Origin of the sequence: Vibrio sp. 661 (assembly GCF_033339315.1) — a bacterium.
GTDB lineage: Bacteria > Pseudomonadota > Gammaproteobacteria > Enterobacterales > Vibrionaceae > Vibrio > Vibrio alginolyticus.
Genome location: NZ_JAWOUJ010000002.1, coordinates 1 through 115,343, shown reverse-complemented (window position 1 = coordinate 115,343; position 115,343 = coordinate 1). Strand labels below are relative to the sequence as shown.

Here is a 115,343-nt window from a genome sequence, read left to right as displayed (position 1 = left end):
TTACCATGACTTTTGAGTCAGTGATAGAAAACGATTGGCGATCAACATACGTTGTAAGGCTCGTAAACTCATCACGGAGTTGTCCAGATGATTTATTTTGGTAGCTTTGGATCATGTCTCGGCCCATTTCATAAGCCGCTTGTTTGCTATCCATTACGTCGCCATGGATAGTTTCAGTATCGTTTGTCCACTGATAACCACCAGCAAGAGCCATAGAAGGTGCAGCAATCAGAGCAATCGTACTTGCTAAAGTTGTTAAGCGTTTCATAAACCTCTCCTTACTTACCTTTACATCGGGCCAAAATTGGCTCGATACTTATAAGGTACGTATAAAGACCTAAAACACGTCAAAACAATTTCAAATAATGTTCAATTTTCGTTCAACTTATTTCACATTAACTTAGCAACTCAACGTCATATTCAGCCTACATTCGCATTTTCTTCATTTAGAACAATGGGTTTCAACCTGACACTTCCTTACCAAACCATACAATACCTAAGGTCAATTTTCTCTTAGAATCCTCAGCAAAAGAACACTGTTCAAAACTAGTCCCTGTCTAGCTGGAGTGAAGAACGGTTCACTTTGCTTTCTCCCTTTTTGCGTTCGATACCTAACGCTCACAGCCACATGACAGAACCGACACCACTGGAAATGAGTTTGGAGTGAAATAACCATGAATAAATCCATCCTTCACCACAGCAAAACCATTTACTCGGATGAGTATGCTGAGATTTATCATCCAATCTGGACATACCGCATCAAGTTCATTGCTCGTGCGTTGTTCTATCGAAAGTCATTTAAGTATCTGGCAGACAACATTGAGGCTTCACTGCTGGAGATGCTGTGTACGCGTACTCACCGTTTCTTAGAAAAGCCATTTCGTCCGTATATCGTAAAAAATAGCCCTGCGATTGATCGTTCAGCGCTTGTGGTTGATCACTACAACACAGTGTCGGAACTCGTCTCGCCTGATCTAATGAAACAGATCTATACCGATGCCAAGGGGCTCACTCTGATGACCTTTGAGATCGAGGATATTCTCTACACGGTCAGATTGGTTTATGAAGCTCGGTACCAAAAAGAAGGCGACATGAGCTTGGTATTACACAGCCAAGAAGACGGCAACTTCTATACTCTGTCGTTCACATTGGGACACGAGAACGGCGCTCGCAGCATCATGATTGGTGGCTTACAAGGCCCACGCAGCAACGAAACTAGCAATGAAAAAATCAAAAAGCTGACTCGTAAATTGTACGGTCAGCGTCCAAAAAGTTTGATGGTCAGTCTGCTAGATCTTCTTGCTCAGATTTGGGGCGTTGAAACCATTCTTGCAGTGAAAACCCAGTCACACACTTATGCCGCTAAACGTTATAGCAAAGGGCGAATCAAAACGGATTACGATGCATTGTGGAAGGAACTTGGCGGTACTGAGTACGATCGCAACTTCTACTCACTCCCAGTGAATGCTCCGCGCCGTGATCTCGACGGGATGTCGCGATCTAAACGTTCGATGTACCGTCGTCGTTATGAATGGCTAGACAACACCAAAGCAACATTCGAACAAGTACTAAGAAACTAAAAAAGCTAAAAGCTAAAAAGCTGAGGAGAAACGTTCATGCGTTATTTATTCGTTGCTGCTCTGGTGTTGTCGACTCTTTCCCTATCGGCGAACGCAAGTACAAGCAAGCACATCATAGGCACGAACCTAGGTTATGGCGGTGTAAGCTATGACGCCCCCGCAAGTAAAGAATCCGGTGATATGTTTCTTGGTGAAATTTATTACCGATACATGCCGACCCAAAACTTCGGGATTGAAGCGGGCTTTAAAGGGGCGTTTGATGGTATTGGCTCAACGCTGTTAAGCCCAATTTCAGAGGTTACCGACACGAGCTTTTCTGGCCCACGATTAAGCGGCTATGCTAGCTACCCTCTTGGTGCTGGTTTCGAACTTTACGGTAAAGCAGGTATGACGCTCTACACCCTTGAGTACACTTACAAGGTGAATGGACAGAGCCGAAACATTGAACACACTAGCGTTGGCGGTGAAGCGGCGGCAGGATTAGGATGGAGCTACAAGCACTTTGGTTTAAACGCAGAGTATGTGTACTCAAAGAACAGTGATTTTGATTCTGGTGGCGTGATGTTCGGCGCTCAATTGCGTTTCTGACGTCCCTAATACTCTTCCCCCAAAAACTAAAAAAGAAAAAGGCAGCGATGGCCTGAGTCGCTGCCTTTTTCTTTCATCAATATGTGTCAGTTCGTCAACGCAAGAATGATCCCCGCCACGATCGAAGTAACGCCAAGCCCTCGCGTGAGATACCATTTCTCAGACAGAAACCAAATCCCCATAAACAAACCAAACACGATGCTGATTTGCCTTAGTGCCACCACCAAACTCACGTTGTCTGTCATGGTCATCGCAAACAACACCAAGCCGTAGGTGGATGCCATCATTACCCCTGCCATGCTGGCTGTTTTGCGGATCTGCCACGCTGTCTTAATCTCATCTGGCTTGCCCATAACTAAGCACCATACAAGGGCTGGAATACCAATCGCCCAAAACTGCACGCCCAAGTAGAAGATTGCACTGTACTGATCATTCAAGATCTCTGATGCTTGTCCTGTGAGTAAACTCAGCGCTTCTTTATCGACTACCGAGTAACCCGTTGTGCCTATTGCGGCAATCAATGCCCAGAACACACCAACATTCAAATAAGAACCCAATGTCATCTGACGAAAGTTCGTCAGTGGTACCAGCATACAACCAAGAGTAATTAGTAAGAATCCAAGCCACTGCTGACTAAATAATTCATGTCCCAATGCAACACTGATTGCGCCGACCATCATCACTGGCAGCGCCCGAGCAATCGGATAAACCACACCCACATCAGCGTGCTTATAAGCGACAATCAAACCAACCAGATAAACCATTTGTGAAATGCCGCTAATGAACAGCAATCCCCAAAACTCACTCGGTAATGATGTCCAGCCAATGGTTGCCAAATACCAAATCAAATAAGGGGTAAGAATGAAACATGCAGAAAAGCTGGCCGCCATAGTAAACGCGAGTCCAGAGCCTGAGTTGCTTTTACCAAGGATATTCCAACCCGCATGGAGAACAGCAGAAAAAACGACGATACCAATCGCCAACAAATCCATTTCAATGTTCCTGTCTGAATAAAATAAAGGCCCCGAGATGGAGCCTTAGATGATGAGAAAATCCACTTAACGATTGAGTTCCGCCAGAGATTCAATGCTGATGGCATCGTGTCGCCAATACTCGATATCGCAATCAATCAATTCACCGTGCTGATTGTAGTTGATGCGCTCCACTACCATCGCAGGCGTACCAGCTGTCGCGCGCAGTGCCTGAGCCATTTCACCCAACAAAGTGCTGGTTGAAATGCGGTAGCGAATCTTTTGATACGTCACGCCATAATGATCGCGATAAATGTCCGTCAGTGAATTTGATAAATCGTAGTCCAACAGGTTCGGAAACAGCTCTGGGCGAATGTAGTTTGTTACGAATACTACTGGTCTGTCTTCAAGATATCGAACACGGTCGACTCGATACACATCCGAGAAAGGCTGCAAGTCCAGCAAGCGCGCCGCTTGTTTGTTTGCCAACGTCCCTTTTGCTGCGACCAACTCCGTTTTTGGCACGCGATTTTGCGCTTTCGCCATGTTCGGGAAGTTTAGCGTTTGAGTAGGGTCGTAACGCAATGGCTCAGGTGAGATAAACCAACCTCGGCGATCTTCGCGATAGATTCGACCTTCCGCTTCTAGCAATGATAGAGCTTCACGCAGAGTGACGCGTGTAGTATCGAACGACTCCGCCAACTTACGCTCTGCTGGCAGTTTTTGACGCGGCGAAAGCATGCCCGCTTCAATCTGTTCAACAATCGAATCTTTAATTTTTACGTATTGCACGAAGTGTCCTTATCTTTTGCGCCAAGCTTGTGTGCGATTCTCTAACAATTTACCCAAAGTCATCTGAACAATCTTCGCAATTGCGGCAGCAATCATGATCATCACAGCCATCGCTGCTGCAGCGCCAGTTTGACCTGCATCGTCCATATTCAGAATTGAGACCGAAGCCGGAATCGTATCAGTTGAGTAAAGGAATACTACCGCAGAAGTGGTGGTCAATGCATTAACAAACAAGTAAGTCGCAATGTCCAAAATCGCAGGTAAACACACAGGTAATGTCACTTTAAAGAACAACTTGTATTGAGGAAGCTTCACCGATGCTGCTGTGGCTTCAATCTCCGATGGCAACTGCTTTAGCGCTGTCAGGGCGGTCATGTGACCCACTGTGTAGTAATGCACTACCGTGTTAATTACCAAGAATGCCATGGTGCCATAAAGCACGTTCAGAGGATTGTTCGCATCGTTGAAGTAAAAGATGTAACCCAAGCCAAGCACCATACCAGGAACCGCCATTGGCACCACGCTGAGCATTTGCATCACCTGACGAATTGGACCAAACGCACGCCCTTTCTCAATGCAGTAAGCACCGACAAAGATAATGGCTGTACCGATCACTGCCGTCCAACCTGCCAGTGTTAGTGAGTTGAAGAATGGGCTCCAACCGTAAGTGCTCATTTCGGCAAAGTTGTAGTTGTTTAGCGTCAGCGCTTTGTTCCAAGGCCAGAACGTAACTAACGAGCCATACACCGCCATGCCAAGCACAGCCAACACTGCAATAGAAATGATGCTGCAGTAAACCAAGCAAATGCTGTCGCGCGCTTTGTTGGGTTCAGGCTGATAAGGCACTGAACGTGTGTCGAATAAGCTCTTTTGCTTTTTCTGTACCCAGCGGTCTGCGCCGAACGCCATTACCGCAGGAAATAGCAACATAATGCTGGTCACCGCACCCATGGCAAAGTTTTGCTGTCCCACAACTTGCTTGAAGATGTCAGTCGCCAGGACGTTGTAGCTTCCACCAATCACTTTCGGCACACCAAAGTCCGTGATAACCAGCGTAAAGACCACGATAAGCGTACTGATCAAACCGTATTTCGCCGCAGGTAACGTCACCATAAAGAAGGTTTTGATGGGTGAAGTTTTCAGTGCGCGGGCTGCTTCATACAAGCGAGCATCAGAAGTGCGCAGCGAAGTGGTTAAGATCATCAATGCATGAGGAAAGGTCCAGAAGATCAAACCCATCGAGATACCAATCACGCCATAAATCGAGTTTCCTAACAGCATCTCTTTGGCAATGCCTTGATTACCGAAAAGGAAAATCAAACTGATCGCTGGTAACAACGAAGGCGCGAGAATCGGCGCAGTACCTAGGATTTGAAACAGACCTTTAAACGGCATACAGGAACGAGTCAGCGCGTAGGCATAACCAAACGCAAGCACACCCACTATAGAGGTCACAATCACGCCCAAAGTGAAGGTGTTTCCCACCGACACCCACAAGCTTGAAGAGGAAAAGTACGTCGCAAAGTTTACCAGACCGACAAATTCGCCATTGGCATTTTGCACACTCTTGGTCAACATTGCCCAAAGCGGCATTAAGATGAACAGCACCATCATGGTCGACAAGCCAGCAAGCAAACCAAACAACACAAGGTTGTCGCGGCTGACACGTCCGAGTAAGGATTTTGCTTTGTCTTGTGTGGTCAGGCTATTCATCGTCATTGTCTTCGCATCCATGTTTACACCTACGCTGCTAGCGCTTTATCAATCGAGGGCACGGCGTAACCATGCAGCCCTTCTTCAGCAAACTGGATGTAACGTACATCGCCCGCCTTGATATTGAGTTTTTGAACCGTTTCCACAGGCACATCCACGACGATGGTTTTCGTTGAGCTGTCGTTTTGCAATACGCAATCAATGCGGAAAAACGCCCCCAGAAACTCGGTTGCCGTAACTCGCACAGGTAAAGAGTTATTGTAGTTTTCAACGAACTTGATGCTTTCAGGACGCACCGCAAGGTCAAAGCGGTCACCACGTTGGATCTTACGATTGGTCAAGCTTGGCGCTGGCATCAAGGTTTCGGCAATGCGTACTTGGGAGTCCGTTGCGACTGAGGTTTCAATAAAGTTCATGCTGCCGACAAACTCAGCGACAAAGCGCGTTGCTGGTTGTTGGTAGATCTCTTGAGGTGTACCGACTTGCTCAATCACGCCATGGTTCATCACCACGATCCGATCCGCCATCGACAATGCTTCGTCCTGATCGTGCGTAACCATGATGGTGGTGATGCCCAGCTTACGTTGCAGCTTACAAATCTCGTCACGTAAGTGAACACGCACTTTTGCATCCAGCGCTGACAGCGGCTCATCAAGTAACAGTAGACCCGGAGACAACGCTAATGCGCGAGCGAGTGCCACACGCTGCTGTTGACCACCAGAAAGTTGGTTAGGAAATTTCTCGCCGGAGGTTGGAAGACCAATGGTTTCTAACCAATAATCCACCTTCTCTAACGCTTCTTTGGTCGACATGCCTTGGTTCTTCAAACCCACTGCAATGTTCTCTTGCACAGTTAGGTTCGGAAACAGCGCGTAAGATTGGAATACGATGCCGAAATCGCGCTTCTCTGGTGGTAGGAATGTGGTCTCTTGACCGTTTTGAAAAATCGCACCAGACGTTGGCAAGTCTAAACCTGCAATGGCACGTAGCAGAGTGGTTTTACCGCAGCCAGAAGGACCAAGAAAACAAACAAACTCGCCCTTTTCAATCGCTAGCGAGATCTTCTTTAATGCAGTGAACTGTCCGAATTGCTTCACTACATTTTCGATATTTAGGTAATGTTGGTTAGTTGACATAACACACGCTCCAAATGGTATATACCAACTTTAGTTTTGGAGTGTTACGTTCCAATGACAAATTTATAGCCAGAAGATGACAAATAGATGAAGGGCGATGAGGTTTGTTCAAGTGGTAATTAGAGATTCCCGACTCACTCCTTCGTCGCTCTCGAGAATGACGTGGTGAGTGTGGTTCATAAATTCTGAAATCACACTCATTGCCTAGAATTACGAGCTTTGACTTTCACGCCATACGCTTAAGATCGTCATTCCGGACGAGCCTAAGCGAGCCATCCGGAATCTCTTACAAGCACTATATTCTGAGATTCCCGACTCACTCCTCCGTCGCTCTCGAGAATGACGTTGTAAGTGCGGATAGAAGATCCCAACTTTCTTAAGTCCGTCATTCCAGCGAACCTAGGTGAGACTAGGAATCTACTTTCAGCAAACTCTGAAATAACAGAGAAAACAAAAAATCCACCTCAACCGAGGTGGATTTCAGTATTCAACTCAAAGCAAATTCAATTAAGATTTTGGCTCTGATTTTGCGTCAAACTTCTCAGACCATGCCGCTAGAATCTCTGCACGCTTGCTGCCCATTTGCGCGAAGTCCATCTTCGCCATGTTCTCTTGAACGTTCGGGAAGTTAGATACGGTCGCCTTCACTTCTTTATGTGCAACCACTGGGTACATTTCTACGTAAAGCTCGTTTGCTGCTTTAGAGATTGACCAGTCGACAACACGCTTCGCTGCATTCGACTCTTTTACTAGACCAACAGCTTCTGATTCCCAGCCGATACCTTTTGGTGTGATAACCGCTAGTGGTGCGCCTTGTGTTTTCAGCTTCGCGCCGCGGCTTGCCATCGAGATACCGATAGCCACTTCACCCATACCCGCTTGAACACATGGCTTAGAGCCAGAGTGCGTGTAGTGTGCAATGTTCTTGTCTAAGTCACGCATGTAATTCCATGCCTGATCTTCACCCATGTTTTGTAGCCAAGCAGAAACCTGCATGTAGCCAGTACCTGAAGACGCTGGGTTCGGCATTGCAATGTGACCTTTGTAAACCGGCTTTGTTAGGTCTTCCCAAGACGTTGGTTTCGGTAGGTTAAGTTGTTTCGCAACCGCTTCGTTGAAACAAACTGCGTTAAAGAACGCATCGTTACCGAACCAAGCTTGGTTTGATTGAGGGTCGTTTAGGTTCGCGTGCAGCTCTTCCAAACCTTTTGGTGTGTAAGGCTTAAGAAGACCTTCATCTTTAAGCAGTGCCATTGACGAGCCAGCAAGACCCCAAACCACTTCCGCTTGAGGGTTATTCTTTTCGGCCAGCAATTTCGCCGTCATGATACCGGTGGAATCGCGAACCCACTTAATCTTGATATCTGGGTTATCTTTCTCAAACGCAGACTTGTATTTAGCAAGAATGTCAGTTTCGAAAGCGGTGTAAACCGTGACTTCCTGTGCTGCCATTGCATTCGTAGCTAGCAGAGAGACAAGTGCAGCCAGCGATCCTTTCATCAAACGGTTTTTCATCATTTTCTCCAGTTAATTTGGCTAAGTTTTCATTTGGTCTGTACCAGTTGACGATATACACCCTACTGAGCCTTTGTGACGAAATCATGACCATTAAATGGCAGTTTTACGAAAATTTGCGCTGAATAATCGTTCAATTGATCCGCCATTTTCTGGATATTAAAGTTTTATGAAATTGGATATTCGCCTATTTACTGCCCTTTTCTTCCTCGTTAGAGTGAACTTGAAATTTGGTGTAGACCAATTAGCCTATTCTGATGGAAATCGAGATGAAAAACGAATACCTACTACTGACTCCAGGTCCTCTATCTACTTCTGAAACGGTACGTGAAGCCATGCTTAAAGACTGGTGTACTTGGGATGATGAATACAACAAAGACATTGTAGAAGTGATCCGCGCTAAGCTTGTAAAACTGGCGACGGAGCAAGACGGCTACACCAGCGTACTAATGCAAGGTAGCGGCACCGCATCAGTAGAAGCAACGATTGGCAGTGCCATTGGCAAAGATGGAAAATTGTTGGTTGTCGACAACGGTGCTTACGGTGCGCGTATCGCTCAGATCGCTGATTACCTAAATATTCCATGCCATGTAGTTTCCCCAGGCGAAACATCACAGCCACACTTGAACGAGGTGGAAACTGCATTGGCATCGGATCCTGCGATCACACACGTGGCGATTGTTCACTGCGAGACAACCACTGGCATGCTTAACCCAATTGAGGAATTTGCTTCTGCAGCAAAAGCACACGGCAAAGTGGTGATTCTCGATGCCATGTCGAGCTTTGGTGGCATTCCTATCGATATCGCTGAGCTAGGCATCGATTTTATGATCAGCTCTGCAAACAAATGTATTCAAGGCGTGCCGGGCTTTGGCTTTGTGATTGCGAAACAAACTGAGCTAGAAAAGTGCCAAGGTCAGGCACGTTCTTTGAGCCTTGATCTTTACGACCAGTGGCACTGCATGGAAGTGAACCACGGTAAATGGCGTTTCACGTCTCCAACGCACACGGTTCGCGCTTTCTACCAAGCCTTGTTAGAGCTGGAACAAGAAGGCGGCATTGAAGCTCGTCATAACCGTTACCAAACTAACCAGAAAACACTGGTTGCAGGTATGCGTTCTTTGGGGTTTGAGCCACTACTGAGTGATGACCTTCACTCGCCAATCATCACTTCTTTCTACTCTCCGACGCACAGTGATTACCAGTTCAAAGCGTTCTACACGCGTTTGAAAGAGCAAGGCTTCGTGATTTATCCGGGTAAAGTATCGAACGCAGATTGCTTCCGCATCGGCAACATTGGCGAAGTTTACCCAGCAGATATCGAGCGCTTAATCGGTGCAATTGAAAAAGCAATGTACTGGCAAGTTGCGTAAAGCAGCCTTCTGATTGAGAGAGCGTTATGACTCAGAATATCAAACCGACTCATTTCCGCAGCGAAGGTGATGTCAACACGACACCAGCGCGCCAAGCTTGGAATGCATCGATGGACGACGAACGCACGCAAGCATTATTGAAGCGTGACTCGGAAGTCTTTCTTCATCAAGCCATGTCGACGCCTTGCTTAGATACCTTGGAAGCAGCAGAAGGCATCTACATCCAAGATGCCACCGGCAAAAAGTACATGGACTTCCATGGCAATAACGTCCATCAGCTGGGCTACGGTCATCCGCATGTGATTAAACGTGTGCAAGAGCAAATTGCCAAACTGCCGTTTTCACCACGTCGTTTTACCAATGAAACTGCGATTGAATGTGCCGAAAAACTCACCCAAATCTGTGGCGGCGAATTGAACCGCGTGCTGTTTGCTCCGGGTGGCACATCTGCGGTTGGTATGGCTCTTAAATTAGCACGCCACATCACGGGCAATTACAAGGTGGTGTCGCTGTGGGATTCCTTCCACGGCGCATCATTGGATGCCATCTCAGTAGGTGGCGAAGCGTGTTTCCGCCAAGGTATGGGACCATTAATGGCAGGTGTTGAGCGCATTCCACCAGCCGTGTCTTACCGAGGCGCTTTCCCAGTAGAGGACGGCAGCGACGTGCATTACGCCGATTACCTCGAATACGTGATTGAGAAAGAAGGCGGCGTGGGCGCATTTATCGCAGAAGCGGTTCGCAACACGGATGTTCAAGTGCCGAGTAAAGCCTACTGGAAACGCATCCGTGAAATCTGTGACAAACACAATGTCATGTTGATCATCGACGACATCCCGAATGGCATGGGTCGCAGCGGAGAGTGGTTTACCTACCAAGCCTACGACATCGAGCCAGATATGCTCTGCATCGGTAAAGGTTTGGGTGGTGGCTTAGTGCCTATCGCAGCCATGGTAACCAAAGACAAATACAACACCGCCGAGCAAATCTCCATGGGCCATTACACTCATGAGAAAAGCCCTATCGGTTGTGCTGCAGCACTGGCAACCATGGAAGCTATTGAGCAAGACGGCTTGCTAGATAAAGCCAAAGCTTACAGCCAGTTCATGCGTGAAAAGCTGCTAGAGATGAAAGCTAAGTACCCAGTAATTGGTGATGTACGTGGCGTCGGCATGTTGTGGGGCATTGAACTGGTCACCGACCACGAAAGCAAAGCACGCGCGTATGACGAAGCGGAAGCTGTGCTGTACCAATGCCTCAACAACGGAGTGAGCTTCAAGGTATCGCAAGGTAACGTGATTCAGCTCAGCCCACCGCTGATCATTACTCGCGAACAACTAACCGAAGCGTTGGCGATATTCGAAGAAGCCATCGCCAAAGTATGCAAAGACTTTAACTACTTCTAACCTCAACAAAAACCAATTTATCCAGAGCGCGGTTCCAATGTGTAGGCAGCGCTCTGGCAAGCAAGAAAAAGGATTGAACATGAGCAACTCACCAATTCAAGCAGTGATCTTTGACTGGGCTGGCACTATCGTCGATTTCGGCTCTTTTGCGCCAACCAGCATCTTTGTGGAAGCATTCAAACAAGGCTTTGATTTTGAAATCGACCTTGAAGAAGCACGTGAACCAATGGGGCTTGGTAAGTGGGATCACATCCAAGCCGTGGGTCGTATTCCTGCAGTTGATAAGCGTTGGAATGAGAAGTTTGGTCGCTCAATGAACAGCGAAGACATCGATGCAATCTACGCAGCATTTATGCCTTTGCAAAAAGCAAAAGTGGCAGACCATGCAGACCCAATCCTTAATGCGATTGAAGTTGTGAACGGTCTGAAAGACAGAGGCATCAAGATCGGTTCTTGTTCTGGTTACCCCCGCGAAGTGATGGACGTGCTGATTCCAGTGGCAGCGGATTACGGCTACAAACCAGATTACGTAGTAGCAACGGATGACCTGCCTCAAGGTGGTCGCCCTGCACCATTTATGGCACTGAAGAACGTGATTGAGCTGAATGTAACGGACGTTAATGCGTGCATCAAAGTGGATGACGCCGCACCGGGCATCGATGAAGGTCACAACGCCGGTATGTGGACCGTTGGTTTGCTGCTTTCTGGTAACGAAGCAGGTCTAACTTTTGAAGAATACCAAGCTGCGGACGGAGCAACACTTAATGCTGCTCGTGAAAAAGCACGTGCAAAATTGCTCAAGAGCTCGCCGCATTACCTAATTGACACCATTGCTGACTTCCCAGAAGTGGTTGCAGATATCGAACGTCGCCTAGCAGCAGGTGAGCGTCCTTAGCCGACAGTCACTATTCTCACGCATAAAAAAACCTCTCAACATCGAGAGGTTTTTTGTATCACGTATTAGTTTCTAACCAAATGAGGTTAGTTGATCGCAGTACTCGCTCGGCGTTTTAGCTTAAAGCCCATATCCGTTGCATGCTCTACAGGCTCACCTTTAATGGCTTGCAGTAACTTGTCTGCAGCTTTCGTCCCCATGCGTTCGTAGTCGAATTCCGCACAGGTCAAACTTGGATAGGCGTGCTCACCCATGGAAGAACCTTCCAAACAGATAATCGCAATGTCGGTCGGGACTTTCAGCACTCGGCGGTGACACTCAAACAACGCGCCAATCGCAATCTCTTCATGGCTACATACCAAAGCATTCAAACTTGAATCGCGCAGCAATAGCTTTGCCAACCCTTCCGCACCCAATTGTGAAGATGGTGCTTCGTGCGTGGTTAAGAAATGATCCGGCGCAAGATAGTTCTCAATCATCGCGCTTTGCCAGCCGTGTAGCTTACGTTGCAAAGTGGAGTGATCGCCACGCGCACCAATGAAGCCCACGTTCTTGAAGCCTTGTTCAATCACATGCTTGGTACAGGCTTTACCCACCTCAAAATGGTCAACGCCGATATTGAGATAACTGGCTTTCGAACTTAACTCTGCAATTTCCAATACTGGCGTGTTCGAGGCTTCCAAAAGCTGATTGGTTCGCTGGCTGTGTTCATTACCAAACAACACCACTCCCGCTGGGCGGCTCTCAAGAAATGTCGAAAGCAGTTTCTCTTCTTGCTCTACCGAGTAATCACTGTAGCCAAGCAGCAACTGATAACCCGCTTTGTTCAACGCTTGTTGAAAGCTCGGTAAGAAAAGCGCGCACGCTTTTTCAAACAGGGAAGGAATGATAAGAGCGATGGAGTAACTTTCAGCAGACGCCAAAGCCCCTGCCGCTTTATTCGGGATATAGCCGAGCTCATCAACCACTTGTTGAATCTTTTCTCTCAGCTTGTCAGATACTAGCTCGGGCGTTCGTAATGCTCGCGACACCGTCATGGTGCCTACGCCGGCTTTTTTAGCGACGTCCGCCAAGGTGACATTGCCAGTACTTCTTCGTTTGCGAGGTTCGCTCATTGTTCTTATTTAGTGTTCTCTATTTTCTGCCGCGACATCTTACCACAGCGTTTTAGTGGTTTTGATATTAGCGCATTAGAAGTCGATCACAAGCATATGAAACTCGGATGACTGATAAAAATAGTAGCGCTATCACAATTTATGATAGCGCTATCAGATAGCGCTACCATTTGTGATCATTCTCAGGTTTTTCTGACAAATTGATCGATAAAGTACCCATCAACAAAACAACAAACCGGAAAGATCCAATGCTACGTGAACTGATTACCTCTGATGTGATTCGCATCCATTCTGATGCTACTGACTGGAAAGATGCGGTGAGCAAATCCTGTGAAGCACTGATTGAAAATGGCGCGATTGAGCCAAGCTACGTGGACGCTATTTACCGCTCACACGAAGAGCTCGGTCCTTACTACGTGGTAGGTCCTGGTATGGCAATGCCACACGCTCGCCCTGAAGATGGCGTTAACCGTTTGTCTCTTGCCATCACAGTGATTCAAAACGGCGTGAACTTCGATTCTGAAGGTAACGACCCAGTAAAAATGCTGGTTACGCTAGCCGCGACAGACAGTAACTCGCACGTGGATGCGATTTCTAAACTGGCTGAGTTGTTTATGAATGAAGAGCATGTAGAAGCCATCTGCACCGCTCAAAACACACAAGATGTTCTCGCGATCATCGAAAAATACTAACTCCTGATGTGCCCTTAAAAAATGGGCATACACCCCTATAAAAAGAAAAGGTCTGAATTATGAAAATTATGGTTGTTTGCGGTCACGGTCTTGGTACTAGCCTAATGATGGAAATGAGCATCAAAGGCATCGTGAAAGAATTGAATGTAAACGCAGAAGTGGATCATATCGATCTAGGCTCTGCAAAAGGTACGGATTGTGACATCTTCATCGGTACTAACGACATCGTTGAACAGTTGAACGCACTTGGCGTTGAACCTCGCATCGTTGCGCTTGATAACATGGTCGACAAAGTGGCAATGAAAGAGCGTCTATCTGTGGCACTTCAAGAGCTTGGCGCTCTATAAGGTGACGTTATGGAATTTTTCAGTTTCTTAATGAACGATGTCCTATCAGAGCCGGCGGTTCTGGTAGGTCTCATCGCCCTAATCGGCTTAATTGCCCAGAAAAAACCGGTCACCGAGTGCATTAAAGGCACGGTAAAAACCATTCTTGGTTTCATCGTGCTTGGCGCGGGTGCGGGTCTGGTTGTGACTTCTCTGGGTGACTTTGCGACGATTTTCCAACACGCGTTCGGCATCACAGGCGTGGTTCCAAACAACGAAGCTATCGTCTCTATCGCACAAGAAGCGTTTGGTAAAGAGATGGCGATGATCATGTTCTTCGGTATGTTAGTGAACATCTTGATCGCTCGCTTCACGCCATGGAAATTCATCTTCCTAACGGGTCACCACACGTTATTTATGTCGATGATGGTAGCGGCGATCCTTGCTTCTAGCGGCATGAAAGGTGTTCCACTGATCGCACTTGGCTCTCTGGTTGTGGGCTCTGTGATGGTGTTCTTCCCTGCGATTGCTCACAAGTACATGAAGCAAGTAACAGGTTCTGACGACGTTGCGATTGGTCACTTCTCTACCCTTTCTTACGTACTAGCGGGCTTTATTGGCAGCAAGTTCGGTAACAAAGAACACTCTACTGAAGAGATGAACGTACCTAAGAGCTTGTTGTTCCTACGTGATACGCCTGTAGCAATCTCGTTCACCATGGGCATCATCTTTATGGTGACGTGTATCTTCGCTGGCGGTGACTTTGTACGCGAAGTCAGTGGTGGTAAGCACTGGTTCATGTTCGCGCTAATGCAATCCATCACATTCGCCGGTGGTGTGTACGTTATCCTTCAAGGTGTACGTATGGTTATCGCAGAAATCGTTCCGGCGTTTAAAGGCATCTCAGACAAACTAGTACCAAACGCGAAACCTGCGCTTGATTGTCCGGTTGTATTCCCATACGCACCAAACGCAGTATTGGTTGGTTTCCTATCGAGCTTTGCGGCGGGTCTTTTGGGCATGTTCCTACTTTATGTGATGGGGCTTACTGTGATTATCCCAGGCGTCGTTCCGCACTTCTTTGTAGGTGCAGCGGCAGGTGTATTTGGTAACGCTACAGGTGGTCGTCGCGGTGCAATCTTGGGTGCTTTTGCACAAGGTCTACTGATTACCTTCCTACCAGTATTCCTAATGCCAGTACTTGGTGACCTAGGTTTTGCTAACACGACCTTTAGTGACGCAGACTTCGGCGCTGTTGGTATCTTACTGGGTCTGATTGTTCGCTAAGTAGTCTGAATATGACTAGCTGATAACTGACTTGATTGATGCGCGAATAGGCTCATCGGCATCAATCTTCAAGAATCTCTAGTCATAGCAAACGACGAACTTTAGAAGAAAGCAATCGTAGAAAGAAAGCAAACGCCCCTCACGTGAGGGGCGTTTTTCTTTTTGGCACTATCTTAGAAAGTTTGGCTTATTGAAGCGTTGTTCCGTTAGATAGCAGCTTTCTTGTCGGCTCTTGCTCGGTGTATTCGACCGCATCATGTTCCGCGAGTTTATCGACTTCCGCCTGTTCACCCACCACAATCAACACGTGTTGTTTAACCAGAGCGTCGACCACTTCAATGTTGTGCTGACGAAGAAGCGCTCTCACTTCGCTCTCTTTTCCTTCATGATACTTAATAAAGTAACGTTCAGGTTGCTGCTCGGCTTGATCTTGGCGTTCATCCACGAGAGGAAATCCTTGATTGTTTGCCAAGCTGCTTGAGCTCAGTCCGATTGCCAATAGTGCGGTAGCGCCTACCGCAGACAAAGAAAGTAAGGTCAACTTCTTCATAGTCACTCCTTATTGAAAGGTCAGAGTCCAACTGTTGATGGTGCCTGTGTCTCTTCTGGCACTGTCTACCGCTTTTAGTTCCCATGTACCTTGCGATTCAAAACCAGAAAAATCCGCTTGGAACGTGTTTTTTATATCGTTAGCGCTGCCGCCAGTATTATTGTGAAGTACAACTTCTCCACCAGTCGGTGACGTTAAAGTCACTCGTAGATCACCGATGTAAGTGTGGCTAATATCAACGTCAATACTTACTGTGCCTGAATCACCAGAGCGATCGACTTCTACTGCACTGATTGCGCCAGAAGATTTATTATCTGGAATCGCAACAGGGCTGGTATTTGAGAAGCTAGAGTCCGAAGAGCTACCACCATCAGGTCCATTACAGCCAGCGTCCAAGAACAGCTTCGCCGCTTCAGCATTAACTAGGCCGTGGCCAGTACGGTTGTCTCGACCAGCAACATCAATATCTGTTGCAGTTTTCACTAGGGCATTACGTACTTGCGCTGCAGTACAGGTTGGGTGGTAACTCCACACCAAGCCAGCTACGCCCGTTACGTGCGGTGTCGCCATTGATGTACCATTGTAGTACTCGTAATCTTCACCAGAGGTTGTTGCAACAGTAATCTCCTGACCAACATACCCCAACAGCTCTTGACCAAATGCACGATCAACCGTTACCGAAACCATACGATAAGCGTTGTTTGTGTCTACCAAGAAAGGGTTTTGTAAACCAGGTAGTTCAGAGTTGCTGTATACGATTGCAGCTCGCGCACCCGCATTGTAACAAGCCTGAACCGCATCTACTTCAGGGTAGTTTCCTGAAGACTGGTTGCCGATACGCTCAGTCAAACAAATTTTGCCCGACATATCACCACAGTTAACGTTACCGCCAGATACATCACAGCTATCTAGCATTGCCGTTACTGAACCCGCGATTGGATCCGGAACATACGAAGAACCGTTATTGATCAAACGATTGTGAGGAACAATCCCACGATCAAACTGGCTTACACCATTCAAGGTAATATCAGAAAGTTTACCTTCACCTACCGTAACCGTTGATAAGATCGCCACACCCGGGCCTGAGATCTCAACTTGATTAGTAGATTGTGAGAACGCTGCATGATCATTTTGATTATCAACAGCCGCAACAGACATCACTGAGTCATAAGAAGCTGGATAGCTGTGCGCTGTATTGCCATCATTACCTGCAGCGGCAATCAATAGAACGCCTTGATCGTAAATATTTTGCAGTGCATTTTGCTCAGTTCGGCTTGATTGACTACCACCAAGGCTCATGTTCACAACGTTAGCACCATTATCGGCACAGGTCTGGATTGCTTTAACAAGCCCAGATGAGTAACCCCAACCCGATTCGTTAAATACTTTCACGATGTGCAAATTAACATTCTGGTTTGGCATCACACCCTTTACACCTTCGGTGTTGGCAATCGCAGCAATCGTACCCGCGACGTGAGTACCGTGGGCATTGTTGTTACCCGGATCACTCCATGATCCCGTACCACTATCGTTAGTACCAGCAACGCGGTTACCGCTCAGGTCGTAGTGCGAAATGTCGTACCCTGAATCGATAATACATACAGTGCGATTACCCGCATTGAAGTCAGCTAGCAGTTGAGCATTAACCGCTTCATATCCCCATGGGGTCGTTTCGCTGAGCAAATAGCGAGGTGGATCGACTTCCACGTATTCCACATCACTACGATTGCGAAGCGGCTCTAAGTCATCGCCATCCAGTTCAACGCTGTAAATGGCGCGATTGCCCAGTTTTTCCACCTTACGTGCCTTCACCTGTTCTAGAACAGACTCCTGCGCGATTCGTGGCCCCCAGAATGAGTTACCACCCATTGAAGAACGGCTGACTGCATCTTCTTTGAATTTGACGATGTACTTCGTCGGTAACTTAGATTCATCAAATCCCATTGGTGGAGCCGCAAACGCTGACATCGAAGTGGTCAGTGCTATTGCTACGGCAGACAACGAAAATAAGCCTTGTTTTTTACTTGTTGTGTAGTGCATTTGCCCTATTCCTTATTTGAGCTAATTTTTATTCACTATATTCTCATGAAAAGTCATCATCATGATGTTTGCATGAGAGCTTCAGCTATAGTTTACAGAGCAAAAATGCCAAACAATTTGTTTCATGAATATACAAATTTGTACAAAAGATCATTCAATAAACACTTTAAGTTAACATTAAAAATCACCGACAAAACCTTATAAAGCAATTACTTAATTAACAAAAAGTGAATGTTAAATTAATGTTAGTGAGTAATTATTCTAAATATCACCCATTTAATCGATTGCTATGCTGAATGGATTTTTTGACCGTGGTGCCAAAACTGAAATATTGAATATTTAGTTGTTGACTGTCTTGAGCATTTACTCAGAATTAGAAGGTTTAGTGAGAAAAATTCTCATCTAAATACTGTTATAGCCGAGCGTATTCACGCATTCGGAACAATAACCATTACAAGAAGAGTGAATGATGAAAAAAACAATCACACTATTAACTGCATTACTTCCGCTTGCCTCCGCCATTGCAGAGGAGCCAACTTTATCACCAGCAATGGTTTCTGCGGCTGAAGTGGTTAGCGCGCAAGAAAATCAAACTTATACGTACGTTCGATGCTGGTATCGTACGAGCCACTCTAAGGACGATGCGGCTACCGATTGGAAATGGGCAAAAAACCAAGATGGTAGTGACTTCACTATCGATGGTTATTGGTGGAGCTCTGTCTCATTTAAAAACATGTTCTACACCAATACCTCACAAAACGTAATTCGCCAGCGTTGTGAAGAAACACTAGATCTAGCGAGCGAGAACGCAGACATTACATTTTTTGCTGCTGACAATCGTTATTCTTATAACCACACGATCTGGAGCAATGATGCTGCAATGCAACCAGATCAAATCAACAAGGTAGTGGCTTTGGGCGATAGCTTGTCTGATACAGGCAACATCTTTAACGCGTCCCAATGGCGCTTCCCTAACCCGAATAGCTGGTTCTTGGGTCACTTCTCAAACGGTTTTGTTTGGACGGAATACGTTGCTAAAGCCAAAAACTTACCGCTATACAACTGGGCAGTTGGTGGCGCAGCAGGTGAAAACCAATACATCGCGCTAACTGGTGTCGGCGAACAAGTTTCTTCTTACTTAACCTACACAAAGCTGGCGAAGAACTACAACCCTGCTAACACATTGTTTACGTTAGAGTTTGGTTTAAATGATTTCATGAACTACAACCGTAGCGTGCCGGAAGTAAAAGCGGATTACGCTGAAGCTCTGATTCGTTTAACAGACGCTGGCGCGAAGAACTTCATGTTGATGACACTGCCTGATGCAACCAAAGCACCACAGTTCAAATACTCAACACAGGAAGAAATTGAAACGATTCGTGCGAAAGTATTGAAGATGAACGAGTTCATCAAAGCACAAGCGATGTACTACAAAGCCCAAGGCTACAACATCGCATTGTTTGATACACACGCACTGTTTGAGAAGTTAACCTCGGCACCAGAAGAACACGGTTTCGTAAATGCAAGCGACCCTTGCTTAGACATCAACCGTTCATCTTCTGTTGACTACATGTACACTCACTCATTACGTTCTGAATGTGCAGCATCTGGCGCAGATAAGTTCGTGTTCTGGGATGTGACTCACCCAACCACAGCAACGCATCGTTATGTGGCTGAAAAAATGTTAGAAAGCAGCAATAACTTAGAAGAGTTTCGCTTTTAATAAGCCGTTGTTGTTCATTGCAAGTTAATCTGCATAAAAATGACCACGATGCTTCGTGGTCATTTTTTATCGATATCGACCCCTGATAACGGGTTTATTTGAGCTCGCTTAGTTCAAGCCGTTGATTTAGAGACGTTGACTTTGAGCAGTCTCATTCAGCGTTCTGTTTTGGTACGTTACCGCGGAAGCTGTTCACCATAATAGAGATCAACGTCTTTAAGGTTTCATCATCACTGCGGTATGAGTAGGCTCGTATACCCGTAAACTGAACCTGGAACAACTGAGCAAGAAGCAATGTATCCTGGGCTTCAATTTCGCCATTCTCGATTGCTCGCTCAAACAGCTTTGCAAGAAAAGATTCAAATTGGTTTGCTAAGCTGTTTGTTTGATTGCGCAGCGCATTAAAATCCTCAGCAAATTCACTTGCTGATTTGACTAACATGCACACTTCACTGGGATTGGAGTCTCGCTGATTGATAACCACATCAATCGCGAAAGCTTCTATTGCATCTAGAACCGTTGTGTTCTGAGCTAAATGCAACTCAAACAGGGCTTGTAAGTTCGCAACGTACATTTTTAGCGCTTCACAATATAGCCCCTCTTTTGACCCAAACGTCGCATAGATACTTCCAGGACGCAGATTAACGCTATCTTGCAAATCACGTGTAGATGTTGCATGAAAACCTTTCTTCCAGAATAGATCCGAGGCGGCTTTCACCACTTCATCACGTTGGAATTTCTTTGTATTCGCCATGAGCAATTATCAATTTTGAACATATGCTCAATTTTATATTGAGCGACCGCTCAAAATCAACTATCCTGTTCTTGCCTAATTCGCTCATATCCAATTACAGGAGATTTAAACATGGCAGAATTTAAACTGTATACCGCAGAAAACGCACCCGAAGGATCAAAGCATCTGATTGAAAATTCAGTCAAAGCGTTTGGCATGCTACCAAATCTTCATGCTGTTATGGCTGAAGCGCCAACCTTGCTTGAGGGTTATCAAGTTGTGCATGAGCTCTTTCAACAAACATCATTTAACGCAGAAGAATTGACCGTCGTATGGCAAACCATCAACGTTGAACATGGTTGTCACTACTGCGTTCCTGCTCATAGTGCGATCGCGGCGTCAATGAAAGTGGATCAGGAGATTGTTGATGCTCTCGTCAACCAAACACCATTGGCAGACGAAAAACTTGAAACACTACGAGAAACAACGCTTCAAATGGTGCGTCAACGTGGTGTAGTGGAAGAGTCTCAGATAGAGAAGTTCTTTGCGGCAGGTTACGGACAGCAGCAACTGCTTGAAATTGTACTTGGTCTAGCGCAAAAAGTGATGAGTAACTACACCAATCACCTAGCTGACACCCCGGTTGATGCACCTTTCAAGAAGTTCGCCAAGTAACTTAAGCTTTTATTACTGGTCCCATTCATGGGACCAGTAATACCTTCAAAAAAAGCTTTGTTGCATGGCGCTTCGCTAGTGTGTGCTGACCCCTAATTACAACGGCGCAACGTCGGTTCCCCCTAAAGACTGGTAAAGCGTAACCTGAGTGAGAAACTGGTTGTAGCGGTTTTCCAACAAAGAAGCTTGCGCGTTTCTGGTGTCTTCTTGTGCATTCAAATAGTCCATGATCGACGTCGAGCCATACTGATACCGCGCAGCATAAATGGACTCAGCGGCACTTGCGGCATCATATTGCTCTTGTAAACGCGCCGCCTGATACTTCAATTTTTCGCGTGCTGACAAGGCATTTTCGACATCTTGGAATGCGGCGTACAACACTTGGCGATAACTCACAATGGCCGATTGATAGTCTAAATCGGCAATGGCTTGGCTATTTTTCATCTCATTCCACTGCAAAAACGGTAGCGTCATATCCGCACCTAAGCTGCCAATCGGGTTGGAAAGCAGGTCTTTAAGCGCTTGTGATGATCCACCCAGAGCCCCAGTGAGCGTCAGCTTGGGCAAGTAGTCCAAATCTGCTGCGTCTTTATTTGCTAGCGCGGCTTTGACTTCATAAATCGCTGCTTTAATGTCGGGTCTGCGGATCAATAAATCAGACGGAGCACCAACACTCAACGATGGCATATCGCCTTCAGGCAGCATTTGGATGTTTGCACTGATGCTCTTCGGCGGTTGATTGAACAAAATCGCAAAGGCGTTGTTTGCCTCAAGTAAACTCTGTTCAAACTCACTTTGCTGCGCTTGTAAGCTTGCCAACGTACGTTTGGCTTCAAGCACATCTAACTGATCCACAGCGCCAAGTTGGTACTGTTTTTCAATCAATTGTAGCGTTTGAGCTGCGTCTTCCACATTACGCTGACTGAGGTTTAAGCGCTGTTTCAGATAGCCGATTTGCCAATATAACGATGCCGTCGTTGCCACCAAACTTTGTGCGGTCGCCTCGCGATCTTGTTGACTTGCCATCGCCGTCCACTTGGCTTGGTCAACGTCCGCCGAGATTTTTCCCCACAAATCCAACTCGTAATTGACGGACAAGTTAGTGCTGTAGCTATCTGCCGATTCCCCGCCATCAAGAGATTTTTGAACTTGTCCTGATGTGGAAGAACTCAACGTAGGGAAAAGGTCATCTTGCGCTAAACCCAGCTGTAAACGCGCTTTCTTTAGCGTTAGCGTTGCCAGCGTCAAATCGTTGTTTTGAGCCAACACCTGAGTAATGTATTGATTAAGCGTTGGGTCGTTAAACGCCAACCACCAAGGATCCATACTGACATCACCCGCAACATGCATCTGTTGCCAATTTGCAGGCACTTGCACCTCAGGAGCTTGATAGTCGCTACGCATAAGCGAACCACAACCTGACAACCACACTGCGCTTAAGGCAGCCGCGACCAATCGAGTTTTGAATTTCATTGTGTTACTCATTTTTAGTCTCTCGCTAGCGCTTCTATCGGATCGAGTTTGGCGGCATTGCGAGCGGGTAAAAAGCCGAAAGCGATGCCAATCAACGTTGAGCAAATAAACGCCCAGATGATCGAGTTCATTGAGTAAATCATTTGGAAGCTGCTGCCAGATGTACTGAATGCAAAACCAATCAAAAACGCCAAGCCAATACCAGCAATGCCACCACACAAACACACCAGTACCGCTTCAATCAAAAACTGACGCAAAATATCCGCTTGCCGCGCACCCACAGCCATTCGCACACCGATCTCTTTCGTGCGCTCTGTCACCGACACCAACATAATGTTCATTACGCCAATTCCGCCGACAATTAGTGAGATCACCGCAATCGCTGAGATCAGTAACGTCATGGTTGCGGTGGTTTTCTCGATGCTCTGACGAATGGTGTCAGTGTTAATCGTGAAGAAATCTTCTGTACCGTGGCGCATTTTTAACAAGTTGATGATGCTCTGCTCTACCGCCGCACTTGGGGCGTTCTCATCAATCCGTACAGTAATGCCGTTGAGGTAGCGTTGTCCCATCATGCGTCCCGACATAGTGGTGTATGGCACCCAAATTTTCAGCGCGTCGCTGTTACCAAACGCGTCTTCTTTTTTCTGCGTGACACCCACAATACGCACTGGCAATGAACCAAGAAAAATCACTTCACCAATCGGATTTCTATCCGCAAACATTTCCTTTCTGGTGTTGTCATCAATCACTGCTTCTTGGGCGAGTGAGTTCACGCTCTCTTCATCCCAAAACTGACCTTTGGCAATCTCATAACCGCGCACACGGAAATAATCTTCCCCAACCCCTTCCACAGACGCGGTTGCATCCTGATTGGCGTAACGCACGGTTAAGCTGTTGGATAAAGACGGCGTGACACTGTCGACAAAAGGTAGACTCTCCAACGATTTAGCATCGTCGGCGGTTAGCGTTTTCACTCGTCCGGAGCGGCGGTCACCAAACCCTTTGCCCGGCCTGACATCAATGGTGTTTGTTCCCATGGATGAAATATTCGACAAAATTTGCTGTTGTGAACCATTACCTAGTGCCACCACGGAAACCACCGAGGCTATACCAATAATGATGCCGAGCATGGTCAAAAACGTGCGCATTCTGTGGCTAGACATCGCCAGCAGCGCCATTTTTAGCGCGTCAATAAAACTGTCCCACTTCCACCACTTACTGGCGGCTTGCGCTGGGCGATGAAAAGATGCGCTCGGTGTCTTTGCTGCTTGCTCATTGATTACAACTTGTGCATTTGGCGTATCTGCAATGATTTCACCATCTTTGATTTCAATGATGCGATCCGCAAAGTTCGCCACGTTCATATCATGAGTCACTAAGATGATAGTATGCCCAAGTTGATGCAACTCTTTAAGCAGTGCCATCATCTCTTGCCCACTGTGACTGTCTAATGCGCCAGTGGGCTCATCAGCGAGAATCACCTCACCACCGTTCATCAGTGCACGAGCAACACTCACGCGCTGTTGCTGGCCACCACTCAGTTGGCTGGGCTTGTGGGTCAAACGATCTTCCAGCCCCAAGCGAGCCAATAGTGACTGCGCTCGATCCGTTCTTTGACGATGAGGAACTCCCGCGTAAACCGCCGGTACTTCCACGTTTGCCACCGCGGTTAAATCCCCCAGCAGATGGTAACGCTGGAATATAAAGCCAAAATACTCGCGGCGTAGTTCCGCCAGTTGATCAGATTCCAACGTCGAGACATCTTGCCCATTAATGAAGTATCGACCGCTGGACGGTTTATCCAAGCAGCCGAGCACATTCATCAGCGTCGATTTACCTGAACCTGATGCTCCCACGATCGCGACCATTTCACCGCGTTTTATCTCTAAATTAATGTGGTTCAACACAGTAAGCGATTCGTCGCCAGAGACAAATCGTCGAGTTAAATCCTCAACTTTTAAAAGCACGTCACTCATCTTAGAACCTCATTGGAGGTCGACGACGATCACCTCGGCTTGATGATTCTCCATCCATGGCATTGCCAAGAACAACTTGGTCGCCCTCCTTCAAACCTGAGAGAATTTCTGCGTTCACTTTGTTGTTAATACCCACTGTCACGGGCTTTTGCACCACTTGGCCCTGTTCAAGAACTGGCACGGTATAGTTGCCTTTGCCGCCAGATTTTTGCAGCACTTGTGAAGGGACAATCAAGGTATTTTCCGATTGCTCAAGGACAATCGAAACTTGCGCAGTCATGCCGATGCGCAAAATACCTTGCGGGTTCTTCACATCAAATACAGCGTTGTAGTAAATGGCGTCGCTATCTGAAATGCTCAAATCGCTGTCATCGCCATCCATGATGGTTGGCCCCGGCTCAATGGCGCGCAATGTGCCTTTAAACTGCTGATTCGGTTTGCCTAAAATGGTGAACAGCGCCGTTTGGCCTGGGTGAACAAAAATCACATCGGCTTCCGAAATTTCGGCTTTCACTGTCATCGTATCTAACTTGGCTAACTCGATAATAGTTGGCGTGGTTTGATTGGCGTTTACGGTTTGTCCTTCTTCCACCGCGGTGTAGACCACCGTGCCATCCATCGGTGCGTTGATGGTGGTGTAACCGAGATCTAACTGCGCATTGTCGACGTTGATTTTGGCTTTCTCGATTTCGGCATCCAGTTGCGCTAACTCGGCTTTGTAGATGGCGAGCGTCGCTTCGGCATTCTCGTAATCAGCTCGTGAGCTCGCTTTCGCCGCTAGCATGCCTTTTTGGCGCACGAATTCATAGTTTGCTTGTTTAATCTGCGCTTGCTTAGCTTGATACTGAGCATTGAGACTATTAAGAGACGCTTGGGCTTCTTTGAGGCTGTTTTGCTGAGTCAGGCTGTCAATCTGTGCAATCAAGTCCCCCTGTTTGATCTCATCCCCTAAGTTCACAGCGAGGCGTTGAATTTGCCCAGATACTTGCGCACCTACATTCACCAATTTGGACGCTTGCAACATGCCGTTGGCTAATACCGCCTTTTCGATATTGCCTTTGCGCACGACTTCTGTCGCGTAAGGAGAAATGGGTTCTGGACGTTGCAGATAATGATAACCACCAGCACCAATAGCGAGTAGGCCACACAAAACGAGCCATTTTTTATTGAGTTTCATAGCAGGAGTGAAGTAAATAATCGTTTTGATTTTATACTGCTATTTGTCCTAGCCGTACAGGGTACGAGACGTAAAGATAGGTAAATTAACGTCAAGATACTGAAGGAATAAAATCACTAACGTGAAAAATCCGAGATATTATAGTCACTTCAAAACTTTATCATTCAATAAATATAACAAAGATCATTTTTAATATAGAAATTCAAGTTATAAGTATTATAAACAAAACTTTTAAATACCAACAAACCAGTAAAATCCAAAATTATTCAACATTCCATCAATTTAAATTTCATTATAGCCATTTTTAATTATTGAATTTCAAGAGGAGTTAAGTGATAAGTTAAATAAAAAATACCCACATAACACAGGTAAGACCGAGAGGAGTGTGTCATGTGGGTTTAAAACGATAGTTCTCTTGCTGATTCGAACTACCAACGTTGGGATGCAATGGAAATACAAATGACTCAGAGTTTCCATCACGAACACTTTATCGCTGGATTTGCCTCTGTTTGTTAGGGAACAGTCAGCACAATAAAAATAGAGAAGTAATACCGCAAAAATAAAAACAGAGGCTCAGAGTTTAATTTACACTTAAAATAATCACAATATTCACGACATGAACCATTAATAAATTCATCAATAAATATTTATTAATTTAAATCTATTTATTGTCAACATACTGTTAGTTTTACCCCTAAATGTACTGGTCAGATTTGTTTATTTTACTTCTTTTCGTTGCAATACAACCTCTAATTAATTCATGAGAAAAAACATGCAGCGACAATTAACTCTTTCACCGATTTATTTATTAATCGGGTTAGCCTCATCGACGGCGTATGCCGGTGGTTTTCAAATTAACGAACATTCGGCGACGGGTCTTGGTCGTGCTTTTGCTGGTGATGCCGTCATTGGTGATAATGCGTCTGTAGTCAGCCGTAACGCCGCAGCGATGACGCTGTTTAAACAAAATGCCTTATCGTTCGGTGTCACTTACGTCAAACCTGACGTTACCGTTAAAAATGCGCAATATCATCGAGCTAACATTAATGCGGATGTCAATGTTGGTATGGGCGGTTTTCCTCCGTCCCCTCAAGTTGAAATTACCCCGTCCTTCTCTCAAACCGTGACCGACATTGATGACGTCGATGGCGTTGGTCAACCAGCCGTTGTACCCAATTTTTACTTTATTCACCCTATCAACGACGACTGGTATCTAGGCTTATCGGCATACTCCAACTTCGGAACCGACATGGAGTTTAAACCAAACTATGGCGCACCTGTTTTTGGCGGTGTCACCAGCGTAGCGAGTGTCAACCTTGGCGCAAGCTTGGCATACAAGGTGAACGATCGTTTTAGTATCGGTGGTGGTATTGATGTGATTTACGGCTCTGGTGAGCTGTACCGCGATATGGACGTGGGTGTTTGCGTTGGTGGGAACATACTTGGAAACGAACTAGAACAACGCTGTGGATCCGTAAAAGGCAACGCACTTGATGTGGAAGCTGGCGGCATTGGGCTTGGCGCGAACATTGGCATGATGTACGAGTTTAACGAACGTCATCGCTTAGGTTTAAGCTACAAGCACAGCCCTAACATTGATGCCAAGGGTGACATCCACTTTGCTGGCGAATCGTACGACTCGCTTGCTATGCCGCTACCGGATATTGCGGAGTTTTCCGGTTATCACCGCGTCTTACCTAAATTTGCCCTGCACTATTCTGTGCAGTGGATTGGTTGGTCAGCATTTGACAGCTTGAAAGCTGATGATCAGTTGCTAAAAGATTTTCAGTGGCAAGACTCCGCGCACTACTCCATCGGTGCGACTTGGTACGCCAATGAACGTTGGACACTTCGCACGGGTTACATGTTCGACAAAACACCTGTCGATGAGCTGACTTCGCTTTCTATCCCAGATTCGAACCGTCACTGGTTATCTGCGGGGGCCTCTTACCAATGGTCATCAGATACCACGGTTGACATCGGCATGACGTACTTGATTGGTGAAGATGTCAACGTAGAAGAGTACGCGTATGAAGGTGTTCCTGCACCGATGGTAACGGGCGTGACCCATTCAAATGCGTTCCTAATTGGTGCCCAACTCAGCCACCGTTTCTAATTTGTCAGGCAGTGATCAAACCTCTAGGTCATTGCCTTGTAACAACGCTTATCAAAGCGACCGAACAGAGACATTATTATGAACAAAACACTACTTGCTTTTTCACTCTCACTTCTCACTCTAAGCGCGGCTCAGGCTTCGGAATGGGGCTATGGCAATGACAAACACGGGCCAGAACACTGGGGAGAAATCGCCAAAGACTGCGCAACCACGAAAAACCAAAGCCCAATCAACATCGACAACCCAGCCGATGCAAAACTGGAAGCACTGAACCTTTCGTACACTGGTCAGGTCATTGGTTTAACCAACAATGGTCATACGCTGCAAGCGCAAGTGAATGGACGTAATAGCTTCACCATCGATGGCGAGACGTTCGAGCTGCAACAGTTCCATTTCCACACACCTTCAGAAAACCAAATCAAAGGCCGCCAATATCCACTTGAAGCGCACTTTGTACACGCCAACGCAGACGGCGAGTTGGCGGTAATTTCGGTGATGTTTGATGCTGGCGATCAAAACGCAGGGCTGTCTAAACTGATCAACGCAATCCCACAAGAGAATCAAACCACGTTCTTTAAAGATACGTTTGAGATTAACGACTTACTGCCAAAAACTGCAAACTACTATCGATTTAACGGCTCTTTAACCACACCACCATGTTCAGAAGGTGTGCGCTGGTTTGTGCTTAAAGACACTCAAACCTTATCCAAAGATCAAGCCGAGAAACTGATGGAAGTCATGGGACAAAACAATCGTCCGCTGCAACCGCTAAATGCGCGCGTTGTACTTTCTAACTAAACGCCACATCCGATAAGGGGCATCGTATTTGCCCCTTATTTTGATTCGCTCTAACCTCACTTCGTTACAGGAACCCCCAATGAAAACTCCATCTGTTCTGTCACTCTTACTCGCACTCGCCCCGACATTCGCCTTCTCTCATAACCTTTCTGTCGGTCAAACCACCCCTTCCGTCAGCATTGATACCTATGGCGAAATGACGCTGCAAGGAGACGATGTGGCTTATCAACCTTGGGCAACTCAGCAGATGTTAGGCAAAGTCCGTGTGATACAAGCCATTGCAGGTCGTAGTAAAGCCAAAGAGATGAACGCGCCGCTGATGTCAGCAATCACTGCCGCTCACTTTCCTGAAGGTCAATATCAGACCACAACCGTGATCAACCAAGAAGACGCCATTTGGGGGACCGGTAAATTTGTAAAATCGTCGGCAGAGGACAGCAAAAAGACATTCTCTTGGTCTTCCATGGTGTTAGACAAAAATGGCGTATTAGCAACAACTTGGGATCTACAGCAAGAAAGTTCTGCGATTATCGTACAAAATAAACAAGGCGAAATTTTATTCGTGAAAGAAGGGGCTTTAACTCAAGACGAAGTCACACACGTCATCGAACTGATTAAACAGAATATCTAAACCTAAGATAAGGAAAAGCTATGAAACTGTTCAACACCATCGCACTCTGTCTTTTAGCGGCTGTAGCCTCTTTCCAATCGGTTGCAGGAGACAACGATTGGGATAAGATTGCAGATAAGACCGTCAGTTTTAAATCGGAAACCGACACAGTCAATCCACTGTCACCATTTGCTAACGCTCGTTTCAGCCACATAAAAATCAAATGTACGCAAGGTACGGTCGATCTGAAAAGCGTTAAAGTAATCATGAAAGATGGTCAGGAAAAGACGTTCGACAGTTTAGGTGTTCTGACTAAAGGCATGTCATCAAGAAGCTTAAGCCTACCAACAAAAGATAACGCGAAGTTAGACAAAATCGAGTTGAACTATGAATCGGTTGGCAGCACTGCGCTGCAAGTCGCGGGGGTGACTAAAAAAGCGCAAGTGGAAATCTTAGGTAAGAAAATCGACGAGTAAGCGATGGCTCAACGAACTCACCCAAACGAAAAACAGCGGCACTAGGCCGCTGTTTTCATTAAAAATCGTCATGGATAACTAAATGAATTTCTTCAGCTTCGCCAAACCATAAGCGGCGATGGTGACACAATCTTTGATCGTGCCGTCGATCATCATCTGTTCGAACTCCTCAACCGAAAAAGCGCGAGTGATCAAATCCTCTTCTTCACTGTCGAGTTGATTGCCCACGTCCGTTAAATCAGTGGCGAAGTAGACGTGACATGTCTGATTCAAAAAGCCGTATGCGATAAACTGCGCGCCGACATACGCCATAGCGCTCGCCTGCATGCCCGTTTCTTCACGCAGCTCGCCTTTGGCAAGCTCAAGATGATCCGCATCTGGGTTTGATTCCCACGCCCCTTGTGGGATCTCCCAACAACGTTGACCTACGGTGTAACGGTACTGCTGAACCAAGTGAATCATCCCGTTATCGATAGCCAGAATCGCAGCACAATCAGGTTTGTCGACCACACCATAGATGCCCTCTGCGCCGCTCGGACGTAAAATTTTGTCCTCACGCACCGTCATCCACTTATTCTGGTAAACGACTTTGCTGTCTAGCTGTTTGATGTCTGACATGATTATTCCTTGATTTTTCTGAGGGTTACTGCGGAATAATACCCGATTCGGTTACGCCACCAAAATGTTCTTTAGTTCACTCAAAGACTCAACGGTGTAATTTGGTGCGATACGCTCATCGACGCTTGCGCCTGTGGTATTTAACCAGCAAGTTTCAATACCAAAATTATTACCACCCAGAATATCGGAATGCAGGTTGTCACCCACCATCAGTACGCGCGTTTTGCATGGGTTGCCCATTTGCTGCATCGCGTATTCAAAAATACCTAAGTCCGGTTTTGCTACGCCCACTTGTTCAGAGATCACCACTTTATCGAAGTACTCAGTCATCCCTGTGCGCTCAAGGCGAATTGCTTGCAACTCTGTAAAACCGTTGGTGATGATGCCCATTTTGGCTTTGCCTTGCAGCGCTTCCATCAGCTCTTTTGCACCTGGCAACAAGCTGCAAATATCGGCCATTGCTTCTAAAAATGCGCTATTGAGATCTGCTGTTGTGGTATTCAGCTTCTCAGCCCACTCGGTAAAACGCTTATGTTTTAGCTCATCTGCCGTTACTTTGCCGTCTTGGTAATCCACCCAAAGCGGTTTGTTTACGGTTTGGTAATGAGCAAAATCTTGTTCAGTAAAATCTACGCCTTTGCGAGAAAACATAAGCTGCAAACCTTTGAAAGCATCAAAGTGGAATAAGGTTTCGTCAGCGTCAAACAGGATCCAATCGTACTTCATTTTCTTCTTCCCAAAATCAAGGTCGTAATACTGGTGCATAGTCTAGATTGTTTTCTTCTTGAAGATAATCTCTATAATTGGAAATTAATTGTATCCTTGTGCTCAACAATAAATGCTTCACGATAATAGGAGATTGATGTGAACGCGATTGCCTCCCTGCCCGTTTTTGTTGCTGTTGTCGAATGCGGCAGCTTTTCCCTTGCGGCCAAACAGCTGAATCTGACGAAATCGGCGATCAGCAAACGCATCAACCAACTAGAAGACGATTTGGGCATTCGTCTCCTTAACCGAACTACGCGTAAGCTGAGCCTGACCGAAGCGGGAGAACGCTATTTTGAGTACGCTTCTCAAGCGCTCAATCTGGCCCAGCAAGGCGTAGACGCGGTATCGGAACTGCAAGGCTCTCCACAAGGTCGGCTCAAAATTACCGTGCCGATGTCTTTCGGTGTGCTGCATATCGCGCCTTTGATCAGCGAGTTTCTCGCTCGTTACCCGAAAATTGAAGTGGATTTAAACCTCGAAGACAAAATGGTCGATTTGGTTAAAGACGGTTTTGATTTGGGGATCCGTATTGGTGAACTCACCTCTTCCAATCTAATCGCAAAACGCCTCGCCCCTTGTAAAAGTGTGCTTTGTGCCTCGCCAGATTACTTAGCGGAGTTTGGAACACCACAAAAACCAAGTGATTTAGTCAGTCACAACTGCCTGCGCTACTCCTATTTCCGTGGCGGCGTCGAATGGATGTTCATCAACAACGGCAGCGAATACAAGGTGCTTCCAAAAGGAAACTTTATCGTCAATAACAGCGAAGCCATTCGCCAGTTGCTGTTAAGAGGTTCGGGCATTGCGCAACTGCCAACATTTATTGCAGGAAGAGACTTTGCCGCAGGAAATCTAAAACCGGTGATGGAAGAGTATTCTCTACCAGAACACGCCATTTATGCGGTTTTTCCTGAGCGCAAGCACATGCCGTTGAAAGTAAGAGCCTTTATCGATTTTATCAGCGAAAAACTCGGCACAGATTTACCTTACTGGGATCGTTACAACAGCCCAGAAAAATAACCATATTGATGATAAGTGAGTGAGATTTCACTACTGACATGTTCTGACATTCCATCCGCGTAACCTTATTTGGAACTCAACAGGCAATCCGCCAAAACCAATAAGGAATCACAATATGGAAACCGTTTTCGAAACTGTGCAATTTCGTCTAACCGCAGGCACAACAGAGCAAGACGTGATCGCCGCTGCCAAACAGTCACAAACGTTTGTGAAGAATCTGCCGGGCTTTTTGTATCGCTCACTCAGTCACGAAGCGACGGACGATGTGTGGACAGACATCATTTACTGGCGTTCAATGGACGATGCAAAACAGGCGGGAAAACAGCTCAAGCAAGCCGCTGAATTTCAGCCTCTGTTATCAATGATTGACTGCGAAAGCTTCGAGCTTATACATCACAACTTAAAAATGTGCAGTGAGCTAGAGAAGTAATCAGCCACACTACTACTAACAACCAGTAGGTCTAGATAAGGAACATCATGAGCAAATCAGAACGACTGTTTGAGCTACTGACGCTTTTGCGCGCAAAGCGTTACGCCGTGACAGCGAAAGAGCTCGCAGAAAGAATGGAAGTCAGCGAACGTACGATTTATCGCGATATTCAGTCGTTGCTCAGTTCTGGTGTTCCGATTCAAGGTGAAGCAGGTGTCGGCTACCTGTTGCAAGCAGGCTCTCATCTGCCACCTTTGATGTTCTCAGAAAAGGAGATGATGGCGCTTGAACTGGGTATGCGGATGGTTCGAGCCTGGTCGGACGCCGAACTCGCCGAAGCGTCTCACTCTGCGTCCACCAAAATACTTTCGGTATTGCCAGATAAGCTCAAACAACAAGTGGAAGATTGTCCGCTGATTGTGCCCGATTATCACACCCAATCCGAGACTGCCAAACGAGGGCAGCTTCTGCGCCACGCGATTGATCATCAGTTTAAGGTCAGTTTGGATTACCAAGATGAAAGCGGACAGGTGACCGAGAGAAAAATCCAACCGTTAGGCCAGTTCTTTTGGGGCAAAGTCTGGACGCTGGTCGCCTGGTGCGAATTGCGCGATGACTATCGCCAGTTCCGCCTCGACCGTATCCAAGCACTGCGTATGCACGATGAAGAGTTTCAGAGTGCGGAAACCAAATCTCTCAAACATTATATTGCGCAGTATGAATCGAAAGATTGAGTATTTTTCATCCCTCCATCACAAGGATTCCAAATTGCTCTGCTCAATGCGCGATATTTGGAAAGGCACATTTGGTTAAACTAATGTTTCATTTTTAACGGATGCGCAACCAACCTAAGATCGTTAACTTAAGTAGCACGTCAACCACACCGGAGCGTGAAGCTATGAAAGTACTGATTCAATACACCCAAGCAGGGAAATATCGAGATCAAGCGTGGGAGTCTTTAACTCTTCGATCTAAAGGTGATATGCAGGCCGTTACCCCTTCTTATGCTGCCCAACTTATCGAACAAAGCAAAGCGACACTTGTGATGACAGAAGACAGACAGATCATCTTTCACTCCTAAATTCCATCAATCCTATGACGAAAAAGGCCTGCATTGCTGCAGGCCTTTGTATGAGTGAATTAAGAGTTATTTACTGGAAACTCACTGCAGTTGGTAGGCGATCAAGCATCTTGTAGTAATCACCAGCCACAGCGCCGATATCACCACGCAAATACGCTTGAATCATATTGAGATCTTTCAGCCAAAGTTCTATGTCAGCATCTGAAGACGCCATGTACCCTGCGTACACATTGTCGACCGCGAACATCATGTCTTCGGCGTGATCGTTGTAAATCAAAAGCATCGCATCTGTGTAAGCTTCGAACGCTTTCAGCTCATCGTGCGCTTTACCACCTTTATAGCTCAATGTGCCTGAAGTTGCATCGATGACCAAATCACCCGAAGTCACATTCGCTGTCGTAAAGTTGATGAAAGACTGGCTAAACGACAGCACACCTGCCGCAATATCCGCATCAATGGTTCGCTTCATTGCGTTGACCATTGGCGCATCCAGCAGCAATACAGGATCGTGGAACGCTGGGACAATCGCTGTTCGGAATGGCCCCCAAGCACTATCGATGCTCTCTGCGACCTTGTTTAGTGTTGCAGGCTCATAGCTATCTAGGTAAGTTTTTAGATCGTAACCTTTGGACGTCACCAGTTGATTTGCGTAGTCGTAAGCCAGCTTGTTTGCTTTTGTTGCCACAAACTTCTCGCCGTCGATAACAAACTCAACCTTGTCACCCGCGATAATACCGTAGCGGTCTTGTTGCTTCGTAAACGTATCAAACTGAGATTGACCACGAGTCTTCACTGTGTAGTCGTAAGACTTCATTTGGCGCACACCCATTCTCAAGATGACATCGCCAACACGTCCGCGGCCTTCTGCACCAATATCAAGGAATCTTGCAATACCACGAGGCATTGGTGGTAGGGACTCCATTTGCTCAGTGATGTGTAGGTTCACGGTAACACCTTTTAGATTGGTGTATTCCTTACCGTCTTTACCCACCAATTTAACTGGCGTATTTAACGCATCATTTGCCACGACGTTGCCCATGATGTCTTCGTATTCAGCTTGCACCCCAGGGATATCAAGCAGCGATGCAAAGCTCACCTCATCGGTAAAACGGTTCGAGAATCGACGTGCTAAGAAGTGGCTCGCAAGCGCTTTGTCTGGCCAGTTACCCAACACAGACACCGCATTTGACCAAGGGTAATCCGGGTCAAAGCTACCAATTGAGTTTAGGAAGCGTCCATTCGCAGTTTCCGCAACAGCTATATAGCCCTCATCTGAATCTTCGATAAAGCGTGCTGCCAAATCATCAAAACAGCTGGCTGTTGAAAGATCGTAATCAGCCGGAATTTGGTGTGAGTTGTTGTCTAACAGTTGACCAAAAGAAATCACTTTTTGGTTGCCTGCCGCATTTTCTATCACACATTGATGCTCTGGTGTGCGCAAGATATCAAGGAAGAACGCCGCGGATTTTTTCGCCCCATTCGCGTAATCACAGAACCATGAGTTATCGGCTTTGCCTTCGCTACAGTATTGAGGGTTTGAAGCAATGCGCAATAAGAAATCACCCGGCTTATCCGTTGACGAAGTGTAACCCAGATTGGTGTACAGGTTATCGATGCGCTCAAGATCTTCCATCTTGTCACGGATAGCGCTCATTTCCATATAACGACGCACTAAGTAACCAGGATAATCGGACGAGAATAATCCCGTCGTCCCATATAACTCCAAGTTGCGTCGATCATAGCTATCGAGATAGTTCTGCCACTCGTAAGAAACAATTTCTTCTAGGTTTGTACCTTCGTCAAAACGGTTACAGTCGCTGTTTAGAGAAACGTTCCCATCGGTACAGAAATCGTAAGACTTACGCTCAATTTCATTCACTTTATCTAGGTAGTAAAGTGCGCCATAACGAGTTTTCGCATTCAGTTCTGGATCATCAGACAACGCGGCGGTATCGAATCGGCTGAAGTCACAGTTGTAGAGTGATTTGCCTTTCTCGTTCCCCGTTAGTGCCTTCACTTCAGAACACACCATCAGCGATGTGTTGTCTGGATTGTTGCCAAACTTGTATGCAAAGCTTTGTTGGTAGGCTTGCTGATCAGCGAGGTAACGAGCGTATGCCGCTTTGTCTTCATCGCTCGCACTGTCTGCCGGTTTCGCAATAGGCGCAGGAGCTGAACCTGAAGAACCTTGAATCGTCTCGACTTTACGACCGTAACCAAACTTAAACGCCGCAATATCGTACAGACCCCAAGTTGGCGTTTCATCCAACATGCTTGGTGCGTAGTCCATTGTCGAACTGTAAGCAGGAATGTTGTTCAAACCAAGTTGATGCGCTTGCTCGAGCGTGTAGTAGTTCGCTTTGTCATTTGAGCCTTTAAAGTTATGGCGCAGACCCATGTTATGACCAAGCTCGTGAACAAGCGTATTGCTGTAAGTCGCAACCGTAATCGCATCTGCTGCTTTCACTTGCAACTCTTTTGGCAGGTATTTCCAACGCTTAAGCTGACGCGATACTTCGTGACCGGCGTCATCGAGTTTGATCTCAAAGTAACGCTCGTCATCCAACTTCAAGTTGTCCAACATGGCCTTGTTGGTTGAAGAAACCCACGACGCTTCGATTGGATAGACGTTGTTCTCTGCCCAGAAAGACAAACGGTTCTCTTCAGCTTCAACCACCTTTTCAAACTCCATGTCATCATTGAAGTTTTTCATTAGCTGAGTTGGGCTCTTCGTCGCTGCTTTTCCAGAAACGATGTCTTCTTTTGAAACGAGCGGCGCATGAATGTTTTCATCCGATTTCAGGCTCGCCATCGCCGCCATTGTAGAAAGCGCTTCAATTCTATCCGCGACTTCTGTTTTCACAGATTCGCTGCTGGTTGGCAATGGTTCTAAGCCATCTAAGTCCAGTTGATTACGATTATAGAAACGTGCCAAGTTATCCCAATAGAAAGGCACACCCGTTCTTGCAACACCTGCGTATTGGTTCACGTGGGCTTTGATGATTTCCCCCGTCATCGGGTTAGAAACCGACGGGCCATAGCCAAGCAGACCATTCGCTAGAGGCTCGTCAATCAGGTTAATCACGTTGTAACGCAGATCACCTGGGTGAATACCAGCCGCTTTGGTTTTGTTCACAATCTCGATTTCAGGCTTGCCTGCATCCGCCCCAAATACATTCAGCGCTTGGTTCATCTTGTCGATCGATTGCAGCGTTGCATCCAAGAACAACTTGTTCTTCTCTTCAAAGAAATTGTCGCTCAAGTAATATTTGATAGAGCCTTGATCTGGGTTGAAACGATTGAGGTAAACCACATCACGGTCGTATTTATTCGTGACTGGGTTAAGCTTTTTCGTCGATGTGGTGAAGAAACCAATGTCGTTCTCATCACCCACTGGGTACAAGATCGGTTGGTAACCTTCGGTTGCCACTTCACTTTCGTGCACTAACGAGTAGTAGAAACGAGATTTAAACGCGCCATCCACAAGCGCTTCATCCAAGCTCGCTTTCGTTGCAAAGTTGATGTAGTCAGAAATATTATCTAAATCGATACGGAACGTGCGCTCTAGTTCGAAATTGAGAAGACCGTTTTTAGGGTCAAAGTCCCACGAGATCAATCGTGGTGCGCCAATTTCATCAATGCCCTCGGTAATGCCGTACAGATCTTCCATATTGAATTCTGCAATTTCGAGATCTTCAGGACGAGGAGTGAAGTGGGTTTTCTTCTTGTAGTTTAGGCTTGCGTCTTCATTGGTTTCTTCTTTGTTGGTGCAATCACCATGCGCGTCTTCTTGACAGCGATACGCCGCAAAGTCACCTGGAATCGTCAGTACTTGCGCGAAGTTAACGCCGTCGTCGTCTGCGACAAATTTCTCTTCACCGCAGTAGTTATTAGCATCTTTGCTTAGATGCGCGTCTGGGTAGTTTTTATCGTAACTGCGAACTTCCAGACCTTCTTTGGTAAAACAAAGCTCAACGTAACGAGGTGAGCCTTGCAAGAATGGGAATTGGTTCAGAGCAAAGCGTGGCGCGGCACCAGTCGTCGGAACGTAAAACCAACGACCGTCTTTAAGGTCTTTTACTGCGACTTCTTTTGCATCTCTTTCGACATAGTCATACGCCTGATCATCTGCGCCACAGCCTGCAAGTGCGGCCGTTATTGCTGACACCAGAGTCAATTTTTTAAACATTATTTGGATATCCTTAATTGTTGTTATTTTCCTAGAAGGAGTAAGTCACTGTCGCGATGTAAGATGCTTTCTCTTGGTCCAACAAATCGATGTTGCCCAAGGTGCCTCGCTCTGCATCTTGATAGAAACCCGTTGATGACGCCGCGAGTAGCAATGACCAGCTTTCATCAAACTCGTATGTGCCGTACAACGCCCCCTCATACCGCCAACTGCTTCTGCGCGTACCTTGATAACTGATGCTGTTACCACCTAACGCCGTGATCCCCACTGCGAACGATTCCCACGACTTTTCCGCAACAGCAAACAACGAGTAAGTCCACTCAGTCAGCGAGCGTCCCCCCATGGTTTTGTATTCGTGGAAATTTTTTCTCAGTCTTGGCGAAACCGAAAAATCGACGCTCCAAGCTGAAAAAGAGATCGGCACATCTAAACGAACCGCGGTGTGCAGTTCATCTTTACGAGATGTTTCTGAAGTTGGAATGGTGAGCTGACCCGCAACGCCGATTTTCCCTGTATCTCCAAAGCGATATAGGTTCGTGTATTGCAAGCCCAACACCGAATCTGTCGCGTAGGTGCCGACTTCATCTTCTAGGGCACGATAGCCCCCCGTAGAAAAATAGGCTTTTGTGTCGCTCGAAAAGGAATAAACGAGATCGCCTCCCCACGAGAAATTGCGGACAGAACGGTAGTCGTCTTTATCGTAAATGTTTGTATCGTAAGATAGGTAAACGGCCCCACTAAACTTACAAACAATACAGGACGTGTCTCCTTCATTTTGTGTAGATTCAGGCGTGCTGGTGCTATCAATTACACTCGTTTCCACCGCGAATGATGGCGCTGAAAACAGCGTACCCAACAACATTGCAAGCGGCGTCATCATCCACTTTGTTGTGTGCTGCATGTTTTGAAACTTCCATGAGAATTAAGTTTATTAGAATAAACTTAAAGACAAACAGATTATTGGGATGAAATTCCATAAAAATTCAGATAATCAACCCCAATAAACCTATCAACCATAAAATTACTCTTATGGTTAAATCCTTATTTAATTTTTTAATACTATTTATCTTAGTATTGTCACGTTCTACTTTGCTTAAAAACGTACTTTAAAATGACGTTTTATAAATAAATCCACACACCACAACATTAAAGAAGCAGCAAAGCAACGCCATTAAAACAAAATTTAAAAGACAATTATTATCAACAACTTAAAATCAACAAAAACAGTTAAAATGAATGAGTCAAAATGTATAAGTTAAAATACAATAAAAATATAAGAACATCATTCCGTTTAATTTTAGTCGTTATTGTATTGAGAAAGTTTAATTTTCAATTTCTAAAATTGGTGGGATACACATAAGAGAAATCATCAAAACCATCCGTTGTTAATAATGAATTTCGCATTTAAAACAAAAGATAGAAACAAGATCAAATTCATGTTTTCTAATATATCGATTCAACCTTTCACAAGTTTGAATAGAAAATCAAACTTTCAGTCAATCTAAAAACAACAAAACATTCACCAAGTGAATATTCAAAAGATAAGTCAAAACTAAATAGCACACACGGTCAGCATATTTGTGAATTATTATTCATTAATTATTTTTTCACAAATTAAACATTAATGTGACCAATTTCACACAATCACACCGCGTACAACATAAAGTAAACGAAATTTAAGTGTTTACTGACTCAAAACGTGTCGATAAACAGAGGTTAAACATCGAGCTGAAATACGTATTTCCCACCAAAATTTATTTTACATAGCAGTGAGTTACCTGCATCCAAGCGGTTAAAATGCGTACTGATGTGACTCATTTTTGAGAGAGGAACATAAGAAGAGCAAAAGCACTAAAAGAGGATAATGCGATTTGAATAACCAGTGCTTCAAACCGCACTTATGAACTTATGCAGAGAAAGAAAGACTATCAGTTACTGTTGAATGGTTTTATGACCACAGTTTTCGCAGATCAAGTGACGTTCAAATTCATCCATAGATGCAAGGAAGGCGCCGAACACTACACTTTTGAGAAAGCCAGCGATGAACTCTTTCTTGTTGCGATTTTTATCGCCTTCAAAGCCACTTTTTTTTCTAACTAACACCACGACATGATGCGTTTCTACCCCACATGTAGGGCACATGAGGACTTCTGTCTTGTTCGACATCTTAGACTCCTTGATGAATTATCCCTTTCTGCTGGCATGATTCTCTTACGCCTGTAAAGCGAGTCATCATGCCATCACTATCGATTCTTACTCTTCTTCGTTGAGACGACGAATCAACTTAGCTGGCGTGCCTCCGTATAGACAATCTGGCGGCACATCATGGTTGACTACCGAGTTAGCTGCAATCACCGAGCGAGCGCCAACTGTTACACCTTGGTTAATGACGGAGTTACCGCCAATCCACACATCATCTTCAATCGTGATGGGTTTACAAAACGTTTCCCAACGTCGGCGACTGCGGTAATCAACAGAATGAGAAGCGGTATAAAATTGCACGCTCGGTCCAATGAGCACGTGGTTCCCGATGGTAATTTTGGCACCATCGAGCATGACCACGTTCATGTTGATAAAGGTTTCTTCACCTATTTCGATGGTCTTACCAAATTCACAATGAAAAGGGGACTGGACAATACAACGGCCTACCTTGCCAAATAGCTGCTTTTGCAATTCGTCGCGCTGACTTTCGTCGGTGTTATTATTGAGCGCTCTAAGTGCTTGAAGAGCATGGCTTCTAATGGCGTCAATTTCTTTGTCCATGCCATCAAAGACCTGGCCAGACATCATTTTTTCTAGTTCTGTCACTGGAAGACTCCTACAACCTGCAATTACTGCTTTCAGATTCTTCACAAGGTACGTGAATTGCGAAATAAAAAAAGAGAAAAGCCCGGACTTTTCTCTTTCCTGTTTTTATATTTTGTGGAGTCTGTCGGCTTACACAATTTCCCAGCTGTGGGTCATCTCAACACCTTCGCCTAGCATTAAGCAAACCGAGCAGTATTTTTCTAGCGAGTCAGCCGCCACTTTTGCTACGACTTCTGGGTCAAGCTCGTCACCTGACACTTCAAAGTGGATATTCACTTGCGTAAAGATACGCGGCGCGGTTTCACGACGCTCTGTGGTTAGCTTGGCATTAACTGACGAAACCTTTTGGCCTGCTGTTTTCAAACCATCAACAACATCGACAGAGCTACAGCCACCAGCAGCCATTAGTACCATTTCCATTGGGCTTGGTGCGGTTGCACCACCATTGCCATCCATCACTACGGAGTGGCCCGACTGAGATTGCCCAAGGAATTTAAAATCTTCTATCCATTTAACTTCAGCTTGCATGATTTACCTCATTTAGCATCGCTTATTCAAGGCATCGTTGCCCTTACTAGCGGTGTGTTTATTGTCGATACTTTAGCTCTATCGCATAAAAGGGCAACGGAATTTTCAACATTACTGTAATTTTTTCGCTCGGTTACCTTTCTCTATACGTAACACTTTTTATTTAAGTAACACTTTCTACAAAAATAACGATGAGGTAGCTATGAAGAATATGTCTAAGTTATTGGCCGGTTTCTCCTTCGCACTTCCAGTCTTGTTTCTACTATTGAGTAAAACAGGTACCGCCGATACGATGGATAAGCTGAAGGCTTCAGAGAATACAAGAATCGCAACACTAGCTGGCGGTTGTTTCTGGTGTACAGAATCGGATTTAGAGCAACTTCCCGGCGTAATCGATGTTGTATCAGGTTATTCAGGCGGTCATATTGAAAACCCGACTTACCGCCAAGTCTCTTCTGGTAAATCTGGTCATATTGAAGTGATTGAGGTGAAGTTCGATCCTGCTGTCGTGAACTACGAGCAAGTGCTGGACTACTTCTTCCGTCATATCGACCCTACCGACGATAAAGGTTCATTTGTTGACCGTGGCCCTCAATACCGTCCAGCGATCTTCTACCATAATGCGGAGCAAAAGCAGATTGCTAAGCAGTTTATGATGGAAATCGACAAGGCGATGATCTATCCAAAACCGTTGAAAACAGAGCTGATCGAGTTTGAAAAGTTTTACCCTGCGGAGTCGTACCATCAGGATTACTACAAGAAGAGTAGTCTGAAATACAAATACTACCGCTACGCATCAGGTCGCGATAAATACCTCGACGAAGTGTTTGGTGAAGATCGAAAAGAAAGCCCTAAAACACTTCGACAGTTGATTGAAGAAAACAAGCTGCTTTCGAAAGTGAAAGCGTACAGTAAACCTGCTCAGTCTGAAATCAGATCAAACTTAACAGAGCTACAGTATTACGTGACGCAAGAAGAAGGCACGGAGCGTCCGTTTGATAATGAATACTGGGACAACAAAGAAGCGGGAATTTATGTTGATATTGTGACCGGTGAACCGCTATTTTCTTCTACTGATAAATACAAATCTGGCACAGGTTGGCCAAGCTTTACTCGACCAATTAACCCGGGTTACATCGTGGAGAAAACCGATTATAAACTGCTCTACCCTAGAACGGAGATCCGCAGTAAGTTTGGTGATTCACACCTAGGTCATGTGTTTAAAGATGGTCCGAAGCCGACGGGATTACGCTATTGCATGAACTCTGCTGCGATGAAATTTGTACCTGTGAACAAGATGGCGAGTTTAGGCTACGGCGATTACCTGTACCTATTTGATAAGTAGTTTTAACCAAATTAGGAGTGAACATTCAGAGCGATGAAAGGTTTTAAATCCAACCTTCCCATGAAAGTCTGTCCGGTCTGTCAGCGCCCATTTTCTTGGAGAAAGAAGTGGGCGCGAAATTGGGAGGAAATCGTTTATTGTTCTGAGCGTTGCCGAAGAAATAAATCAACGAAAACGTAGGTCACTCCGACCCTCTCTGGAGTATGTTATTTCATTTGTATTAACGTTTGTACGCGTTCTCTTACCAAGGTAATAACGTCCCATCATAAGCCCAAAACGCCCCGCTATCTTGCGGGGTTGCTTTTTCTATCAAGCCTAATAAATCCTTAGCAACTCGCTCTGGCGTGAACAACTTTCCCTCTGGGACATTGGTTTGAAAAGGTGCCGACAAAGCGGTATCTGTGGTGCCAGGGTGAAGTGAAAGCACCGTGCCATGTTTGACCATTCTTTGCCATTCGATCGACATGGTTTTGAGGAACATGTTTAATGCGGCTTTCGATGCTCGATAGCTGTACCAACCACCTAACTGATTATCGCTAATGCTGCCAACTTTGGCTGAAATGGTCGCAAACTTAGGTGCAGTACTGCATTTTAGCTTGGGCGTGAAGTATTTTGCCAACAGTAAACTTGGCAAAGTATTGACCGTGATGGTTTGCTGAAAGAAGTCTGCGTCGAGCGAGCTAAGATTCTTCTCAGGACCTTTCTCTTGGGTGTGCAACATACCAACACAGTTCACCAACCAATCGACGTGTTCAATCTGCTCACTGAACGCTTTTACCTGCTCGTCTTGCGATACATCCACTTGATGCCAAACGACATTTGGGTGTTGCCAATAATCTGGTTGCTGCTTACGATAAGTGGCATGCACGCGCGCTTGAGGGAACCGAGCTGCGGCTTCTCTCACCACTGCCAAACCAATTCCACCATTGCCACCGACGATGAGTATTTCCATCACAAGTTCTCCACGTTTTCTATGTAGTGCTCTGCGGTATCAAGAATCGCTTGGCGTTGCTGTTCTTCCATGTTGTCCCAAGAGCGGAAAATCATCCCGATTCGTGGATTGGCAGCGAGGCGCTTGTCGTGCTTGTTCATAAAGCGCCAATAAAGGCTGTTAAACGGGCACGAACCTTCCCCACTCCTCGCCTTATTGTCGTAATGGCAACCCTTACAGTAGTCGCTCATTTTGTTGATGTAAGAACCACTCGCCGCGTAAGGTTTGGTGCCAACAATGCCGCCATCCGCAAACAATGCCATGCCACGTGTGTTCGGTATTTCAACCCATTCAATTGCATCCACATAGATACCGAGATACCACTCATCCACTTGGTCTGGGTCGATCTCGGTTAGCAAACAAAAGTTACCTGTGACCATCAAACGTTGAATGTGGTGTGCGTAGGCATAATCGAGGGACTGACCAATCGCATTGCGCATACAGGCCATTTTGGTTTCGCCACTCCAAAAGAAGTTTGGCAGCTTTCTTTCTGCGCCCAGCTCGTTCTTTTTCGGGTAATGAGGCATGTTCGCCCAGTAGACGCCTCTGATGTATTCTCGCCATCCCAAGATTTGGCGAATAAACCCTTCGACTTGAGAAATGTCGATATCTGCGTTGGAGTGAAATGCCTTGAGTGATGCATCAATGACTTCTCTCGGGTGCAGCAATTTGCTGTTGAGCGAGAATGAAATTCGGCTGTGATACAAGCTCCACTTAGCGTCGTGCTGGCCTGTCATAGCATCTTGAAAACGTCCGAATAACGGCAGACAGACTTGGCAGAAATGCGCGAGTAAAGAGAGGCTTTGCGCGCGATTAATCGGCCACAACAATTCCCCTTCGAGATTTCCGATAGTTTTGATGTCATGTCGTGCCAACCGCTCAGTAATATCGCGCACGTCGGTACTGAACATCAAAGGTTGTGGCAGTTGTTCAATGTCTTTGGCTTTGAGCTTGTTACGGTTATTGGCATCGTAATTCCATTTTCCGCCGACGGGTTTTCCGTCTTGCATCAAGATGTCGAAGCGCTTGCGCATACGGCGGTAAAAGTGCTCCATCATGATGTGTTTGCCTTGAGGAAACTGCGATTCTATCTCTTCAAACGGCAACAAAAAGTGTTCCGAGTCGACACAACGCGTCACGACCCCATCAAGCTTTAGTTTGGCTAACTGCTCCAGAAGACGGTATTCATCCGGGCGTTGATATTCAAACTTACTTGCACCAACTTCACTCGCGTAGTGTTGCAAGACTTGCTCAAGATCGTCGAAGGATTGTGTGTCATCCAACGTGAGGTGCAGAACTTGGTGACCTTCACTCTGACGCTCTTTCGCAAACTGTTCCATTGCGGAAAAGAACGCACACACTTTCTGAATATGATGCGTGACGTAAGTATTCTCTTGCTTGAGCTCCGCAATCAGGTAAAGCACTTGCTCATCCGGTTGCTGAAACCAAGAGTGCTCACTGTTAAGTTGATCGCCCAAGATCAATCGTACGGTTTCAAATTGCATTACGGTTTCTCCGATGACGAAGCTTTGTCACTGCTGCCCATCACAATCGGCCAATCGACCATGTCTACACTATCCAAATGCGCGCCAGGACAACGACCTTGCCACCTATCGATGAACTCCATGTGCGGGTCGTACATTTCGGTTTGCTTTTCGAGGTTGAATTGTCGTGAACCACGCGGATCAGCACCAACGCCTGCTAAGTATTGCCAATTTCCCCAGTTTGATGCCACATCGTAATCGACCAGTTGTGACTCAAAGTACGCCGCGCCATAACGCCAATCGAGGCCAAGCTCATGCACCAAACAACTGGCAACTAACTGTCTGCCACGATTCGACATATAACCCGTTTCATTAAGTTGGTGCATACACGCATTGACGATAGGAAATGGCGTTTCACCTTTCTTCCATTGTTGAAAACGGTGCGCGTAAAAGCTGGTGAGTGGTGCTCGATTTTGGATGCCACCGAATCGGAAGAGCTGTCGCTTGTGTCGACGGGCATACCAATAAAAGTATTCACGCCAAAGCAGTTCGAAGTAAATCCAGTAGGTTGAATCATTTGCACCATTCTCCGCTTCATAACGTTTCAACATGGCATAAATAGTTTTCGGAGAAACGCACCCATGAGCTAACCAAGGAGAGAACTTGGTGGAGTAATCCATGCCATCTAAACCGTTGCGTGTTTGTTTGTATTCACTGGCTAGTGTGGAAGCAAAATACTGGCGACAATGTTCAAGCCCGCGGCTTTCTCCACCATGAAACGCAGCTTTTGCGTCAAAGTAATATGCAGTAACGGAAGGAAGATTCACACCTAAAGGAATTGGAGGTAACGAACGGATACTCTCGTGGGGCCGAGAGATGTCTAAACCTTCAACTTGCTTTCTAAACTGCGTGAAAGTGGTAGGCAGATTGCTCAAGTCAAATGGCAGTTGTTCTTCCCTTAACAGGGTCCGGATTGCTTGCTGTTTTATTTTTACATGAGAAGCGCCTACAGCTACGCGATCTAACGCTTGTTGCTCATCCGAACCGGGAAAGGCGTCAGCATATATATGTGTGACGCCGAAGCGATTAACAGCATACTTGATTGCTTGATCGGGCGTTAGTTCAACCGCCCATAATCGCTGACCAAGGTGATTCAAAGATTGATTGAGTTCACTAAGCGATGAGTCGAGAAACTGCAATTTCGCGCGCCCGAAAGAGGCTTCCTGCGCAAAGTGATGCAAGTAAGGCGTCATTGAAGGGTAGCAATACAAGCAAATTAACTCGTCCATTTCTACACTGGCGCTTTTCAACAGTGGGTTGTCGTGCAATCGCAAGTCGTTCGTGAACCAATAAAGTCCTATTTTCTTTTTCAATTCGCACCCTCAGATGTTAATTCTTCGTCTACGAGTTCTTTTCACGGAGACCCTGACGTTAAGCCTTTTGATTTACTTGCTTTTATACGAAAACGAGAGTTTGACGATCATTAGGTTACTAACGTTCACACGGAATCCATTTGCTGGATATCTCAAAACACGCAATACCACCAAATGCCTGTACATGTTTCATACTGATATTTTATAAAATTTGAATCCAACGGTATTGATCACGATCTTAATCACTCATTTTCTATATAAACCATGCAAAAGTGATAAAAATTAAAGCGACATTAGTTAATATCCGTTAATCTAAGCCCAATCCCATTTTGCTAGTACCATCGCAGAAATGACCGACGAGTTTAAGAAATCAACCGCTAATTTAAAAAAAGCGGTCCCACTGATGATCAAAAACCATGTTGCTGCCACGCCAGCCAACTACGCGCTTTGGTATACCTACGTTGACAAGACCATTCCAGAACTCAACTTTGAGTTAGACACGGTGTTAGAAAACTACGGTATTTGCCCGCCAGCAACCAATAAACAGCTTTACAACAACTATGTGGCCAGCAAAGCAGAAACCAGCCTTGAAGATCTTAGAACCAATGTAGAAGTTCTGCTACATGAAGTATCCAGTTCAATGAGCGATACGATTTTAGATACTTCCTCCTTTTCTGAGATGGTAGACAAAAGCTTTAATAAACTGGAAAAAGTTGAGGACAATAGCCTAAGCATTGAAGAAGTGATGGTGGTGATTCGTCAACTTGTCGCAGAGTCACACGAAATTCGTCACTCAACAAAGTTTTTGAATAGCCAATTGACTAACGCGAGTGAAGAAATTTCTCGCCTCAAAAATCAACTGGCTGAAGTACAGCAAGATGCGTTGTTCGATGGTTTGTCAAACCTATACAACCGCCGAGCATTTGACAAAGATCTCTCTTCACTTATCGCATCAAATCAGGCAATGACCTTGATCATGCTTGATATCGATCATTTCAAATCATTTAACGACAATTACGGGCACCTTTTTGGCGATACAGTGTTAAAAGCCATTGCCCGCCGGCTACAACAAAGCTGTCGAGATGGAATATGTGCGTACCGTTTTGGTGGTGAAGAATTCGCGCTAATTGTACCTAACAAATCTCTGCGAATTGCTCGCCAATATGCAGACACACTACGCCGGATGATAGAAAAACTGCGTATCAGAGATAAGCGCTCAGGCACACAAGTTCACAGCATTACCGCTTCTTTTGGGGTAGCAGAATTTGAGCCGGGTGATACGCCTGAAGCCTTAATCAATAAAGCCGATAAACAGCTTTATGAAGCAAAACAACTCGGTCGTAACCGCGTGATGCCAATTTAAATAAACTGACTAAGCGAAAACGACTTTTACGATGAAAAAGAAAACCCCGCGACGTAAAGTGCGGGGTTTTTATATCCAATCATGAGTATCTTAATCGACGCTGTAGCAGTAACTTAGAATGTAGTCGTCACCATTTTTTGCGGTATATTCTTTATCTTCACTGCATGCCATCGGCTTACCTTTTTTGTCGCCTTTGATTAGACTTATCCAATGGCGCATCGCGGTTGGTGCATTGCCAGTTAGTTCAGGATGAAACGTCGTGCGAGTTTCCAATTGAATATCGTCAATGTCCACTAATTCCACGCAACCAGTGCCTTTGTGACAGCCAAACAGCACTTCTACATGATTACCCGAATCATCTTTAAACAAAATCGATTTTGGATCTTCCTTTTCACCAGTGTACGCCACGAAGTGTTTTGGGCTTTTCAGGCCGCTGTGTGTACCGTCTTTGAAATAAGCCAAAACATGGCGGTAATCAATCACGTAACTTGATACATCTTGGTGCGACCCGTTCTCCAATGGGAACATGCGGTCAAGCAGTTGCTTCGCTTTTACTTGTTTCTCACTCTGCTGCTCAGCACTTACCGCTTCGACGGCAAATACGGCTTCAGCGATAAATGGGCGTTGTTGTTGTTGCATCTCTTTTTTATCGAAGTTCAGCATATTCATCGTCATATCCTCGCACTTAAAAACTCGTCCTAGAGTAAAAACTTAAATCCTTTATTTAAGTTTCAGGCAATTCTGTGAAGTGGATGGTTAATTTCCTTGCCTGCTCATTATGTAGACTAGCGAAATATTGACTACAATTTCACAACAAAAATTTTACAATGTGAATTTTACAAAATGTCTGTGTCAAAAAGCCTTATTCGTCAGTCTCATTTTCTTGGTACGAAAATTCGTAATCTAAGAAAAAACAACCATTTAACGATGGAGGATTTATCTGCCCGTTGTGTAAGAATTAATCCAGAGTACGCTCCTTCGGTTTCTTACCTTTCGATGATTGAGCGCGGAAAACGCGTACCGAGTATCGATATGCTCGAAGTGATCGCGGAAGTTTTTCAAAAAGATCCTGCGTGGTTTTTAGATGATGAACCCGAATTAGAAGCCATCACACCCAACAAAGGGAATCGTGGTGGGATTAGTGGCATGGCGCTGGAGCCGAGCTTCCTGTTCTCCAATGATATTCTTCAAATCGCGATACCAGAAATGCTCTCCCAAACAGGTATCACAGGGCGTCAATTCGCCCACTTACTGATCCGCGCACACCAAGAGAACCACCAAAACCATTTCCCAGACTTAGAACGGGCAGCGGAAGAAGTGGGCTTAAAGCGACTTAATCTGTCAGTGGAAGATCTGATCGACATTGCAAAAAGCATGGGGTTGGATATTCGCTGGGTAGACCGAGCGCCACAAGATGTGATTGATGAACTGGGCGTCAGCGCCAAACAGTTGATTACGTCTTTCATGGAGCCACCTGGGACTATTTATCTCAATAAACGAATGCGTGACTATCCAACCCGATTGAAGTATGACTTGGCGGTATATATCGGCCATCGAGTGCTCCATAGCAGCGATGCAATGAATAACGTTTTATCTATCGGGCATCAAAACAATTGGGAGCAAATGGACAGCCCTGTGTCGAACTCTGAACTCAATTCGCAAGATATCCTGCAAGCTTGGCGTGATTTTGAGTCCAGCTTCTTTGCCGGTGCCCTACTCTGCCCCAAAGTACCCTTTCGTCAGTTGCTTGACCGTTCTGGTTACGAGGTTGATGTTCACAAAAAGGCGGGGGTTTCTCCTTCCGTTGCAATGCGTCGCATGACGGTGGTCTCGCCTTACCCTCATTGGCACTATTTTGATGCCTATGGCCCTGGCAAGTTAAAAGCCGTGTATCGCGGAAATGGTATTCCATTGCCTTGGGGCAACATGCGCAAAGTGAACGACCCTTGCCAGCACTGGGCCGTATTCCGACGCCTTTCCCAGCCTTTGGATACAAGTTCAGCGCAAATTTCGATTTTAAATGTTGGTGACGAGCCACGTATCTACTGCTGCGAATCGGTCAACGTATTTGATCCTGCGGGGAATAATCGGGTGCTATGTGCCGGTATTGATCTTAACCCTGCCATTTCTGCACAAGGTGGCGATGCCGTTTCCATAGCGGAAGAACTTAAGTCCCTTTGTGTCGCTTCCGGCGGAAGTAGTGTTATTCCTCCCCACATCAAAAAAGACTTAACGACTATCGCTAAGATATTAAACATCAACTGGATAGAGCGCGGGATTCAAACCCAAGCAAGGTTGATCTGCTCCAGAGGGGCGGTTTGTCCAAGACAACCTAGTTGTTACAGCAAGTGCGGAGAAGCTGATGAGACGGGCAACGATGTGAATATCATCAGGCTTTAGAAAGAAAAAACGCCAATCACAATAAACGTGATTGGCGGTATATACTTGTGAACAATTTGTATTCACTAACAACGTCAGTTGGCTAGGTGACCCTCGGCTTAATAAGGGTCACTCTAAGTAAAGCACGATGCGTGCCAACTTTAAAAAAGCCGTTTTTTAGTAGATCCAGATGCATATCGTTGCTTTATTAACCATTAATTTCGCAAACTGCATTTGCAAAATGCAACATTATGCAAATATGCCACTGAATGCACTGCTAATAACGACTCTCTCAGCAAAGTGTCTGTGAACATATGAAGTCACATACTCTTGTACCTCAATGATGATGAGATTTCGGGCTCCCAACTTTACCATTCTTCTAACCCCTTATTGAAACTGGGTTCAGGCTCATCCGCCATGCTTTTGTTGATACATTCTCTCATCGGCTATTTTCATCATTTGCTCAGGAGATGACATTTTCGGGTCAAATATCGCGTACCCAATACTGGCTTTCAAATAGATAAGCGTTTCATCGTAAATGACGGGCGTCGAGCATAGCGCTAATCGAAGTTTTTGTAGAAGGGACTGAACATCTTCTTCCGTTCCAGGGTGATGGACTACAACTAAAAACTCATCACCGCCCATTCTGGCCACGATGTCTGATTTACGCAGAGAGCTTTTTACCCTTTCAGCCGTAGCGATTAAAACTTTGTCACCTGCGTCGTGACCATAGGTATCGTTAATGTGTTTAAACCTATCTAGGTCAATATTAATTAAGGCGAAGCTATAACGCTTTTTATAACGTTTCGCTATTTCGAACTGCTGCTTGTAAAACTTCATAAAATAGCGACGGTTTGGTAAATGCGTGAGTTCATCGTGTAAAGCTCTGTCATCTGCAATGGTATACAGTCGATAAATGGCGAACAGCGCGAGGCTAAGTGCGAATATAATGGGATAGCCGATTACTCTAGCTAAATGCAACTGATGCCAAGAGATTTGGCGATCAGCTTTGCCTCCAGAGAAAACCACCATACTCCACCCACCATAAGGAAAATGAACCATCTCTTTTGCATATGCCATGCTATTTAAACTTTGCGCGCCAAAGAAAGCATCACCAAATGAGCCACCGCTATCGTAACCACGGATCATTAAAGGGTAACGATACGAGAAATCAATTACGCCGGTTTCTCTCATCAGAGCATCGAAATCAATCACCGCACTGATCACTCCCCAGTAGTCCTGATTCATTGGAGGATCAAGAAAAACAGGCACACGCACGATCAAACCTCGGCCACCTTGAATCAAAGTCACTGGCCCTGCGATGAAAATTTCTTGTACATCCTTGGCTTTTTGCACCTGTACCCACTGCTGTGGCACTGCGCGGTAATCAAGGCCGATTAGGCGCTCATTACCTTGGCGTGGAAATACATGACTAATTACATCATTTTTCGCGATACCGATGATTGTAATATGTTTACTTTTATTTAGGATTCGGTGAGCGGCGATACTCAATTCTTCTTCTTGGTTTTTAGGAAGTAAAGTAATGAGTGTCGCTAAAGTACTGGCTTTGTAGATATCCGCCATAAGTACCGCTTCCAAATTGGAACGGAGAATGGAAAGTTGTTCTTTGGCCTCAACTTGAACTCGCTCTTTGTGAAGCTCTTGCTGGTTTCGATTTAACAGCTCAATAACCCCAATACACAAAGCGAAAAAGGTGAGGAAGAACAATGCAAAATAGCATCGCTTTCTGGGTAAATAACGCATTTTCTCCCCACAACTCGTATACAACTACGAGATTTTTTATTTATTGTTAAAATTCTTATTATCACAAGAATAACCAATCATAATCAGAAAGGTAACAGTGATTGACAACTTTTATGTTTTAGGTGTGAGATGATGCATCAACAAGGCGATTTATTTGGCGGCGATCTATGGCAAGAAGTAGAAAGAGGAAAACTTTATTATGATCCTCATTTTCTTAGCCATCTTGAGGCGGATAATTACTTTGACCAACTTCGAAAGACACTGCCATGGCACCAAGAACACATTACTATGTTCGGCAAGTCAGTACTTCAACCTCGCTTACAAGCGTGGCACGGTGATGCAGCATATACTTACTCAGGCTTAACCATGCAGCCTCACCCTTGGACTCCTGAGTTAACTCAGCTCAAAGTGCGTTGTGAATCAGTTGCTGATGTCACTTTTAATTCTGTTCTCGCTAACTTATATCGACACGGCCAAGACTCAATGGGCTGGCACCAAGATAATGAACCAGAGTTAGGTAGAAACCCTGTTATCGCATCTTTGAACTTAGGTGAAACACGTCGATTTTTGCTTAGAAATTTACATTGTAAAACTGAGATTGAATACAAGCTTTCTCACGGCTCCTTACTGATTATGGCTGGCGAGCTTCAGCATCACTGGAAGCACTGCGTACCAAAAACCGCGAAAACCAAAGATGAACGTATCAACCTGACTTTTAGGCAAATTTTTAACTATTGACTCAGCTTTTACATTCTCAATTAATATTGATGGTAGGTTTAGGTTCAGGACTTCATAGGGAATGGATTTATGCGTATTAAACCTCTTAGCTTAACGGTCTTACTCTCTTGCTCACTTACCTTTGCTGCTCAGGCATCACAGGAAGAGGTACCGCTTCTCGATAATACTCAATCAGCGCAGTTGATTCGTAGTACCTACGAACAGGAACTGTTCACTTTCCCGGCGTTTAAAGAGGGCCATTTTGGCTTACGCATGTACCGCCAAACATTAGATGAGAAATATCACGCTGCCATTTGGACCGACATGGCACAAGTAGCCAGCCGGTTAAACCAATTTGCTAATGAAGTTGTTGAACCAGAAGACATCATTCTCTATTCATCTCAAAGGCTGACCACGTATCAAGAAAAAGAAACCGAACGAGGGCAGCGACGCTATACCGTGACTAAACACCATCCTGAGTACCTTTATCTTGGTGTGGATTTGCTTGGCGCAATGGCAAGAGCAAACGAATACGGCCTACAACATAAACAAGACAAAACGCTGAGAAAAATTATTAGGCGCTACGATTTCTCGCGTTACGTTACGGACAAAGAGATGATAGAGGCATGGGCAGCTCAGCTTGCAAACCAAGTCTACTGGCTTCGTCAGCTAGGAGAGCAAGATGTGGTCGAGGAATTCACTCAAACCTTCCGTGACACCTACCCCGACGATAACGATAAGATGCTTTCAGCTCAGCAGTATTGGAACAAACTCTATGGTATGACGCACATCATCTTTGCCGATTCACAGTATTATCAGGAGCGAGTAAGCGAGAAGAAACACCAATGGATTTATGATTACTTTCGCAACAACATCGACACTATCCTACTGCGCGCCAAAGAAGACGTGATTGCGGAAGTCGGCATTTCGTTTTTGTTAGCAGGCTTGGACCATGATCCGGTCGTAAAGAAGACCCGCCAAGCCATTCGTCATGCAATCAACGCAGAAAAAGGGATGATTCCGTCGGTCGACGGTAACTTTGATCTCAAGTACGGCGAACACCGTAACGTGCTAGCCATCATGCTGCTCGATTGGAAAGGGGTACATAAAGCGCCAACTTATCAAGAGCACCCAGAGGCTTTTAAATCGATACCTTACGGCTTAATGCCCAAGCCTTAGAAATAACAAAACCCGCCATTTAGGCGGGTTTTGAGTGTGGATCTTCAATCTAAATTAGAGAGAGATAAAAATTCCCGCTAAGCAAGCACTCATCAGGTTAGCGAGTGTACCAGCAGCAACCGCTTTTAGGCCTAGACTTGCAACATCTTTGCGGCGCTCAGGTGCCATCACGCCGATAGAGCCCAACTGAATCGCAATTGAGCCAATGTTCGCAAAACCACACAACGCAAAAGTGATAATAATTTGAGTATGCTCAGACAGTGTCGCTTTGTGCTGCACAAAATCGATAAACGCAACAAACTCATTCATCACCACTTTCTGACCAATGTATGAACCCGCAGCTAGAATTTCGTGGCTTGGCACACCAATCAACCACGCTAGAGGTGCAAACAAATAACCAAAAATCGCTTGTAGCGTTACGCCAGAGAAACCAAGTATCTCACCCAAGTTTTCTAGCCCCGTGTTCACCATCGCGATAACACTCACGAAAGCGATAAGCATGGTACCAACAGCAACGGCAACTTTCATACCGCCCATGGCACCGCTTGCTAGCGCATCAATTACGTTGCTTTCTTCTGATTTATCTAGCTCAATATTGTTGTAATCGCTTGGCGTTTGACGCTCAGGAACGATGATTTTTGCCATCATCAAACTACCTGGTGCTGCCATAAAGCTTGCCGCGATCAAGTATTTGAGGTCGACCCCTAAACCAGCATAACCACCAAGCACACTGCCCGCCACTGAAGCCATACCACCAGCCATCACAGCAAACAGTTCAGAGCGAGTCATGTTAGAAAGAAATGGACGAATAAGAAGTGGTGACTCGCCTTGAGATAAGAAAATGTTCCCTGTTGCAACCAAAGACTCTGCTTTACTCGTACCCAAGAACTTCTGGATAGCGCCGCCAATAAATTGAATCACTTTTTGCATAATGCCCAAATAGTAAAGGGCGGAGATAAGAGCACTGAAGAAGATGATGATAGGAAGGACACGAATAGCGAAGATAAAGCCAGAAGAAGCGAGGTCACCAAAGAGGAATTTAATCCCTTCATCAGCAAAGCTGAGTAGCCCCGCGACACCATTACTTAAACTCGCTAGCGCCGCTTGACCCAACGGGAAATAGAGCACTAACGCAGCAAACCCCATTTGTAGCATCAAGGCGCGAGATACAGTTTTCCAATTAATGGAAGAACGACCCTCAGAAAGTAGGAAAGCACAACCTAGCAGTGCAACAATACCAAATAGACTAAATAGAACACTCATGAGCTGGACCTACTAAACGTTGAAAAAGAAAAAAGAGCCAAAGGAATTGGCAGAAGAAAGGGACAACGCAGCGAGTGATAACTCACTTTTAGATCCAGAATGCAGACAGAACGAATAGTTCGACATCTTATTTTTACCTTATACAAGCAATTGAACGTAGCTGGTCCGGTCCGTGGGGTCATTCACTGCTGGCGAGCATGTTGCTTGGCCTGCTCCATGTGACGGCTTGTATGGGTAAGGGTCCTGAACAACTAAACCCTAATTCCCGCTTAAACGGGACGCAAGTATAGCCAACAAAAAGAGATATTCATCACATTTATTTACGCAAACGTTCAAGCGTTCAAAATTTAGGCAAAAGCACTCTTTTGTCGTCATACTATTAATAAAAGTAAGGGCATAAGGATAGGCGTTGATGGTAAAAAACATAAAAGTGACCAATAAATATGCAATCAAACTCGAAAGAGCCAAAATTCGTCATTTTGCTCTCGCCAACAGGTGGATTTTGGTTATAATTCGCGTTGCTTCTTTCGAGGCCTCTGAGTATTCAGAGCATCATGATGCCGAGATGGTGAAATTGGTAGACACGCTAGCATGAGGTGCTAGTGCCTTTGGTGTGAGGGTTCGAGTCCCTCTCTCGGCACCATTATCCTTCTTCCCTAATTTTGTTCGAGTGTAATGCAAAGTTCTAAGCAGGCGAGACAGTCTACAGATGCTAATCAACTTCTGAGTGAGCTTGCGGTTCACGCTTTATTACACCTGCACTTTAAAATTCACGCGTCCTCGCATGGCCTCTCCCTTAAAGAACGTAATGACTTACTTCAGAAATGGCTGAAACCAAAACTGAAGAGTAATCGCTATAAGCTGATTAAAAAGCCGTTAAAGTCTTTGACTCAGCAGGCAAAAGGTGAGAACGGAAATCTGGAAGTATTACTCGAGCGCTGCGTCGGTGCAGACAAACCCAGCAACCCTCACCCCGATCTAGATAGCTACTTGCTGCTGATCAACGAGATTGAGAAGAAACTGGGGACTACCGTGTTATTATCGCGACCGGAAGACGTCGACTTATCTCACGACCAACACGGCTGTTTGCTGTGTGTGCTTTCTGAGAACTTAAATCAGCACTTCGATGATAATAACGCCCTAATCGCTCCTATTTCGATGCTGTTCCGCGGACCAATGAGTCAACGCTCACTTTTCCTTGGCAGCATTTACGCCAGTGGTACCTTCAATTATGAAGTTCAGTATCAAGACGACCAGTTCGTTCGCATCACATTAGAGTTAGCGTAACTGTAACGCTAAGAAATAAACGAATCGAAAAAGGCCGTGAAACTCGCGGCCTTTTGCTTATCTAGATTTAAACTTGAGTTAATCGACCTCTTTAAATCGAGCAGTAAAGTGGCGCAGCACTGGTGGCTCGTACTCGAAAGTGAGCCCTTTTAACTCATGTGCACGATTTTTCAGTTCGATAATCGCATCCGCAATGTAATCCATATGATCGTTTGTGTAGACACGACGTGGAATGGTCAAACGCATCAACTCAAGCTCTGACGCTTTTTGTTTACCCGTTTCCGGATCTCGACCAAGCAGCAACGATCCTATCTCTACTGCTCGAATACCCGCTTCCAAGTACAAAGCATTACACAATACCTGCGCAGGAAACTGATCCGCTGGAATATGTGGCAAAATCTTAGCGGCATCCACAAACACCGCATGACCACCCGTTGGGTATTGAATCGGAATACCGCCTTCACGTAAGCGCTCACCTAAGTATTGAACTTGGCTAATTCTATAGTGAAGAAAATCCTCATCCGCGGCTTCATACAAACCGCGAGCGAGCGCTTCCATATCACGCCCAGCCATGCCGCCGTATGTTACAAATCCTTCCATGGGTACGCAGCGCGTCTGCACCGCCTGGAACAACTCCTTATGATCACGAATACAACACATGCCACCAATGTTTACCATCGGGTCTTTCTTAGCTGACATGGTGAGCATATCACCGTACTGGTACATCTCACGGATGATTTCCAGAATCGATTTATTCTCGTAACCCGCTTCACGCTGCTTGATAAAGTAGGCGTTCTCACAGTAACGAGCCGAGTCAATCACCACTGGAATATCGTACTTGGTTGCAATCTCGTACACACTGCGCATGTTTTCCATCGACACAGGCTGACCACCGGAGCTATTACAAGTAATCGTGGTGATAATTGCACAAATGTTATGCGAACCGTGCGCTTCAATTGTTGCCACCAGCTTATCGATATCAAAATTGCCCTTCCAATCATAAGGCGTAGTGGTGTCGAATGCTTCTTCCGTTACCACGTTAATCGCTTTACCGCCATTGAGTTCAATGTGACCCGCTGTGGTATCAAAATGGTAGTTCGAGATAAATACTGGCGTTTCGCCACCACGCACCTGACGCATACGCTCAATCAAAGCTGGGAACAAAATTTGCTCGGCACCACGCCCTTGGTGTGCAGGCACGGTGAGCTTATAACCGAAGAAGTGCTCCACTGCATCACACAGGTTGTAGTAATTTCGACTCCCCGCATAGGATTCATCCCCCATCATGATGCCAGCCCACTGATTATCACTCATGGCACCAGTGCCAGAGTCAGTCAGCAAATCGATATAAACATCATCACTACGAAGAAGAAATGGATTATAGCCCGCTTCTTTTAACGCGACTTCACGGTCTGCCAAAGTCGTCATTTTGATTGGCTCAACCATTTTGATACGGAAAGGTTCTGGAATACGTTTCATTGTTAATTTCCTTATACGCATTGCCCTACGCAGTTTCACGTAAGACTAAAAAACAAATAGATAGAATGCTTTTCAATGCGATTGCATTGAGGAAATCAACGAGAAGAGATTTTACTAAGAAGAGACAAGCAGTAGTCTAGGTTATACCAGAACGACAGCACCAAACGGCTATCGAGAATATCCTTTATTCTCATCGTCTTCGTCCTCCTGATAAAAATAAAAAGTCAGAAACCCCATGTCTCTGACCTTTTCAATATAGTGCAGTTTTCAATCAATTTTCAGTGAGGTCACCCTCATTTTAAGAAGGTCTCGCCCTTTTCATTCTGCGTTTGATATTACTTTCTTTGACTAGGTAATCGAAAAGTGGCGCGAATAAGTTAGCAAATAGAATCGCTAACATGATGCCTTCTGGATAAGCCGGGTTCAGCACTCGGATAAAAATCGTCATCACGCCGATTAATAGTCCGTATGCCCATTTCCCGTTATTGGTAAAAGCTGCCGAGACAGGGTCTGTCGCCATAAAGAAGGTACCAAACGCAACCCCACCAATCACGAAGTGCCAGTAGAACGGCATGGAGAACATGGGGTTAGAGTCTGAACCGATCGCATTCAATAGTAGTGAAGCTCCGATTAAACCGACCAACACGCCCGCAACAATTCTCCACGATGCAATCTTCATAAAGATGAGAACCAAGCCTGTTAGTGCGATCAACAACGTGGAGACTTCACCCATCGAGCCTGGTAAATTACCAACAAAAGCATCTCCCCATGAAATTGTTTGTCCTGTCATATTATTTATCAAAGCACTTTGCCCGCCTTCATACCATTGACTAAGTGGAGTAGCGCCAGAGTAACCATCAGCCGCGACCCACACAGCACCACCGGACATGTTGGCAGGATAGGCAAAGTATAAGAACGCGCGCCCTGCTAAAGCTGGATTTAGGAAGTTTCGTCCAGTACCACCAAAAATCTCCTTCGCCACAACAATACCGAAAGTGATACCTAAAGCCGCTTGCCATAGTGGAATTGTCGGAGGAAGGATCAGCGCAAAGAGTATAGAGCTGACAAAAAAGCCTTCATTTACCTCATGCTCTCGCACAATAGCAAACAGAACTTCCCAGAAACCACCAACGATAAACACCGTCGCATAAACTGGAAGAAAGTAAGCAGCACCAAGCCACATTTTACTTCCCCACCCCGCTTGTGAAACCGCATCTAACGAGCCCCATACCCAACTCAGTTGCCATGAAGAAACAAGCGCTTGCTGAGCTGAGGCTTGATCCATTCCATACAACAAGGCATCACTCGCTTGCTGGCCTATGTTGTACATACCCCAGAACATGGCAGGGAAGACCGCCAGCCACACCATGATCATAATACGTTTTAAATCGATGCTATCTCGAACGTGAGTCATGCCCTGGTTTACCTTACCAGGCGTGTAAAAAATGGTTTCGACAGCTTCGAAAAGTGGGTAGAACTTGTGATACTTCCCACCTGGACCAAACTTAGGTGTCGCTTTCTCAAAGTAATGTTTAAGGCTCATAACGCTCCTCCTTTATCTAAAAGATGGTACGCACATGTGTAAAAAGCGATCGTTTTTTAATCTCTTCGTCTTCCTTCTTCGTATTTCACCTTGTTCGCCACTCTTCTGTCTCCTCTTTAAATCCGGCGAACAGTTTATCCAACGAAAAAGGGACCGCTCATGGACACACTCGCCATTGACCTAGCTAGATTCCAATTTGCCTTTACTGTCTCTTTCCACATTATTTTTCCAGCTTTTACGATTGGTTTGGCAAGTTATCTCGCTGTATTAGAGGGCTTGTACTTAAAAACGGGCAACAAACAGTACATGCAAATCTATAAGTACTGGCTCAAAATCTTTGCCATCAGTTTTGGTATGGGTGTGGTGAGTGGCATCGTGTTGAGCTATCAATTCGGTACTAACTGGAGCATGTTTGCCGACAAAACAGGCCCAATCCTAGGCCCGCTAATGGGTTATGAAGTTTTTACTGCGTTTTTCCTCGAAGCTGGGTTTTTAGGCGTGATGCTTTTCGGTATGGATAAGGTAGGTAAGAAGCTTCACTTCGCCGCGACTTGTATTGTTGCATTCGGGACGTTTTTGTCTGCGTTTTGGATACTTTCGGTTAATAGTTGGATGCAAACACCAGCGGGCTATAGTATCAACGAAGCCGGACAGTTTATCCCAGAAGACTGGTGGGCGATTGTCTTCAACCCTTCCTTCCCTTACCGGCTCGTTCATATGTTGCTCGCCGCTTACCTTACTACTGCCTTTGTTGTAGCCGGCGTTGCCGCTTATCACTTGCTAAAAGCAAACCATAACCCTCTAGCCAGAATTATGTTCTCGATGGCAATGTGGATGGCTGCCATCGTGACACCAATTCAAATCGTTGCTGGAGACATGCATGGATTAAACACCCTTGAACATCAACCCGCCAAAGTCGCCGCGATGGAAGGGCACTATGAGTCTCACCAAGGCGCGCCATTGATCCTCTTCGGTATCCCTAACGATGAAGAAAAACGCATGGAATACGCACTGGAAATCCCCAAACTCGGTAGTTTGATTTTAACTCATGACCTCAACGGTGAAGTGAAGGGATTAGATGCTTTTCCAGAGGAGGAGCACCCTCCTGTCTCTATCGTTTTCTGGTCTTTCCGAGTAATGGTCGCGCTTGGTTTTGGCATGCTTGTTATTGGTTTGTGGAGCCTTTGGCTAAGAAAACGTCGCAAACTTTTTGATTCGAGGGCACTTCAACGTATTTGTGTGCTGTTTGCCCCAGCGGGGTTCATTGCAGTTTTAGCAGGCTGGATAACTACCGAAGTCGGTCGACAGCCTTACACCGTATACGGTCTTTTAACCACAGCCAATTCGGCATCGCCTATTGATGCCGCCGCGGTGAGCGTCTCCCTGACGGCGTTCATCGTGGTTTACTTTGTGGTTTTTGGAGCTGGCTTCTTCTATCTCCTACGTTTGATGCGCAAGTCTCCAACTCGATATGAAGAAGGTCTAGATAGCCGACTTCCTGATGGCACGAAAACCGATGCCATCACACATTATAACCATCTAACCTAGGAGCTTACTCATGGATTACGCATTAATTTGGTACGCTTTGATTGGGCTCGCTGTTCTGATTTATGTCGTGTTAGATGGCTTTGATCTCGGTATTGGTATCCTATTTCTCAGCGCTAATGACGATGAAGAGCGCGACATGATGATGAACAGCATCGCTCCTGTTTGGGATGGGAATGAAACTTGGCTAGTTCTTGGCGGAGGTGGGCTTTTTGCCGTGTTCCCCCTCGCCTACGCGGTCATTATGCCAGCACTCTATGCTCCCCTGATTTTAATGCTGCTCGGGTTAATTCTGCGCGGGGTTTCTTTTGAGTATCGCTTCCGAACACAACGCGGAAAGTTTTTATGGGATAGCGCTTTTTTCATTGGTTCACTCACCGCGGCATTGATGCAAGGCATTATGCTCGGAACCCTGCTCCAAGGTATAGAGGTTAGTGAACGAGCATACGCAGGTGGATGGTTTGATTGGCTTTCGCCATTTAGCGTATTTTGTGGCCTGGCGCTTGTTTGTGCTTATATTCTGCTCGGTTCATGCTGGTTATTAATCAAGCTTCCAGAAGAGCTGATGGGGCGCTATTACGTGGTCGCGCGACGATGGGGACTAGCGATGGTAGCCTGTATATTCATCGCCAGTTTGTGGCTGCCATTGAGCCAAAATATCGTCTTTGAACGTTGGTTCTCATTACCAAACTCGCTACTGTTTTTCATTTTACCAATTATTACTGCGGCACTTATTTGGCAGTTATTCAAAGCCTTACTCGACCACAAAGCCGTCCGAGCCTACGTTCTTGCGATCGGCCTGTTTCTTGTGTCCGCGATGGGTTTCGGTGTCAGTACATTCCCTTACTTGGTCCCATTCGCACTCACTTATCAAGACGTCGCCGCGCCAGACAAAAGTTTGGCATTTTTACTTGCCGGTGCGGTGGTATTACTTCCTCTGATCATAGCCTACACGGCTTATTCGTACTGGGTTTTCCGCGGCAAGATGAAACGTGGAGAAGGATATCACTGATGAAACTAAAACCCATTTTGTGGTTCATTGGCATTTGGCTGGCAAGCGTGGTCGCCTTGTTTATCATCAGTTCGTTGATACGAACTGGGATATTGTAGGCCCAGAGTCTACTGCACCACATCTGAAGCCATTGAGGTCTATACTCAAGCAAGAGTAAAACAACGGAGTGTTTTTATGACCTTAAAGCGGTTTCTGGTAACTTTGATTCCTTTGACGGTTCCACTGTTTTCACCAAATGCATTGGCCGTAGACAAGCAGATGTCATCCGCCATGAAAAGTAAAATGCGGTCTATTTGCTCCGCAACAAACGAACAGAGCCATTGGCAACTTGCTGAGGCAACTCCTGACGCCAGACGCTCACTCAACATGGTGCTTTATCAAATGAATGCCGATGATAAATTGAAAGCAATTCATGAGGTGAGAACGAAAATGGTCGGCGGCACCCATTATGCGTTTGAGTTCGAGTTGCAAGATGGCCAAGTCTGGAATGCAATCGTTCTGCACAGTGCCCGAGGCGATTACATGATCGAAAGACACGCAAAGAAAGGCGAACTCTGCCCTAAAGATGGCAACTCCTAATTCCCAGATTCAAATACAATAAAGGCGACAGTTACGTCGCCTTTGTTTTATACCGTTTTCGCCTCTATCTTCTCATTTACTTTATCGCAAATGTACTCCCCAATCGGCATTGCAGATGTCGCTGCGGGAGAGGGGGCATTGCAAACGTGTAGGCTTCTTGCGCTTTCGGCAAACAAGAAGTCATGAACCAAGGTTCCGTCGGATAACACCGCTTGCGCACGAATACCCGCAGGATATGGTTTGAGATCGTCTACCTTGATGCTTGGGCAGTATTTATTGACCAGCTTGAGATAGCCCGGCTTCCACCACGAGTTCTTAAACTCATCCAATCCGGTTTTTAGATGCTTTTGTGTCACCTTCCAGAAACCGGAGAAGCTCAGCATTTGCATGGTATCTTGCAAGCTGAAGTTAACCTTGTCGTACCCTTCTCGCTTCCAGCCTTGCACCGCATTTGGACCTACGGTCACACTGCCATCAATCATGCGAGTCAGGTGGACGCCCAAGAATGGCAAATCAGGGTCGGGAATTGGATAAATAAGATGATTCACCACTTGGTCGTGTTTGCTATCTAAGCGGTAGTATTCACCACGATAAGGGATGATCTGAAAGTCAGTTGGAATACCCATCATCTTAGTCATTCGATCCGCCATCAAGCCGCTGCAAGTAACCAAGAACTTGGTATTAAGCTGCATCGTTTGACCGTCTGAAATGCAGGTCAGTTGGACTTCTTCGTCCTTCTCTTCGGCAGCCACCACTTTGGTTCTCAGGCTGATTTGACCACCGAGCTTTTTGAACTCTTCCGCCATCTGCTCAGTGACCAAACGATAATCGACAATACTGGTGGTTTTGACATAAATCGCGCCCAAGCCCGTGATGTTTGGCTCAGCCAGCTTGAGTTGAACTTCATCGAGTAGCTTTACGTCGATGCCGTTGACATGGCAGCGCTCATAGAGGGCATTCATGCGTTCGACTTCTTGCTCATTGGTCGCAACCAGTAACTTGCCACAGTTCTCCACCGGAATATCGTGCTGAGCACAGAACGAAATGGTTCGCTCTACCCCACGCTTACAAAAGTCGGCTTTTAAGCTACCCGGTGCGTAGTACACTCCAGCATGAATCACGCCGCTATTGTGTCCGGTTTGATGCTTGGCAAAACCGGACTCTTTCTCAACCAATAAAATGGATTTGTCTGGATGACGTTGTTGCAGTTGCCATGCTGTCGACACACCAACGATACCACCACCAACAATGATGTAGTCATAGACTGATTTCATACGACCTCTTATAAAACCGATAGTTGAGATTGTTGCAATTTGAACTTGCGACCACTGTAAATGAACACCGCGACAAATACCGCGCAGCTTGCCACACGAATCAACATTGGAATGTCGTGCCAAACCAGCAAAGTACCCACCACAACCAACAAGAGACGCGTCAGAATGTTTAGAGGACCTTCCAAGTAGCCTTCAATCGCACCAATCAATGCATAGGTACCGATGATGGCAAAGAAGCCCACGGTAATCACTGACGTCACATCCCAACTGACTAAGCCTGTGTAAGCAATCAACAACGGTACAAGATACAAACCTTTGGCGATTTTCCACGCCATCAAACCGGTGCGCATTGGCGGTGTTTTCGCGATGGTTGCCGCAGCAAAGGCGGTCAAACACACTGGTGGTGTTACGTTACTGTCTTGCGATAACCAGAAGATGATGAGGTGAGCAGCCAGCAATGCCAAACCTACCGCTTCCATACCCAAACTTTGCTCTAGTAGCGTCTCCATAAAGTCCGCAGGTACTAGCGCCACCATTTCTTTCGCGGTTTCCAACGCCATTGGTGCATTAAGCAGTTCCAACTTTTCTGGCGCCGCCAACATGAAGATCGCTTTTGCTTGTTCAGGCAATTGACCCGACACCATCAATTCAAGCAATTGGTTTTCCGCAATCAATTTGTAAAGCGCAGGGGCAGACAGTGTACCCAATACAATATACGCCGCTGTCACGGGTAAACCCATACCTAAAACAAGAGAAGCGAGCGCAATCAGAATGATCATGATGAACAGGTCGCCATTCGCCCAACCGTCGATCATCAGTGAGAACGTGTTGCCGATGCCCGTGGTGCTGATCACGTTGATCACCAAACCAATACCCACCAGCAATACCGCAGTTGTCGCCATATTTTTCGCACCTTGTGATAGCGCTTCGATGATCGCTTTTGGTCCCATCTTATGATCTTTCGAGAACCAAGAAGCCACCACCACAGAAATGATCGACAAGCCCGCAGCGTAAGTTGGCGTAAAGCCTTGAACCAACAAAGTAACCAACACCGCCAGCGGGATAAGATTGTGCCAACCGCTGATCAACACTTTCAGTAGAGACTCATCACTGGTCGTGATTTTTTGCACGCCGCTGCGCTTGGCTTCGATACGCACAAAGAACGCCACAGACAAGAAATAGATAAGAGCAGGAATGAAAGAAACGGCAATAATATCAACATAAGGAATTTGCGTGTAAGACGCCATGATGAAAGCACCCGCGCCCATCACTGGTGGCATCAACTGACCACCTGTCGACGCCGCAGCTTCAACGCCCGCTGCAAAGCGCGAAGGGAAACCTGCTTTTTGCATTAAAGGAATACTGATAACACCAGTTGAAACCGTATTTGCCACACTAGATCCAGATACTGAGCCCATCAATCCCGAGCCAATCACTGCGATAAAACCGGGACCACCGATGATTTTACCAGCCGCAGCACGTGCCACATTGATGATGTAATCACCGACACCAGAGCGCACAAGAAACGCACCAAACAGAATGAACATAAATACAAAAGTCCAACTGATGCGCGAGATAGAACCAAACATGCCCTCAGAAGAATAGAAGCTGCGGTAGAGCAAGGTTTCCATGCTCAAACCCGGGAAATGGAAAATACCTGTCGCCCACTTACCCCAAAGCACAACGTAGCTTAAACACACCACAATCAGCACGGGGATAAACCAGCCCATGGTGCGTCGGATCAGCTCAATCACAATCAGAATTGCCATGATGGCGAAGACCCAATCGCTGGTCACGAACTTAACACCACGTTCATACAGCGCATCTTCGGCATAGGGAATATAGAGTAAACATGCGACCGCGCCCATGGCAATTAACACATCGATACCGAGTGCAATCTTACTCTGCTTGAGAGAGATATGAGCCGGATACCAAAGCGCACAAATCACCGCAAAGCCAGCAAAGTGGGTCGCGGAAATCCATAACTCTGGTAACGTCGATAAGGTATTAAACCAAATGTGCAAAGCAGACAACACCACGCCAAACACTGTGATTGTGGTGGTTACCCACGGAAAATCAGTGCGCGTGGGCAGCTCAAACTTCTGTAATTCCTTTTCTATTGAGTCGCTCATCTCATACTCCAAGCTCTGGCGGCTTTTTCCATCTTAGAAATCGGTAGGGATAAAATGCCCCGAGCCGAAACTCGGGGCCAAGTTAGCGTTATTTCGCCATTAGGTCTGATGGGATTTCGATGCCCATTTCTTTGTAGTAACGCGCCGCACCTGGGTGAAGAGGCACTGGCAAGCCAGCGATCGCTTTCTCAATCGCCATTGCTTTTGTTGCTTTGTGGATACCTTGTAGGAAAGGCAGATTCTCGTAGATCGCTTTGGTTAGTTGGTAAACGTCTTCTTCCGAGATATCTTCACGAACTGCCAAGAAGTTAGGCTGTGCAATGGTGGTGATCGGCTTATCTAGACCCGGGTACGTGTTCGCTGGGATCTCGTACTTCGTCCATAGGTTGTAATTGCCGTTCGCCTCTTTGATTTGTTCGTCAGTAAACGAAAGAATCGAAATGTCTTTACCCAACGCAGCAAAAGCTTGAGTGACCGCACCAACAGGTACACCCGCAGGCGTGTTCATGCCGTCAATGGTGCCGTTTTGAAGTGCGCTCGCACTGCCGCCGTAACCCATGTAAGCAAGATTGAATTTATCAGGGTCGACCTTCAGACCTTTCATGATTTGGCGACCAGAGTTCTCAGTACCTGAGTTCTTCTTACCGATAGAGAACTTCTTGCCATCTAGGTTGTTCAGATCAGTCACTGTGCCCGTTTTTGCTAGGTCAGAGCGAACAATAAAGTGCTCAACGTTTTGCCAAAGCATAGAGACTGAGCGCAGTTGTTCTTGGCGACCGCTCTTCTCATAAGGACCTTCACCAGACCAAGCCCACGCACCGTAAAGACCTTGTAGAATCGCGAACTGTGCTTCGTTTTCATTCAGCAGTTTAACGTTTTCACCAGAGCCCGCAGAGCTGATTGCAGAAAGGGAGAAGTGGTGCTTTGGTGCCAACTTCACTTTGCTTAACGTCGCCAACGCTACGCCCACAGGGTAGTAAGTACCACCTGTCGATGCCGTTGCAAGAATATAGCTACGATCTTCTGCCGCAGCGTTAGCAGCAATACCAAAAGAAGTCACAGCGACAGCCAAAGCTTTTACCAGCTTATTCATTTTCATTATTACTCTCCGTGTAGTCGTTTCACGATTGGGGATTTACATCATGTTAAACCTTTATTAACAACACATTCCCTAGAGCAATTGAAATGCCAACTTTTAACCCTTTGTATTTATTGAACTAAGTACTGAAAGACATCAAAAATGAGCAAAATCATGCTGATTTGATAGCAAAGTAATGAGCAAGATCTTGCTCATTGAAGAGGAGAAGGTTGCACGCCTAGATCGCAAAAGGTTAATAAAATGTGATCAAGACAAAATAAATGCACGATTCACTAATAAGCAATATTTTGCCGATGCAATTTTGGATTGAATTGCAACTAATGAGCGTCTTAACAATAAGAAGAAAAAGCGCATCATTCTAAACTGCTCAATTTATCAGCTGAGGTTTATAGCCTAAACGACTACAAATAGCACAAAAATACAGCAAAGAAAGCCATGTTACAAAAATGAAAAGTCATTTATTCTAATTTTTAATTTAAAAAGCAGCTCGATCCACCAGTTAAGAAATAAACATTGACCGTATCAACTTATTTTCTACTTCGGGGTTGTGCCAATGGCCCTATGTTCGTTAGTGTAACAACACGCCAAGGCAAACGTATTCCTTGGTATTTTTTCGTCTTTAAGGATCACCCATGTTAGCAACTGCGCAATTACAATTCGCTTTAAAACGCCCATCTGGCGTTGCTGCTGCGATCCTCCTGCTCTCTCTGGAACTGATTCAGAGCTGACAGGCTATATCTAAACTTTCTGTCAGCTTGAGAAGAAGCTGACGGGAACACCACATACTCCTCCCATTCCTTTCAGTTTCTTCCAAGCGAAACATAAGAGGAATAACAATGTTAAGCGCACGCAATATCGCCGCTTTGGGCTTCATGACTTTCGCCATGTACTTAGGCGCGGGTAACCTGATCTTCCCTCCATTTTTGGGTTACCAAGCAGGTGAAAACTTTCTGAGCGGGATGTCTGGCTTCCTCTTAACGGGTGTAGGTCTGCCTGCGATGGCACTAGTGATGGTGGCTATCGTAAACGGTTCAGACAAATTAACCGCTGCCCTACCTAAACCTTTGGCGACCAGTTTTTGGGTAATGGTATTTATCGTAATTGGCCCTGCGTTCGTGATTCCACGTGCAATTACCGTGGCTTACCAATTCAGCTTTGCGCCAATGTTTGGTGATGCAGCTTTGGTGCCTTTCACTATTGCCTTCTGTGCTATCACCATTCTATTTGCCCTATATCCGGGTAAATTGGTCGACAACCTAGGCAAGATCTTAACGCCTGCCTTGATGGCAATCTTGATCATCATGTCTGTGACGGCTTTGGTTTCTCCTGCAGGTGAGCTAACTGCCGCAACGGGACCATACCTATCTGGTGCATTTGCTGAAGGCTTGACCCAAGGCTACATGACCATGGATGCGCTAGGTTCTATCGGTTTTGGTTGGATTATCTTCCGCGCGATTCGCAGCATGGGTGTGGATTGCCCGAAAGCCACCGCAAAATACACGCTAATCGCAGCTTTGATGTACGCGGTTGCCATGGCGTTTGTTTACATCTCATTGGCTTACATTGGCTCGACAAGCTCATACTTGGGTTCTGAGTTCAGCAATGGTGGCGACATTTTAACGGCATTCACCTTCAGCCACTTCGGCGCATTTGGTTCACTATTACTAGGTGCCGTGATGGTATTAGCGTGTTTGACTACTGCTATCGGCGTAACCACCGCAGGCAGTGAGTTTTACGACAACACCTTCAGCAAAGTGAACTACAAAGGCTGCGTTATCACGACCATGGTATTGGCAGGTTTAATCGCCAACGTAGGTCTGGAGCAACTATTGGCTATCACATTACCAGCGGTTGTGGCGCTTCACCCAGTAGCGATTGCGTTGATGATCATGGCACCGGTGCGCAACAAGATGTCGCAAATCATGGTCGTCGCGACGGCGTTCACTGCTCTAACGTTTGGTTGTGTTGATGCGCTGCACATCCTAGGTTACATGCCAAGTTCCACTGATGAGTGGATGGGTAATTACATGCCTCTGTACAATGACTTTGCTAGCTGGATTGTGCCTAGCGTATTTATGATGATTGTTGGTCTGCTGTTTACGACGAAAACCAACCAAACCGAACAATTCGAGCTGGTGAATGAATAGCCGTTTAACATAAGACATCGCTCAATAAGTGCGTTACTATGTAGCTCGCTTATTGATATCAGGCAAAGGAGTTGCCTGAATGAAAGATTGATATGGGTCGCCTATGGATAATCAGTATCTAGACATCAGAACACTGAACTTTATCGTTATTCTGTTCTCTTGCATTTACTCTATTAGTCTGCTTTGTTATCAATACACTCAGGGTAGAGTCAAAGGCTTAAAAACCTTCTCGATATCACTACTGTTTATTGGTTTAGGCCCTTTTTTACTTGGCTTTAGAGGCTCTGCGCCAGACTGGCTGACCATCGTCATAGCCAACACTCTCATATTAGTCGGCTTCTTGCTTACGCTATATAGCGTAAGCATTTTTCGTCAATATCCTTTAAAATTGGCTCACTGTCTTACCTTGTTAACACCTGTTTTCAGTGGTTCATTTTACTATTTCACCTTCCATGACCCTTCTATCAAAAGCCGCATTATTTATCTGAGCATGTATATTTGTATCGTCACCTTCTTTAGTGGTGTCGCCATGCTTAAAGGTACCCAAAAGGACTTAAAGCTCCCTGTTAAAGCAATGGCTTACTCTTTCTTTGGATTTAGTTTTTTTATGGGATTTAGGGCGCTTTGGAGTACTTTTTCAGGTGAGTTACCAAGTTTTATGGTCGCAGGCCTTATCCATCAGCTGACTTTCTTATTTAGCATCTGCCTGATCGTTGCTTTGAGCTTTAGTATGCTGTGGTTAATTAACGGACGCTTGGTGCAATCCATAAATGATCTCTCTCATTTAGATGCACTCACAGGGCTATATAATCGTCGAGCCATGGAAGAAATCGTTCCAAACTTGGTTAGTAAAGCACATAAAAAAAGCCAAGCAATCAGCATTATTATGACTGATGTCGACAAGTTCAAAGCGATTAATGATCACTATGGTCACACGGTTGGCGACTCCGTCATGGCAACGATCTCCACTATTTTTAAAAAGCATCTTCCTGAGTCAGCCTGCATTGTGCGATTTGGTGGTGACGAGTTCATGATTGTTTTGCTCGAAAAAGCACAACAAGCCAAAATTGTCGCAGAGCAAATTCGCCTTGCGGTCGAAACTGAAACCGCTTTGCAATCATTTAAAACTGAAGTGACCATGAGCTTTGGTATCAGTCAGTTATCTGAGGGGCAATCACTTCAAGAGGCGCTTGCTGAAGCAGACGAAGCGCTATATAGCTCTAAACATACTGGAAGGAACCTCGTTACCTTGTTTGGAGAAGGTAAAGACCTAAATTATAAGTTTGTCCCAGCTCCTGCCAAAAGCGCATAACATGTTTGTTATGCCAATGATTTTACATTAGCTAGAAATCGTACTAAGTATAGTCGGAGCGATTCAAACCAAACTTCTGCATCTTTTGGTTAAGGGTTCGACGTGGTAAATCCAACTCCTGCATCACCTCATTGATGCGTCCATGATGCCTGACTAAAGAATCATGTAGCACCTTACGTTCAAAGTTATGTAGCTGAATCGCCAACGGCACGCCCGCATGCGTCTCTTCGGTTGTTGAGGATGGTCGACTAGAGAGAATTTCCATTACGGAGACGGTTTCATCCAATGCAAAACGCATCGCTACATTCCTAAGCTCACGTACGTTACCAGGCCAAGAGTAAGCAAGAATGGCCTTTCTATCGGCTTCACTCAGTGGGCGGCTCTCAGGGTTACTTTTCAGAGCAAAGTGTTCGAACAAGATCAACGCATCATCTTCTCGCTCACGTAGCGGTGGCAAATAGATCTGCGCCACATTAAGACGATAGTACAAATCCTGACGAAACTCGTCATGATCATTGAGATCTTCTTTCGCGGCGGCGATCACTCTCAAATCAACTGAGATCTGTTGGTTGCCCCCAACGCGCTCTACCGTATGTTCCTGTAATGAACGCAACACTTTCACCTGCATGGACAGCGGCATACTCTCGATTTCATCAAAGAATAAAGTGCCTTTATCCGCGTATTCCAACTTACCAATGCGCTTTTTACCCGCTCCGGTAAATGCCCCTGCTTCATGCCCAAACAGCTCACTTTCAAACAGGTTCTCAGGAATAGCGCCACAGTTGATTGGCACAAAATGATAGGATCTGCGTTGGCTTTCATTATGCAAACTGGTCGCCACCAGCTCTTTACCACAACCTGTTTCGCCGTAAATGATCACGTTAGTATCAATGCGTGCTAACTTGGCTACTTGTTCTCTAAGCTGTTGCATCACTCGGCTTCGCCCAATCAACACCTCTTCTAAGCCGCTAACGCTAGATAGGTACTCTTGGCGATCTTGAGTAGACGTTTGTGCGCGATAGCTCTCGACCGCTTCGGTTACTCGTTGGGATAAACGCTCAGGTTGGAAAGGTTTCTCAATAAAATCGAACGCACCGTTTTGTAACGCCCCTACTGCCATATCGACGTCACCATGTCCGGTGATCAAGATAACTGGCGTTGGGATGTGATTAGCAATCAGGCTTTCTAGTATCGACAAGCCGTCGGTGTCCGGCAGGCGAACATCACTGACAATCGCATCAAATTCTTGGCTAAGAATGGCCGCTTTCCCCTCTTCTCCTAAACTGAATGCGGTCACGTCGAACCCCGCCAGTTGCAGCCATTGGCTGGTAGCCTGACGAACAATGTCATCGTCTTCGATAAGTGCAATTTTAGGGGTGTCATCAAAAGCCATGAGTTACTGCCTGCTTTATGGGGTGGGAAAGAAATCGCTCTTTATTAACGGTAGCAAAAACCACTGAGGAGAAAAGGAGCTAGATCTCACTTCTTGCTTACAAGTCTTTAACATCCAACCAGTTAGGCGCACTCTTTAATGACTGTTGGTGAGAACACACTAGCTGAATGGAGTCGGTATGCAGCGCAAAAGGAATGGCAAAACATGGCTTGTGGTCGCAATTGCGGCAGTGCTGATGTTGTCTTGTTATAGCGCCAGTAGAGAAGTTGCCCGTCAGTGGTTGAGTGTACAAACTCAAACCGAAGCTCAACAAAAACTGCTCGACTATATTGGTGAAGTTCGCCGTGCACTTAAACGCTTCTACCATCTGCCTTACCTCGTCACCAATAACCCAGAAACCATCGCTTTTGTGAAAGGGAATCTGACTTATTACGAACCGTTGCAAACCCAACTGACTCAACTAGATAAAGCCGCCAATACGGAAGGTTGGCTAATCCTGTCTAACTCTGGCGAAGTATTGGTCTCGAGTTTAATCGAAGAGCGCTTTAGCTTGTCTGACCGAAAAGCCATTGTGGAACAAATTCATAATCAAGGCGGCGGTGTTTCCTTGGTGAACAAAACTAAAGGTTCGAGCCCGTTGTATTACCTTGCAGCTCCTATCTACGACGGTCTGGATATCGCAGGCATTGTGGTGGTGCAGATCAACCTCAGCTTGTTGACCGAACAGACCATTACTAGCCAAGACATCATTACGTTGCAAAATCGCCAGCAACGCTTTTTCCTATCAAGCAGCTCGCTTTATAACGCAGACTGGTTTAACGAACCGAGCAACACCGTTCAGTTAGAAACGCAGCGCTTATACGACAACACCAATATCAGTGTGTGGACGCTCAATCAGCAACGCTATTTTGCGCACACCGTTAAATTGGATGATTTGAATTGGTACGTCAGCTACCTCACCCCTTCTAAGCCGATTCAACAAACCATCAACGTGATTGGTTGGAGCGTAGCGGCGCTGCTCTTGTTGGCTGTATTACTCGTCATCATTGGCTTACAACGTCGCCAAAAGCACATCAATCAACAGCGAATTCAAGCCCTGTTGGAAGAGTCTCAACGCCGCTTGAAACAGATGATCAATAAGACCCACGTTGGTTTGCTATTGATTGATGAACAAGGGCAACTGTTCGATCTCAACCCAATGGCAAAGCGCTTGTTCTGTTTGCCAGAAAGCGTCAATCGACATGCTTTTGCTTGGGAGTTATTCGATGCTGGCAACCCCAATTCCACCACACTCAAGTTGCTTAAGGATTTACCTAAACATAAAGAGCTCGCAGAGATCAGCACGGTCGAAACCATCGCCAGACGCAGTGACGGTAGCGTCTTCCCTGTCTTGTTCTCACTGACCAGTTTCCCTTGGCATGGCGAGCAGTATTTCCTTGCGACGATCATCGACATCAGCAAGCGGAAAAAAGCCGAGCAATCACTGCAACAGGTCAACCAAGAGCTGGCGCAGCGAGTAGAAGAGCGAACTCAAGCGCTAAAAGAAGCGCAAAGCCAGTTAATTGAATCGAGCAAAATGGCCGCTTTGGGTCGCATGTCGAGCGCGATTACTCATGAGCTCAATCAGCCACTGACGGGCTTGCGCACCCTGCTCACCACGAACGAGCTACTAGCAGAACGCGGTGAAACCGAGATGATGAAAGCTAACAACGTATTGGTCCAGAAGCTGATTGATCGCATGGCAAGCATGACTAGTCAGCTAAAGACGTTTGCCTATAACAAACCAGAAAGCTTGCAGGCAATTTCTCTTACCTCCGCACTCGAAGAGACCTTACGCGTTTATCAATCTCAATTAGACAAGGTGGATGTGCGTGTCCGGGTTCCTCATGACTTACCTAACATCATGGGTGAAGAACAACGACTGCTTCAGGTGCTCGGTAATCTTGTCTCGAATGCGCTAGACGCAATGAACCGTACCACCCACCCGCAGCTCAGCTTGATCGTCAACCCAACCGGCAATCAGGTCGAACTGATCGTCAGTGATAATGGCTGCGGCGTGTCGGATGAGATGCTTGAGTCGATGTTCGAGCCCTTCCAAACCTCAAAGAAAATTGGTGAAGGATTGGGGCTGGGTTTAGCGATTACGGCCAACAATATGCGTGATATGAACGGACAAATTACCGTGCATAAGAATGAACAAAATGGGCTGACTTTCACTCTATTGTTCAAATCAGCCTAGGTTGATATTGATTACAAAATCATCATTAGAACTAGGCATCCCCGCTGTTTGAGAAAAACACGATCTCGATACAAGAATCCCTCCTTGACCTACACTATTCTCAAGCAAATAAAACGAATAACTTCCGAACGATAAAGAGTGAGAAACATGATTAAGTTTCCTGAACATTTTCTTTGGGGTGGTGCCATTGCTGCAAACCAAGTAGAAGGGGCGTACAACCTTGGGGGTAAAGGGTTATCGACATCAGACATGCTGCCAAACGGTATTTTGAGTCCGCATCAAACCCGTGAAGAGCGTACACCGGGTATCAAAGACGTGGCGATCGACTTCTACAATCGCTACCCAGAAGACATCGCGCTGTTCAAAGAGATGGGCTTTAACTGTCTGCGTCTCTCTTTGGCATGGAGCCGCATCTTCCCGAACGGGGACGAACTAGAACCTAACGAAGAAGGTTTGGCGTTCTACGATAAAATTTTTGACGAACTTGCCGAGCACAACATCCAACCTTTCGTGACCTTATCTCACTACGAAATGCCTTACGCACTGGTTGAAAACTATGGCGGTTGGGGCGATCGTCGCGTCATCGAATTCTTCGAACGTTATGCTCGCACAGTGCTGGAACGCTACAAAGACAAAGTGAAGCTGTGGTTAACCTTCAACGAAATCAATATGTCTCTACACGCACCATTTACTGGTGTTGGTTTGCAAGAAGGCGCCAGTGAACAAGAGATTTACCAAGCGATTCACCACCAGCTAGTCGCAAACGCAAAAGCGGTAAAACTTTGTCAGCAAATCGTACCAAACGGCAAGATTGGTAACATGCTGCTTGGCGCAATCAATTACCCATACACCTGTAACCCTGATGACGTGCTGGCAGCAATGCATGAAAACAACAAGTGGTTGTTCTTCGGTGATGTGCAAACACGTGGTCAGTACCCTGGCTACATGAAGCGTTACTTCCGTGAAAACGGTATCGAAATTCAGATGGAAGCAGGCGACTTAGAAGAAATTGCATCGGCAAGTGTCGATTTCATCTCATTCAGCTACTACGCAAGTGGCTGTGCAAGTGCAGACCCGAAACAGAAGGAAGTGGATAACATTGTCGATAGCGTACCAAACCCATATCTTGAGAAGAGCCAATGGGGTTGGTTGATCGATCCAAAGGGTCTTCGCGTTCTGCTGAACTTCCTTCACGATCGCTACCAAAAACCACTGTTTGTCGTAGAAAACGGCTTAGGTGCACGTGATGAAATCGATGAAAACGGTGAGATTCAAGATGATTACCGCATCGCTTACTTGAACGACCATCTTGTTCAAGCACACGAAGCGATTCTGGATGGCGTTGAGCTGATGGGCTTTACCAGCTGGGGGCCAATCGATTTGGTCGCAAACTCAACCGCAGAGATGAGCAAACGTTACGGCTTTATCTATGTCGATCGTCATGATGATGGGCAAGGAACGCTAGAACGTAAACGCAAGAAAAGCTTTTTCTGGTATCAAGACGTGATTCGTACTTCAGGCGGTTCATTGAAAAGCTAAGCCGGTTGTCTAGGTATAAAGTGCAACTAGGCATTCGCCTAAACCATCAAGCCCTGCAATTGCAGGGCTTGAATTTTAAGGTGTTTATTCATTTAGAGATTAAACTGCAATCTCTCCACCGTCTTCACGTCGAATAACCACTGTCGCCGCTCGTGGGCGCACAGAAACACCAGCAGGCGTTTCTTCGGCTGCATCTTCACTGTATGGCCAGTTGCCTGGGTGCTGAATATTCACAAACAATGATTTGTAATCAGGGCTGATGGTAAAGCCTGTTACTTCACAACCATTTGGTCCGACAAAGAAGCGTTTCAATTCAGCTTGATTATCCGCACCAATCACAGCTTGATCACCATTCTCATCTGTTAGCTTAGATGGCACAACAGCCAACATTTGATCATTGGTGTAAGACGTGACTTCATCTGCGCCGTTATCAGTCTGAATCCACAAAATACCACGGCCATCAAACGCTAATCCGTCTGGGCTCGCAAACTGGTTTAGCTCATTCAAGCCAGAACGGTTGGTATCTGCATCACCATTTGCTGGCGAACCGAAGACAAAGATATCCCAAGTAAAGTCAGTTGCTGAAGCACCTTCATCCCAACGAATAACATGACCAAACTTGTTATTCAAACGTGGATTCGCAGGGTTGGTTTCATCTGTACGGCGCGTATTGTTCGTCAATGTTAAATATACTGAACCCGTGAATGGATCAACCGTACACCACTCTGGTCGATCCATTGGTGTTGCCCCAACTAAATCCGCCGCACCCGCAGTATTGATGATAATTTCAGCCAGTGAATCAAAGTGATCCGCTAATGTACCACCAGCGGTTGTTACGCTATCAAGCGTTAATGGTAACCAAGTACCTGTGCTGTCTTCATTGAAGCGCGCCACATACAGTGTGCCTTCGTCCATGTACTTGTCACCCATCGCCAAGCGGTTATCAGGGTTAGCATCTGCTGGATCCCACGCTGCCGCTGATTCAAATTTGTATAGGTACTCAAAGCGAGAATCGTGACCAGAATAAAATACCACTGGTTTGCCTTCTTCAAGCTTACCGAAAGTACAGCCCTCGTGACGGAAACGACCTAGCGCAGTACGTTTCTTCGCACGTGAGTTTTGCGTGTAAGGGTCAATCTCGACAATGTAACCGTGACCATTGGCTTCATTACGGTAATCATCCATCGCACTTGCTCCTGTTGGAGCCACATTAAAGCGAGAGAACTCATCAAGACGCTCTTCTGAATTTCCTGCTAATGTCTCCCACAAGTAGCGTGTACTTTGATCATCGACACCAATGCGATCTTGCTCTTCTGTACGAGTCCCGGCATTAACAAAGTAACCTGGCCAGTTCTCTTCACACGTTAAGTACGTGCCCCACGGCGTGTAGCCGTTGCCACAGTTGTTTAACGTACCACGCGCTTGGCTGCCATCTGGCGAGAAACGAGTGACAGTAAAAGATGTGTGGGCCACCGGGCCAGACAAATCCATGACTGTCGCACCAGTATAACGACGGTTTAGTGGATCGGTATCAACCAACTTCCACATGTTGTCTTCCAGTTGAATGCGAACCACTGACACACCGTGCGCGTTAATCTCTTTGCGCACTTCATCTACAATGGTACGTACGCCATTTTCAACCGTCGGACCATTTGGATGCAGTGCTGATGTGTCGATGTACTCGTGGTTAATACATAGCAAGCCATCTGTAGTGCTATCGTTCAATGGGAAAAAATGCATGCCGTCATGGTGCATGCCTAGCGCATTTAACTGATCGGTACTGGTGTTGGTACCATCATTTTGCCATGCGCTGCCTTGCGCATTAAGTGGTGTTCCCCAAGGTACTAGTACTTGTGCGGTGTAGCCTTGTGGAATTGAAACTGCGTCAGTGAGTGAGCCAGGGATAGATTCAAAGTTAAGAACGGCTTTAGATGCGCCCGTACCACTGCTTACTGTACTCCCTGAGTCAGACGAGTTACAACCAGCCAATCCGAAAGCACCAAACGCTGTCATCGCACTGATACCTAAACCACCTTTCAGAATGCTGCGTCGAGATAGGCTCGCTTCTAATACTTCTTCAAATGGTTTGTTTTCACTTTGGTTATAACGCGTCGCGTCAAAGGTTTCCTTGCTCATTTTTACTTTCCCGATCTTATAGTTTAATTAATAAATAAGTGATTAGTTGAACGGCAAGAAGTTTGGATAAGAAAAATGACAAAAGTGCTTAAAACATATGAAACTTGTGTTTCAACAATACTGCAAACCAACCAACACAGCTAACGAAGCAATTAAATTCTGGTCACATAATCACCAACTGTATCGCTTCATTCTGATTTTACTTGGGCTAAAGTATGATAGAAGGTATAAGGTGTACGAAATCAAATCATCTACGAGAGATAATCATGAAATTAGACAAGATCGATAACAAGAGCCGTCGTATCCGTAAAAAGCTGTTCTTAGGGGAGTTCGCAATCCTAGGTTTCGAGATCAGCTGTGAAACAGACATTAACGACTTCGACCGTTACGATGCATTCGTTGATGACTTTATCGACTACATTGACGAGCTTGGTCTTTGCTTCGGTGGCGGTGGTCTAGAACTGTTTGAAGGCTTCCTATGTTCTACTAACCGTTACGGCAGTGCGACTGAAGAACAGAAAGCGCAAGTTATCAAATGGTTAGAAGCACGCCCAGAAGTGAAAAGCGCGCAAGCGGGCGAACTAGTTGACGCCAACTACCTGTAACTAAAGGGCAACCTGTAATACGCAGAGCTCAATAAATGGTAGAGAAAGCTGGTCTTAAGACTGGCTTTTTTATTTTTGGAAGAATGCGATATTAAAAATAGGGTGCTTGGGAAGTTGCGCGGAGTGATTTTGGCGTTTTTGAGCTGGCAATCAACGGGAAACTGCGTTCCACAGCCAGCTCGTGCCTTTAGGTATAATTAACTATGATTTTTTAGCTGGGGCGTCTTTCGTGTCTTTCCAGTATTGAATACGCACACGATGTAGCTGAGCTCTTCTAGTCTTTTTCATAGTAAAGTCCCTCATCTTATATAAGTAACGCTCCTCATGGAGCTTATTGTCTAAGGTCGTATCCCCTTCAATCTATAAGGGAATCAATCATTTAACCGTGACCAATTTCACAACATAATGATAATTACCGATTTCTTGCAGCCTGTTTTTACTGGCAAACGGCATATTATCTATCTGACACAGTTAACTTACTCACCAGATATGACAGAAAAATGGCAATCAAGTTCCCTACTTATACTGTCATTGAATCTTAATAAGGATTAACAAGGTGGGCATTTCAGATTTACCATACTGTTTATAAAAACCGCAAGATTTTTTATTTCTTTTCAAACAAATCTCTACTCAAGATCAATTCACTTTCATCTTTATCGTCTCCCTTTTAACGCATTGTGATCCAGTTCAATCCACAGAACTCGGAACAAAAAGCGCTCATTAATACATTCACCACCAAACTTGTGCGATATCTCTTACAAGAGTTGTAAGCAAATAGATTAACCACGTCTAAGAGCAATGCCAGAAAAAACATTAAACATATGATTTAACAGTAATATTTAAATTCACTTAAAATAATAAGTAAAAATAATTTAGAAAAGTTAATTGAGTCAAATCAGCAAAACATCAATACTCAATTTGTCGACAGGATGTTGGCGGGAACAGGAAAAAAGCCTAAAGGATTGGGTATCTTCAGGATGAAGATTTGATAGCTTAGGATGAGTTGTCAGCAAGGATGTAGTTAAGCTCTAGGATAGAGTTCGCCCGTCAGGATGATAGGCAAGAATGGACACCGCTAGGAAGGCGATGAACAAGGAACTCGGTTAAAGGACTTAGCCACAATCAAGGATAGATGCAGGGAGCACCTATTAGTAGCTGGATTGCTGCGAAAAAGAATAAGCCCCGTCTGGGAAACCAGGCGGGGTTTTATTTTGTCTGTAATGTATTGATAAAGATTCATCTTTATCGTTTAAGTCTTCTCTGTTTTCATAAAACACCGTGCTATCATTTTCTTTACGTCTCCCAACAAAGCTCTCAGAAAATCACACACTATGCTTAATCCTGTTTGGTTACATACATTTAAGACATTGATTGAAGTCGGTCATTTTACGCAAACGGCAGAAAAACTTTTTATGACTCAGCCTGGCGTCAGCCAACACATCAAAAAATTAGAGCAAAGTTGTCAGCATGCCTTGATCAAGCGCGAAAACAAAAGCTTCGAATTAACCGAACAAGGCAGGATTGTCTACGCATATGCGCTCGAGTTAGAAGATAGAGAGAAGAAGCTGCTCGAAGAGCTCAGTTTTGATGATGCGTTTTCAGGCCACTGTAAACTGGCTTGTTCTGGTGCAATGGCGTTAATGTTGTATGGGCCCATTTTGGAGAAGCAAAAACAGCACCCGAGCTTATCGTTACATTTAGAAGCCGCGCCAAATCAATCTATTCTCAACGCCATAACGCAAGGGCACATCGATATTGGTATCGTGACTGATGTTCCCAACAAAGGTCTGTTTCACAGTGAGCGAATTGGTAAAGAGAGGTTGTGCTTGGTTCTGCCAAAGCATTATCAAAATAAGCAGATAACGCCACAACTCTTGCATGACTGTGGTGTAATTAGCCACCCTGATGCCGAGCATTACATGACGCTGTTTTTTGACCAGTGTGAAGAACCACAGCTCCAAGAAATTAAGATGAGCGATTTACCATTATCCGGCTACGTAAATCAATTGAGCCAAATTTTGCTACCTGTCAGCAAAGGACTTGGCTTCACCGTGCTGCCTCAAAGTGCGGTCGACAATTTTCCGCTAAAAGACACGTTACACATTGCTCAATTGAAAAACACTGTATGTGAAGAGCTATTTCTAGTTCGTAAGCGCAGTCGTGCTCTACCTCTGCGCTATCAGACCATCAAAGAAGTGTTATTGGATGTGATCGGTGGTGCGCATCAATGATGTTAGCCACTCTTCGCTGGTAATGCGTTTGTCTTGGCAATCCACCCAATATGGTTTGCCAGATAACCAGCTCTTTGACGCGACCTCTTTTATAAACACATCCACGGAATCAACGTCATCTTTGGCGTAATCCCATTTATTGCGCATGTGTTCTGCCGCTTCTTGATTAGTGTACGCCTTGCCGTTGCGGATAAAGGTGCAAGAGGATTGCTCAACTCGTTTTATCAACGTCGAGATATCTTGCTCTACCCCTGCTAGTGCAAAGGTAGGCAGAATGCTTAATGTAAGTAACAACGTCCACTTTGCTTTCATCGCACCTTTATCCTTATCCCTGACCACATAACTACTAATAGTAACTACTGATAAGTGACTTAACTATTCTGGTGTTTGACTGTTTAGCTCAGCAATTATTGCCACCATGCCTGAGCAGGCTGAGGCTCCGCAATCGCCAAGCGTTGACCAATCTCAGGGCTCACTAACGTTACACCGCGCTCTTCACTAATATCTAACGCGCGTTGCATTGGCTCATTCCAATCGTGCATTGATAAATCAAACGTGCTGTTATGGATCGGCATCATCACTTTGCCCTGCACATCGATGTGTGCTTGAACGCTTTGCTCTGGGAACATGTGAATGTCTGACCAGAGTTCATTGTACGCACCTGTTTCAATCATGGTGAAGTCAAACGGGCCGTACTTTTCGCCAATCTCTTTAAAGCCATTGAAGTAACCAGAGTCACCACTGAAGAACACTTTGTGTTGTTGTGCATTGATAACCCAACTGCCCCACAGCGTCGTATCGCGGTCTGTCAAACCTCGACCAGAGAAATGCTGAGTCGGAGTTAGTGTATATTCAATGCCGTCAACAGAGTGTGACTCCCACCAGTCTAGTTCGATCACTTTCTCTTTGGGTACACCCCAATTCACCAGTAATTGGCCAACTTTTAACGGCACCAAGAAAGTGCCCACCTTGTCGCCTAGCACTTTAATAGAAGCTTTATCTAGGTGATCGTAATGGTCATGACTGATCACCACCACATCGATAGTTGGCAAATCTTCTATCGTGATGGGAGTTTTGTGAAAACGTTTTGGCCCAGCCCATTTCACAGGAGACGCGCGATCACTGAATACAGGATCGGTCATCACCAGTTTTCCATCGAGCTTCATTAATACGCTTGAGTGACCCAGACGATAGATGACGTCATCGTGCTCTTCTAACAGTTGCCGCGCTGTGATCGCATGCACTGGAATTTCAATCGTTGGTGTTGGGTTAAGGCGCTCAGTCGTAAAATACGCTTTCATGATTTCGAACATGTCGCCCAAACCGCTTTTGTATTCCAACTCTGTATTTGCAAATTTGTCCGGGTATGTTGGCGCTTTTTCAGTATCAACATTAGAACAAGAAATCATTGATGTACCCATCGCGAACGCTCCTACTGTGGCTAGCAAAGTTTTTTTCATAAAAAGTTAACCCGAACAAAAGTAAACTACACGGTGCAGTTTACATTCTAATTATCAAAAGTAAACTACTTAGTGTAAAATAGATCAAGAAACGATCTTCTTAACTTAGCAAGCTTATGAATGTAAAAAGAAAAAGTCGTAGCGAAACCAAAAGAGAAGCCATCTTGTGCGCGGCAAGGCAAGCGTTCCAAGAGTTTGGGGTGCAAAACACCAGCATGGATAAGCTCTCTGCAATCGCACAAGTCTCTAAGCGCACGGTCTATAATCACTTCCCTTCTAAGGAAGCGATCGTGACGGAGTTGCTGACTGAGCTTTGGCGTTCGTCAATGATGGAAAGCGATATTAAACGCTTGGCCACTCTGCCACTCAAAGATCAATTGATTGAATTACTCTACAGCGAGATCATTGTGGTAACGGAACCAAACTATATTGAGCTGGCAAAAGTGGCATTTGGGCACTTCTTATTTAAGCCGGAAGATCTCAAAGAACAAGCAGAACAAATGTCGAAACAGGAAACCGCCCTGTACCGCTGGCTTACTGAGAAATCGAACAGTGGCGCTTTGCAAATTGATGATGTACATATAGCAAGCACTCAATTGCACAACTTACTTAAAGGCAGTGCATTCTGGCCGCAGTTAATGGGAATTCGCCCCTCTTTGTCGAATGAAGAATCTAGGCTGTTAGCTACCCAAACGGCGGAACTTTTTTTAAGTCACTATCAAAACAGCTAAAAACAGCGGTCAAATTGGCCGCTTTTTTAAGCGATAATTCGTGACAAAGCGATGAAATTTTTGCTCAATTTTATTTATCTCACCCTTGACAGTCTCATACCGCAAGGCGTGAGCGTTCGATAAAATATTTTTGTCGTGTCGACGATGCTTTTTCGTTTTCATCTCACAAAAAAACGCCCTAAGGTGCGCACCTCTGACGACGTGGTTGTTCAACCACAATTCTAAATCGTTGAAGTAAGTAGGTTATGTCATAACATGATCACCTGCCTACTGCATTCTATGCTCTATACTTATATTTTAATTTGGTACTGACTTACTAAGGAATTGCCATGCGTATTGCTATTCTCTCTCGTAATGAGAATTTATATTCAACCATGCGCCTAAAACAGGCGGGTGAAGAACGTGGGCATCAAATCGATGTGATCGACACGCTTCACTGTTATATGGACATTACGAGCAACAACCCTAAGATCCGCTACAAGGGTGAAGAATTACCGCAATACGATGCTGTTATTCCGCGTATTGGGGCATCTATTACGTTTTACGGCACTGCTGTTGTACGTCAGTTTGAAATGATGGGTACATTTTGTGTCAACGAATCTGTCGCGATCAGCCGCTCTCGTGACAAGTTGCGCTCATTACAACTGCTATCACGTAAAGGCATCGGTTTGCCACGCACTGGCTTTGCTCACCATCCTGACAACATTCAGGACGTGATCAAAAACGTTGGTGGCGCACCTCTAGTGATTAAATTGCTAGAAGGCACTCAAGGCATTGGTGTTGTACTTGCTGAAACAAATAAAGCGGCAGAAAGCGTGATTGAAGCTTTCATGGGTTTGAAAGCAAACATCATGGTGCAAGAATTTATCGAAGAAGCAAAAGGCGCGGACATCCGTTGTTTTGTTGTCGGAAATAAAGTAATCGCCGCAATGAAGCGCCAAGCAAAAGAAGGCGAGTTCCGTTCTAACCTTCACCGTGGCGGCTCTGCACAACTCGTACGTTTGAGCAAAGAAGAGCGTGCGACCGCTGTAAATGCTGCGAAAGTGATGGGCTTGAACCTTTGTGGTGTGGATATCCTTCAATCTAAAAATGGCCCAGTGGTAATGGAAGTGAACTCTTCCCCTGGTCTAGAAGGCATCGAACTAGCAACGGGTAAAAACATTGCAGGTATGATCTTCGATTTTATCGAGAAAAACGCTAAGCCAAATTCAAACCGTACTCGCGGTAAAGGTTGATTTTTGTTTAACGCACAAGAGAGCCAAAAATCGGCTCTCTTGTTACTCGTCGCTAGGATGACACTATGAATCAGAAAATGATCATTGGGAATGCCGAAGCTATTTGCTTGCCAGAGTTAGGGATTACTCACCTTGAAGCGCGTATTGATACAGGCGCTCAAACCTCTTCATTACATGTAGACAATATTGATTGCTTTGAAAAAGATGGTCAGTCTTATGTTGCATTCGATCTACACCCAGATGTATACCATTTAGAGCAAGTGGTTCGCTGCACAGCGAAACTAAAAGCAAACCGTAAGGTTAAATCTTCTAACGGTACTTTTGAGCACCGCTGCGTGATCACAACGATACTGCGTATGGGCGACCAACAATGGCCAATCGACATTACGTTGACTAACCGTGAAAAAATGACTTACATGATGTTGTTAGGTCGTCAGGGCATGGCAGACAAAGTGCTCGTTGATCCTAGCCAATCTCACTTATTGGCATCTTAACCCCGTAGCTTCAGATGAGTGATCGAACGTTTTTGTTGAGCATCACTCGTCTGGCTTTATCCTCGCCTACTTCCTACGAAATAACGCAAACAACAATCCCTTCGCTTTAACTTTTGTCACTCGCCAGTGCGTCATTGGCTTAGTCGGCGCTGTATTCAAAATGTGCTGATACGCTTTTTCATCCAAAGTCACCTCTCCCCCATGTGCCAAAAGCAAACATTGCGGATTCATCTCAAACACACGCTTTAATGATTGCCGATATTGATTCGGATGAAATATGGGAAACGGCGCAATCAGATGCTTTTTCACCTGCACCATTAAATCCGCCACATACAACACATCTTGTTCAGAATGATAAACCGACAGATCTCGGTCGGTATGCCCTAGCGTTTCTAGCACCTGCCAATCATCAAATCCAGGAATAAACTGTCCATCAATAAGTTCAATATCTGGCTTTAGCTTGCGGGAATACCACAGGTTTTGCTTTGGTTTACGCATCCGATTCGCCATCCAGCGTGCTAACATCAAATCGGTCAAATGCATTAGCCAACCGTCTACACCGCTATACCACTGGTTCTCTCGCTTTGCGGCCAATAGCTTGCATCCTGTTAAATCACGTAGTTTGTGCGCACCACCAGCATGGTCTGGATGCATGTGGGTCACAACAACCAACTTTAGGTCAGAAAAAGGACGATGGAGTTGATGTTCAATAAAGTCTTTAAGATGAGGGATGTCTGCTCGACTGGCACCATCAAGCAACAATAATTTATCGGGATATTCGGCGAGATACATGGTCTGAATGTACCCCTGAATTCTGTGCAGCTGCAAAATATGTCCTTATTTTAGTGAGATGCTTCATGACCGAATCCTTACTGGTCAGACCAACTATAACAGCAGAATGGACGCTTCGGTAAACAAATATTCACACGTAGCGACGACAACAAATCATAATCGAGATGATAGATTTTAATCATTAGACTCAAGGGCCCTTTTATCCGTTAATGCGCGCACACGGAGTTCGTGTCAGGGTATGAGGTAAATACCTCATGATTTGCTTTTTTGTACTTTTCCTTCTAATTAATTAAGGAGTTAAGTACATTTTTGTGAGAATCGAGTTGGAAAAAGCAACTAAATTAGACCGCATCCGCGCGGACTACAACGTTCACTACTGGAGCCAAGGTTTCTACGGCATTGATGACCAAGGCGAAGTATATGTATCACCACGTAGTGATCGTGCACATCAAATCCCTTTCAGCGCTATTGTAAATGAGCTAGAAGCGAAGCAGTTAAATCTGCCTGTATTAGTACGCTTCCCGCAAATCGTGCACCAACGTGTGCATGGTATTTGCCACGCATTCAACCAAGCAATTGAAGAATACCAATATCCAAACAAATACTTGTTGGTGTACCCAATTAAAGTAAACCAACAACGTGAAGTGGTGGATGAAATTCTAGCGAGCCAAGCTCAACTAGAAACCAAGCAGCTTGGTCTTGAAGCGGGTAGCAAGCCAGAATTGTTGGCGGTACTTGCATTGGCTCAACAAGGTAGCTCCGTGATCGTGTGTAATGGCTACAAAGACCGTGAGTATGTGCGTCTTGCACTGATCGGTGAAAAGCTGGGTCACAAGGTATTCATCGTATTAGAGAAGCTTTCTGAGCTGGATCTGGTACTAGAAGAAGCGAAAAGTTTGGGCGTAAAACCGCGCCTTGGTTTACGCATTCGCCTCGCCTCTCAAGGCGCAGGGAAATGGCAAGCAAGTGGCGGTGAAAAATCGAAGTTTGGTTTATCAGCATCGCAAGTGCTTAGCGTTATTGAACGTCTTAAACGCGAAGGCAACCTAGACGCGATGCAACTGGTTCACTTCCACCTTGGTTCACAGATGGCAAACATCCGTGATGTACGCAATGGTGTGAACGAGTCTGCACGTTTCTACTGCGAGCTACGCGCACTCGGTGCAAACATCGAGTACTTCGATGTGGGCGGCGGCTTGGCAGTGGATTATGACGGCACACGCAGCCAATCATCGAATTCGATGAACTACGGACTTGCAGAATACGCACGTAATATCGTCAACACTGTGGGCGATGTGTGTCTGCAATACGAACAACCAATGCCAGTGATCATTTCGGAATCGGGTCGCTCGCTAACAGCGCACCACGCTGTATTGATTTCTAACGTAATTGGTACCGAGTCGTACCTACCGGAAGAAGTACATGAGCTTGATGAGGACGCTCCGCTGTTGCTACAAAACATGTGGCGAAACTGGGAAAACTTACAAGATGGTACAGACGCTCGTGCGTTAATTGAGATTTACAATGATACCCAAAGTGATTTGGCAGAAGTGCACTCTCAATTTGCTACAGGCGTGCTTAACTTGGAACAACGTGCGTGGGCAGAACAATTGTCACTGCGCATTTACTTCGAATTAAGCCGCAAGATGAGCACTAAGAATCGCTTCCACCGTCCGATTCTGGACGAGTTGAGCGAACGTCTTGCGGATAAGTTCTTCGTGAACTTCTCTCTCTTCCAATCTCTACCAGATGCTTGGGGTATTGATCAGGTGTTCCCTGTTCTGCCACTTTCTGGTCTGGGCGAGGCGGAAGAGCGTCGTGCAGTGATGTTGGACATCACATGTGACTCTGATGGCGCGATCGATCACTACGTTGATGGTCAAGGCATCGAGAGCACGCTACCTGTACCAGCTTGGAGCAAAGACAAACCGTACTTAATGGGCTTTTTCCTAGTAGGCGCATACCAAGAAATCCTTGGTGACATGCACAACCTATTTGGTGATACCCACAGTGCTGTAGTCAATGTTGATGAACACGGTCAATTTGAGATCAGTTACATCAACGAAGGTGATAGTGTAGAAGACATGATGCGCTACGTTCATATCGACGTGGATGCGATTCGTGACAATTATAAACAATTGGTTTCACAGCGAGTTGAAGCCAATGAACAAGCACAAATCCTAGCAGAACTAGAACAAGGTCTAGCAGGATACACCTATTTAGAGGACTTCTGATATGAATGATTTGTTTACTAAAACTGATTATTCGCTTTACTCCAACTCTATGTCGTTTTTACGTCTGCCGTACATTCGTAACCCGGTATCGGCAGACGCAGACGTTGTGGTGTTGGGAGTCCCTCTGGACATGGCAACATCTGGGCGTCCAGGTGCGCGTATGGGTCCAGATGCAATTCGCCGTGCCTCAGTCAACTTGGCATGGGAAGGTAAGAAGTTCCCGTGGAGCTTCAACGTATTGGATAAACTGAAAGTGATCGACGCAGGTGATCTCGTGTTCGATTGCGGTGATGCGGAAGATTTTACTTACCGCCTTGAAGCGGCAACCAGTGAAATTCTAAAAAGTGGTAAAACCATGTTGGGATTGGGCGGTGACCACTTCATCACGCTACCTATCCTACGTGCCTATGCGAAGCATCATGGCCAAATGGCTTTGATTCACTTTGATGCTCATACGGACACCTATGCAAATGGCAGTTCATACGACCACGGTACGATGTTCTACCATGCGCCGAAAGAAGGTTTGATCTCAGCAAAGAACTCAATACAAATTGGCATTCGTACGGAGTACAAACAGCAAGATCACGGCTTCAATGTGATTAATGCGATGCAAGCGAATGACATGTCGGTGAACGAGATCCTAGAAGAAATTCGTCGCACCGTCGCAGACAAGCCAGTATATGTCACTTTTGACATCGACTGCTTAGACCCGGCCTTCGCACCGGGAACTGGTACACCAGTTTGTGGTGGCTTGAACTCAGACAAAGCGCTGAAAATTATTCGTGGTTTAGCCGGCATGAATATCGTGGGTATGGATGTTGTCGAAGTATCGCCTCCATACGACCACAGTGATGTTACCGCACTAGCGGGAGCAACCATCGCACTAGAAATGCTTTACGCATACGCATCTGAGCGCGAATAGACATAATCATTTCTAAGGGAGCTTCGGCTCCCTTTTCTTTCTGATGCCTTCCTCTACCTTTTATTCACTCGTTTCATCTTGAACTCACCTCAACCGATCAGACGCTTTATTTTTGCACTTTAACCATTAAAACCAGTTACCTATAAGGCTCATTCTATTCACGAAAAGCAAAAGATTTAACGTAAATAGACAAAGAAATGCACCTCTTTTTGAAAACAAAATCGGATTAGTTTTTCTAATTGAAATCATAGATTTTTATCTTGCTCGACTTCACACTTTTCGATTGCTAATTATACAAGCAAGCACTATTATCTCGCGCAAATATCCCCGCAACACAAGAAGTCAGTTGGCACTCTATAAAAGAGCGCTAAGGGTTTTTACGTCTTAAACTTTTTGGAGAGATACGCAAATGTCTGCTTCGTTTCCATTAGCGAAACTTACCTTTTTAATCGCTATATTGACTGCCGTGGGTCAAATGACCCAGACAATGTACGTGCCTTCAATCGGTCATATGGCGGGCGAGTTTTTGGTATCTGCGTCATCACTTCAAGCTGTGATGGCTTGTTACCTAATCCCATATGGCTTGTCGCAATTTGCGTATGGCACACTATCGGACCGCTTGGGACGCAAACCGATCATCATCGTCGGGCTGCTTATCTACATCGCGGGTACACTGGTAGCATTATTTGCACATCAATTTGAATGGTTCTTGATTGGTAGCTTTATCCAAGGCTTAGGTATTGGCTGCGGCGGTGCGATGTCACGCACTCTGACTCGCGATTGCTTTGAAGGCTCTGATCTACACAGAGCAAACAGCTTAATTAGCATGTGTGTGATTTTCTCACCATTAATGGCACCAGTATTAGGCGGTTACCTAACAGAAGCTTTCGGATGGCGGTCGAGCTACTTGTTCTTAGCGCTATTTGCTATCGCGGTTGTGATCACCATGATGACAAGCATGATGGAGACGCTACCAAAAGAGAAACGCAAATTCGAACCAGTAGCCAAAAGCTACAAACACGTTTTGTCTGACCGTCGCTTTCAAGGCTTTTTGATTTGCCTGGTTGCAACATTCGCTGGTGTGGGTGTATTCGAAGCAGCGGCTGGGGTGTTGTTGGGTGGGGTATTAGAATTACCTGCAACAACGGTAAGTTTGCTGTTTATATTGCCGATCCCAGGTTACTTGGTGGGCGCAGGCTTATCTAGCTACATCGCAAGACGTCGCTCTGAGCGTCGTGCTTTAAACGTAGGCTTGGTCTCTATTTTTGTAGGCTCTGCTATTGTGCTCATCCCAGGCTTGTTTGGTTTAACCACGGCATTAACGCTAGTTGGAGGCGCAACCGTGTACTTTTTGGGTGCGGGCATTCTCTTCCCAGCAGCAACAACTGGAGCGATTGCGCCATTCCCATACCATGCAGGAACAGCAGGCGCGACATTGGGTGGCATGCAAAACTTGGGGGCAGGTGTCGCAACTTTGCTCGCGTCACTATTTCCAGCGCATAACCAGATGCCTTTGGGCATTTTGATGATGGCAATGTCGGTAATTGCAATGCTTGGGCTAATGTGGGTGAATCGAGCACACAATCACTCAAACGAAGTACCGCAAGTTATCTGATCATTATCAGCTTACTTTCAAAATCCAAAAGGGACACACTCAACAAGTGTGTCCCTTTTTTCATATCACACTATATCGATTTCCCGATGAGAATGATTTAACTTTCGAATTGATATTTGTTAAAAATAACAGCTGCTTACACAATGTGTTTTCAGCTCCCTTCAAATTGAGTATCCAACTCGGAAATATTGAGGATTCTCACTTTTTCGGTATACCCCATAACAAAGAATGGACAACTGAAAACCACTGACAAAATGAAAGCCCAGCCCTCAGGATGAGGCCACTTGGGTGTACAATAAGGATAAAATCAGATGCGTTTCACTTTAGCTACGTTGGCCGTCTCGGTCGCGCTTGTCGCCGGATGCAGCAATCAAGGAATCCCCAGCATGACTCAATACTCCCAAACACAGATCGTTGCTCAACAAACTCAAGCTCCGGTTGCGAAAAAAGTCCCTCACTCGATGACTATTCATGGCGATACCCGCGTTGATAACTACTACTGGATGCGTGACGACGAACGTAAAGACCCTGAAATTTTACAGCACCTAGAGAAAGAAAATCAGTACGCAGAAACCGTTCTAAAGCACACTGAAACACTTCAAGATACGCTATTTGAAGAAATTAAAGGGCGCATCGCAAAAGACGACAACTCAGTACCGGTTCGTAAAGGCAACTACTTCTACTCCAGTGAAGTGACCGGAGATAACGAGTACGAAGTCCATTTGCGAGCTAAAGGCTTTGCAGGCAAAGACAAACAAATCATTTTAGATGTCAATGAACTAGCAAAAGAACATGAATTTTTCAGTATCGGCGGCCTATACGTTAGTCCGAATGAAAACTTATTGGCGTATGGCGAAGACACATTAAGCCGCCGCGTGTACACCCTTAAGATCAAAGACCTGACAACAGGCAATTACCTACAAGATGAAATCGAAGGGGCCTCAAGCGCTGTCGCATGGCAGAACGATAACAACGCCTTTTACTACATCAAAAAAGATCCACAGACCTTATTGGGCTACCAAGTTTATCGTCATGTATTGGGCACACCACAAAGCAGCGATGAGCTGATTTTTGAGGAAACCGACAGCGCCTATTACACCTCACTAAGCAAAAGCAAAGATGGCGAAGATATTTATATCTGGCATTCGAGTACAGAAACCAGTGGGGTCTCTATCATTGATGCGAACAACCCTAAAGCAAAGGCGAAACCGTTCTATCCTCGTGAAGATGGCATTGAATACAGTATTTCTAAGCTAGGCGATTGGTATTACATTTATACTAACTATCAAGCCGTCAACTTCCGTTTGATGAAAGTTCATCAAAATGACATGCATGACCGCTCTAAATGGCAAGATGTGATTGCCGCAGACGACAACACTCAACTTGTCGACTTCGAGTTATTCGATGATCACATCGTCTATGAGCAGCGCTCTAACGGCCTAGCAAGCGTCACTGTACGTCAGCTTTCAACAGGAAAAGAATTCCCCCTCACATTTAATGACGATGCGTTTGCTGCCTATTTGACAGGTAACCTAGAGCTGGATAACGAAAAAGTTCGTATTTATTACAGCAGTTTAACCACTCCAGGAACCTACTACGATTTCGATCTAAAAACGGGCGGGTCAGAAATCATGAAGCAAACACCTGTACTTGGTGATTTTAATCCTGACAATTACCAATCAGAACGCATCATGGTCACAGCCCGTGACGGTAAAGAAGTACCCGTTTCTTTGGTGTATCGTAAAGACTTATTTAAGAAAGATGGTACGAATCCACTCTACCAATATGGTTATGGATCTTATGGCGCAACCATTGAGCCAACTTTCCGCTCGACACGTTTGAGTCTATTGGATCGCGGCTTTGTTTACGCCATTGCTCATATTCGTGGATCTGAAATGCTTGGCCGCCCTTGGTATGAAGACGGTAAAAAACTAACCAAGCAAAACACATTCAACGACTTTATTGATGTGACTAAAGGTTTGGTTGAACAAGGCTATGGCGCGAAAGATAAAGTCTTCGCTGTTGGTGGCTCTGCAGGAGGCCTCTTAATGGGGGCTATCATCAACCAAGCACCAGAACTGTATCGCGGTATCGGCGCTCATGTTCCGTTTGTGGACGTGGTAACCACTATGCTCGATGAATCAATTCCATTGACCACCAACGAGTATGATGAATGGGGTAACCCAAATAACAAAACATACTATGACTATATGTTGAGTTACTCGCCTTACGACAACATCAAGGCGCAAAACTACCCGAACATGTTGGTAACGACTGGCTTGCACGACTCTCAAGTACAGTACTTTGAACCAATGAAGTGGGTCGCCAAACTTCGTGAAATGAAGACAGACGATAACGTCTTGTTGTTCAAAACCGATATGGAAGCCGGACACGGCGGCGCATCTGGTCGATTTAAGCGCTTAAAAGAAGATGCGCTAGAGTATACCTTCTTCCTCGATTTACTCGATAAAAAATAAGCGTATTAATAGAACTGCATCTCTTCTAACAACAAAAATGCCCGCAAGTTGCGGGCATTTTTTATAGACGCACTCTCTAAACAAAGAGTGGGGTTACCTAAGCACAGAATGACTAGCGTCTCTTATAGCCAAAGGATAGCAGAAAGAAAAACGCCTACTCACAACGAGTAGGCGTTAACACAATAAATGTGTTTAGGCAGTAGAAACTGGCCTATTTATTAGAAGTAGTAACGAGCACCTAGAGTCCAGTAGTCGTTCTCTTCATTGTTGTAGTCGTTACCTAGATCAAACTGGTAAGCTGCAAACGTTACGAAAGCAGGAGTTACAGCGTACTCTGCTTGTAGCGCAGTTTCGCTTGAAACTGTCTTATTGTCTTCTTCGTCTTCTACGCCTTCGTAGTTAACGCTGAATGTCCAATCGTTTACGCCGTATGCCAAAAGAGCTTCAAGTTGAGAAGTGTCTTTACGCATTTGGTAGAAGTACTCGTTCATACCGTATACTACCGCTGCGTATAGACCTGAACCGTACTGACCGTAGTTTACAGAGAATAGGTGTGATTCAGCGTTCTTAGTACCTAGAGTCGCGTTTTTAACATCACCACCGCTGTATACGTAGCCTAGACCAAAGCCAGCTACAGAACCGCTCAATGCAACTTGACCACGTTGCTCGTATGTTGTTGCATCTGAAGTTTGCTCACCTTGCCAACCTAGACCTAGGTTGAAAGCAAAACCTTCACCAAATTCAAAACCTTTACGGTAGCTAAGCATTTTATCAGCACGAGCTGAGCCTAGGTTGCCGTGGTTGTCGTACAAAAAGTCGTTCGCAAACGCGATTGGTAGATCCGCAACGCCAGCGACATCGTAGTAAGGTGACCATTGAGTACCTGCTACTAAACGGCCAAACTGCTCATGAGTAGCACCGATGTAACCTAGACGAGTTTTGAACGATTGCTCGCCACCGTTTAGGTAGTTAAGCGCCCATTCACCTTTAGCGTCGATAGTAATACCGTTGCCAATGTCTTTCTTACCCGCAACGTTAATACGTGGAGACACTTGGTGAACTTTTACATCTTCTTCGAAATACTCACCCACGCCAACTGAAACGTGACCGCCGATCGATAAAGATGTACCATCGCTGTTGTAAACTTCTGCTGCGAAGGCCTGTGAACCACATGCTAGTGCCGCCACTGCAACGGCTAGAGTTTTCATTTTCATTGTTAACATCCGTATAGTTGTTTGTACCGGTTCGCTTAGAAACAGATTAAATCCGAATCAATCGCAACGAACACATAACAAAGTAGTAATGAAATAGAAATGAAACAAACACTTTCTTATGCAACCAGTGGTATTAATGCTCACATTTTGAACTGAGTCACAAAAAAATAGGGAACTTTTCATTCCCCATCATAAAATCTGTGGCTTTTTACGTGTCACATCTCCCAACGTGCGAGTGGCTTCTCAGTTTTGATACCCTTACTGCCCCAGCGGTCAATAACATCAATTTGCAGTATACGACTCGGTTTAATAAGCGATGTCAAGGTTTTCGACGGTCGTTTATCCGTCACCAACCATAGCGTTTTATCTTGTTCAAACTGAGCTTTTAAAGATAATTTGTCTTCTTCTGTCCACTCGAGTTCCGGCTTAAATTCGCGCCCAACCACAAACAATTGGTTGCCAGAGGCAAAGTCCTCTAATGACTCACTCATCAGTACCACTGAATCGATGCCTTTATCGAAGATCTCTGCCTGTTGTTGGTTGATCAGTTCACGCACATTGAGCATAAGAGCCTGTTGATTCGTTTGAATCGTCTTTTGGTGTTCAGGATATACACGTTGTAGATCCTCTCCAACAATACCCGCCATTCGGATTAAGTTTGTAGGGTTAAGCCACGCGTACTTCGATGTTGACCCGTTTTCCAATGTCAGTACTGCAACTCCTTGAGCTCTAGGAGAAATGGCCTGCGATGCATCGATTTCAATCAAGTGAATGTTGCCCTGTCGAGCGTAAACATAAGTCGGGTCTTGTTTCCAAATCGCACCAAGAGTAATAGCAACCGTCGCGGCTTGACCCGCTTGCTTAACTTGCTCTGTACCTTTATTTGCGAACCAGTTTTCAAGACGCTCAACGCCGTAACGCTTTGGAGGCAGATACTGAGTCTCTATCCCTGTACCTTTCATGAGTTGCTCAGACAACATGTACGTGACGGGAGTGCTGGTTAAAATGTCTTTGGCGCTTGCCAACGATGGAAGTGTTGTCGCTATAACCAAACCAAAAGTTATCGCTAATTTTTTTATCTTCATGTTCATTACTTTATAAAAAGGGTTACGCTTTTTGGATAATTCGGTAAACCGTTGCTGTTAGGAAAAATGCCGCAGAAACAATGATGATGGATGCGCCTGATGGCACTGGTAGCTCAAGCTCCATCGGCAGTATGGTTCCTACTAAACACGCAATGGTTGCCAATAAAGAAGAAAGGAGAACGAAACTGCTCATGCGTTTAGTCAATAACCTAGCCGTTGCACCAGGAATCAGTAGCAATGCACCAACCAATACCGCGCCAATAATCTTTACCGCGGCGATGGTGACCAAGGTGATCATCATGACAAATAAGTAATCATAAAAGCTGGTATTAAAGCCGCGTACACGTGCAATATCCGGGCTGATACAAGTTAGCAAAATGCGGTTAAACGTTGGAATAAGAAGCAGTAATATGATCAAACAACTGATCGCTAAAATAAGGATATCGTTGTCCGTCACAGTCAAGATCGAGCCAAACAACACGTTCTCCAAGATGTGAATGTTGATCTTGCGAGCAACGTACATTAACAGTGCAGCACCAACCGCTAACGCTAGTGCAAGAAAAACCCCAACCAGTGTGTCGTAAGGTACATTCGTACGATTACGAACAAAGTGAAGCAACAGCGCAAAAATCATACAAAAGCTAAACAATCCGATGATCGGATTCTCTGGCGGCTCACCGAGCAACACACCAATCGCGATTCCGGTAAGCGCAGCGTGCCCAACCGCTTCAGAGAAAAAAGCCAGTCGCTTGGCGATGACTAATGTACCAAGACCACCAAGTAATGGTCCTAATATCAGCGCTGCCACGATTGCGTTCACCATGAAAGCATAAGAAAAGCTATCGCTTAACCATCCAGCTTCAACGCCGCTAACCGCTAACTCTCGCAACCAATCCATTATGCAGCCTCCACTTTTGCTGTGTAGTGCTTGAATAATGTTTCTATACGATCAGGGCTTAGCACATCTGAATGGTGACCTGACGCCACAATTTGACGATTTACAACATGGACCTGCGCATCTAAACGGCGCACTGCGGTCACGTCATGGTGCACTGCCAGTACCGTTTTGCCTTCTCCAACGACTTCATGAATCAAACCTTCAAGATATCGAACACCTTGCTCATCCATACCAGTTGTAGGTTCGTCTAAAACCAATAAATTGGGCTCATCCAGTAAAGCTTGCGCAAACAAAACACGCTGTTGCTCACCGCCAGAGAGTTGCCCCATACGACGATCGCAACGCGTTGCCATACCCACGCGATCCAGCTGGGCCAGGGCATGTTGAGTTTGTTTCGTTTTACGTCGCCAAAATAGAGGGATACGAGTTTGGTTAAGCAGTACAAAATCCATCACGGTTAACGGGAGGCTTGCTTCAAACATCGCTTTTTGTGGCACATACCCTATCTTCCCCGATGCAGCTGATGGTTCTGGCCAATTGAGCGCTATGTTTCCCGAAAATGGCGTGAGTCCAAGTACCGAACGAAGCAAAGAGGTTTTACCACCGCCATTCGGTCCCATAATCACGTGACATTTCGCGTTCTCGAATTCGGCGCTGATGTTCTGCAAAATGATATTGTCGGCGTATTTTAGGCCCACGTTACTTAAGGAAACGGAAGGTCCAGTCATTACGCCTTTTCCCCTGCTCGCTTACTCGCCACAAATTTCATGGCTTCGATTAGTGTTTCCACATTATCTCGCATCTCAACCTCGACTTTATCAGCCTCATACTCACCGTGAGTCATGTGAGAAAAGCGATAAAGCTGCACCCCAGTCGCCTCTTCGATGGTATCAACAAAGCGATTCGGCATATTGAGCTCATAAAACAGCACATCAATGCCCGATTCACGAATTTTCGCTATCGTTTCCTGTAGCTGACTTGCACTTGGTTCTACACCATGAGCAGGCTCAATGACAGCGGCAACGTCAACACCAAACTCCTGAAGGATATATCCGTAAGCATTGTGGGTTGTCGCCACCTTCATACCAGCCGTGTCCAACTCACCAAGAGACAACATTGCATCACGCTTCATCAGGCGAAATGTTTTCGCGTATTTACGAGCATTTTGGCGATAGAACGTAGCATTGTCTGGGTCCAATTGGCTTAGCTCACTCGCGATGGTGTAAACCTTTTGAATGGTTGTTGATAGACCGACAAAGGTGTGAGGGTTCACTGCTCCTTGACCAACAGACTGCCCCATAGCGGGCAATAAAGGCACTTCTTTGTTCGCTTCGATAACCACGAGATCATCACGCTGAGAAGCCTTGATCACTTTCAGTGCAAAATCGTCATGACCAATACCATTGATCACTATTACGTCCATTTCATTTAAGCGCTTAAGATCATTAGGTTGTGGCAAATAGTTGTGAGGATTAAAACCAGCATCAACCAAAGGAATGATGTCCGCCTTCTCACCAACAACGGCTTTAACATAGCTGTAATAAGGTTGTAGCGTAATACCAATACTGAGTTTTTCGGCAGCAAAGCCAGTAGAAGACACCGTCAATAACGCGGTGGCTGTAAGAATACGACGTAAAAGAGAGCGTTTGATCATAGTACTTATCAATTATGTTGTCTTAATGGGCGTGAGAGTGAGAGGAAGAGTCTGACAGAACGATTTGTTTCCACCCGAAATCGTGGCGTTTTGCTAGATCGCTTAGTCCCTCCACATTTAACGAACGGCTAGAATCATTAAACCAAATATCAGCTTGAGAACTGCGGCTATCCAACAGCATGGAAGCAGAGCCTTGGGCACTGGTCTTCACGCCAATGTAGACACCGTCATCAATTCGTTGCCACTGATGAGAACCTTTACGCTTCCAGTTTTGGTCTTTCACGAATGGAGCAATCCAAAGCGCCTCCATATCAGAGATCTCAGGCCAAGTTCCGGTATCTAACTGCAAATCACGAATCTCTTCATGAGCGAGCTTAAGTTCAGCGATCAACCCCAACTCATTTTGATGTAAATCCGTGATTAACACTTGATGAGACTGCATGTCTGGCTTTTCAGTCGCGACCTGATGGTAGGGCATAAGTATGGCTGCTGAACTGAGAATCGCTGCGATTGTCAGTGCGACCCACTTTCCTTCTCGGTTACCATCATCAGGGCGAACTTTCTGAACGCTCATTTCTCTTTCAGCTCAACGATATCCACTTCCACCGGGCTTTCATGTCCGGCATCAAATACCAAATAGAAATCTGTTTCAGGGTGAGTAAATTCTGCGATGGAACGCTTATCTGTTTTTTCTTTGGCGATCAGATTGTCGTCGTAATCGTACATTTCGACATCGTAGTCGACCGCTGTCGATCCATCCGAGTAGCCCGCTTCACAAATCACTTTATCTTGCGCCAAGTGACAGCTCATCAGAGGAAAATGTGCAGCAGCGTGAAAGGACGCAAATCCAGAAAAAAGCAAAACCGCTTTTAGAAGAGAAGTGTTATTCATGATAATTCCAAAATGGCCCAGCAATTGCTGAGCCTAATTCGATTAGTTAAGTTGAGTTTCAAACGTAAGGTGAACATTGGCACTCGCTTTATCCGCCAATGGATTATCTTTCAATTCACCTTTGTAGTTCGCTTTCATTAAGTAGCGCCCGGCGACTTCTGGCGTGAAGATCACTTTGCCATCTTTATCGCTCACCACATCGATTTGTTCTTGATGGTTTCGGTACATAGTACCTTCACGTGTAATCTCAGCAGTAACGCCCTCTTGTGGCTCTCCGTTAAAGAAAAACTGGAAAGTCACAGGCTCACCTTCAATGATGTCCGATGGATGCGTGATCGGTTTCATCTCCAGCATTTTGCCTTCAATCTCCAACGCTTTGTCCGTTGGCATACCAACCGTAATGTAGCTTTCTGCTCGGGTGTAACTTAGTTGAGTAACCACATCACGCGCTTGCTCGGGAAGCACATCACCACGCTCAGCTTTGCTTGCTCGCGCCCATTTCACCGTATCACGACGGCCCGCTTTGTATTGTGTGTAGTAGCTCGGCTGATTATTAATCGCAACTTTGTGCGTGCCTTCTTCTGTAAAAAAGAAATCAAACATAGAGCGACGCTTGCCACGAACAACAAAGTTAGGACGCTCAGAGCGGCCATCCGGCATCACCACAAATGCCTGATCACTACCCGCAGGCTTATCAAAAACAAACGTTCCGTGAGAGGCAGTAACATCAAATGTCAGCCAGTCACCGCCTTCTTTAGAAACCGTAAAGTGAGAGGGCAGAACCCAACGTGGATGTGCTTGCGCGGTGGTGGTTACAGCCAACCCCATTGCCATTACACTCGCCAATGCCACTGCTTTCATTTTGGTTTTCATTGTTGTGTCCTTTAATCACTTAACTTGATAATTGACGGTGATGACACCCGTCTCTTGTGTTGGTTTAAGCTCATAGCGCACGTCACTGTCCGCTAGCGTTATTTTTTGACGTAAGTAGTTTCGCCCACCGTGTTCACGAACGACTTCGACGTACAACGTGTAATTTCCTTGTTCCAAACGCTCCCCTGAGTCATTGGTTCCATCCCAGACAAAGCGGTATTGACCAGCAGGACGTGTTGCAGAAGTCACCGCATCAACAAGTTCACGATCATAACGACCCGTTTTTCTCCACCAGCTGCGTAGATCTTTTAACCATTCGTCTTTCCCTACCCATAACTGAATGGTTTTAACCGGTTTACGCTGATCGTTTTCAACCCAAACCGCCACATAAGGGCGTGCATACATTGAGGTATCTATCTTTGGAAGTTCGAGTTCGAAGTCGACCTTCGCGTTATCTGGTAGAGGCGCCGCGGAAAGAGAGAAAGGAGTAAAAGCCGCGATCAAAGCGGCTTTACAAAAGTGATTACGGCGGAAAAATCTTCCTGTGTTCAACATAAGTGTTCTCTAAAAAGCTGTTATGGAACAGCAACAAAATAAATTACGAGCGACAGTAACGTACCAAAGCTCATCCATTGCATTGACGTTCTGAGCGTCTTCTTCTTAGGCAGTAACAAGCACACGCCTGTAAGAACAAAAAACACCATCAAAAGCGCAGTGACGTCGATAAACCACTTCCAAATCCCACCACTGTTGCGTCCTTTATGTAGATCGTTCAGCAGCGCAACAATACCGTAGTGCGTCGTTTCGACGTCTGCTGCACCAGTAGTCATATCAATAAAGACCGTAGCGTTATAACCCGGGCCTTTAAAATCCATAGAAAGCTCTCCGAGTAACAACTCACCTTGCTCAACTTCGGTATACACATCTAGTGCGGAGGGAGTGCCGCGAAGCTCGGTTTCTTTAGTCAAGAAAGCTACCAGTTCCTCACGATTAGGTTGAAAGGTATCTGAATGTGAGAATAGAACTGAGTGCGGAACCGTCAGAGTATGTTGTTGAATGATAGGTTCACTGCGTTCAAACAATTCGGGGCGATTGAGGGTAATACCAGTTACTGCAAAAAACAGCGTAACTAAGAGAAGAGCCATCGAAATATAGATATGTAGGCGGCGAGCCCAAGTTTGAACACCTTTGCTTTTAAGCAACATAGAAACAATCATCACCAATAAATGTGGGGCATAATTTAGGTGATAATCATTCGTATTGGCATTTAATTTACATTGTTTACTTTAAACAAAAAAATACCCGAGACTGAGCTCGGGTATTTAATAAAAATGTTCGCTATGAGTTCTGCGTCGATTCTACTTTGCGTAGCTGTGATAGATACTTAACCCAACTCTTTGCCTGATTCGATGGCTTAATCTCATTCGCTCTTTTGGCATTAGCGAGCGCATCGTCAAACCGCTTAAGTTTGTAGTAAGCGCGAGTTTTGATAAGTGCAACATCCGCTTTACGACCTCTGACCTTATCGAGCGCGGCAATGGCATCTTTATAATGGCCTTCTTGCACCAACAGTTGAGAATAGTTCCAGTAATACTGCCTATCTAGCTGAGCTGCAATACGCCAGCTATCAATAGACTCTTCCCACTCTTTTGCCATTTGCCAATACGTTGCTTGCTGAGCTTTTAGCTTACTATTCGAGTTTACATCCTCTAGCTCGTTCATCACCAACGCAGCTCTCTCAGGAATACCTCGTTTCGCGTACAATTGTGCCAGCAGCTTTAAGTCATCTTGGCTAAGTTGTAACCCTTTCAGTTTTGCCAACGCCAAAGAGTCTAGGGCACGTTTGTTGTCATCAACCCGTAGGTATAGAGCAACAAGCTGACGCCACCATTCAATTCGCTCAGGTTCAATCACGATTAAGCGTTTGATGGTCGAGATTGCCGGCTTCCACTTTTTCAGTTCTAGCTCAGCAGAAAGCTTTATCGACAATGCGCCAAGCTTGTCTGGCTGACCAAACTTCTCATAACGAGCCATTGCTGAAAGCACTTTTTGCCACTGACTCAGTTGATAATGAGATTGGGAAATACGCAGCCATAGTTCATGCGCTTTTTGACCTTTAGGAATGTTTTTGCTCAAGGCATAGTAATGAGGTAAAGCCTTAGAAAAACGTTGCTCGTTCAGCAGTATATCAGCCAACATTTTTCGGGTTTGCCATGCTTGCTCATCTTGTAGCAAACCACTATTGACTGCCAACTCAAGTTGCTTAATCGCCGCTTGAGTTTGCTCGTTCTGCCAGTAAAAAATACCCAACATTCGAGCGACATAAGCTTGGTCATATCCACGAGAAAGCTCCATAGCTTCAAGAGATGAAATCGCTTCTTTTAGTTTCTCCTCTTGAGCCAAGTTGTGTGCTCGTTGAACTCTCGCTGCGGTGTATTGGCTTAACTCACTGGCAATGGTTGAGAGTGCACTCAGGCTTAATACCGTACCGATTAAGAATTTTTTCATCATTTGGCTAACTTGAACTCCACTTTAGCGGTTTGTCCGAACTGCTCAATTGACACACCATCCTCAACTTTTGGCTGATACTTCCATTTTTTAAGCGCACGGATTGCTTCCCTTTCAAACATGCGCTCGGGCTCAGCCTCGATCACTTCAATATCTTTTGGTCGTCCAGTTGCATCGATCGTGAAACGCATAATGACATAACCTTCCACTCTACGTTTCAGCGCCTTACTTGGATAACGAGGATCAACACGATACAACGGCAGTGCTTGCTGGTTGCCCATTGTTCCCTTCAAGTTTGGGGCGCTAATCGCGATGCCTTCAAGGGCTGTGTTTAAACCTAAAGCACTGACTGGCGTCATCTGACTCATTGGTTCCATTTGAGTGTCAGCTTGAGACAGATCCATTGGCTCCGGCGCTTGAGGTGGTTCTGGTTGCTCCGGCACTGAACGTTGACGACGCTGCACGTCTGCTTCATTCTCTACCATCACCATATCAAAACGAACGGCTTCTGAAGCTTCTGGTGCACGCTGGTTGCCTTTATCAACCATCCACGCCATAAAGCTAAACAAGCTCACAGAAATTAACAGTGATGCTGGTAGTGCAAGTAACAGCCTGCCCATTAAGGTTTCTCCGCCGCCAATGCAATGTTCTTCACACCCGCCGCCTTTGCAGCGTCCATCACTTTCACGACAGTGCCATTGTAAGCATGCTCGTCAGCTTGGATAACTAACGAGGCATCAGGCTGATCAAGTAACAAGTGCTCAATAGAGGCCTCAACACGCTCAATATCAACCACTCGTTTGTCGATGTACACATCATTCGCTGCCGTTACTGCGATAAAAATGCCCGCATCTTTTTGGCTTACTACATTAGAAGCCTGAGGGCGATTCACTTCTACACCGGATTCACGTACAAACGAACTGGTCACAATGAAGAAGATCAACATGATGAAGACGATATCAAGCATCGAGGTTAAATCGACTTGAGCTTCATCTTGTTGGTTAGGTCTGCGTCCGAGTCTCACTTTTGACTCCTTAAAGATTGTTCTAACTGGATAGCTTTTCGTTCACACACTTTGCTAAGGCGAGCATGAATAAACATGCCCGCAAGCGCTGCTACCATACCTGCCATGGTTGGCAGCGTAGCAAGTGAGATACCAGAAGCCATCAATTTCGGATTGCTGCTGCCTTGCGATGCCATTACGTCAAACACCGTAATCATGCCTGTCACCGTCCCTAACAACCCTAGCATTGGGCAAACCGCCACAAGTAGCTTAATAGTCGATAGGTTTTGGCGCAGTTCGATTTGCGCTTTTGCAATCCATCCTTCACGGATTTGATGCGCGTACCAAGAGTGGTGCTCTGATCTTGCTTGCCACTGCTTACAAAGCTGTTTTTTTACCCCAGGGAAAACCGTTGTGAGATAAATAACTCGCTCCATAACCAACAGCCAGCACACCGCCACGACGGCGGCCAGCCACCATAGGATTTGACCACCTTGCTGCATAAAGCTCATCAAGGTTGTGGCCCAATCCTCACTGATCAAACCCAATGTGCTGAGTAGGATCTGCTCCATTACGCTGCGTTCTCCGCTAAGGTGTTAGAGTGACTTTTGTTACTCGGCATATCACGCTCAGCTTGTTCTGCAACTAAACCGATGCCTTGTTTTTCTAAGATACTGCGAATATTTTCTGCTTGAGAGCCCAATACGTTGTGCGCTAATAGCAAAGGCATGGCTGAAACAAGGCCAAGTACGGTAGTCACAAGTGCCATTGAAATACCACCCGCCATTACTTTCGGATCACCATTACCAAATTGAGTGATGACTTGGAAGGTTTCGATCATACCCGTTACCGTGCCTAGTAGGCCAAGCATAGGAGCTAGAGCAGCAAGAAGCTTAAGCATCGACAACCCTTTTTCTAGGTGGGTTTGCTCATCAACAACAGCTTCCAAAAGACGTAGTTCTAACGCTTCTACGCTGCGATGCTTGTCTTTCTGGTATACCGCAAGCACGCGACCCAAAGGGTTGTTTCCTGGCTGCGCTGGGGTTTTCAGTTGCTTCATGATTTTCTGACGCGAAATCATCAGTGATGCACCACGTACGAGCGCAATCAATAGGCCGATAGCCAATAAGCCAAGGATGATTTTGCCGACAACGCCACCCGCATTTAGGCGATCAGCCAAAGTCGGTGAGTTTGCAAGCTGTTCAAGAAGAATGCCACGTGACGGATCAATGACAAGTGCATCAATGTCACCAGAGGAAATAGTATTCGCTGTTGGACCGTTCTCAGGCTGACGAAGATAGTTTACCGCGTCTCCGCGTTGACCATTCCACTTAACGTAGCCAGTCTCATCCAGCAGCGCCATAGAACCAAGACGAACACCATTAACCGTTTGTTCACGACCTTCGCCATTTAGCAGTGTGAAAGAGACGTTTGCCATTTCACCGCTTGCTTTGATTTGTTCTTCCATGCTGCGCCACATCGCCTGAAGTTGGGTCAACGTTGGCAGTGATTTAGCCGCAACAATAGCATCGATATCTTTCTGATATGAGTTTGCATCTACACCGGTTACTGAGCTTTTTAGCTCAGACTCTAGCTCTTTTGCGTTCTGGCGAACGACGCCAAATAACTCACCTAGGCTCCCGGTTTCTAGACGCAACTTTTCTTCTAGCTGTGCCAGTTCTGCTTCATTTTCACCGAAGGTAACACTTAATGAGTCCGCTTCTGCTTGAAGAGCAGCCCGCTCTGCCACCAATTTATTCTTTATAGCCTGTAGCTCTTGCTCTGTTTGCTTAAAACCTGATTCACGCGCGACATTGTGCGATTGCTGTTGACGATTTTCTTGCTGCGCCTTTTGTAACAACGCATCACTAGCAAGAGTTGTATGAGGCATTAATGCGGCTGTCGAGATTAATGCAACCGATAACCATTTTTTCATCATTTATTTGCCCTCCGCAGCGGTTAACGACACTGGTAGAGTTAACATGCTCGGCGCGATCTGTTTATTCGCCATAGCGAACGCTTTGTCTAGCTCTGATTTTTGCTCAGAACCCACTTGTTGCCATGCTTGTTGTTGCTGTTGCCAGCTCCAAAATGTGTCACCAGATAAGCTACGCGCTACCAAAGACAAACGCCCTAAATAGAGAATGTCCGCCTCCACAGCTTCATTGTCACCTAGGTTAATCTTGCCTTGGTAAACGCCAAGCTTGGTGCCGTAATCCATTTCAATTTGGTACGCTTCTAAAATACGACGAAACTTCTCTGCATCCGCAACGTCTGCACGCGTCATCATGGAATCCAGCTTTGCAATTCGCTCCTCACGTTGCGCTTTGCGTATAGGCTTGTCGTTAGCGACGAGCACTTTTAAGCTCTCAAGCATGTGATACATCAAAGGCACGACACCTTGACGAGTTTGAGCAATCTGCTCAATTTGCTCGTTCAAGCTATCAACTTCTTGATTTTGACTTTCAACAAGGCTTGCAAGATGATCGCGATAAATCTTCAAGTTACCGACTTCCTCTTGCAGCTGCTCAATTTCAGCTTCTAGAGTAAGTGATTTTTCTGCGCTTGCATCAATACGTTTTTGGCTTACCGCCGACGACTGGTTTGTTTTACTCTGCACAGCTTGTGCATCGTTTAAGTTCGCCGCGTGAGCGGGAATCAAAACCGATGATATCAACAGAGCGATACTTGATTTCATTAGATTCATACGAGTTATATTTCTGTGTTCCAAAAACGACCAAAGGGGAAGACTACCCTTCCCCTTTAATAATCAAATTGTTATCAGTACTTGAACTGGATTGTTGCCATGTAGTTGCGGCTTTCTCCAACCACAACCCCACTCGCACCTTTTTGCTCGCCATTCGTGCTACCACCACCTGCGAAGTAGTCGGTATCGAATAAGTTTTCGACATTGAATCGAGCAATAATATCCAAGTTTTCATCGTACTTATGTTTGTATGACACACCCATATCAACGCGAGCGTAGCCATCTTTCTTGAAGGTATTCGCTGCATCACCGTAGCGATCACCTTCATAAATCAAACCAAGGTTTAAGTTAGTGTTGTCTTGAACCTTGTAGCTAGACCATAGACTTGCTGAAAACTCTGGCACATCTACAGGGCGGTTGCCTTCATATCTTTCTGCCTTCTTAAGCTCTGCATCCAAATACATCGCAGAAGCGGTTAGCGACAACTCTGGGGTCACAAAACCTTGAGCCATTAACTCAGCGCCTTTGTGAACTTGCTCACCACCTTGCGTTTTCTTGTGTAGGAGATTGCCGCCCGCGTCTTTGCCGCTTTCAACATCCAGCGAGATGTTCTCTAACGTGATATCAAACACAGCACCAGATACAAATAAACGCTGATCAAACAGTTCCCACTTCGTACCGATTTCATAAGAGATACCACGCTCCGCGTCGAGTTTCTCACCTTCATTGATGTAGGTACGACTACCGTTGCTGACTTCACCTTGAGGCATGAAGCTTTCAGAATACTGAACGTAAACCGAGCCATTCGTCGATGGGTGGAATATCACACCTAACTTTGGAGAAACTTGGTTTTCGGTCAGTTCATCATCACGCTTTTCGTCATAACGAACACCTGCAAGCACTTGCCAGTAATCATTAATCGTCATCATATTTTGCGCGTAGATACCCCAAGTATCGTACTCAGCTGTTGGTGATTTCTTCGAACTACGATAGCTAGGCTTAGGCACCGTTTCTCCTGGCGCAATACTCGCCTCAGTATGAAATGCCATAAAGCGATCATAACTGTAATCTAAGTAGTTAGCGCCCACTAACAACGTGTTTTCCGTACCGAACAAAGTAAAGTCCGTCGTCACATCTATATATGCAGTATCAAATACCCAATTATCGGAGCGATCGTTGCCTCGATGCTTAATCGTATTTAACTCTTCATACTGATCAAACTTAGGGTAAGACTCTACATCAAAACGCTTAAAGTCTTGGCGGTTGTAACCTGCTTTTACGTTCACGTTATCCGTGACTTGCGCATTAATATCGACACCGTAGTTTTCTACTTCGTTATCAATTTCAGACCACTGCGCATCCCAAATGTACTTATCACCGCGAACCGCTTTGCCATCAACAATGTATGCGCCAGAGTCCACGCTACCATCGTCTTTCGTGCGATCGTAATGCGCTGACACCATAAAGTTGTCGGTGATGTCGTACTCAACCACTAGGCCCGCTACCGTACGATCCGTTTCTGGCTCAGTGCCATCACCGTATCTGCGCCAAGAGCCGTAGCTTTCTTTGGCAAAAATTGCGCGCGCACGCAGTGTCTCTGCATCATTTAGCGCGCCACTCACATCAAGCACAGTGCGTGAGTGATCATTCGAACCTAGATCTTGACTCAAACTTGCTTGTGTTTGAGTTGTTGGTTTTTTCGAAACCATGTTTACCAAACCACCCGGCTCAGATTTACCGTATAGCAGACCTGATGGACCTTTAAGCACTTCAACACGCTCTAAAAGCTCAATTGGCTGACGATAGTGTGACCAGTGTTGACGACCATCACGAAGAAAACCGTCTGAACTGCTAAGTTCAAAACCACGTAGAGAGAAACGTTCGCGGTTACGGCTTGTACCACCCGCGCTAACACTTGCATCGTTACGTAGCACTTCACCAAGTGTACTTGCACGCTGCTCATCAATTACCGTTTCATCGATAACCGCTACTTGTCCCGGCGTTTCCAGCTGCGTCATTTCCATGCGCATTGCTGTACTGTTTGTATCTGCCTTGTAGCCGAACTCTCGACCTTCTACAACTACATGTTCGTCTGTTTGAACTTCCGCCACTGCAGGTGTTGCTAACACTGCACCGATCACTAACGCCAAATGGCTCTTAGTAAACATATCCTTTCACTCCGATTATTATTTTTCGGGTCACATACTTGTTGAATGCGATTCCCTCTTAATTATTTCGCGGGTGAATATAAGTGATAAGTATTACCATTTGCATTAAATTTACATTCTTTGCATTTGCAAACTTTTGTAAAGTACTCTCTGATGATGCGCCATGGTAATGTGATATTAGTCACAAAAATTACGACTTAATCATACTTATTGCTTGAACACTAAAGTAACCCTCAAACCACCTTGCTCACGGTTTTTCGCCGTGACTGCTCCACCCATAATACGCATGGATTCTTTGACAATCGCAAGACCTAAACCGTAGCCACCAAGCTTTTTATCTCTAGAAGCATCTAAGCGTGTAAACGGATCAAAAATATCGACCAGCTTGTTCTCTGGAATACCAGGCCCATCATCAGATACTGACATGGTGGTGAACTGCTGCCCTTCTTTGACATAATTTTCCAGAGAAACTTCTATCTGAGATGCTTGTCCTGAATATTTAATGGCATTACCAATAAGATTGTTCAAACAACGAATGACGAGCGTTTCTTCACAAAAAGCTTTAGCACATACAGCTTCTGAGCGGAAAGACAACGTCTGTTCTGACTTCAAATCTATTTTGCAACGTTCTACTTGCGGGGAGAGCAAAACTTCTAAATCACAGCGTTTCGTGGCTTTGTCGAAACGCGCATTTTCCAAGCGACTGAACTCCAATATATCGCTGATCAAATGGTTTAGCTCTTTTGCTTCATCTTCTAGCCTTGTCACTAGACTTTGCTCACTTTCTCCAACACGCTTTCGCAAAAGATGCAGAACCAAGTTCTGCCTCGCTAACGGCGTTCTCAATTCGTGAGAGACATCTCTTATAAGCAGTCGCTGCTTTTCAGCGAGAGAATGAATCTGTTGCGTCATGTGATCGAAATCTTGCGCTAACTCGTTAAACTCACGCGTGCTCGACTTCAGTTCTTTCACGACACTGACATTAAAATCGCCATTAGATAGCTTTTTGCTTGCTTCTCTCAATCGATCCAATGGTTGCTGTAAGTTACGTGCCATTAGCAGTGAAAAGAGCGCCAAAATAACCACTGCAATCACGACTTTGAGAATAGAGAAATACAGAATGAAGTCATTTGCAGGGTGCAGTCGATGTGGCAACTGAATCACTAAAGTATTGCCATGAACTAAAGGAATATTGATGATGGGGCGATTCACTTTCCCCTCAAGTTGATCATCAATGCTTCTCTTAAATTGAAGTTTGAACTCGAAGTGCGGATGCATCAGACGGTGCGTAACTGGTTGCTGATGTTCATTCAACACAAATAAATAAAAGTTTTGCGCATTTGCCCAGTCAGCAAGTTCGTCCATGTCTCCGTGCTCAATCAATACATTGGCTTGATGTGCAAGGTCTAGCATTTCTTCTCGCACACTATCGGGCACTTTCAACATGGCTTTCACCAGAGCTTGTTCCGCTAAGGATTGCACGACCAAAATACTAATTACAATTGCGGTCATGCAACTAAATAACTTGAACGCTAAGCTATCTTTACGTTTTGCAATAAAAGGTGGACACCGGAGCTTCATTAACGGTTTACAGCCTCTAAATAACTGTAACCTTTGCCACGGAAGGTTTTGATATGTTGCTTGGAAAGCCCCGCTTCAACTAACTTGCGACGTATGTTACTGATGTGCATATCAAGGTTGCGATCAAAAGGACTCAGCTCTTTCTTTAACACTTCGGTTTGAAGCTCTGCTTTTGAAATCACGACTCCTTGGTTTTTTACCAAGTAGCTCAATAGTTCAGCTTCCGTACTTGTGAGGGGTAAGCTATTAAGCTGGTCACTGATCGTTTGAACGGTACTACACATCGTCTGACGTTGACGTTCCAAGCCAACACGACGAAGAATCGCTTTGATGCGCATTAGAAGCTCAGCGACATTAAAAGGCTTTCCGATATACTGATCGGCCCCCGCTTGGTAACCATCAAGCATCGAGTTTTCATCGTTGAGAGCGGTAAGCATTAGAATAGGTGTCGCGAAGCGCTGACAGATCCTACGAGCAACTTGCATGCCGTTAAGGTTTGGTAACATGACATCAAGCAATACAAGATCTACAGGCGTTTTTTCCATATATTGCAGCGCACTTTCACCGCAATGTACAGAAGAGACGATGTAGCCCTCCTCTTGCAAAACCGCTTCTAACAGCTCACACAAAGGAACGTCATCATCGACTATCAAAACTCGTGACATTACCACTCACCATTCAAATAAAAATGGTTCGCATTTTATTACTCATTTACCAATTAAACAACTAACACTCTAATGCTTTAAGTCCACAGGACTCAGTCCAAGAAGCAGCAACGTGCCATTAGAGTTTAATGTTCACTTTTACTAAAGGTTCCTAACAATATGCACCTAGATATATCTTCATAGAAAAAACGAGTACAATCTGGCAACCGCAAAGCAAAAGATAAAGCGAATGGAAACGTTATTAATTGGTCACCGTGGCGTGGCAGGTTCATACCCTGAGAATACAAAAATAAGCATTCAGGCAGCCATTGACCTGGGGTTGAAGTGGGTGGAAGTGGATATACAGCCTACCAAAGATAATGTTTTAGTGGTTTGCCATGATCATACCGTCAATCGATGCAGCAATGGACAAGGGCGTGTTGATGAGCTCACCCTGGAAGACTTAAAAGCATTAGATTTCGGTAGTTGGTTTAGCACAGACTTTTCAGGCGAGAAGATCGTGACACTAGATGAACTGCTCACTTTAGCTACTGAGAATAAGCTTAACTTGAATATCGAAGTTAAAGTAGACAACCATCCAGCGAAAGAAGTGGCGCAGACTCTAGCCAATGCGTTAGCAAAAAGTCCAATGCCGCAAGAGAATGTACTCCTATCGAGCTTTAGTCATGACGTCATTAGAGCGATGCACAAATACTGCAGTGGCTACCGATTGGGTGTGTTAAGTGAATTCTTTACGAGAAAAGATAAACGCCTTTTGGAAGAAGTTAGTGCCTATAGCTGCAACCTAAACATTAACTGGGTTCGTACTCGCCAGATAAACAAACTCCAACAAGCCGGTTACAAAGTGATGTGCTATACGGTGAACAATCCAAATAAACTGAAATACCTGCCTCAGTTAGACGGTATTTTTAGTGATCATCCACAGCGCTTTATGCCATAGCCTATAAGAGCCAGAACATTAAAGGGGACCTTTTATTACCACTCAATCTGAATTGGTGTCCCCATCTCAACAAGCTGGATAAATTCGTCCATCTCCTCGTTGGTAATCGCAATACACCCATTAGTCCAATCAAAACTTTGGATATAAATCGGCAACTGACTCTCACCGTTTTTTAAGCCATGAATTTTGATGTTCCCTCCAGGGGATACCCCTCGGCGCTTCGCTTCCAACGTATCAATCGCATCAGGGTAACTGATATGCACTGAACGATAAAAAGCAGAGTCCTCTATAACATAATCTAGAGTATATTCGCCCTCTGGTGTGCGATTGTCTCCCTCTTCTTGTTTATGTCCTTGAGGGTTCGCTCCTAAAGCAATTCGGTATTCTTTTAGCACTGCTCCTTGTTCCATCAAATACATTCGACGCTTAGACTTGTCGACTTTAACAAGGTCAACAGCTGCGTGAGTGCCCGAAGCAAACACACAACACAAGAACATAGAGAACCATTTTACTGACATTGTCGTAACGCCTAAGCTAATAAAGTGAACAAGAAAAGAGCGATAATGCTAGTCAGTTAATGCTCGTAAAGCAAACAGTATCTAATGCGGAACCGTAAGATAGCACTCGCTGAAAGGCGTACTTCTTATCGTTATTTGATACAACAAAGTCAAAGAGAAGATTTCTCTATTCATTGCGGCTAAGTTGCATTACTTTATAAGCATATTTATTTATAAAGTCCGCACTTTTTGAGAGGGAACCATGATTAACATTGCTTTTTTTAGTGCAAAATCCTACGACGAAGCCTCTTTTAATAAAATTAAAAATAACCGCGATTTTGAATTCCACTATCACGACTTCCGACTAACCGAAAAAACAGCCAAGATGGCGCACGGCAGTGATGTCGTATGTGCGTTTGTTAATGATGATCTTTCAGCTCCTGTCCTTAAACAGCTTTCTCTGGGCGGGACCAAGCTTATTGCTATGCGCTGCGCGGGATATGATAAAGTTGATCAACAAGCAGCCAAAGAACTAGGCTTACAAGTGGTTCGAGTTCCTGCTTACTCACCAGAAGCAGTGGCAGAGCACACGGTTGGTTTAATGATGTGCCTAAACCGCCGTCTTCACAAGGCCTACCAACGCACACGTGACGCCAACTTCTCGCTAGAGGGTCTTGTTGGCTTTAACTTTTTCGGAAAAACCGTTGGTGTTATTGGTACGGGTAAGATTGGTATCGCGACGATGCGTATCTTCAAAGGGCTTGGCATGGAACTGCTTTGCTACGACCCCTACGAAAACCCATTAGCGCTAGAAATGGGAGCCCGTTACTGTTCGCTTGAAGAAATCTACGCTAATGCGGATATTATCTCTCTCCATTGTCCAATGAGTGAAGAAAACTATCACTTGTTGAACGAAAAAGCCTTCGCGCAAATGAAAGATGGTGTAATGATCATTAACACCAGTCGAGGCGAGTTGCTAGATTCACTAGCGGCGATAGAAGCGTTGAAACAAGGTAAGATTGGTGCGCTTGGCCTAGACGTGTATGACAATGAAAAAGACTTATTCTTCCAAGATAAATCTAACGATGTCATTGTAGATGATGTTTTCCGCCGTTTATCGGCTTGTCATAACGTGCTGTTTACTGGCCACCAAGCATTCTTGACTCACGAAGCACTTAATAATATTGCCTCTGTGACGCTTGATAACGTCGAAGCCTTTTTCTCTGGTAACGTATCGGGCAATGAACTGATTAACTAAAGCCAGACAATCGAGAAGTATAGTAGAGCGTGTGATCTCAGCTATGCTATACTCCTCGACTATTTAAAATTTGAGCCAAATTACCATGAGCATAAAAACTGATATTCAAAAGCTGCACAACCGTTTAGATACATGCCAACGTAAACTTGATGCGGCACGTTCTCGTGGTGATCACGAAATGATTACAAAGTTCACGGATGAAGTAGAACAGCTGACCAAAAAGCTTAACCAGTTAAAGCACAAGCAAAACTATGAGCTGAACAAAGAACGTAAAAGCTTACTTGATATGCCTTTCTCTCGTGAAATCACCAAAGCAGAACAAGCGGACATAGGCAAACTAAAAAAACGCGTACGCGGCTTAGTAATCGTTCACCCATTAACAAAAGTTGGTAAAGAACTTCGCCTTGATGTGATGACAGGCTTTGCGCCAAAAGAGTTTTAAAACTCGCATTAACATTTATGGAGCCCAAGCATTTGCTTGGGCTTTTTATTTTGTACTGCTTCATTAGATTTCATCGACATATCAATCCATAAGCTATTAAAAAGGCCAGCGACAAAAGCCACTGACCTATTTCGACCAATATCGTCCGCATTACATCTCAACGTTACGACAGTTGCTGCAACTTGTGCTCCACAACGGGATCATTCGGAACCAACTGCTGAGCGACTTCCAAAAGCTGTACTGCATCTTGCGGGTTGTCATACTCATGCTTAAGTGCAATATCAACAAGTGGCTGAATATCGATTTGTGCTTGATGCTCCTTCACATGTTCTTTCTTTTCTTCAATTAGTACATTATGAGCGGTACTCAGTAAGTTTAAACGATGCTGTGAGCTCGCATTCGCCTTGTTAAGGCACTGATAGTAATCTTCTTTTAAGCGCAGCGTTTTGGTCTGATGACGAAACTGCGCTATATCTATCTTCTGATAACGTATAAAGTCTACGGCCACTTGCTTATAAAAACCGAATTTATTCAAATACGTCGCGTGGGTACCATGTCCCATCCCAAAGACTCTCAAGTGAGTGAGCTCTGGGTAGCGTTTGGCGTGAAGGCGGTCGATTTCATTAGTTGGATCATAAATGATATAGCCTTTTGCATCGCCAAGGTCGAGGTCGTGATACTTTCCTTCCCAATCAAATTGTTGGGCAAGTTCAGTACTTGACCTATCATCCCATGGCACCAGCACTTTGTTTTTTGTGCTGACCGGGTGAAACATCAATACTTGATCCAACTTTAATAGATTAGAAAAGGCACCAATAGCAAAACCACCGCGGCTAAGCCCATAACCTAAACGACATTCAAAAGGCTCAAGTAAAGTTGATAGCTGCTCTAGAAAGAAAATCAAATTACGGCTGCGAAACCAGTTACTTTTCCCAAGATGCTGAAATGAAATAATATTTACTTTTTGTTTCTGGGCTAAGCGATAACCCCAAGGCGCAAAGTCTGAGTGTAAGTCCTGTACTTGTAGATTCGTACCAGCAGGGGAAAAGGTGAACAACAACGGTTTATTGCGGTCGACAAACTCATACTTAACAAACACATCATCAAGTAAGTCCTCCCCGGACATCGGTAGCCTGGTTTGCTGTTCTTCAACAGAAAGAGCCAGCCATTCATCCAACCAGTACAGTAACTTCATTAATCCTCCATCTAAATTGCGCCTAGCAATTGTGTTAAAAATCTAGTTTTTAGTGTGTGATCATCTCCCCCTGGTTACAGGGGACTCTGATATCAGTCCTCTTTTAAAACAAAGCGTGAATTTGCTTATTAAATTGGTCAATATCTAAGGTTTGATGGCGAACAAACTCCTGCGCCACCAGATTAAAAAATTCTAATTTATCTAATTGTGTGGATTGAGTGCCGTGTCCCATACCGACGACTTTTAAATGGGTAAGCTCTGGATAACGTTCAGCATGAAGACGATCAATGCGATTGGATGGGTCATAAATAATATAACCTTTGGCATTGCCCAAATCTCGATCATGGTAGCCGCTTTCCCAAGCAAACTGCTGAGCAAGCTCAGTACTCGGCCGATCATCCCAAGGCACTAACGCTTTATTTTTAGTGCTAACAGGATAAAACAACAAAAGATGTTCTAGTTTCAGCAAGTTAGCGAACGCGCCAATTGCAAAGCCACCTCGACTTTGCCCATAACCCAAACGACATTTGAAGGGATGAAGCAACTCAGATAGCTGCTCCAGAAAGAAAATCAAATTCCGACTACGGAACCAATTACTTTGTCCTAAATGTTGAAAGGCAATAATGTTTACTTTTTGTTGTATTCCGAACTCGTAGCCCCAAGGAGAAAAATCCGGAGTTAAGTCTTGTACCTGCACATCAGTACCGGAAGGAGAAAATGTAAACAACAATGGCTTGTTAAGATCGACGAGTTCATACTTCACAAACACATCATCAAGTAAATCGTAGCCAGAGATAGGTAAAGCCATCTCTTGTTCTTGTTGAGTAAGAGCTTGCCATTCATCTAACCAGTAAAGTAGCTTCATTTTTTCTCCAAGTGCATCCGCAGTATTTAGACTGGAACTCTATCAAAATGCGTTTAAGCATCCCACGTTGAGACTTAAGAAAGCTCTATTTGAAGCCCAAATGAGACGTATGGAAATGTCTTCGATTGAAGGTATTACTGCGTAAACTAAACCCAAAGTAGGTACGCAAAAACTTGAAGAAAGAGCTAGAGAAAAATCAATTAGAAGTTTCGATAACAGCGGTTAAAAAACAGCAGATACAAAAAAACCGCTGTAAGAACAGCGGTTTTTTTAAAAGTGGCGGAGAGATAGGGATTTGAACCCTAGATACGCTATTAACGTATGCCGGTTTTCAAGACCGGTGCTTTC

102 protein-coding genes and 1 tRNA gene (1 of these 103 running past the window's edge) are annotated in these 115,343 nt (G+C 45.4%); 45 read left to right on the top strand and 58 right to left on the bottom strand.

Translation table 11 applies throughout. The features are described from left to right. A protein-coding gene (locus tag R7P69_RS04765) for a DUF3316 domain-containing protein (RefSeq protein ID WP_017819758.1) crosses the window boundary here: on the bottom strand, positions 1–268 show its 5' portion. It extends 92 nt beyond the left edge of the window; the window shows 268 of its 360 coding nt (coding positions 1–268); its start codon is at positions 266–268; its stop codon lies beyond the left edge, outside the window. Positions 269–674: 406 nt separating this feature from the next. Here R7P69_RS04765 and R7P69_RS04760 point away from each other — a divergent pair, with 406 nt between their 5' ends. Together R7P69_RS04760 and R7P69_RS04755 are read left to right on the top strand one after the other, a co-directional pair. Next, entirely contained in the window at positions 675–1,580 is a 906-nt protein-coding gene (locus R7P69_RS04760) for a VirK/YbjX family protein (protein ID WP_041054133.1), read from the top strand. A 36-nt stretch (positions 1,581–1,616) separates the two neighbouring features. Then, positions 1,617–2,168 carry an outer membrane beta-barrel protein gene (locus tag R7P69_RS04755; RefSeq protein WP_238952778.1) on the top strand — a complete coding sequence of 184 codons (552 nt, stop codon included), beginning with the start codon at positions 1,617–1,619 and terminating at the stop codon, positions 2,166–2,168. An 86-nt stretch (positions 2,169–2,254) separates the two neighbouring features. Here R7P69_RS04755 and R7P69_RS04750 read toward each other — a convergent pair whose 3' ends face one another. The 5 genes from R7P69_RS04750 to R7P69_RS04730 form a co-directional block, all read right to left on the bottom strand. After that, complete coding sequence (locus R7P69_RS04750; protein WP_238952779.1) at positions 2,255–3,160, bottom strand: EamA family transporter; 906 nt, start codon at positions 3,158–3,160, stop codon at positions 2,255–2,257. A gap of 66 nt (positions 3,161–3,226) precedes the next feature. Further along, complete coding sequence (gene phnR / locus R7P69_RS04745; protein WP_005442366.1) at positions 3,227–3,931, bottom strand: phosphonate utilization transcriptional regulator PhnR; 705 nt, start codon at positions 3,929–3,931, stop codon at positions 3,227–3,229. A gap of 9 nt (positions 3,932–3,940) precedes the next feature. Beyond that, complete coding sequence (locus tag R7P69_RS04740; protein ID WP_238952780.1) at positions 3,941–5,665, bottom strand: putative 2-aminoethylphosphonate ABC transporter permease subunit; 1,725 nt, start codon at positions 5,663–5,665, stop codon at positions 3,941–3,943. Positions 5,666–5,673: 8 nt separating this feature from the next. Then, positions 5,674–6,780 (bottom strand): putative 2-aminoethylphosphonate ABC transporter ATP-binding protein, encoded by a 1,107-nt coding sequence (locus R7P69_RS04735; RefSeq protein WP_238952781.1) that lies wholly within the window; start codon positions 6,778–6,780, stop codon positions 5,674–5,676. 507 nt (positions 6,781–7,287) lie between these two features. Further along, positions 7,288–8,298 (bottom strand): putative 2-aminoethylphosphonate ABC transporter substrate-binding protein, encoded by a 1,011-nt coding sequence (locus R7P69_RS04730; protein ID WP_136976315.1) that lies wholly within the window; start codon positions 8,296–8,298, stop codon positions 7,288–7,290. Between the two features lie 266 nt (positions 8,299–8,564). Between R7P69_RS04730 and phnW the strand changes: the two genes are divergently transcribed. The 3 genes from phnW to phnX all read left to right on the top strand — a co-directional run bounded on the left by phnW (position 8,565) and on the right by phnX (position 11,969). Beyond that, positions 8,565–9,668, top strand: a complete 1,104-nt coding sequence (phnW, locus tag R7P69_RS04725) for a 2-aminoethylphosphonate--pyruvate transaminase (RefSeq protein WP_053307153.1) — start codon at positions 8,565–8,567, stop codon at positions 9,666–9,668. Between the two features lie 26 nt (positions 9,669–9,694). Next, entirely contained in the window at positions 9,695–11,074 is a 1,380-nt protein-coding gene (locus R7P69_RS04720) for an aspartate aminotransferase family protein (RefSeq protein ID WP_238952782.1), read from the top strand. Positions 11,075–11,153: 79 nt separating this feature from the next. After that, the gene (phnX, locus tag R7P69_RS04715; protein WP_054574515.1) at positions 11,154–11,969 is read left to right on the top strand and encodes a phosphonoacetaldehyde hydrolase; all 816 of its coding nucleotides are present in this window, start codon (positions 11,154–11,156) and stop codon (positions 11,967–11,969) included. An 86-nt stretch (positions 11,970–12,055) separates the two neighbouring features. Here phnX and R7P69_RS04710 read toward each other — a convergent pair whose 3' ends face one another. After that, the gene (locus tag R7P69_RS04710) at positions 12,056–13,084 is read right to left on the bottom strand and encodes a LacI family DNA-binding transcriptional regulator (RefSeq protein ID WP_005442357.1); all 1,029 of its coding nucleotides are present in this window, start codon (positions 13,082–13,084) and stop codon (positions 12,056–12,058) included. 248 nt (positions 13,085–13,332) lie between these two features. Between R7P69_RS04710 and R7P69_RS04705 the strand changes: the two genes are divergently transcribed. The 3 genes from R7P69_RS04705 to R7P69_RS04695 are packed head-to-tail and all read left to right on the top strand — an operon-like array spanning position 13,333 to position 15,389. Then, complete coding sequence (locus R7P69_RS04705) at positions 13,333–13,776, top strand: PTS sugar transporter subunit IIA (protein ID WP_005384357.1); 444 nt, start codon at positions 13,333–13,335, stop codon at positions 13,774–13,776. Positions 13,777–13,835: 59 nt separating this feature from the next. After that, positions 13,836–14,123, top strand: coding sequence for a PTS sugar transporter subunit IIB (locus tag R7P69_RS04700; protein ID WP_005374080.1), 288 nt, complete (start codon positions 13,836–13,838; stop codon positions 14,121–14,123). Positions 14,124–14,132: 9 nt separating this feature from the next. Continuing rightward, positions 14,133–15,389 carry a PTS ascorbate transporter subunit IIC gene (locus R7P69_RS04695; RefSeq protein ID WP_005384349.1) on the top strand — a complete coding sequence of 419 codons (1,257 nt, stop codon included), beginning with the start codon at positions 14,133–14,135 and terminating at the stop codon, positions 15,387–15,389. A gap of 187 nt (positions 15,390–15,576) precedes the next feature. Here R7P69_RS04695 and R7P69_RS04690 read toward each other — a convergent pair whose 3' ends face one another. Then, complete coding sequence (locus tag R7P69_RS04690) at positions 15,577–15,939, bottom strand: ATPase (protein ID WP_238952783.1); 363 nt, start codon at positions 15,937–15,939, stop codon at positions 15,577–15,579. Positions 15,940–15,948: 9 nt separating this feature from the next. Beyond that, a complete protein-coding gene (locus R7P69_RS04685) occupies positions 15,949–17,979 on the bottom strand; it encodes a S8 family serine peptidase (RefSeq protein ID WP_017635086.1) in 2,031 nt (676 codons plus the stop codon). Positions 17,980–18,445: 466 nt separating this feature from the next. Here R7P69_RS04685 and R7P69_RS04680 point away from each other — a divergent pair, with 466 nt between their 5' ends. Then, positions 18,446–19,702: an SGNH/GDSL hydrolase family protein gene (locus R7P69_RS04680; protein WP_017635085.1), complete on the top strand. Its 1,257-nt coding sequence runs from the start codon at positions 18,446–18,448 to the stop codon at positions 19,700–19,702. A gap of 151 nt (positions 19,703–19,853) precedes the next feature. On the opposite strand, the gene R7P69_RS04675 is transcribed toward R7P69_RS04680, so the two are convergent. Continuing rightward, the gene (locus R7P69_RS04675; protein WP_005384344.1) at positions 19,854–20,456 is read right to left on the bottom strand and encodes a TetR/AcrR family transcriptional regulator; all 603 of its coding nucleotides are present in this window, start codon (positions 20,454–20,456) and stop codon (positions 19,854–19,856) included. A 111-nt stretch (positions 20,457–20,567) separates the two neighbouring features. On the opposite strand from R7P69_RS04675, the gene R7P69_RS04670 reads away from it, so the two are divergent. Beyond that, positions 20,568–21,110, top strand: coding sequence for a carboxymuconolactone decarboxylase family protein (locus tag R7P69_RS04670; RefSeq protein WP_005374097.1), 543 nt, complete (start codon positions 20,568–20,570; stop codon positions 21,108–21,110). A gap of 96 nt (positions 21,111–21,206) precedes the next feature. On the opposite strand, the gene R7P69_RS04665 is transcribed toward R7P69_RS04670, so the two are convergent. The 3 genes from R7P69_RS04665 to R7P69_RS04655 are packed head-to-tail and all read right to left on the bottom strand — an operon-like array spanning position 21,207 to position 25,739. After that, positions 21,207–22,583 carry an efflux transporter outer membrane subunit gene (locus tag R7P69_RS04665; RefSeq protein ID WP_017635084.1) on the bottom strand — a complete coding sequence of 459 codons (1,377 nt, stop codon included), beginning with the start codon at positions 22,581–22,583 and terminating at the stop codon, positions 21,207–21,209. Positions 22,584–22,597: 14 nt separating this feature from the next. Then, complete coding sequence (locus tag R7P69_RS04660; protein WP_064369486.1) at positions 22,598–24,562, bottom strand: MacB family efflux pump subunit; 1,965 nt, start codon at positions 24,560–24,562, stop codon at positions 22,598–22,600. Position 24,563: 1 nt separating this feature from the next. Then, positions 24,564–25,739 (bottom strand): efflux RND transporter periplasmic adaptor subunit, encoded by a 1,176-nt coding sequence (locus R7P69_RS04655; RefSeq protein ID WP_021821302.1) that lies wholly within the window; start codon positions 25,737–25,739, stop codon positions 24,564–24,566. A gap of 772 nt (positions 25,740–26,511) precedes the next feature. Here R7P69_RS04655 and R7P69_RS04650 point away from each other — a divergent pair. The 4 genes from R7P69_RS04650 to R7P69_RS04635 all read left to right on the top strand — a co-directional run bounded on the left by R7P69_RS04650 (position 26,512) and on the right by R7P69_RS04635 (position 29,739). Then, the gene (locus R7P69_RS04650; protein ID WP_017635081.1) at positions 26,512–27,855 is read left to right on the top strand and encodes an OmpP1/FadL family transporter; all 1,344 of its coding nucleotides are present in this window, start codon (positions 26,512–26,514) and stop codon (positions 27,853–27,855) included. 78 nt (positions 27,856–27,933) lie between these two features. Continuing rightward, on the top strand, positions 27,934–28,653 hold the full coding sequence (locus R7P69_RS04645) for a carbonic anhydrase (RefSeq protein ID WP_132936966.1): 720 nt from the start codon (positions 27,934–27,936) through the stop codon (positions 28,651–28,653). 79 nt (positions 28,654–28,732) lie between these two features. Then, positions 28,733–29,284: a YtfJ family protein gene (locus tag R7P69_RS04640; protein ID WP_225496519.1), complete on the top strand. Its 552-nt coding sequence runs from the start codon at positions 28,733–28,735 to the stop codon at positions 29,282–29,284. Positions 29,285–29,304: 20 nt separating this feature from the next. Further along, positions 29,305–29,739: a hypothetical protein gene (locus R7P69_RS04635; protein ID WP_005480927.1), complete on the top strand. Its 435-nt coding sequence runs from the start codon at positions 29,305–29,307 to the stop codon at positions 29,737–29,739. A gap of 78 nt (positions 29,740–29,817) precedes the next feature. On the opposite strand, the gene R7P69_RS04630 is transcribed toward R7P69_RS04635, so the two are convergent. Next, a complete protein-coding gene (locus tag R7P69_RS04630) occupies positions 29,818–30,357 on the bottom strand; it encodes an NUDIX domain-containing protein (protein WP_017635078.1) in 540 nt (179 codons plus the stop codon). Positions 30,358–30,408: 51 nt separating this feature from the next. Further along, complete coding sequence (gene yjjG, locus R7P69_RS04625) at positions 30,409–31,083, bottom strand: pyrimidine 5'-nucleotidase (RefSeq protein ID WP_005374109.1); 675 nt, start codon at positions 31,081–31,083, stop codon at positions 30,409–30,411. A gap of 138 nt (positions 31,084–31,221) precedes the next feature. On the opposite strand from yjjG, the gene R7P69_RS04620 reads away from it, so the two are divergent. From R7P69_RS04620 to R7P69_RS04605, 4 genes are all read left to right on the top strand, one after another. Then, positions 31,222–32,145 (top strand): LysR family transcriptional regulator, encoded by a 924-nt coding sequence (locus R7P69_RS04620; protein ID WP_005384329.1) that lies wholly within the window; start codon positions 31,222–31,224, stop codon positions 32,143–32,145. A 115-nt stretch (positions 32,146–32,260) separates the two neighbouring features. Continuing rightward, positions 32,261–32,575 (top strand): hypothetical protein, encoded by a 315-nt coding sequence (locus tag R7P69_RS04615; RefSeq protein ID WP_238952784.1) that lies wholly within the window; start codon positions 32,261–32,263, stop codon positions 32,573–32,575. Between the two features lie 47 nt (positions 32,576–32,622). After that, on the top strand, positions 32,623–33,309 hold the full coding sequence (locus tag R7P69_RS04610; protein ID WP_005497912.1) for a helix-turn-helix transcriptional regulator: 687 nt from the start codon (positions 32,623–32,625) through the stop codon (positions 33,307–33,309). Positions 33,310–33,473: 164 nt separating this feature from the next. Then, on the top strand, positions 33,474–33,656 hold the full coding sequence (locus R7P69_RS04605) for a hypothetical protein (protein WP_042523437.1): 183 nt from the start codon (positions 33,474–33,476) through the stop codon (positions 33,654–33,656). Positions 33,657–33,726: 70 nt separating this feature from the next. Here the strand turns inward: R7P69_RS04605 and R7P69_RS04600 are convergent, their stop codons facing one another. From R7P69_RS04600 to R7P69_RS04580, 5 genes are all read right to left on the bottom strand, one after another. Continuing rightward, a complete protein-coding gene (locus tag R7P69_RS04600; protein ID WP_238952785.1) occupies positions 33,727–37,845 on the bottom strand; it encodes a M66 family metalloprotease in 4,119 nt (1,372 codons plus the stop codon). Between the two features lie 31 nt (positions 37,846–37,876). Continuing rightward, entirely contained in the window at positions 37,877–38,746 is an 870-nt protein-coding gene (locus R7P69_RS04595) for a hypothetical protein (protein ID WP_182039678.1), read from the bottom strand. 1,031 nt (positions 38,747–39,777) lie between these two features. Further along, on the bottom strand, positions 39,778–40,011 hold the full coding sequence (locus R7P69_RS04590) for a hypothetical protein (protein ID WP_005393681.1): 234 nt from the start codon (positions 40,009–40,011) through the stop codon (positions 39,778–39,780). 87 nt (positions 40,012–40,098) lie between these two features. Next, positions 40,099–40,653, bottom strand: coding sequence for a sugar O-acetyltransferase (locus tag R7P69_RS04585; RefSeq protein ID WP_031780875.1), 555 nt, complete (start codon positions 40,651–40,653; stop codon positions 40,099–40,101). A gap of 129 nt (positions 40,654–40,782) precedes the next feature. After that, positions 40,783–41,181, bottom strand: a complete 399-nt coding sequence (locus R7P69_RS04580; RefSeq protein ID WP_005374132.1) for an OsmC family protein — start codon at positions 41,179–41,181, stop codon at positions 40,783–40,785. Positions 41,182–41,383: 202 nt separating this feature from the next. Here R7P69_RS04580 and msrB point away from each other — a divergent pair, with 202 nt between their 5' ends. Together msrB and R7P69_RS04570 are read left to right on the top strand one after the other, a co-directional pair. Next, the gene (msrB, locus tag R7P69_RS04575) at positions 41,384–42,526 is read left to right on the top strand and encodes a peptide-methionine (R)-S-oxide reductase MsrB (RefSeq protein ID WP_047102816.1); all 1,143 of its coding nucleotides are present in this window, start codon (positions 41,384–41,386) and stop codon (positions 42,524–42,526) included. A gap of 33 nt (positions 42,527–42,559) precedes the next feature. Then, positions 42,560–42,706, top strand: a complete 147-nt coding sequence (locus tag R7P69_RS04570) for a DUF2256 domain-containing protein (RefSeq protein WP_005374142.1) — start codon at positions 42,560–42,562, stop codon at positions 42,704–42,706. Between the two features lie 61 nt (positions 42,707–42,767). On the opposite strand, the gene R7P69_RS04565 is transcribed toward R7P69_RS04570, so the two are convergent. From R7P69_RS04565 to R7P69_RS04555, 3 genes are read right to left on the bottom strand one after another with little or no spacing between them, the layout of a single operon-like run. Beyond that, positions 42,768–43,478, bottom strand: coding sequence for an SDR family oxidoreductase (locus R7P69_RS04565; protein ID WP_047102817.1), 711 nt, complete (start codon positions 43,476–43,478; stop codon positions 42,768–42,770). Continuing rightward, a complete protein-coding gene (locus R7P69_RS04560; protein ID WP_238952786.1) occupies positions 43,478–45,022 on the bottom strand; it encodes a cryptochrome/photolyase family protein in 1,545 nt (514 codons plus the stop codon). The genes R7P69_RS04565 and R7P69_RS04560 overlap by 1 nt, the downstream gene beginning before the upstream one ends. Then, positions 45,022–46,374 carry a DASH family cryptochrome gene (locus tag R7P69_RS04555; RefSeq protein ID WP_238952787.1) on the bottom strand — a complete coding sequence of 451 codons (1,353 nt, stop codon included), beginning with the start codon at positions 46,372–46,374 and terminating at the stop codon, positions 45,022–45,024. Before R7P69_RS04555 ends, R7P69_RS04560 begins: the two co-directional genes overlap by 1 nt. Positions 46,375–46,723: 349 nt before the next feature. Here R7P69_RS04555 and R7P69_RS04550 point away from each other — a divergent pair, with 349 nt between their 5' ends. Further along, entirely contained in the window at positions 46,724–47,737 is a 1,014-nt protein-coding gene (locus R7P69_RS04550; RefSeq protein ID WP_138939787.1) for a GGDEF domain-containing protein, read from the top strand. Between the two features lie 90 nt (positions 47,738–47,827). Here R7P69_RS04550 and R7P69_RS04545 read toward each other — a convergent pair whose 3' ends face one another. Continuing rightward, the gene (locus R7P69_RS04545) at positions 47,828–48,406 is read right to left on the bottom strand and encodes a malate synthase (protein ID WP_005374156.1); all 579 of its coding nucleotides are present in this window, start codon (positions 48,404–48,406) and stop codon (positions 47,828–47,830) included. 174 nt (positions 48,407–48,580) lie between these two features. Here R7P69_RS04545 and R7P69_RS04540 point away from each other — a divergent pair, with 174 nt between their 5' ends. After that, a complete protein-coding gene (locus R7P69_RS04540; protein WP_238952788.1) occupies positions 48,581–50,137 on the top strand; it encodes a DUF3612 domain-containing protein in 1,557 nt (518 codons plus the stop codon). Between the two features lie 387 nt (positions 50,138–50,524). Here the strand turns inward: R7P69_RS04540 and R7P69_RS04535 are convergent, their stop codons facing one another. After that, positions 50,525–51,880: a diguanylate cyclase gene (locus R7P69_RS04535; protein ID WP_047102821.1), complete on the bottom strand. Its 1,356-nt coding sequence runs from the start codon at positions 51,878–51,880 to the stop codon at positions 50,525–50,527. 132 nt (positions 51,881–52,012) lie between these two features. Between R7P69_RS04535 and R7P69_RS04530 the strand changes: the two genes are divergently transcribed. Both R7P69_RS04530 and R7P69_RS04525 read left to right on the top strand, forming a co-directional pair. After that, positions 52,013–52,618, top strand: coding sequence for an alpha-ketoglutarate-dependent dioxygenase AlkB family protein (locus R7P69_RS04530; protein WP_213963830.1), 606 nt, complete (start codon positions 52,013–52,015; stop codon positions 52,616–52,618). A gap of 69 nt (positions 52,619–52,687) precedes the next feature. Continuing rightward, the gene (locus R7P69_RS04525; RefSeq protein ID WP_213963611.1) at positions 52,688–53,776 is read left to right on the top strand and encodes a DUF3541 domain-containing protein; all 1,089 of its coding nucleotides are present in this window, start codon (positions 52,688–52,690) and stop codon (positions 53,774–53,776) included. 54 nt (positions 53,777–53,830) lie between these two features. On the opposite strand, the gene R7P69_RS04520 is transcribed toward R7P69_RS04525, so the two are convergent. Next, positions 53,831–55,039 carry a NupC/NupG family nucleoside CNT transporter gene (locus R7P69_RS04520; RefSeq protein WP_017635515.1) on the bottom strand — a complete coding sequence of 403 codons (1,209 nt, stop codon included), beginning with the start codon at positions 55,037–55,039 and terminating at the stop codon, positions 53,831–53,833. A 559-nt stretch (positions 55,040–55,598) separates the two neighbouring features. Between R7P69_RS04520 and R7P69_RS04515 the strand changes: the two genes are divergently transcribed. Then, positions 55,599–55,682 (top strand) — tRNA-Leu (locus R7P69_RS04515). A gap of 32 nt (positions 55,683–55,714) precedes the next feature. Continuing rightward, positions 55,715–56,326: a DUF2913 family protein gene (locus tag R7P69_RS04510; protein WP_213963610.1), complete on the top strand. Its 612-nt coding sequence runs from the start codon at positions 55,715–55,717 to the stop codon at positions 56,324–56,326. 78 nt (positions 56,327–56,404) lie between these two features. Here R7P69_RS04510 and R7P69_RS04505 read toward each other — a convergent pair whose 3' ends face one another. Together R7P69_RS04505 and R7P69_RS04500 are read right to left on the bottom strand one after the other, a co-directional pair. After that, positions 56,405–57,805, bottom strand: a complete 1,401-nt coding sequence (locus tag R7P69_RS04505) for a tryptophanase (RefSeq protein ID WP_213963609.1) — start codon at positions 57,803–57,805, stop codon at positions 56,405–56,407. A gap of 298 nt (positions 57,806–58,103) precedes the next feature. After that, complete coding sequence (locus R7P69_RS04500; RefSeq protein WP_238952789.1) at positions 58,104–59,348, bottom strand: NADH:ubiquinone reductase (Na(+)-transporting) subunit B; 1,245 nt, start codon at positions 59,346–59,348, stop codon at positions 58,104–58,106. Positions 59,349–59,507: 159 nt separating this feature from the next. Between R7P69_RS04500 and R7P69_RS04495 the strand changes: the two genes are divergently transcribed. From R7P69_RS04495 to R7P69_RS04485, 3 genes are all read left to right on the top strand, one after another. Beyond that, complete coding sequence (locus R7P69_RS04495) at positions 59,508–60,896, top strand: cytochrome ubiquinol oxidase subunit I (RefSeq protein ID WP_238952790.1); 1,389 nt, start codon at positions 59,508–59,510, stop codon at positions 60,894–60,896. Positions 60,897–60,906: 10 nt separating this feature from the next. After that, positions 60,907–61,905 (top strand): cytochrome d ubiquinol oxidase subunit II, encoded by a 999-nt coding sequence (cydB, locus tag R7P69_RS04490; RefSeq protein WP_054574502.1) that lies wholly within the window; start codon positions 60,907–60,909, stop codon positions 61,903–61,905. A 174-nt stretch (positions 61,906–62,079) separates the two neighbouring features. Further along, the gene (locus R7P69_RS04485; protein WP_054574501.1) at positions 62,080–62,484 is read left to right on the top strand and encodes a hypothetical protein; all 405 of its coding nucleotides are present in this window, start codon (positions 62,080–62,082) and stop codon (positions 62,482–62,484) included. A 47-nt stretch (positions 62,485–62,531) separates the two neighbouring features. On the opposite strand, the gene lhgO is transcribed toward R7P69_RS04485, so the two are convergent. The 3 genes from lhgO to R7P69_RS04470 form a co-directional block, all read right to left on the bottom strand. After that, a complete protein-coding gene (lhgO, locus tag R7P69_RS04480; protein WP_238952791.1) occupies positions 62,532–63,758 on the bottom strand; it encodes an L-2-hydroxyglutarate oxidase in 1,227 nt (408 codons plus the stop codon). Between the two features lie 8 nt (positions 63,759–63,766). Then, positions 63,767–65,890, bottom strand: a complete 2,124-nt coding sequence (locus R7P69_RS04475; protein WP_213963606.1) for a TRAP transporter permease — start codon at positions 65,888–65,890, stop codon at positions 63,767–63,769. 88 nt (positions 65,891–65,978) lie between these two features. Continuing rightward, complete coding sequence (locus R7P69_RS04470; protein ID WP_005374185.1) at positions 65,979–66,989, bottom strand: TAXI family TRAP transporter solute-binding subunit; 1,011 nt, start codon at positions 66,987–66,989, stop codon at positions 65,979–65,981. Between the two features lie 836 nt (positions 66,990–67,825). Here R7P69_RS04470 and brnQ point away from each other — a divergent pair. Both brnQ and R7P69_RS04460 read left to right on the top strand, forming a co-directional pair. Next, positions 67,826–69,136, top strand: coding sequence for a branched-chain amino acid transport system II carrier protein (gene brnQ / locus R7P69_RS04465; protein ID WP_005374201.1), 1,311 nt, complete (start codon positions 67,826–67,828; stop codon positions 69,134–69,136). A 103-nt stretch (positions 69,137–69,239) separates the two neighbouring features. Next, on the top strand, positions 69,240–70,448 hold the full coding sequence (locus tag R7P69_RS04460; protein ID WP_005374203.1) for a GGDEF domain-containing protein: 1,209 nt from the start codon (positions 69,240–69,242) through the stop codon (positions 70,446–70,448). 43 nt (positions 70,449–70,491) lie between these two features. Here R7P69_RS04460 and R7P69_RS04455 read toward each other — a convergent pair whose 3' ends face one another. Further along, positions 70,492–71,841 (bottom strand): sigma-54-dependent transcriptional regulator, encoded by a 1,350-nt coding sequence (locus R7P69_RS04455; protein ID WP_005374204.1) that lies wholly within the window; start codon positions 71,839–71,841, stop codon positions 70,492–70,494. A 178-nt stretch (positions 71,842–72,019) separates the two neighbouring features. On the opposite strand from R7P69_RS04455, the gene R7P69_RS04450 reads away from it, so the two are divergent. Further along, positions 72,020–74,080 (top strand): sensor histidine kinase, encoded by a 2,061-nt coding sequence (locus R7P69_RS04450; RefSeq protein WP_238952792.1) that lies wholly within the window; start codon positions 72,020–72,022, stop codon positions 74,078–74,080. Between the two features lie 147 nt (positions 74,081–74,227). After that, positions 74,228–75,619, top strand: coding sequence for a 6-phospho-beta-glucosidase (locus tag R7P69_RS04445; RefSeq protein WP_318121410.1), 1,392 nt, complete (start codon positions 74,228–74,230; stop codon positions 75,617–75,619). Positions 75,620–75,718: 99 nt separating this feature from the next. Here R7P69_RS04445 and R7P69_RS04440 read toward each other — a convergent pair whose 3' ends face one another. Continuing rightward, the gene (locus R7P69_RS04440) at positions 75,719–77,755 is read right to left on the bottom strand and encodes a PhoX family protein (protein WP_136976325.1); all 2,037 of its coding nucleotides are present in this window, start codon (positions 77,753–77,755) and stop codon (positions 75,719–75,721) included. Positions 77,756–78,021: 266 nt separating this feature from the next. On the opposite strand from R7P69_RS04440, the gene R7P69_RS04435 reads away from it, so the two are divergent. Together R7P69_RS04435 and R7P69_RS04430 are read left to right on the top strand one after the other, a co-directional pair. Next, a complete protein-coding gene (locus tag R7P69_RS04435) occupies positions 78,022–78,360 on the top strand; it encodes a YggL family protein (protein ID WP_054701928.1) in 339 nt (112 codons plus the stop codon). A 1,331-nt stretch (positions 78,361–79,691) separates the two neighbouring features. Beyond that, entirely contained in the window at positions 79,692–80,591 is a 900-nt protein-coding gene (locus R7P69_RS04430) for a LysR family transcriptional regulator (protein ID WP_005384184.1), read from the top strand. On the opposite strand, the gene R7P69_RS04425 is transcribed toward R7P69_RS04430, so the two are convergent. Both R7P69_RS04425 and R7P69_RS04420 read right to left on the bottom strand, forming a co-directional pair. Further along, on the bottom strand, positions 80,559–80,903 hold the full coding sequence (locus tag R7P69_RS04425; RefSeq protein ID WP_025768060.1) for a DUF5329 family protein: 345 nt from the start codon (positions 80,901–80,903) through the stop codon (positions 80,559–80,561). The two genes, R7P69_RS04430 and R7P69_RS04425, sit on opposite strands and share 33 nt — an antisense overlap. Before the next feature lie 95 nt (positions 80,904–80,998). Beyond that, positions 80,999–82,012: an MBL fold metallo-hydrolase gene (locus tag R7P69_RS04420; RefSeq protein WP_044129541.1), complete on the bottom strand. Its 1,014-nt coding sequence runs from the start codon at positions 82,010–82,012 to the stop codon at positions 80,999–81,001. A gap of 155 nt (positions 82,013–82,167) precedes the next feature. On the opposite strand from R7P69_RS04420, the gene R7P69_RS04415 reads away from it, so the two are divergent. The 3 genes from R7P69_RS04415 to R7P69_RS04405 all read left to right on the top strand — a co-directional run bounded on the left by R7P69_RS04415 (position 82,168) and on the right by R7P69_RS04405 (position 84,511). Further along, the gene (locus tag R7P69_RS04415) at positions 82,168–82,782 is read left to right on the top strand and encodes a TetR/AcrR family transcriptional regulator (protein WP_025768062.1); all 615 of its coding nucleotides are present in this window, start codon (positions 82,168–82,170) and stop codon (positions 82,780–82,782) included. Between the two features lie 329 nt (positions 82,783–83,111). Next, positions 83,112–84,017: a 30S ribosomal protein S6--L-glutamate ligase gene (rimK, locus tag R7P69_RS04410; RefSeq protein ID WP_005374224.1), complete on the top strand. Its 906-nt coding sequence runs from the start codon at positions 83,112–83,114 to the stop codon at positions 84,015–84,017. Between the two features lie 65 nt (positions 84,018–84,082). Further along, positions 84,083–84,511, top strand: coding sequence for an ATP-dependent zinc protease (locus tag R7P69_RS04405; protein ID WP_005374226.1), 429 nt, complete (start codon positions 84,083–84,085; stop codon positions 84,509–84,511). 66 nt (positions 84,512–84,577) lie between these two features. Here the strand turns inward: R7P69_RS04405 and R7P69_RS04400 are convergent, their stop codons facing one another. Continuing rightward, positions 84,578–85,303, bottom strand: coding sequence for an MBL fold metallo-hydrolase (locus R7P69_RS04400; protein ID WP_044129549.1), 726 nt, complete (start codon positions 85,301–85,303; stop codon positions 84,578–84,580). Positions 85,304–85,626: 323 nt separating this feature from the next. On the opposite strand from R7P69_RS04400, the gene speA reads away from it, so the two are divergent. The 4 genes from speA to R7P69_RS04380 all read left to right on the top strand — a co-directional run bounded on the left by speA (position 85,627) and on the right by R7P69_RS04380 (position 92,551). Continuing rightward, entirely contained in the window at positions 85,627–87,537 is a 1,911-nt protein-coding gene (gene speA / locus R7P69_RS04395) for an arginine decarboxylase (protein WP_031778854.1), read from the top strand. 1 nt (position 87,538) lies between these two features. Continuing rightward, entirely contained in the window at positions 87,539–88,459 is a 921-nt protein-coding gene (gene speB / locus R7P69_RS04390) for an agmatinase (protein WP_005374233.1), read from the top strand. Positions 88,460–88,868: 409 nt separating this feature from the next. Then, positions 88,869–90,074, top strand: a complete 1,206-nt coding sequence (gene emrD, locus R7P69_RS04385; RefSeq protein ID WP_005374234.1) for a multidrug efflux MFS transporter EmrD — start codon at positions 88,869–88,871, stop codon at positions 90,072–90,074. Between the two features lie 311 nt (positions 90,075–90,385). Then, positions 90,386–92,551, top strand: a complete 2,166-nt coding sequence (locus R7P69_RS04380) for a S9 family peptidase (RefSeq protein WP_025768064.1) — start codon at positions 90,386–90,388, stop codon at positions 92,549–92,551. 218 nt (positions 92,552–92,769) lie between these two features. Here the strand turns inward: R7P69_RS04380 and R7P69_RS04375 are convergent, their stop codons facing one another. The 19 genes from R7P69_RS04375 to R7P69_RS04285 all read right to left on the bottom strand — a co-directional run bounded on the left by R7P69_RS04375 (position 92,770) and on the right by R7P69_RS04285 (position 109,798). Beyond that, a complete protein-coding gene (locus R7P69_RS04375) occupies positions 92,770–93,765 on the bottom strand; it encodes a porin (RefSeq protein ID WP_017635534.1) in 996 nt (331 codons plus the stop codon). Between the two features lie 215 nt (positions 93,766–93,980). Beyond that, on the bottom strand, positions 93,981–94,850 hold the full coding sequence (locus tag R7P69_RS04370) for a metal ABC transporter solute-binding protein, Zn/Mn family (RefSeq protein ID WP_025768065.1): 870 nt from the start codon (positions 94,848–94,850) through the stop codon (positions 93,981–93,983). A gap of 22 nt (positions 94,851–94,872) precedes the next feature. After that, positions 94,873–95,748 (bottom strand): metal ABC transporter permease, encoded by an 876-nt coding sequence (locus tag R7P69_RS04365; RefSeq protein ID WP_025768066.1) that lies wholly within the window; start codon positions 95,746–95,748, stop codon positions 94,873–94,875. After that, complete coding sequence (locus tag R7P69_RS04360) at positions 95,748–96,476, bottom strand: metal ABC transporter ATP-binding protein (protein ID WP_025768067.1); 729 nt, start codon at positions 96,474–96,476, stop codon at positions 95,748–95,750. The genes R7P69_RS04365 and R7P69_RS04360 overlap by 1 nt, the downstream gene beginning before the upstream one ends. Next, positions 96,476–97,402, bottom strand: a complete 927-nt coding sequence (locus tag R7P69_RS04355; RefSeq protein ID WP_042523415.1) for a metal ABC transporter solute-binding protein, Zn/Mn family — start codon at positions 97,400–97,402, stop codon at positions 96,476–96,478. Before R7P69_RS04355 ends, R7P69_RS04360 begins: the two co-directional genes overlap by 1 nt. 22 nt (positions 97,403–97,424) lie before the next feature. Then, entirely contained in the window at positions 97,425–97,976 is a 552-nt protein-coding gene (locus tag R7P69_RS04350; protein ID WP_042523417.1) for a DUF6162 family protein, read from the bottom strand. Then, positions 97,973–98,293, bottom strand: a complete 321-nt coding sequence (locus R7P69_RS04345) for a hypothetical protein (RefSeq protein ID WP_005374251.1) — start codon at positions 98,291–98,293, stop codon at positions 97,973–97,975. Before R7P69_RS04345 ends, R7P69_RS04350 begins: the two co-directional genes overlap by 4 nt. Positions 98,294–98,335: 42 nt before the next feature. After that, positions 98,336–99,166: a DUF4198 domain-containing protein gene (locus tag R7P69_RS04340; protein WP_025768070.1), complete on the bottom strand. Its 831-nt coding sequence runs from the start codon at positions 99,164–99,166 to the stop codon at positions 98,336–98,338. Between the two features lie 15 nt (positions 99,167–99,181). Beyond that, positions 99,182–99,721 carry a DUF2271 domain-containing protein gene (locus R7P69_RS04335; RefSeq protein WP_025768071.1) on the bottom strand — a complete coding sequence of 180 codons (540 nt, stop codon included), beginning with the start codon at positions 99,719–99,721 and terminating at the stop codon, positions 99,182–99,184. 20 nt (positions 99,722–99,741) lie between these two features. Next, positions 99,742–100,371 carry a PepSY-associated TM helix domain-containing protein gene (locus tag R7P69_RS04330; RefSeq protein WP_021035904.1) on the bottom strand — a complete coding sequence of 210 codons (630 nt, stop codon included), beginning with the start codon at positions 100,369–100,371 and terminating at the stop codon, positions 99,742–99,744. Positions 100,372–100,504: 133 nt separating this feature from the next. Beyond that, positions 100,505–101,677 carry a tetratricopeptide repeat protein gene (locus tag R7P69_RS04325; RefSeq protein WP_017635539.1) on the bottom strand — a complete coding sequence of 391 codons (1,173 nt, stop codon included), beginning with the start codon at positions 101,675–101,677 and terminating at the stop codon, positions 100,505–100,507. After that, positions 101,674–102,294 (bottom strand): energy transducer TonB, encoded by a 621-nt coding sequence (locus R7P69_RS04320; protein ID WP_005374256.1) that lies wholly within the window; start codon positions 102,292–102,294, stop codon positions 101,674–101,676. The genes R7P69_RS04325 and R7P69_RS04320 overlap by 4 nt, the downstream gene beginning before the upstream one ends. After that, positions 102,294–102,698 (bottom strand): ExbD/TolR family protein, encoded by a 405-nt coding sequence (locus tag R7P69_RS04315; protein WP_005374257.1) that lies wholly within the window; start codon positions 102,696–102,698, stop codon positions 102,294–102,296. Before R7P69_RS04315 ends, R7P69_RS04320 begins: the two co-directional genes overlap by 1 nt. Beyond that, the gene (locus R7P69_RS04310) at positions 102,695–103,249 is read right to left on the bottom strand and encodes a MotA/TolQ/ExbB proton channel family protein (protein ID WP_238952362.1); all 555 of its coding nucleotides are present in this window, start codon (positions 103,247–103,249) and stop codon (positions 102,695–102,697) included. The genes R7P69_RS04315 and R7P69_RS04310 overlap by 4 nt, the downstream gene beginning before the upstream one ends. Continuing rightward, entirely contained in the window at positions 103,249–104,616 is a 1,368-nt protein-coding gene (locus R7P69_RS04305) for a MotA/TolQ/ExbB proton channel family protein (protein ID WP_238952363.1), read from the bottom strand. Before R7P69_RS04305 ends, R7P69_RS04310 begins: the two co-directional genes overlap by 1 nt. After that, positions 104,617–105,384, bottom strand: a complete 768-nt coding sequence (locus R7P69_RS04300) for a DUF3450 domain-containing protein (protein WP_238952364.1) — start codon at positions 105,382–105,384, stop codon at positions 104,617–104,619. Positions 105,385–105,458: 74 nt separating this feature from the next. Beyond that, positions 105,459–107,552 (bottom strand): TonB-dependent siderophore receptor, encoded by a 2,094-nt coding sequence (locus R7P69_RS04295; RefSeq protein ID WP_167415775.1) that lies wholly within the window; start codon positions 107,550–107,552, stop codon positions 105,459–105,461. 207 nt (positions 107,553–107,759) lie between these two features. Further along, positions 107,760–109,133: a sensor histidine kinase gene (locus R7P69_RS04290; protein WP_158155649.1), complete on the bottom strand. Its 1,374-nt coding sequence runs from the start codon at positions 109,131–109,133 to the stop codon at positions 107,760–107,762. After that, positions 109,133–109,798: a response regulator transcription factor gene (locus tag R7P69_RS04285; protein WP_005386018.1), complete on the bottom strand. Its 666-nt coding sequence runs from the start codon at positions 109,796–109,798 to the stop codon at positions 109,133–109,135. Before R7P69_RS04285 ends, R7P69_RS04290 begins: the two co-directional genes overlap by 1 nt. A 229-nt stretch (positions 109,799–110,027) precedes the next feature. Here R7P69_RS04285 and R7P69_RS04280 point away from each other — a divergent pair, with 229 nt between their 5' ends. Continuing rightward, complete coding sequence (locus tag R7P69_RS04280) at positions 110,028–110,738, top strand: glycerophosphodiester phosphodiesterase family protein (protein ID WP_238952365.1); 711 nt, start codon at positions 110,028–110,030, stop codon at positions 110,736–110,738. 35 nt (positions 110,739–110,773) lie between these two features. Here R7P69_RS04280 and R7P69_RS04275 read toward each other — a convergent pair whose 3' ends face one another. Then, on the bottom strand, positions 110,774–111,256 hold the full coding sequence (locus R7P69_RS04275) for a L,D-transpeptidase family protein (protein WP_005374271.1): 483 nt from the start codon (positions 111,254–111,256) through the stop codon (positions 110,774–110,776). A 241-nt stretch (positions 111,257–111,497) separates the two neighbouring features. On the opposite strand from R7P69_RS04275, the gene R7P69_RS04270 reads away from it, so the two are divergent. Both R7P69_RS04270 and R7P69_RS04265 read left to right on the top strand, forming a co-directional pair. After that, on the top strand, positions 111,498–112,493 hold the full coding sequence (locus R7P69_RS04270) for a 2-hydroxyacid dehydrogenase (protein WP_054579202.1): 996 nt from the start codon (positions 111,498–111,500) through the stop codon (positions 112,491–112,493). An 85-nt stretch (positions 112,494–112,578) separates the two neighbouring features. Beyond that, entirely contained in the window at positions 112,579–112,935 is a 357-nt protein-coding gene (locus tag R7P69_RS04265) for a YibL family ribosome-associated protein (RefSeq protein WP_005374274.1), read from the top strand. A gap of 163 nt (positions 112,936–113,098) precedes the next feature. Here R7P69_RS04265 and R7P69_RS04260 read toward each other — a convergent pair whose 3' ends face one another. Further along, a complete protein-coding gene (locus R7P69_RS04260) occupies positions 113,099–114,130 on the bottom strand; it encodes a cytosolic protein (RefSeq protein WP_213866829.1) in 1,032 nt (343 codons plus the stop codon). A gap of 103 nt (positions 114,131–114,233) precedes the next feature. Then, complete coding sequence (locus R7P69_RS04255; RefSeq protein WP_238952366.1) at positions 114,234–114,995, bottom strand: cytosolic protein; 762 nt, start codon at positions 114,993–114,995, stop codon at positions 114,234–114,236. Between the last annotated feature and the right edge of the window lie 348 nt (positions 114,996–115,343).

Excerpts from the sequence above, each read along its gene's own strand:
- R7P69_RS04760 (WP_041054133.1), top strand. The coding sequence starts at position 675 with ATGAATAAATCCATCCTTCACCACAGCAAAACCATTTACTCGGATGAG.
- R7P69_RS04755 (WP_238952778.1), top strand. The coding sequence starts at position 1,617 with ATGCGTTATTTATTCGTTGCTGCTCTGGTGTTGTCGACTCTTTCCCTA.
- R7P69_RS04750 (WP_238952779.1), bottom strand. The coding sequence starts at position 3,160 with ATGGATTTGTTGGCGATTGGTATCGTCGTTTTTTCTGCTGTTCTCCAT.
- R7P69_RS04740 (WP_238952780.1), bottom strand. The coding sequence starts at position 5,665 with ATGGATGCGAAGACAATGACGATGAATAGCCTGACCACACAAGACAAA.
- R7P69_RS04735 (WP_238952781.1), bottom strand. The coding sequence starts at position 6,780 with ATGTCAACTAACCAACATTACCTAAATATCGAAAATGTAGTGAAGCAA.
- R7P69_RS04730 (WP_136976315.1), bottom strand. The coding sequence starts at position 8,298 with ATGATGAAAAACCGTTTGATGAAAGGATCGCTGGCTGCACTTGTCTCT.
- phnW (WP_053307153.1), top strand. The coding sequence starts at position 8,565 with ATGAAAAACGAATACCTACTACTGACTCCAGGTCCTCTATCTACTTCT.
- R7P69_RS04720 (WP_238952782.1), top strand. The coding sequence starts at position 9,695 with ATGACTCAGAATATCAAACCGACTCATTTCCGCAGCGAAGGTGATGTC.
- phnX (WP_054574515.1), top strand. The coding sequence starts at position 11,154 with ATGAGCAACTCACCAATTCAAGCAGTGATCTTTGACTGGGCTGGCACT.
- R7P69_RS04710 (WP_005442357.1), bottom strand. The coding sequence starts at position 13,084 with ATGAGCGAACCTCGCAAACGAAGAAGTACTGGCAATGTCACCTTGGCG.
- R7P69_RS04705 (WP_005384357.1), top strand. The coding sequence starts at position 13,333 with ATGCTACGTGAACTGATTACCTCTGATGTGATTCGCATCCATTCTGAT.
- R7P69_RS04700 (WP_005374080.1), top strand. The coding sequence starts at position 13,836 with ATGAAAATTATGGTTGTTTGCGGTCACGGTCTTGGTACTAGCCTAATG.
- R7P69_RS04695 (WP_005384349.1), top strand. The coding sequence starts at position 14,133 with ATGGAATTTTTCAGTTTCTTAATGAACGATGTCCTATCAGAGCCGGCG.
- R7P69_RS04690 (WP_238952783.1), bottom strand. The coding sequence starts at position 15,939 with ATGAAGAAGTTGACCTTACTTTCTTTGTCTGCGGTAGGCGCTACCGCA.
- R7P69_RS04685 (WP_017635086.1), bottom strand. The coding sequence starts at position 17,979 with ATGCACTACACAACAAGTAAAAAACAAGGCTTATTTTCGTTGTCTGCC.
- R7P69_RS04680 (WP_017635085.1), top strand. The coding sequence starts at position 18,446 with ATGATGAAAAAAACAATCACACTATTAACTGCATTACTTCCGCTTGCC.
- R7P69_RS04675 (WP_005384344.1), bottom strand. The coding sequence starts at position 20,456 with ATGGCGAATACAAAGAAATTCCAACGTGATGAAGTGGTGAAAGCCGCC.
- R7P69_RS04670 (WP_005374097.1), top strand. The coding sequence starts at position 20,568 with ATGGCAGAATTTAAACTGTATACCGCAGAAAACGCACCCGAAGGATCA.
- R7P69_RS04665 (WP_017635084.1), bottom strand. The coding sequence starts at position 22,583 with ATGAAATTCAAAACTCGATTGGTCGCGGCTGCCTTAAGCGCAGTGTGG.
- R7P69_RS04660 (WP_064369486.1), bottom strand. The coding sequence starts at position 24,562 with ATGAGTGACGTGCTTTTAAAAGTTGAGGATTTAACTCGACGATTTGTC.
- R7P69_RS04655 (WP_021821302.1), bottom strand. The coding sequence starts at position 25,739 with ATGAAACTCAATAAAAAATGGCTCGTTTTGTGTGGCCTACTCGCTATT.
- R7P69_RS04650 (WP_017635081.1), top strand. The coding sequence starts at position 26,512 with ATGCAGCGACAATTAACTCTTTCACCGATTTATTTATTAATCGGGTTA.
- R7P69_RS04645 (WP_132936966.1), top strand. The coding sequence starts at position 27,934 with ATGAACAAAACACTACTTGCTTTTTCACTCTCACTTCTCACTCTAAGC.
- R7P69_RS04640 (WP_225496519.1), top strand. The coding sequence starts at position 28,733 with ATGAAAACTCCATCTGTTCTGTCACTCTTACTCGCACTCGCCCCGACA.
- R7P69_RS04635 (WP_005480927.1), top strand. The coding sequence starts at position 29,305 with ATGAAACTGTTCAACACCATCGCACTCTGTCTTTTAGCGGCTGTAGCC.
- R7P69_RS04630 (WP_017635078.1), bottom strand. The coding sequence starts at position 30,357 with ATGTCAGACATCAAACAGCTAGACAGCAAAGTCGTTTACCAGAATAAG.
- yjjG (WP_005374109.1), bottom strand. The coding sequence starts at position 31,083 with ATGAAGTACGATTGGATCCTGTTTGACGCTGACGAAACCTTATTCCAC.
- R7P69_RS04615 (WP_238952784.1), top strand. The coding sequence starts at position 32,261 with ATGGAAACCGTTTTCGAAACTGTGCAATTTCGTCTAACCGCAGGCACA.
- R7P69_RS04610 (WP_005497912.1), top strand. The coding sequence starts at position 32,623 with ATGAGCAAATCAGAACGACTGTTTGAGCTACTGACGCTTTTGCGCGCA.
- R7P69_RS04605 (WP_042523437.1), top strand. The coding sequence starts at position 33,474 with ATGAAAGTACTGATTCAATACACCCAAGCAGGGAAATATCGAGATCAA.
- R7P69_RS04600 (WP_238952785.1), bottom strand. The coding sequence starts at position 37,845 with ATGTTTAAAAAATTGACTCTGGTGTCAGCAATAACGGCCGCACTTGCA.
- R7P69_RS04595 (WP_182039678.1), bottom strand. The coding sequence starts at position 38,746 with ATGCAGCACACAACAAAGTGGATGATGACGCCGCTTGCAATGTTGTTG.
- R7P69_RS04590 (WP_005393681.1), bottom strand. The coding sequence starts at position 40,011 with ATGTCGAACAAGACAGAAGTCCTCATGTGCCCTACATGTGGGGTAGAA.
- R7P69_RS04580 (WP_005374132.1), bottom strand. The coding sequence starts at position 41,181 with ATGCAAGCTGAAGTTAAATGGATAGAAGATTTTAAATTCCTTGGGCAA.
- msrB (WP_047102816.1), top strand. The coding sequence starts at position 41,384 with ATGAAGAATATGTCTAAGTTATTGGCCGGTTTCTCCTTCGCACTTCCA.
- R7P69_RS04570 (WP_005374142.1), top strand. The coding sequence starts at position 42,560 with ATGAAAGGTTTTAAATCCAACCTTCCCATGAAAGTCTGTCCGGTCTGT.
- R7P69_RS04565 (WP_047102817.1), bottom strand. The coding sequence starts at position 43,478 with ATGGAAATACTCATCGTCGGTGGCAATGGTGGAATTGGTTTGGCAGTG.
- R7P69_RS04560 (WP_238952786.1), bottom strand. The coding sequence starts at position 45,022 with ATGCAATTTGAAACCGTACGATTGATCTTGGGCGATCAACTTAACAGT.
- R7P69_RS04550 (WP_138939787.1), top strand. The coding sequence starts at position 46,724 with ATGACCGACGAGTTTAAGAAATCAACCGCTAATTTAAAAAAAGCGGTC.
- R7P69_RS04545 (WP_005374156.1), bottom strand. The coding sequence starts at position 48,406 with ATGAATATGCTGAACTTCGATAAAAAAGAGATGCAACAACAACAACGC.
- R7P69_RS04540 (WP_238952788.1), top strand. The coding sequence starts at position 48,581 with ATGTCTGTGTCAAAAAGCCTTATTCGTCAGTCTCATTTTCTTGGTACG.
- R7P69_RS04535 (WP_047102821.1), bottom strand. The coding sequence starts at position 51,880 with ATGCGTTATTTACCCAGAAAGCGATGCTATTTTGCATTGTTCTTCCTC.
- R7P69_RS04530 (WP_213963830.1), top strand. The coding sequence starts at position 52,013 with ATGCATCAACAAGGCGATTTATTTGGCGGCGATCTATGGCAAGAAGTA.
- R7P69_RS04525 (WP_213963611.1), top strand. The coding sequence starts at position 52,688 with ATGCGTATTAAACCTCTTAGCTTAACGGTCTTACTCTCTTGCTCACTT.
- R7P69_RS04520 (WP_017635515.1), bottom strand. The coding sequence starts at position 55,039 with ATGAGTGTTCTATTTAGTCTATTTGGTATTGTTGCACTGCTAGGTTGT.
- R7P69_RS04510 (WP_213963610.1), top strand. The coding sequence starts at position 55,715 with ATGCAAAGTTCTAAGCAGGCGAGACAGTCTACAGATGCTAATCAACTT.
- R7P69_RS04505 (WP_213963609.1), bottom strand. The coding sequence starts at position 57,805 with ATGAAACGTATTCCAGAACCTTTCCGTATCAAAATGGTTGAGCCAATC.
- R7P69_RS04500 (WP_238952789.1), bottom strand. The coding sequence starts at position 59,348 with ATGAGCCTTAAACATTACTTTGAGAAAGCGACACCTAAGTTTGGTCCA.
- R7P69_RS04495 (WP_238952790.1), top strand. The coding sequence starts at position 59,508 with ATGGACACACTCGCCATTGACCTAGCTAGATTCCAATTTGCCTTTACT.
- cydB (WP_054574502.1), top strand. The coding sequence starts at position 60,907 with ATGGATTACGCATTAATTTGGTACGCTTTGATTGGGCTCGCTGTTCTG.
- R7P69_RS04485 (WP_054574501.1), top strand. The coding sequence starts at position 62,080 with ATGACCTTAAAGCGGTTTCTGGTAACTTTGATTCCTTTGACGGTTCCA.
- lhgO (WP_238952791.1), bottom strand. The coding sequence starts at position 63,758 with ATGAAATCAGTCTATGACTACATCATTGTTGGTGGTGGTATCGTTGGT.
- R7P69_RS04475 (WP_213963606.1), bottom strand. The coding sequence starts at position 65,890 with ATGAGCGACTCAATAGAAAAGGAATTACAGAAGTTTGAGCTGCCCACG.
- R7P69_RS04470 (WP_005374185.1), bottom strand. The coding sequence starts at position 66,989 with ATGAAAATGAATAAGCTGGTAAAAGCTTTGGCTGTCGCTGTGACTTCT.
- brnQ (WP_005374201.1), top strand. The coding sequence starts at position 67,826 with ATGTTAAGCGCACGCAATATCGCCGCTTTGGGCTTCATGACTTTCGCC.
- R7P69_RS04460 (WP_005374203.1), top strand. The coding sequence starts at position 69,240 with ATGGATAATCAGTATCTAGACATCAGAACACTGAACTTTATCGTTATT.
- R7P69_RS04455 (WP_005374204.1), bottom strand. The coding sequence starts at position 71,841 with ATGGCTTTTGATGACACCCCTAAAATTGCACTTATCGAAGACGATGAC.
- R7P69_RS04450 (WP_238952792.1), top strand. The coding sequence starts at position 72,020 with ATGCAGCGCAAAAGGAATGGCAAAACATGGCTTGTGGTCGCAATTGCG.
- R7P69_RS04445 (WP_318121410.1), top strand. The coding sequence starts at position 74,228 with ATGATTAAGTTTCCTGAACATTTTCTTTGGGGTGGTGCCATTGCTGCA.
- R7P69_RS04440 (WP_136976325.1), bottom strand. The coding sequence starts at position 77,755 with ATGAGCAAGGAAACCTTTGACGCGACGCGTTATAACCAAAGTGAAAAC.
- R7P69_RS04435 (WP_054701928.1), top strand. The coding sequence starts at position 78,022 with ATGAAATTAGACAAGATCGATAACAAGAGCCGTCGTATCCGTAAAAAG.
- R7P69_RS04430 (WP_005384184.1), top strand. The coding sequence starts at position 79,692 with ATGCTTAATCCTGTTTGGTTACATACATTTAAGACATTGATTGAAGTC.
- R7P69_RS04425 (WP_025768060.1), bottom strand. The coding sequence starts at position 80,903 with ATGAAAGCAAAGTGGACGTTGTTACTTACATTAAGCATTCTGCCTACC.
- R7P69_RS04420 (WP_044129541.1), bottom strand. The coding sequence starts at position 82,012 with ATGGGTACATCAATGATTTCTTGTTCTAATGTTGATACTGAAAAAGCG.
- R7P69_RS04415 (WP_025768062.1), top strand. The coding sequence starts at position 82,168 with ATGAATGTAAAAAGAAAAAGTCGTAGCGAAACCAAAAGAGAAGCCATC.
- rimK (WP_005374224.1), top strand. The coding sequence starts at position 83,112 with ATGCGTATTGCTATTCTCTCTCGTAATGAGAATTTATATTCAACCATG.
- R7P69_RS04405 (WP_005374226.1), top strand. The coding sequence starts at position 84,083 with ATGAATCAGAAAATGATCATTGGGAATGCCGAAGCTATTTGCTTGCCA.
- R7P69_RS04400 (WP_044129549.1), bottom strand. The coding sequence starts at position 85,303 with ATGTATCTCGCCGAATATCCCGATAAATTATTGTTGCTTGATGGTGCC.
- speB (WP_005374233.1), top strand. The coding sequence starts at position 87,539 with ATGAATGATTTGTTTACTAAAACTGATTATTCGCTTTACTCCAACTCT.
- emrD (WP_005374234.1), top strand. The coding sequence starts at position 88,869 with ATGTCTGCTTCGTTTCCATTAGCGAAACTTACCTTTTTAATCGCTATA.
- R7P69_RS04380 (WP_025768064.1), top strand. The coding sequence starts at position 90,386 with ATGCGTTTCACTTTAGCTACGTTGGCCGTCTCGGTCGCGCTTGTCGCC.
- R7P69_RS04375 (WP_017635534.1), bottom strand. The coding sequence starts at position 93,765 with ATGAAAATGAAAACTCTAGCCGTTGCAGTGGCGGCACTAGCATGTGGT.
- R7P69_RS04370 (WP_025768065.1), bottom strand. The coding sequence starts at position 94,850 with ATGAAGATAAAAAAATTAGCGATAACTTTTGGTTTGGTTATAGCGACA.
- R7P69_RS04365 (WP_025768066.1), bottom strand. The coding sequence starts at position 95,748 with ATGGATTGGTTGCGAGAGTTAGCGGTTAGCGGCGTTGAAGCTGGATGG.
- R7P69_RS04360 (WP_025768067.1), bottom strand. The coding sequence starts at position 96,476 with ATGACTGGACCTTCCGTTTCCTTAAGTAACGTGGGCCTAAAATACGCC.
- R7P69_RS04355 (WP_042523415.1), bottom strand. The coding sequence starts at position 97,402 with ATGATCAAACGCTCTCTTTTACGTCGTATTCTTACAGCCACCGCGTTA.
- R7P69_RS04350 (WP_042523417.1), bottom strand. The coding sequence starts at position 97,976 with ATGAGCGTTCAGAAAGTTCGCCCTGATGATGGTAACCGAGAAGGAAAG.
- R7P69_RS04345 (WP_005374251.1), bottom strand. The coding sequence starts at position 98,293 with ATGAATAACACTTCTCTTCTAAAAGCGGTTTTGCTTTTTTCTGGATTT.
- R7P69_RS04340 (WP_025768070.1), bottom strand. The coding sequence starts at position 99,166 with ATGAAAACCAAAATGAAAGCAGTGGCATTGGCGAGTGTAATGGCAATG.
- R7P69_RS04335 (WP_025768071.1), bottom strand. The coding sequence starts at position 99,721 with ATGTTGAACACAGGAAGATTTTTCCGCCGTAATCACTTTTGTAAAGCC.
- R7P69_RS04330 (WP_021035904.1), bottom strand. The coding sequence starts at position 100,371 with ATGTTGCTTAAAAGCAAAGGTGTTCAAACTTGGGCTCGCCGCCTACAT.
- R7P69_RS04325 (WP_017635539.1), bottom strand. The coding sequence starts at position 101,677 with ATGATGAAAAAATTCTTAATCGGTACGGTATTAAGCCTGAGTGCACTC.
- R7P69_RS04320 (WP_005374256.1), bottom strand. The coding sequence starts at position 102,294 with ATGGGCAGGCTGTTACTTGCACTACCAGCATCACTGTTAATTTCTGTG.
- R7P69_RS04310 (WP_238952362.1), bottom strand. The coding sequence starts at position 103,249 with ATGGAGCAGATCCTACTCAGCACATTGGGTTTGATCAGTGAGGATTGG.
- R7P69_RS04305 (WP_238952363.1), bottom strand. The coding sequence starts at position 104,616 with ATGATGAAAAAATGGTTATCGGTTGCATTAATCTCGACAGCCGCATTA.
- R7P69_RS04300 (WP_238952364.1), bottom strand. The coding sequence starts at position 105,384 with ATGAATCTAATGAAATCAAGTATCGCTCTGTTGATATCATCGGTTTTG.
- R7P69_RS04295 (WP_167415775.1), bottom strand. The coding sequence starts at position 107,552 with ATGTTTACTAAGAGCCATTTGGCGTTAGTGATCGGTGCAGTGTTAGCA.
- R7P69_RS04290 (WP_158155649.1), bottom strand. The coding sequence starts at position 109,133 with ATGAAGCTCCGGTGTCCACCTTTTATTGCAAAACGTAAAGATAGCTTA.
- R7P69_RS04285 (WP_005386018.1), bottom strand. The coding sequence starts at position 109,798 with ATGTCACGAGTTTTGATAGTCGATGATGACGTTCCTTTGTGTGAGCTG.
- R7P69_RS04280 (WP_238952365.1), top strand. The coding sequence starts at position 110,028 with ATGGAAACGTTATTAATTGGTCACCGTGGCGTGGCAGGTTCATACCCT.
- R7P69_RS04275 (WP_005374271.1), bottom strand. The coding sequence starts at position 111,256 with ATGTCAGTAAAATGGTTCTCTATGTTCTTGTGTTGTGTGTTTGCTTCG.
- R7P69_RS04270 (WP_054579202.1), top strand. The coding sequence starts at position 111,498 with ATGATTAACATTGCTTTTTTTAGTGCAAAATCCTACGACGAAGCCTCT.
- R7P69_RS04265 (WP_005374274.1), top strand. The coding sequence starts at position 112,579 with ATGAGCATAAAAACTGATATTCAAAAGCTGCACAACCGTTTAGATACA.
- R7P69_RS04260 (WP_213866829.1), bottom strand. The coding sequence starts at position 114,130 with ATGAAGTTACTGTACTGGTTGGATGAATGGCTGGCTCTTTCTGTTGAA.
- R7P69_RS04255 (WP_238952366.1), bottom strand. The coding sequence starts at position 114,995 with ATGAAGCTACTTTACTGGTTAGATGAATGGCAAGCTCTTACTCAACAA.